Origin of the sequence: Kitasatospora sp. NPDC092039 (assembly GCF_044756065.1) — a bacterium.
GTDB lineage: Bacteria > Actinomycetota > Actinomycetes > Streptomycetales > Streptomycetaceae > Kitasatospora.
In genome coordinates this window covers 1-85450 of sequence record NZ_JBIVSD010000028.1, presented here as the reverse complement: position 1 = coordinate 85450, position 85450 = coordinate 1, and the positions used below count along the sequence as shown (strand labels likewise).

The 85450-nt window shown below is 74.5% G+C and carries 71 protein-coding genes and 1 pseudogene; 35 read left to right on the top strand and 37 right to left on the bottom strand.

Translation table 11 applies throughout. The features are described 5' to 3' along the window. The first annotated feature begins 496 nt into the window (after positions 1 to 496). Positions 497 to 946 (top strand): PTS glucose transporter subunit IIA, encoded by a 450-nt coding sequence (locus ACIQI7_RS35835; RefSeq protein WP_401118214.1) that lies wholly within the window; start codon positions 497 to 499, stop codon positions 944 to 946. A 97-nt stretch (positions 947 to 1043) separates the two neighbouring features. Further along, the gene (ptsP, locus tag ACIQI7_RS35830) at positions 1044 to 2714 is read left to right on the top strand and encodes a phosphoenolpyruvate--protein phosphotransferase (RefSeq protein WP_401118211.1); all 1671 of its coding nucleotides are present in this window, start codon (positions 1044 to 1046) and stop codon (positions 2712 to 2714) included. 67 nt (positions 2715 to 2781) lie between these two features. On the opposite strand, the gene ACIQI7_RS35825 is transcribed toward ptsP, so the two are convergent. The 3 genes from ACIQI7_RS35825 to ACIQI7_RS35815 form a co-directional block, all read right to left on the bottom strand. Further along, positions 2782 to 4800, bottom strand: coding sequence for an acetoacetate--CoA ligase (locus tag ACIQI7_RS35825; protein ID WP_401118209.1), 2019 nt, complete (start codon positions 4798 to 4800; stop codon positions 2782 to 2784). A 129-nt stretch (positions 4801 to 4929) separates the two neighbouring features. Then, positions 4930 to 5496 (bottom strand): NUDIX domain-containing protein, encoded by a 567-nt coding sequence (locus ACIQI7_RS35820; RefSeq protein WP_401118206.1) that lies wholly within the window; start codon positions 5494 to 5496, stop codon positions 4930 to 4932. 50 nt (positions 5497 to 5546) lie between these two features. Next, positions 5547 to 6452 carry an NUDIX hydrolase gene (locus tag ACIQI7_RS35815; RefSeq protein WP_401118204.1) on the bottom strand — a complete coding sequence of 302 codons (906 nt, stop codon included), beginning with the start codon at positions 6450 to 6452 and terminating at the stop codon, positions 5547 to 5549. 173 nt (positions 6453 to 6625) lie between these two features. Between ACIQI7_RS35815 and mmuM the strand changes: the two genes are divergently transcribed. The 5 genes from mmuM to ACIQI7_RS35790 all read left to right on the top strand — a co-directional run bounded on the left by mmuM (position 6626) and on the right by ACIQI7_RS35790 (position 12961). Next, positions 6626 to 7579: a homocysteine S-methyltransferase gene (gene mmuM, locus ACIQI7_RS35810; protein WP_401118201.1), complete on the top strand. Its 954-nt coding sequence runs from the start codon at positions 6626 to 6628 to the stop codon at positions 7577 to 7579. 188 nt (positions 7580 to 7767) lie between these two features. Further along, on the top strand, positions 7768 to 8532 hold the full coding sequence (locus ACIQI7_RS35805) for an IclR family transcriptional regulator (protein WP_387759810.1): 765 nt from the start codon (positions 7768 to 7770) through the stop codon (positions 8530 to 8532). A gap of 325 nt (positions 8533 to 8857) precedes the next feature. Next, positions 8858 to 9577 (top strand): MIP/aquaporin family protein, encoded by a 720-nt coding sequence (locus ACIQI7_RS35800; RefSeq protein WP_401118199.1) that lies wholly within the window; start codon positions 8858 to 8860, stop codon positions 9575 to 9577. A gap of 96 nt (positions 9578 to 9673) precedes the next feature. Continuing rightward, positions 9674 to 11194: a glycerol kinase GlpK gene (gene glpK, locus ACIQI7_RS35795; RefSeq protein WP_387759807.1), complete on the top strand. Its 1521-nt coding sequence runs from the start codon at positions 9674 to 9676 to the stop codon at positions 11192 to 11194. 174 nt (positions 11195 to 11368) lie between these two features. Further along, positions 11369 to 12961, top strand: coding sequence for an FAD-dependent oxidoreductase (locus ACIQI7_RS35790; protein ID WP_387759806.1), 1593 nt, complete (start codon positions 11369 to 11371; stop codon positions 12959 to 12961). Positions 12962 to 13294: 333 nt separating this feature from the next. On the opposite strand, the gene ACIQI7_RS35785 is transcribed toward ACIQI7_RS35790, so the two are convergent. Further along, the gene (locus tag ACIQI7_RS35785) at positions 13295 to 14683 is read right to left on the bottom strand and encodes a gluconate:H+ symporter (protein WP_401118225.1); all 1389 of its coding nucleotides are present in this window, start codon (positions 14681 to 14683) and stop codon (positions 13295 to 13297) included. Positions 14684 to 14685: 2 nt separating this feature from the next. Beyond that, on the bottom strand, positions 14686 to 15240 hold the full coding sequence (locus ACIQI7_RS35780) for a gluconokinase (RefSeq protein WP_401118195.1): 555 nt from the start codon (positions 15238 to 15240) through the stop codon (positions 14686 to 14688). Positions 15241 to 15433: 193 nt separating this feature from the next. Between ACIQI7_RS35780 and ACIQI7_RS35775 the strand changes: the two genes are divergently transcribed. Together ACIQI7_RS35775 and ACIQI7_RS35770 are read left to right on the top strand one after the other, a co-directional pair. Continuing rightward, positions 15434 to 16129, top strand: coding sequence for a FadR/GntR family transcriptional regulator (locus ACIQI7_RS35775; protein WP_401118193.1), 696 nt, complete (start codon positions 15434 to 15436; stop codon positions 16127 to 16129). Between the two features lie 199 nt (positions 16130 to 16328). Continuing rightward, positions 16329 to 16874 (top strand): hypothetical protein, encoded by a 546-nt coding sequence (locus ACIQI7_RS35770; RefSeq protein ID WP_401118191.1) that lies wholly within the window; start codon positions 16329 to 16331, stop codon positions 16872 to 16874. A 15-nt stretch (positions 16875 to 16889) separates the two neighbouring features. Here the strand turns inward: ACIQI7_RS35770 and ACIQI7_RS35765 are convergent, their stop codons facing one another. From ACIQI7_RS35765 to ACIQI7_RS35750, 4 genes are all read right to left on the bottom strand, one after another. Further along, positions 16890 to 17657: a metallophosphoesterase gene (locus ACIQI7_RS35765; RefSeq protein ID WP_401118188.1), complete on the bottom strand. Its 768-nt coding sequence runs from the start codon at positions 17655 to 17657 to the stop codon at positions 16890 to 16892. 19 nt (positions 17658 to 17676) lie between these two features. Then, positions 17677 to 22239 carry a hypothetical protein gene (locus ACIQI7_RS35760; RefSeq protein ID WP_401118185.1) on the bottom strand — a complete coding sequence of 1521 codons (4563 nt, stop codon included), beginning with the start codon at positions 22237 to 22239 and terminating at the stop codon, positions 17677 to 17679. 117 nt (positions 22240 to 22356) lie between these two features. After that, complete coding sequence (locus ACIQI7_RS35755) at positions 22357 to 23232, bottom strand: hypothetical protein (protein WP_387759797.1); 876 nt, start codon at positions 23230 to 23232, stop codon at positions 22357 to 22359. 101 nt (positions 23233 to 23333) lie between these two features. Next, entirely contained in the window at positions 23334 to 24872 is a 1539-nt protein-coding gene (locus ACIQI7_RS35750) for a hypothetical protein (RefSeq protein WP_401118182.1), read from the bottom strand. Between the two features lie 185 nt (positions 24873 to 25057). Here ACIQI7_RS35750 and ACIQI7_RS35745 point away from each other — a divergent pair, with 185 nt between their 5' ends. The 4 genes from ACIQI7_RS35745 (at position 25058) to ACIQI7_RS35730 (ending at position 28670) form a co-directional block, all read left to right on the top strand. Next, a complete protein-coding gene (locus tag ACIQI7_RS35745) occupies positions 25058 to 26113 on the top strand; it encodes an IPT/TIG domain-containing protein (protein ID WP_401118179.1) in 1056 nt (351 codons plus the stop codon). A gap of 245 nt (positions 26114 to 26358) precedes the next feature. Beyond that, positions 26359 to 27135: a LamB/YcsF family protein gene (locus ACIQI7_RS35740; RefSeq protein WP_401118177.1), complete on the top strand. Its 777-nt coding sequence runs from the start codon at positions 26359 to 26361 to the stop codon at positions 27133 to 27135. Next, on the top strand, positions 27132 to 27794 hold the full coding sequence (gene pxpB / locus ACIQI7_RS35735; RefSeq protein ID WP_401118175.1) for a 5-oxoprolinase subunit PxpB: 663 nt from the start codon (positions 27132 to 27134) through the stop codon (positions 27792 to 27794). Before ACIQI7_RS35740 ends, pxpB begins: the two co-directional genes overlap by 4 nt. 12 nt (positions 27795 to 27806) lie before the next feature. Further along, on the top strand, positions 27807 to 28670 hold the full coding sequence (locus ACIQI7_RS35730; RefSeq protein ID WP_401118173.1) for a biotin-dependent carboxyltransferase family protein: 864 nt from the start codon (positions 27807 to 27809) through the stop codon (positions 28668 to 28670). A gap of 20 nt (positions 28671 to 28690) precedes the next feature. On the opposite strand, the gene ACIQI7_RS35725 is transcribed toward ACIQI7_RS35730, so the two are convergent. Next, positions 28691 to 29614, bottom strand: a complete 924-nt coding sequence (locus tag ACIQI7_RS35725; RefSeq protein WP_401118171.1) for an aminoglycoside phosphotransferase family protein — start codon at positions 29612 to 29614, stop codon at positions 28691 to 28693. 95 nt (positions 29615 to 29709) lie between these two features. Next, on the bottom strand, positions 29710 to 30480 hold the full coding sequence (locus ACIQI7_RS35720; protein ID WP_401118169.1) for an alpha/beta fold hydrolase: 771 nt from the start codon (positions 30478 to 30480) through the stop codon (positions 29710 to 29712). Positions 30481 to 30646: 166 nt separating this feature from the next. Here ACIQI7_RS35720 and ACIQI7_RS35715 point away from each other — a divergent pair, with 166 nt between their 5' ends. After that, a complete protein-coding gene (locus ACIQI7_RS35715) occupies positions 30647 to 31180 on the top strand; it encodes a PadR family transcriptional regulator (RefSeq protein WP_401118167.1) in 534 nt (177 codons plus the stop codon). Positions 31181 to 31309: 129 nt separating this feature from the next. Here ACIQI7_RS35715 and ACIQI7_RS35710 read toward each other — a convergent pair whose 3' ends face one another. Then, a complete protein-coding gene (locus ACIQI7_RS35710; RefSeq protein WP_401118222.1) occupies positions 31310 to 31735 on the bottom strand; it encodes a DUF4396 domain-containing protein in 426 nt (141 codons plus the stop codon). Between the two features lie 343 nt (positions 31736 to 32078). On the opposite strand from ACIQI7_RS35710, the gene ACIQI7_RS35705 reads away from it, so the two are divergent. Together ACIQI7_RS35705 and ACIQI7_RS35700 are read left to right on the top strand one after the other, a co-directional pair. Continuing rightward, positions 32079 to 32774, top strand: a complete 696-nt coding sequence (locus ACIQI7_RS35705; RefSeq protein ID WP_401118165.1) for a class I SAM-dependent methyltransferase — start codon at positions 32079 to 32081, stop codon at positions 32772 to 32774. A gap of 229 nt (positions 32775 to 33003) precedes the next feature. Further along, positions 33004 to 33849: an undecaprenyl-diphosphate phosphatase gene (locus ACIQI7_RS35700; RefSeq protein ID WP_401118163.1), complete on the top strand. Its 846-nt coding sequence runs from the start codon at positions 33004 to 33006 to the stop codon at positions 33847 to 33849. A 149-nt stretch (positions 33850 to 33998) separates the two neighbouring features. Here ACIQI7_RS35700 and ACIQI7_RS35695 read toward each other — a convergent pair whose 3' ends face one another. Continuing rightward, a complete protein-coding gene (locus tag ACIQI7_RS35695; RefSeq protein ID WP_387759782.1) occupies positions 33999 to 35510 on the bottom strand; it encodes a HEAT repeat domain-containing protein in 1512 nt (503 codons plus the stop codon). Positions 35511 to 35796: 286 nt separating this feature from the next. Here ACIQI7_RS35695 and ACIQI7_RS35690 point away from each other — a divergent pair, with 286 nt between their 5' ends. Continuing rightward, complete coding sequence (locus ACIQI7_RS35690) at positions 35797 to 36378, top strand: hypothetical protein (protein WP_401118161.1); 582 nt, start codon at positions 35797 to 35799, stop codon at positions 36376 to 36378. A gap of 39 nt (positions 36379 to 36417) precedes the next feature. On the opposite strand, the gene ACIQI7_RS35685 is transcribed toward ACIQI7_RS35690, so the two are convergent. Further along, on the bottom strand, positions 36418 to 37899 hold the full coding sequence (locus tag ACIQI7_RS35685) for a hypothetical protein (protein WP_387759780.1): 1482 nt from the start codon (positions 37897 to 37899) through the stop codon (positions 36418 to 36420). 755 nt (positions 37900 to 38654) lie between these two features. Between ACIQI7_RS35685 and ACIQI7_RS35680 the strand changes: the two genes are divergently transcribed. Continuing rightward, entirely contained in the window at positions 38655 to 39650 is a 996-nt protein-coding gene (locus ACIQI7_RS35680; protein WP_387759824.1) for an aminoglycoside phosphotransferase family protein, read from the top strand. Positions 39651 to 39671: 21 nt separating this feature from the next. On the opposite strand, the gene ACIQI7_RS35675 is transcribed toward ACIQI7_RS35680, so the two are convergent. From ACIQI7_RS35675 to ACIQI7_RS35660, 4 genes are all read right to left on the bottom strand, one after another. Then, on the bottom strand, positions 39672 to 41177 hold the full coding sequence (locus ACIQI7_RS35675) for an acyl-CoA dehydrogenase family protein (RefSeq protein WP_401118160.1): 1506 nt from the start codon (positions 41175 to 41177) through the stop codon (positions 39672 to 39674). 168 nt (positions 41178 to 41345) lie between these two features. Continuing rightward, a complete protein-coding gene (locus ACIQI7_RS35670; protein WP_350526312.1) occupies positions 41346 to 41429 on the bottom strand; it encodes a putative leader peptide in 84 nt (27 codons plus the stop codon). Between the two features lie 94 nt (positions 41430 to 41523). After that, positions 41524 to 42018 carry a hypothetical protein gene (locus ACIQI7_RS35665; RefSeq protein ID WP_030288620.1) on the bottom strand — a complete coding sequence of 165 codons (495 nt, stop codon included), beginning with the start codon at positions 42016 to 42018 and terminating at the stop codon, positions 41524 to 41526. An 819-nt stretch (positions 42019 to 42837) separates the two neighbouring features. Further along, on the bottom strand, positions 42838 to 43050 hold the full coding sequence (locus ACIQI7_RS35660; RefSeq protein ID WP_401118219.1) for a DUF397 domain-containing protein: 213 nt from the start codon (positions 43048 to 43050) through the stop codon (positions 42838 to 42840). A gap of 460 nt (positions 43051 to 43510) precedes the next feature. Here ACIQI7_RS35660 and ACIQI7_RS35655 point away from each other — a divergent pair, with 460 nt between their 5' ends. Beyond that, on the top strand, positions 43511 to 44050 hold the full coding sequence (locus tag ACIQI7_RS35655; RefSeq protein WP_401118157.1) for a PTS-dependent dihydroxyacetone kinase phosphotransferase subunit DhaM: 540 nt from the start codon (positions 43511 to 43513) through the stop codon (positions 44048 to 44050). A 107-nt stretch (positions 44051 to 44157) separates the two neighbouring features. Here ACIQI7_RS35655 and ACIQI7_RS35650 read toward each other — a convergent pair whose 3' ends face one another. From ACIQI7_RS35650 to ACIQI7_RS35640, 3 genes are all read right to left on the bottom strand, one after another. Further along, on the bottom strand, positions 44158 to 44646 hold the full coding sequence (locus tag ACIQI7_RS35650) for an NUDIX domain-containing protein (protein WP_387759773.1): 489 nt from the start codon (positions 44644 to 44646) through the stop codon (positions 44158 to 44160). A gap of 22 nt (positions 44647 to 44668) precedes the next feature. Next, on the bottom strand, positions 44669 to 45211 hold the full coding sequence (locus ACIQI7_RS35645; RefSeq protein WP_401118154.1) for a sugar transferase: 543 nt from the start codon (positions 45209 to 45211) through the stop codon (positions 44669 to 44671). A gap of 291 nt (positions 45212 to 45502) precedes the next feature. Beyond that, positions 45503 to 45775 carry a hypothetical protein gene (locus ACIQI7_RS35640; RefSeq protein WP_387759770.1) on the bottom strand — a complete coding sequence of 91 codons (273 nt, stop codon included), beginning with the start codon at positions 45773 to 45775 and terminating at the stop codon, positions 45503 to 45505. 431 nt (positions 45776 to 46206) lie between these two features. On the opposite strand from ACIQI7_RS35640, the gene ACIQI7_RS35635 reads away from it, so the two are divergent. After that, complete coding sequence (locus ACIQI7_RS35635) at positions 46207 to 47421, top strand: polysaccharide deacetylase family protein (protein WP_401118152.1); 1215 nt, start codon at positions 46207 to 46209, stop codon at positions 47419 to 47421. Positions 47422 to 48784: 1363 nt separating this feature from the next. Here ACIQI7_RS35635 and ACIQI7_RS35630 read toward each other — a convergent pair. Continuing rightward, positions 48785 to 49555, bottom strand: coding sequence for a glutamate racemase (locus ACIQI7_RS35630; RefSeq protein WP_401118150.1), 771 nt, complete (start codon positions 49553 to 49555; stop codon positions 48785 to 48787). A gap of 57 nt (positions 49556 to 49612) precedes the next feature. On the opposite strand from ACIQI7_RS35630, the gene ACIQI7_RS35625 reads away from it, so the two are divergent. Continuing rightward, entirely contained in the window at positions 49613 to 50761 is a 1149-nt protein-coding gene (locus ACIQI7_RS35625) for a glycosyltransferase (protein ID WP_401118148.1), read from the top strand. 43 nt (positions 50762 to 50804) lie between these two features. Then, a complete protein-coding gene (locus ACIQI7_RS35620; protein ID WP_401118146.1) occupies positions 50805 to 51554 on the top strand; it encodes an SAM-dependent methyltransferase in 750 nt (249 codons plus the stop codon). Positions 51555 to 51588: 34 nt separating this feature from the next. Here ACIQI7_RS35620 and ACIQI7_RS35615 read toward each other — a convergent pair whose 3' ends face one another. The 3 genes from ACIQI7_RS35615 to ACIQI7_RS35605 form a co-directional block, all read right to left on the bottom strand. Continuing rightward, a complete protein-coding gene (locus ACIQI7_RS35615; protein WP_401118143.1) occupies positions 51589 to 52464 on the bottom strand; it encodes an alpha/beta fold hydrolase in 876 nt (291 codons plus the stop codon). Between the two features lie 156 nt (positions 52465 to 52620). Further along, positions 52621 to 53295 (bottom strand): thiol:disulfide interchange protein DsbA/DsbL, encoded by a 675-nt coding sequence (locus tag ACIQI7_RS35610; protein WP_401118141.1) that lies wholly within the window; start codon positions 53293 to 53295, stop codon positions 52621 to 52623. A 128-nt stretch (positions 53296 to 53423) separates the two neighbouring features. Then, entirely contained in the window at positions 53424 to 54719 is a 1296-nt protein-coding gene (locus tag ACIQI7_RS35605) for a glycosyltransferase family 4 protein (protein ID WP_401118139.1), read from the bottom strand. Between the two features lie 444 nt (positions 54720 to 55163). On the opposite strand from ACIQI7_RS35605, the gene mscL reads away from it, so the two are divergent. The 4 genes from mscL (at position 55164) to ACIQI7_RS35585 (ending at position 60701) form a co-directional block, all read left to right on the top strand. Then, complete coding sequence (gene mscL, locus ACIQI7_RS35600; RefSeq protein WP_401118137.1) at positions 55164 to 55610, top strand: large conductance mechanosensitive channel protein MscL; 447 nt, start codon at positions 55164 to 55166, stop codon at positions 55608 to 55610. Positions 55611 to 56005: 395 nt separating this feature from the next. Beyond that, positions 56006 to 56791 (top strand): DUF6643 family protein, encoded by a 786-nt coding sequence (locus ACIQI7_RS35595; RefSeq protein WP_401118135.1) that lies wholly within the window; start codon positions 56006 to 56008, stop codon positions 56789 to 56791. Between the two features lie 199 nt (positions 56792 to 56990). After that, positions 56991 to 57866, top strand: a complete 876-nt coding sequence (locus tag ACIQI7_RS35590; RefSeq protein ID WP_401118132.1) for an MOSC domain-containing protein — start codon at positions 56991 to 56993, stop codon at positions 57864 to 57866. A gap of 321 nt (positions 57867 to 58187) precedes the next feature. Next, complete coding sequence (locus ACIQI7_RS35585; protein ID WP_401118129.1) at positions 58188 to 60701, top strand: right-handed parallel beta-helix repeat-containing protein; 2514 nt, start codon at positions 58188 to 58190, stop codon at positions 60699 to 60701. Positions 60702 to 60809: 108 nt separating this feature from the next. On the opposite strand, the gene ACIQI7_RS35580 is transcribed toward ACIQI7_RS35585, so the two are convergent. Both ACIQI7_RS35580 and ACIQI7_RS35575 read right to left on the bottom strand, forming a co-directional pair. Next, positions 60810 to 61928, bottom strand: coding sequence for a PLP-dependent cysteine synthase family protein (locus ACIQI7_RS35580; RefSeq protein WP_387759752.1), 1119 nt, complete (start codon positions 61926 to 61928; stop codon positions 60810 to 60812). A gap of 99 nt (positions 61929 to 62027) precedes the next feature. Then, positions 62028 to 63308: an ROK family protein gene (locus ACIQI7_RS35575; RefSeq protein WP_401118125.1), complete on the bottom strand. Its 1281-nt coding sequence runs from the start codon at positions 63306 to 63308 to the stop codon at positions 62028 to 62030. A 17-nt stretch (positions 63309 to 63325) separates the two neighbouring features. Between ACIQI7_RS35575 and ACIQI7_RS35570 the strand changes: the two genes are divergently transcribed. Both ACIQI7_RS35570 and ACIQI7_RS35565 read left to right on the top strand, forming a co-directional pair. Beyond that, positions 63326 to 64654 (top strand): MFS transporter, encoded by a 1329-nt coding sequence (locus ACIQI7_RS35570; protein ID WP_401118123.1) that lies wholly within the window; start codon positions 63326 to 63328, stop codon positions 64652 to 64654. Between the two features lie 94 nt (positions 64655 to 64748). After that, on the top strand, positions 64749 to 65324 hold the full coding sequence (locus tag ACIQI7_RS35565) for a HutD family protein (protein WP_401118120.1): 576 nt from the start codon (positions 64749 to 64751) through the stop codon (positions 65322 to 65324). Positions 65325 to 65442: 118 nt separating this feature from the next. Here ACIQI7_RS35565 and ACIQI7_RS35560 read toward each other — a convergent pair whose 3' ends face one another. Continuing rightward, on the bottom strand, positions 65443 to 66297 hold the full coding sequence (locus ACIQI7_RS35560; RefSeq protein WP_401118216.1) for an esterase/lipase family protein: 855 nt from the start codon (positions 66295 to 66297) through the stop codon (positions 65443 to 65445). A 278-nt stretch (positions 66298 to 66575) separates the two neighbouring features. Here ACIQI7_RS35560 and ACIQI7_RS35555 point away from each other — a divergent pair, with 278 nt between their 5' ends. Next, on the top strand, positions 66576 to 67958 hold the full coding sequence (locus tag ACIQI7_RS35555) for a PucR family transcriptional regulator (RefSeq protein WP_401118118.1): 1383 nt from the start codon (positions 66576 to 66578) through the stop codon (positions 67956 to 67958). A 137-nt stretch (positions 67959 to 68095) separates the two neighbouring features. Here the strand turns inward: ACIQI7_RS35555 and ACIQI7_RS35550 are convergent, their stop codons facing one another. Then, the gene (locus ACIQI7_RS35550) at positions 68096 to 68851 is read right to left on the bottom strand and encodes an acyltransferase (RefSeq protein ID WP_401118116.1); all 756 of its coding nucleotides are present in this window, start codon (positions 68849 to 68851) and stop codon (positions 68096 to 68098) included. Between the two features lie 106 nt (positions 68852 to 68957). Between ACIQI7_RS35550 and ACIQI7_RS35545 the strand changes: the two genes are divergently transcribed. Further along, entirely contained in the window at positions 68958 to 69770 is an 813-nt protein-coding gene (locus ACIQI7_RS35545) for a maleylpyruvate isomerase family mycothiol-dependent enzyme (protein ID WP_401118113.1), read from the top strand. A 151-nt stretch (positions 69771 to 69921) separates the two neighbouring features. On the opposite strand, the gene ACIQI7_RS35540 is transcribed toward ACIQI7_RS35545, so the two are convergent. Continuing rightward, complete coding sequence (locus ACIQI7_RS35540; protein ID WP_401118111.1) at positions 69922 to 70695, bottom strand: enoyl-CoA hydratase family protein; 774 nt, start codon at positions 70693 to 70695, stop codon at positions 69922 to 69924. A gap of 285 nt (positions 70696 to 70980) precedes the next feature. Here ACIQI7_RS35540 and ACIQI7_RS35535 point away from each other — a divergent pair, with 285 nt between their 5' ends. The 3 genes from ACIQI7_RS35535 (at position 70981) to ACIQI7_RS35525 (ending at position 74859) form a co-directional block, all read left to right on the top strand. Further along, entirely contained in the window at positions 70981 to 71793 is an 813-nt protein-coding gene (locus ACIQI7_RS35535) for an ATP-grasp domain-containing protein (RefSeq protein ID WP_401118108.1), read from the top strand. Positions 71794 to 71857: 64 nt separating this feature from the next. Beyond that, positions 71858 to 72262 carry a RidA family protein gene (locus ACIQI7_RS35530; RefSeq protein WP_401118106.1) on the top strand — a complete coding sequence of 135 codons (405 nt, stop codon included), beginning with the start codon at positions 71858 to 71860 and terminating at the stop codon, positions 72260 to 72262. 293 nt (positions 72263 to 72555) lie between these two features. Further along, positions 72556 to 74859: a glycosyl hydrolase family 18 protein gene (locus tag ACIQI7_RS35525; RefSeq protein ID WP_401118104.1), complete on the top strand. Its 2304-nt coding sequence runs from the start codon at positions 72556 to 72558 to the stop codon at positions 74857 to 74859. Positions 74860 to 74963: 104 nt separating this feature from the next. Here ACIQI7_RS35525 and ACIQI7_RS35520 read toward each other — a convergent pair whose 3' ends face one another. Beyond that, positions 74964 to 76220: a geranylgeranyl reductase family protein gene (locus ACIQI7_RS35520; protein ID WP_387759735.1), complete on the bottom strand. Its 1257-nt coding sequence runs from the start codon at positions 76218 to 76220 to the stop codon at positions 74964 to 74966. Between the two features lie 245 nt (positions 76221 to 76465). On the opposite strand from ACIQI7_RS35520, the gene ACIQI7_RS35515 reads away from it, so the two are divergent. After that, positions 76466 to 77830 carry a dipeptidase gene (locus tag ACIQI7_RS35515; RefSeq protein ID WP_401118100.1) on the top strand — a complete coding sequence of 455 codons (1365 nt, stop codon included), beginning with the start codon at positions 76466 to 76468 and terminating at the stop codon, positions 77828 to 77830. Here the strand turns inward: ACIQI7_RS35515 and ACIQI7_RS35510 are convergent. Together ACIQI7_RS35510 and ACIQI7_RS35505 are read right to left on the bottom strand one after the other, a co-directional pair. Then, positions 77806 to 78666: a DUF4184 family protein gene (locus ACIQI7_RS35510; RefSeq protein WP_401118098.1), complete on the bottom strand. Its 861-nt coding sequence runs from the start codon at positions 78664 to 78666 to the stop codon at positions 77806 to 77808. The two genes, ACIQI7_RS35515 and ACIQI7_RS35510, sit on opposite strands and share 25 nt — an antisense overlap. Positions 78667 to 78806: 140 nt before the next feature. After that, complete coding sequence (locus ACIQI7_RS35505; protein ID WP_401118095.1) at positions 78807 to 79874, bottom strand: NUDIX domain-containing protein; 1068 nt, start codon at positions 79872 to 79874, stop codon at positions 78807 to 78809. Between the two features lie 437 nt (positions 79875 to 80311). Between ACIQI7_RS35505 and ACIQI7_RS35500 the strand changes: the two genes are divergently transcribed. Beyond that, positions 80312 to 81226, top strand: coding sequence for a PfkB family carbohydrate kinase (locus ACIQI7_RS35500; protein WP_401118093.1), 915 nt, complete (start codon positions 80312 to 80314; stop codon positions 81224 to 81226). 152 nt (positions 81227 to 81378) lie between these two features. Here the strand turns inward: ACIQI7_RS35500 and ACIQI7_RS35495 are convergent, their stop codons facing one another. From ACIQI7_RS35495 to ACIQI7_RS35480, 4 genes and pseudogenes are all read right to left on the bottom strand, one after another. Then, positions 81379 to 82245, bottom strand: coding sequence for a C40 family peptidase (locus ACIQI7_RS35495; RefSeq protein WP_401118091.1), 867 nt, complete (start codon positions 82243 to 82245; stop codon positions 81379 to 81381). 321 nt (positions 82246 to 82566) lie between these two features. After that, complete coding sequence (locus ACIQI7_RS35490) at positions 82567 to 83985, bottom strand: acyl-CoA synthetase (RefSeq protein WP_401118089.1); 1419 nt, start codon at positions 83983 to 83985, stop codon at positions 82567 to 82569. Between the two features lie 229 nt (positions 83986 to 84214). Next, the gene (locus ACIQI7_RS35485; RefSeq protein WP_401118086.1) at positions 84215 to 85177 is read right to left on the bottom strand and encodes an electron transfer flavoprotein subunit alpha/FixB family protein; all 963 of its coding nucleotides are present in this window, start codon (positions 85175 to 85177) and stop codon (positions 84215 to 84217) included. A 45-nt stretch (positions 85178 to 85222) separates the two neighbouring features. Next, positions 85223 to 85450: pseudogene (locus ACIQI7_RS35480) on the bottom strand (electron transfer flavoprotein subunit beta); the annotation flags it as partial.

Sequence of the window (85450 nt, the reverse complement as noted above, 5' to 3'; positions counted from 1 at the left end):
ACTTTTGGCACGCTGTTGAGTTCTCAAGGAACGGACGCTTCCTTCGAGCCGCCTTCCAGCAGGCCCTCCGGGCTTCGTTCTTTCGTGTTTCCAGCCTACCAGACGCTTTCCGCTCCGTTTACCGGGGCTTTTCGCGTCTGAAATCTGGCGTTAACCGCGGAGTCGCGGCGACTCGACCAACCATAGCCGGTCGGCAGCCGGAGCGCGAACCGGGGCGCGCCGGGAGCCCCCCGGAAGGCGGCATGATTTGTTGCTCTCGCGAGCATATACAGCAATGGTCCCGATTCGCCAAGATGCCTGTAGAGTGCGGCGCATCGGCCCAGAGGACTAGACCACTCGCGGGCAGGTGAGTCGCCGGCCGGTTGGGTAGGCGTGGGCGGGGTCTTCGCCCGGGAATGTCAGCAGATGTCCGAAGTTGACATGATTTAGGCTTCAGTTGATCGTCGTGCCGCTCCTCGCGGCCACTCGCTGTACTGCGCATTTGGGAGGCACAACCATGACCACTGTGACGTCGCCGCTGACCGGCAAGATCGTGGGGCTCGCGGGCGTGCCCGACCCGGTGTTCTCGGGTGCGATGGTCGGCCCGGGCACCGCGATCGACCCCGTTCGCGAGCAGACCACGGCGGTCGCACCGGTGGACGGTGTCGTCGTCTCCATGCACCCGCACGCGTTCGTGGTCGTGGATGCCGAGGGCCACGGGGTGCTGACCCACCTCGGGATCGACACCGTCCAGCTGAACGGCGAGGGCTTCGAGCTGCTCGTCAACAAGGGCGACACGGTGACCCGCGGTCAGGCCGTCATCAAGTGGAACCCGGCCGCCGTCGAGGCCGCGGGCAAGTCGCCGATCTCGCCGATCGTGGCGCTGGAGGCCACCGCCGACTCGCTCGGCGAGCTGCGGGAGGACGGCGACGCCAAGGCGGGCGAGCAGCTGTTCAGCTGGCGCTGACTCCTTTCCTTCCGACACCCGCCCCGGAAGAGATGACGGGGCGGCCCCCACTCAGCGGTTCCCGGCGGGGCCGCTCATCTCAGCGGAGACAGGTGACATGGAGAAGACGCTGCGCGGCGTGGGCGTGAGCCACGGGGTCGCGATCGGCCAGGTGCGGCACATGGGGACGGCGGTGCTGGAGCCCCCGGCCACCCAGATCCCGACCGAGGACGCCCCGCGCGAGCAGGCCCGCGCCCAGGCCGCCGTCGAGGCGGTCGCCGCCGACCTCGTCGCGCGCGGCAACCTCGCGGGCGGCGAGGCCCAGGCCGTGCTGGAGGCCCAGGCGCTGATGGCGCAGGACCCGGAGCTGATGGCCGACGTGTCCCGCCGGATCGCCGTCGGCAGCAGTGCCGAGCGCGGCGTCTACGACGCGTTCGCGGCCTACCGGGCGCTGCTCGCGTCCGCCGGGGAGTACCTGGCCGGGCGGGTCGCCGACCTGGACGACGTGCGCAACCGGATCGTGGCCCGGCTGCTCGGTGTGCCGATGCCCGGCGTGCCGGACAGCGACGAGCCGTACGTGCTGTTCGCGCGGGACCTGGCGCCGGCCGACACCGCGCTGCTCGACCCGGCCCTGGTGCTCGGCTTCGTGACCGAGGAGGGCGGGCCGACCAGCCACAGCGCCATCCTGGCCCGGGCGATGGGCGTGCCGGCCGTCGTGGCACTGCCGGGCGCGATCGACGTCGCCGAGGGCACCGTCGTCGCGGTGGACGGCAGCTCCGGCGACGTGCTGCTGGAGCCGTCCCAGGAGAAGCAGGACGAGCTGCGGGCGGCCGCCGCCGAGCGCAAGGCCGCGCTGGCCGCCTCCTCCGGCCCGGGGCAGACCTCGGACGGGCACCGGGTGCCGCTGCTGGCGAACGTGGGCGGCCCGGCCGACGTGCCGGCCGCGCTGGAGAACGGCGCCGAGGGCGTCGGCCTGTTCCGCACCGAGTTCCTGTTCCTGGACGACTCGGCGAAGGCGCCCACCGCGGAGAAGCAGGTCGAGGCGTACCGCAAGGTGCTGGAGGCGTTCCCCGAGGGCCGGGTGGTGGTCCGGGTGCTGGACGCCGGCGCCGACAAGCCGCTGGACTTCCTGACTCCCGCCGACGAGCCGAACCCGGCGCTGGGCGTGCGCGGTCTGCGCACCCTGCTCGAACACCCCGAGGTGCTGCGGACCCAGCTCGAGGCGCTGGCCACGGCGGCCGAGGGGCTGCCGGTGCACCTCGAGGTGATGGCCCCGATGGTGGCCGACCGCCAGGACGCCAGGGACTTCGCGAGCGCGTGCCGTGAGGCCGGGCTGAACGCCAAGTTCGGTGCGATGGTGGAGATTCCGTCGGCCGCGCTGCGCGCCCGGGCGATCCTCCAGGAGGTCGAGTTCCTGTCGCTGGGGACCAACGACCTCGCCCAGTACACCTTCGCGGCCGACCGTCAGGTGGGTGCGCTGGCCCGGCTCCAGGACCCGTGGCAGCCGGCCCTGCTGGACCTGGTCGCCTCGGCGGCCGACGCCGCGCGGGCGAGCGGCAAGAGCTGCGGCGTCTGCGGCGAGGCGGCCTCCGACCCGCTGCTGGCCGTGGTGCTGACCGGCCTGGGCGTCACCAGCCTGTCGATGGGCGCGGCCTCGATCCCCTACGTGCGGACCACGCTGGCCAAGTACACCCTGGCGCAGTGCCGCCGGGCGGCCGAGGCGGCCCGGGCCGCGGACAGCGCCGAGGACGCGCGGGCCGCGGCGCAGCAGGTGCTCTCCGGCGAGTGACCGCGTAGCGACGCGAAGGGGCGCCCCCACCCGGGGGCGCCCCTTTCGTGTGCCTCGGGCCGGCCGGTCAGGCCTGGCGGTCGAGGCGGAGCTGCTCGAAGAAGCGCAGGTGCTCGATGCGGTCGACGGAGCCGGGGTTGACGGCCTGCTCCAGCGGGGTGCCGGAGAGGATGCGCTTGACCGGGACCTCGATCCGCTTGCCGGTGAGGGTGTGCGGGAGGCCGCGGACGGCGATGACCTCGTCCGGCACGTGGCGCGGGGAGAGTTCGGTGCGCAGCGAGGTGCGGATGCGGCCGATCACCTCGTCGTTCAGCTCCGCGCCGGGGGCGAGGACGACGAACAGCGGCATCCAGTAGCCGCCGTCGGGCTCCTCCAGGCCGATGACCAGGGACTCGGCGATCTCCGGGAGGCGCTCGACGACCTCGTAGATGTCCGAGGAGCCCATCCGGACGCCCTGGCGGTTGAGGGTGGAGTCGGAGCGGCCGTGGATGACGACGGTGCCCCGGGAGGTGACGGTGATCCAGTCGCCGTGGCGCCAGGTGCCGGGGTACATGTCGAAGTAGCTGTCGTGGTACCGGGTGCCCTCGGGGTCGTTCCAGAAGCCGGTGGGCATCGACGGGATGGGCTTGGTGACGACGAGTTCGCCGACGGCGTCGGTGAGCGGCCTGCCCTGGACGTCCCAGGACTCGACGGCGGCGCCGAGGCAGGGGGCCTGGATCTCGCCGAGGTGGACGGGGAGGGTGGGGACGCCGCCGACGAAGCAGGAGCAGACGTCGGTGCCGCCGCTGACGGAGGCGAGCCAGACGTCCTCCTTGACCTCGTCGTAGATCCAGCGGAAGCCGTCGGGCGGGAGCGGGGAGCCGGTGGTGCCGATGCAGCGCACGGCGGAGAGGTCGAGGTCGCGGCCGGGGTGGAGGTCGGCCTTGCGGCTGGCGATCACGTAGGCGGCGGAGGTGCCGAGGACGGTGGCGCCGGTGCGGGCGGCGACCGACCAGAGGGCGCCGGTGTCGGGGTGGCCGGGGCTGCCGTCGTAGGTGACGATCGTGGACCCGACGAGGAGGCCGGCCAGCAGGAAGTTCCACATCATCCAGCCGGTGGAGGTGTACCAGAGGAAGCGGTCCCGGGGGCCGAGGTCGAGGTGGAGGCCGGCCTGCTTGAGGTGTTCGAGCAGGATGCCGCCCTGGCTCTGGACGATGGCCTTGGGCAGGCCGGTGGTGCCGGAGGAGTAGAGGACCCAGAGCGGGTGGTCGAAGGGGACCGGCTCGAAGACCGGCTCGACGTCGTCGGCGACCAGGTCGTCCCAGTTCAGGGCGCCCTCGGGAGCGGGGGCGCCGAGCAGCGGGACGTGCACGACGGTGTGCAGGCCGGGGAGCTCGCGGCGGAGTTCGGCGACGACCTCGGTGCGGTCGTGGTCCTTGCCGCCGTAGTGGTAGCCGTCGACGGCGAAGAGGACGGCGGGTTCGATCTGCTGGAGGCGGTCGAGGACGCTGCGGGCGCCGAAGTCGGGGGCGCAGCTGGTCCAGACGGCACCGACGGCGGCGGTGGCGAGCAGGGCGACGGCGGCCTGCGGGACGTTGGGCAGGTAGGCACCGACCCGGTCGCCGGGGCCGACGCCGCGGGCGCGCAGGGCGGCGGCCAGCGAGCCGACCTGGCGGCGGAGCTCGGTCCAGGTGAGCACGGCCGGCTGGTCGGTGGTCTCGTCGAGGTGGAGGATGGCGGGGCGGTCGGCGTTGGCCGGGTCCTCGGCGGCGCGCAGGGCGTGCTCGGCGTAGTTGAGCCGGGCGCCGGGGAACCAGCGGGCGCCGGGCATGGCCGGGTCGGCGAGGACGGCTTCGGGGGCCCGGGTGAAGCGGACGTCGAACCACTGGGTGACCGCGGTCCAGAACCGGTCGAGGTCCTCGGTGGACCAGGCGTGCAGGTCGGCGTAGCGCTGGGCGGCCTGCTGGTCGTCGGCGGCCGGGGCGAGCGGGGCGGCCGGGGCGCCGTGGTGTTCGGCGGCCCAGGCCTGGAAGGCCACCAGGGTGGTGGCGGCGGCGCGAGCGGGGTTCGGGCGCCAGAGCGGCTGGTCCTGCGGTGGGGTGCTCACGGTGGTGGTCTCCCGGCCGGTGGTGGGGACGGGAGCGCTCGTGGCAGACCCGTCCGGTTGGGCTGTCGGTGCAGACCATGCCATGTGATCGCCCGCCGCGCCAGGGTCGGCCGATGGGTGGGCGGGAGCTCAGCGCGCGGTGAACTCGCCGCTGAACCAGCGGCGCAGGATGCCGTTGTGGAAGTCCCAGACCAGCGGGGTTTCGACGGTGGCGAGCAGCCAGCCGTCGGTCTCGTCGGTGGGGCGCGAGGGCGGGAGGTCGGCGAGCGGGCGGGCCGGGAGCAGTCCGCAGAGCATGACGAAGCGGCCGTTGGGGTCGGAGGCGGTGTGGATCAGGGTGACGTCGGCCGGGTCGGCCAGGATGCCGGTCTCCTCCTGCAGTTCCCGCACGCAGGCCTGCTGCCAGCTCTCGCCGTAGTCCATGTAGCCGCCGGGGAAGGCGAGTTCGCCGTATCCGGGTTCGATGGTGCGGCGGATGACGACCAGGGCGGGGTCGGCGTCGGGGCGGGTGACCGGGAGGACGGTGACCGCGACGGGCAGCGGGTTGCGGTAGCTGATCTCGGCGCAGCCGGGGCAGGTGCGCGGCCAGAGGCGGGTGTCGGGCGGGTAGGGCGTGCCGCAGAAGTGGCAGTGCGAGAACGGCCGGTGGGCGGCCCGCTGCGCTTCCTCGGCGGGCGTCGCTTCGTCAGTGGTCATGGCCGGATGGTAGCCCGGGGGCCGGCGGTATCGCCGGGGGCGGTGGAAGCTCAGGAGGTGCCCGGGTCGTCGGCCGTGCCGTCGCGGGTGGGACGGAGCAGCGCGGGGTGCAGCAGTCGGGCGTCGCCGGCGTGGTAGGTGCGGGCGCGGGGGCCGCCGCGGGCGCCGCCGCGCTCGGTGGTGGTGCCGGTGCTCTCGACGAAGCCGGGCACGGACAGCACCTTGCGGTGGAAGTTGCCGGGGTGGAGCTTCTCGTCCCAGACCGCCTCGTAGACGGCGCGGAGGTCGGGGATGGTGAAGTCGTACGGCAGGAAGGCGGTGGCCAGCGGGCTGTACTCGAGTTTGGCGCGCACCCGGTCGAGGCCGTCGGAGAGGATCCGGGCGTGGTCGAAGGCCAGCGTGAGCGGGCCTGGGCCGGTGCGCCCGTCGACACCACCCCCGTGGGTGTCGGCGGGCGCACCGGCGGCTCGGGACCGGCCGGGGGGCCGGAGGTCCAGGTCGGAGACGGGGTGCCAGGCGGCGGCCGCGGCGTCCGTCCCCGCCCGGGGGTCGGGCAGGTCCGGGGCGAAGGCGAGGTAGGCGACGGAGACGACGTGCATCCGTGGGTCCCGGTCGGGGGCGCCGTAGGTGCCGAGTTGTTCGAGGTGGAGGCGGCAGAGCCGGTTCTCGGCCTCGGAGGCGCTCCGCAGGCCCGTCTCCTCGGCGAGCTCGCGGGCGGCGGCCTCGTCCAGGCCTTCCTCGCCGGCCCGCAGGAAGCCGCCGGGCAGCGCCCAGCAGCCCTGGTGGGGCGGGGCGCCGCGTTCGACGAGCAGGACGTGCAGGCTGCCGTGGCGCAAGGTCAGGGCGACCACGTCCACCGTGACGGCGATCGGGGCGTAGGCGCGCGGGTCGTACGCGGCGAGCCACTCCTGCTCGGCTCCGGGCCCGGTGGAGGGCGGCTGGTCGTCCGCTGCCATCGCCGGGCTCCTCTCCGTGCTCACCGGTGCCGCCGGACCTGCCCCGCCGGTGCCGTTCTTCTCGGGCTGAGCACAACGTAGCGATCGCGTTCCCCTGCGGCAAATGGTTTTCCCGCTCGGCCGGGGCGCCCACCTCTAGGCTGTGACCAGGAACTCTGCCAGAGGAGACCGACATGCCCACTGCTCCCCCGCCGGACTTCGCCGCCGCGCTGGCCGCCGGGCCGCTGGTGCTCGACGGCGGGATGTCGAACCAGTTGGCGGCGGCCGGCCACGACCTCTCGGACGGGCTCTGGTCGGCGCGGTTGCTGGCGGACGACCCGCAGGCGGTGGTGGCGGCGCACCGGGCGTACTTCGCGGCGGGCGCGGACGTCGCGATAACCGCGAGCTACCAGGCGAGTTTCGAGGGTTTCGCGCGCCGCGGGGTGGACCGGGCGCAGGCCGCGCGGCTGCTGGCGAGCAGCGTGGAGCTGGCCCGGGAGGCCGCGCGCCCGGAACCGGGCGGGCGACGGCGCTGGGTGGCGGCCTCGGTGGGCCCGTACGGGGCGGTGCTGGCGGACGGTTCGGAGTACCGGGGGCGGTACGGGCTGAGCGTCGCGGAGCTGGCGGACTTCCACCGGCCGCGGCTGGAGGTGCTGGCGGCGACCCGGCCGGACGTGCTGGCGCTGGAGACGGTGCCGGACGCGGACGAGGCGCGGGCACTGCTGGGCCTGGTGCGCGGGCTCGGGGTGCCGGCCTGGCTGTCGTACAGCGTCGAGGGCGACCGGACCAGGGCCGGGCAGCCGCTGGCGGAGGCCTTCGCGCTGGCCGCCGACGTGGACGAGGTGGTCGCGGTGGGCGTCAACTGCTGTACGCCCCAGGACGCGGACCGGGCGGTGGCGGTGGCCGCCGAGGTGACCGGGAAGCCGGTGGTGGTCTACCCGAACAGCGGGGAGAGCTGGGACGCCGCCCGGCGGGGCTGGCGCGGCGAGCCGACCTTCCGATCTGCCCGGGTGGGCGGCTGGCTCGCGGACGGGGCTCGGCTGGTGGGCGGTTGCTGCCGGGTCGGGACGGACGGGATCGCGGCGCTGGCGGCGGAGGTGGCGGTGCTCCGGGCGCAGCGGGCGGGCGCGGTGGGCCGGCACGGCTGACGACCGACGGCTCGCGTGCGCGGTCGTGCGCGCACACAGCGGCCGGACCGCGGCCGCGCCGTGGGTGAACAGCGGGCGGAGGGCGGGTTACCCGGGGGGAAGGTGCACGGAGTCAGCGCGGCCTGGCAGACTCGTCCCGTCACCACTGCGGTCGACAATGTCGACCGCCTGTCAGCGCGGAGGTTCCCATGCCCGGCCCGATCCAGTCGCTTTCCCGGGCCGCCGCGATCATGCGCCTGCTGGCCGGCGGCGAACGCCGGCTGGGCCTGTCCGAGGTCGCGACGGCGCTGGAGCTCGCCAAGGGCACCGCGCACGGCATCCTGCGCACGCTGCAGCAGGAGGGGTTCGTCGAGCAGGATCCGGAGACCGGCAAGTACCAGCTGGGCGCGGAACTGCTGCGGCTGGGGCAGAGCTACCTGGACGTGCACGAGCTGCGGGCGCGGGCGCTGGTGTGGGCGGACGACCTGGCCCGGGCGTCCGGGGAGACGGTCTACCTGGGGGTGCTGCACCAGCAGGGCGTGCTGATCGTGCACCACGTGTTCCGGCCGGACGACACCCGGCAGGTGCTGGAGGTCGGTTCGATGCAGCCGTTGCACAGCACCGCGCTGGGCAAGGTACTGGTGGCCTACGACCCGGTCGCACGGGGGGAGTTGGGCGACGGGCCGTACGAGTCGTACACCGTGCGGACGCTGACCGGGGCGGCCGACGTGGACGCCGAGTGCGCGCTGATCCGGGAGCGCGGCTGGGCGGACTCGATCGAGGAGACCTGGGAGGGCGTGGCCTCGATCGGCGCGCTGATCCAGGACCGGCGGCGCAACCCGGTGGGCGCGGTGTGCATCAGCGGCGCCGTCGAGCGGGTCTGCGAGGACGGGTTCGTGAAGCCCTCGCTGGTGGCCTCGGTGCGCAGCGCGGCGCGGGCGATCTCCCGCGACCTGGGCGCCGGGCGGTTCTGAGCACGTCCACGGACGGCTCGCACAGAGCCGTCGATTCGTCACGCTGAGGCGCGGACGGGCGGGAGGCCTGTCCGCGCCTCTGGCGTTTTGTCCTGGTTCGGGGCGCTCCGCTCGGTAACGTCGACGGACCTGCCGAGGCGAGGGTCACAGCTGCGTAACCCTGCCTTGACGTGGGGGCGACCTGGGGAGGAAGCTTCCGCATGACGGTCGACATTGTCGAACGATGGCCGGAGAGATCACTCCCACAGTGCGCTCACCCGCACAGTGATCGACCGGCCGCCCGCCCCCACCCCACCCTCCGGGCCATATGGACAAGGGAGTCTTTGTGTCCGCGTTCTCCAACGGCGACGTCTTCGTCGGCGAAACCCTCGGCACCGCCGCCCTGATACTTCTCGGCGGTGGCGTCTGCGCCGCCGTGACCCTCAAGAAGTCGAAGGCCGTCAACGCCGGCTGGCTGGCGATCACCTTCGGCTGGGGATTCGCGGTCCTCATCGCCGCCTACATGTCGGCCCCGAAGTCCGGCGCCCACCTGAACCCGGCCGTCACCGTCGCGCTCGCGGTCAAGAGCGGCGAGTGGGGCCAGGTGCCGCTCTACCTCGGTTCCCAGCTGCTCGGCGCGATCATCGGCGCCGTCCTGGTCTGGGCCACCTACCTGGGCCAGTTCAACGCGAACGAGGAGCCCACCCTCGGCATCTTCTCGACCGGCCCCGAGATCCGGAACCCGTTCCAGAACGTGCTCACCGAGGTCATCGGCACCTTCGTGCTCTGCTTCGCGATCCTCACCATCGGCACCAACTCCGGCCTCACCCAGTCCGGCACCAGCACCCTGATGGTCGCCTTCACCGTCGTCGGCATCGGCCTCTCGCTGGGCGGTCCGACCGGCTACGCGATCAACCCGGCCCGCGACCTCGGCCCGCGCATCGCCCACGCCCTGCTGCCGATCCCGAACAAGGGCGGCTCCGACTGGTCGTACGCCTGGATCCCGGTCGTCGGCCCGATCCTGGGCGGCCTCGCGGCCGGCGGCGTCTACAACGCCATCTTCTAAAGGACGGGTTCGACCCCGCCGCACACGGGGACTGACCGAGCGAGCGTCAGGCCCACCCACCCCGTATCCCCCGAACCCGAGCCGAGGACCCTCCCCATGACCTCCACCGGTAACTACATCGCCGCGATCGACCAGGGCACCACCTCCAGCCGCTGCATCATCTTCGGCGCCGACGGCCGGATCGTCGCCGTCGACCAGCAGGAGCACCGGCAGATCTTCCCCCAGCCCGGCTACGTCGAGCACGACGCCGCCGAGATCTGGACCCGGGTGCAGTCCGTCGTCCGCGGCGCGCTGGAGAAGGCCGGCCTGACCAAGGACGACATCCGCGCGATCGGCATCACCAACCAGCGCGAGACCACCGTCCTGTGGGACAAGAACACCGGCGAGCCGGTGCACAACGCGCTGGTGTGGCAGGACACCCGCACCGAGACGCTCTGCCGCGAGCTGGGCCGCAACGTCGGCCAGGACCGCTTCCGCCGCGAGACCGGCCTCCCGCTGGCCAGCTACTTCGCCGGTCCGAAGATCCGCTGGCTGCTGGACAACGTCGAGGGCCTGCGCGAGCGCGCCGAGGCCGGCGACATCCTCTTCGGCACCATGGACACCTGGGTGATCTGGAACCTCACCGGCGGTGTCGACGGCGGCAAGCACGTCACGGACGTCACCAACGCCAGCCGCACCATGCTGATGAACCTGCACACCCTGCAGTGGGACGACAAGATCGCCGAGTCGATGGGCGTCCCGATGTCCGTCCTGCCGGAGATCCGCTCCTCCGCCGAGGTCTACGGCGAGGCCGTCGGCGACCTGGCCGGCGTCCCGGTCGCCTCCGCGCTCGGCGACCAGCAGGCCGCGCTGTTCGGCCAGACCTGCTTCGACGAGGGCGAGGCCAAGTCCACCTACGGCACCGGCACCTTCCTGCTGCTGAACACCGGCGAGAAGATCGTCAACTCGTACCACGGCCTGCTGACCACCGTCGGCTACCGGATCGGCGACCAGGCCCCGGTGTACGCCCTGGAAGGCTCGATCGCCGTCACCGGCTCGCTCGTCCAGTGGCTGCGCGACCAGCTCGGCATCATCTCCACCGCCGCCGAGATCGAGACCCTCGCCAACACCGTCGAGGACAACGGCGGCGCCTACTTCGTCCCGGCGTTCTCCGGCCTGTTCGCCCCGTACTGGCGCTCCGACGCCCGCGGTGTGATCGCCGGACTGACCCGGTACGTCACCAAGGGCCACCTGGCCCGGGCCGTCCTGGAGGCCACCGCCTGGCAGACCCGCGAGGTCGTCGACGCCATGCAGAAGGACTCCGGGGTCGAGCTCACCGCCCTCAAGGTCGACGGCGGCATGACCAGCAACAACCTGCTCATGCAGAACATCGCCGACGTCCTGGACGCCCCGGTCGAGCGCCCCTACGTGGCCGAGACCACCGCCCTCGGCGCCGCCTACGCGGCCGGACTCGCCGTCGGCTTCTGGAACGACCTCGACACCCTGCGGGCCAACTGGCACCGCGCCGCCGAGTGGACCCCGCGCATGGACGAGGCCACCCGGGAGCGCGAGTACAAGAAGTGGCTCAAGGCCGTGGAGCGCACCATGGACTGGGTGGAAGAGGAAGAGAACAACTGATCGAACAGCCGGTCGGGGCCCCGTGCCCCGGCCGGCCGCCCGCCGTTCCGGCAGCGGGCGTCACCGTGTTTCACCGGCCCGCCGCACCGGGCCGACCGGCCTCTCCCGGAGGGGCCGCACCGCACACGAGAGGAGTAACGGCGCCGCCCGACCCGCGCGCCGTACACAACCACCATGGCAACCATCCCGACCCTGGGCGCCGAGCGCACCGCCGGCCGCACCGCCTCCCGCGCCGAGACCCGCGAACTGCTCGGCAAGGCCACCTACGACCTGCTGGTGATCGGGGGCGGCATCCTCGGCACGGCCGTCGCCTGGACCGCGTCCCAGGCCGGTCTGAAGGTCGCCATGGTCGACGCCGGCGACTTCGCCGGCGCCACCTCCAGCGCCTCCTCCAAGCTCGTCCACGGCGGTCTGCGCTACCTGCAGACCGGTGCGGTCAAGCTGGTCGCGGAGAACCACAAGGAGCGCCGCGCGCTCTCCACCGACGTGGCCCCGCACCTGGTCAACCCGCTGACCTTCTTCGTCCCGGTCTACAAGGGCGGCCCGCACGGCGCCGCCAAGCTCGGCGCCGGCGTCTTCCTGTACTCGGCGCTGTCCGCCTTCCGCGACGGCATGGGCCGGGTCTCCACCGCCGCGCACGCCGCCCAGCAGGTGCCCGCGCTGCGCACCGAGGGCCTGCGCTCGGTGGCCGTCTACGGCGACCACCAGATGAACGACTCGCGCGTCGCCGTGATGACCGTGCGCGCCGCGGTCGACGCCGGCGCCGTGGTGCTCAACCACGCCGAGGTCACCGGGCTGCGCTTCACCGGCGGCCGGGTCACCGGCGCCGAGCTGCGCGACCGCCTGGACGGCACCGAGTTCGGCGTCGACGCCCGCCTGGTGCTCAACGCCACCGGCCCGTGGGTGGACCACCTGCGCAAGATGGAGGACGCCGGCGCCGCGCCGTCGATCCGCCTCTCCAAGGGCGCGCACGTGGTCGTCAAGCGCCGCTCGCCGTGGCGCGCCGCGCTGACCATCCCGATCGACAAGTACCGCGTCTCCTTCGCCATCCCGTGGGAGGACCACGTCCTGCTCGGCACCACCGACGAGGAGTACACCGGCGACCCGAAGGACGTCCGGGCCACCGACGCGGACATCGACCAGATCATGGGCGAGGCCGCGCACGCGATCCGCGACGAGCACCTCGACCGCGACCTGATCACCTACTCCTTCGCCGGCCTGCGGGTGCTCCCGGGCGGCCCGGGCGACACCGCCGCCGCCAAGCGCGAGACGGTCGTCACCGAGGGCCGCGGCGGCATGCTGTCGGTCTCCGGCGGCAAGTGGACCACCTACCGGCACATCGGCCGCGCCGTGCTGGAGAAGCTGGCCCACGTGCCCGGCACCAGCCTCGGCGAGGACATGTCCCCGATCGCCCCGACCGTCCCGCTGCCGGGCGTCGGCGCGCCGAACGCGGTGGCGCACCGCCTGCTGATCGACCGTGAGCCGGGCTCGCGGATGGAGCCGCTGGTGGCCAAGCACCTGGCCAGCCACTACGGCACCCTGTCCTTCGACATCGCCCGCATGATCGACGAGAACCCGGAGCTCGGCCGGCCGATCCACGAGGACGGTCCGGACGTCTGGGCGCAGGTCGCGTACGCGGCGGACAACGAGTGGGCGTACACCGCGGACGACGTGCTGCGCCGCCGCACCACGATGACCGTGCGCGGGCTGGACACGCCGGAGATCAAGGCCGAGGTCGAGGCCTTCCTGGCGAAGCGCAAGAAGTAGGACGTAGGTCGGACCGCTCACGGAGGGCGGGTGTCCGGGGACTCCCCCGGGCGCCCGCCCTCCGGCGTACCGGGCGGCTGCCTGGCCATCGTGCGTGGCGGGTGCCCTGCCTGCCTCCGTCCGGGCCGGACGTCCCGGGCTCGGGGCGGGCGGGACGTCCCGGGCGGGGCCGTTCACGCCGGGCGGGCCGGGCGTCCCGGGCTCCGGGCGGGCCCGTGCAGGAGGAGCGGCGGCCCCGCCGGGCCCGAGCCGGTGGGCCGGGTCGGGGAAAACGCCGAGGGGCGGCACCCGTACGGTCACGGGTGCCGCCCCTCGGCGTTGCTGCGTCGCGCGCTAGACGACCAGGCTGAGCGGCAGGATCAGGGCGATGGCGACCACCGAGATCACCGTCTCCATCACCGACCAGGACTTCAGCGTCTGCCCGACGCTCATCCCGAAGTACTCCTTCACCAGCCAGAAACCGGCGTCGTTGACGTGCGAGAGGAACAGCGAGCCGGCGCCGATCGCGAGCACCAGCAGGGCCGCGTGGGTCGAGGACATGTTCGCGGCGAGCGGGGAGACGATGCCGGCCGCGGTGATCGTGGCGACCGTCGCCGAGCCGGTGGCCAGGCGGATCAGCACGGCGATCAGCCAGCCCAGCAGCAGCGCCGAGATGTGCCACTTGCCGGACCACTCGCTCACCGCGTTGCCGACGCCCACGTCGATCAGGGTCTGCTTGAAGCCGCCGCCCGCGCCGACGATGAACACGATGCCGGCGATCGGGCCGAGCGACCTGCCGACGGTGTCGGAGATCCGGGCCCTGTCGAAACCGGCCGCCCTGCCGAGGGTGACCATGCCGAGCAGGGTCGCGGCGAGCAGCGCGATCAGCGGGGAGCCGATGAAGTCGAACACCCGCTGGCCGATGGCCTTCGGATCGTCGATCACCACGTCGGCCAGCGCCTTGCCGAGCATCAGCACGACCGGCAGCAGGATGGTGGCCAGCACCGCGGCGAAGGACGGGGTGCGGCCGTGCTTGGCCGTCTCCTCGGGGGCGGTGGCCGCCGGGAGCTCCAGCGGGCCGACCCAGCGCTCGGCCAGCCGCGCGAACAGCGGACCGGCGATGACCAGGGTCGGGACGGCGATCAGCAGGCCGAGCGCCAGGGTGATGCCGAGGTCGGCCTTCAGCGCGTCGACGGCGACCAGCGGGCCCGGGTGCGGGGGCACCAGGCCGTGCAGCACCGACAGGCCGGCCAGGGCCGGGATGCCGATCCGCATCAGCGGCACGTTGCCGCGGCGGGCGACCAGCAGCACGATCGGGATCAGCAGGACGACGCCGACCTCGAAGAACAGCGGCAGACCGAGCACGGCCGCGATCAGCGCCATCGCCCAGGGCAGCGCCTTGTTGCCGGTGCGGGAGAGCACGGTGTCCGCGATGATGTTGGCGCCGCCGGAGTCCGCCAGCAGCTTGCCGAGCATCGCGCCGAGGCCGATCAGCAGGCCGACGCTGGCGACGGTGGAGCCGAAGCCCGTGGCGAAGCTGCTGAGCAGCTTGTCGAACGGGGCGCCCGCGACGGCGGCCAGCAGACCGGAGCCGAGCGTGAGGGCGAGGAACGGGTGCAGCTTCAGCTTGGTGATCAGTACGACGATCGCACCGATGCTGAGCAGCACCGCGATCAGCAGCTGGGAGTCACTGCCGGTGTGCGGCAGGGCCGGTGGGGCGGCCGCCAGCAGAGTGGGGGACATGCTCACGCGAGGTCTCCATTGACGGGCCGCAGCAGTGCCACGGCCATCTCGACGAGTTCTTCGGGGGACGGGCCCACGTCCAGGACGGCACCGCGCTCGTCCGCCTCCAGGGGTTCCAGGGCGGCGTACTGCGAGTCGAGCAGCGAGGACGGCATGAAGTGGCCGGTGCGGTGGCTGAGCCGGTCCTCGACCAGCTCGTGGCCACCGCTGAGGTGCAGGAAGAAGGCACCCGGGCAGGCCGCGCGCAGGGTGTCGCGATAGCGGTGCTTCAGCGCCGAGCAGGTGACCACACCGCCGCTGCCGGACTCGGTCCGCTCCTTGAGCCAGGCGCCGATGGCGCGCAGCCAGGGGGCGCGGTCCTGGTCGCCCAGCGGGATGCCGGCCGACATCTTGGCGATGTTGGCCGCGGGGTGGAAGTCGTCCGCCTCGGCGAAGGGGAGGGCGAGGCGGTCCGCCAGCAGACGGGCCAGGGTGGTCTTGCCGACGCCCGAGACGCCCATCACCACAACGGTGAGGGGGGCCTGCGGGAGGTCGTGGATCTCGACGCTGAGAGCCATGGGGTGGTGCTCCTTCGTTGCCTGGCCGCCACTATCGCCTCAAAGATATGACGTATTCAAGTGACGGAAACCAAATCGTCATACTTTTACGGTGTGGCCTCGATCGCAGGGCTTGACCTCGGGGCGGTCCGGGGCGCGACGGGGCCCGCAGGGCGGCACGGGGGCTCGCGGGGCGGGCGACTACGCTGGGCGGATGGAGATCCAGGGGCTGCCCGGGCGGCTGCTTGACGAACTCGGGCCGGCGATCGCGTCGGGGGAGATCCCCGAGGGGGCGGTGCTGCGCGGCGAGGAGCTGGAGGCCCGGTTCGGGGTATCCCGGACGGTGGTCCGGGAGGCGGTGCGGATCCTGGAGGGGATGCGCATGGTCGCCTCCCGGCGGCGGGTCGGGATCACCGTGCAGCCCAGGTCGCTCTGGGACGTCTTCGACCCGATGGTGATCCGCTGGCGCCTGGCCGGCTCGGATCGGCCCGCCCAGCTGCGCTCCCTCGGTTCGCTGCGGATGGCCGTCGAACCGGCCGCGGCCGCGCTAGCCGCCACCCACGCGAGCGACGACGACCGGCGCGAACTCAGCTCGCTGGCCGTGGACTTGACGGTCACCGCACGGGCCGCCGACCTGACCGCCTTCCTCAGGCACGACATCGCCTTCCACTCCCTGGTGCTGCGGGCCTCCGGCAACGAGATGTTCGCCCACCTCGGGGACACCGTCGCGGCGGTGCTCACCGGCCGGACCGAGTACCATCTGATGCCCCATCAGCCGGAGCCGTACGCGATCCGGTTGCACCGCGAGGTCGCGGAGGCGATCTGCGCCGAGGACGCCGTCCACGCCGAGCAGGCGATGCGGACGATCGTGACCGGCGCGCTGGAGGAGCTCAACCTCCAACTGGGCTGAGCGCAGGCCCGCCCGGCCGCCGGGGCTGCCCCTCGCGGCCTGCCGGGGCTGCCCGGATGGCACGGGTTTGGCGGCAGTTCGACGGTTTCGGACGCATAGTCCCGGTTCGGCTGGGCAGAGTGAGGCGAAGGGGCGTGTTTCGTGTGCGCCCGTTCCGTATGCTTCACCGAACACGCGCCACGTGCCTGGGGGTCGCTCGATGTCCGTGCCACGCCGCCGTCGTCGCCGCCTGCCCGACGAGGTGCGCGCCGCCGCAGTCCGGGCGGTGCTCTGCCTGTCCTTCACCCTGGTGGGTGTCGTGGTGGCGACGCTGGCCTCGTACGCGGGCAGTTGGCTACTGACGCCCGCGCTGCTGGCGATGGGGCTCGGGGTGTTCGGCACCATGTGGTGCCTGCTGGAGATCCTGATCTCCCGCCAGGTCGCGGCCCAGCGGATGCGGGCGCCCGGCTCCGCGTACCCGATGGCGGGCAGCCGCACGCCCCCCGGGCCGCCGGCCGCGCGGCCGCTCCCCCCGCCCGGCCCGTCCTCGGTGTACCGGCAGCCGTACGAGTCGGCCCAGCCGCAGCCCCAGCCGTACGGGCCCGGGCAGCAGCCGTACGGACCGGGGCGGCAGCAGCCGTACGGGACCGGGCAACAGCCGCCGCGGGCGCCGTACCGACAACCGCGCGAGCAGCCCCTCCAACCGCCGCGCCAGTCACCGCCGCAGCCGCCGCGCCAGGCCCGGGTCCGGCCCAACCACCCGTAGCGGCGGCCGGGTCGGTCAGTGCCGCACCGGCAGCGCCCGGTAGTGGGTGGTGAGCCGGCGGTCGTCGTCCAGGACGTGGAAGGCCAGCATCGGCGGGTGGTCGAAGGCGATCTCGTGCTCGCTCTCGAAGGGCGGCGTGACGGTGGAGACGACTCCGGGCGCGACCAGCAGCGGCAGGCCGGCGAAGGTGGTCGCGGCGGCGGTGTGGGCGTGGCCGCAGAGCAGGGCGGCCACCCGGGGGTGCTCGCGCAGCACCCGTGCCAGCCGCTCCTCGCCGAACTGGCGGATCGGGTCGACGTACGGCAGGTGCAGTTCCACCGGCGGGTGGTGGAAGGCCACCAGCGCCGGCAACTCGGTACGCCCCTCACCGAGTTGCGTGTCAAGCCAGTCCAGCGTCTCCTCGTCCAGCAGGCCGTCGTGCTGCCCGGGTACGGACGAGTCGAGCATCAGCACGTCGGCGCCCGGCAGTCGGTGCAGCCGGTTGACCGGACCCTGCGCCGGCGCCTCGCCGAGCAGCACCTCCCGGTACGGCGCCCGGGAGTCGTGGTTGCCGGGGCAGATCAGCACCGGGTGCTGGGACTTCAACACCTCGGCCACCTGCCGGTACTCCTCGGCCAGGCCCTGGTCGGCGAGGTCGCCGGTGACCAGCACCGCGTCCAGCGGGCCGGGCAGGGCGTCGAGGTACGCCATCACCTGCTCGGCCCGCCGCCGGGCGCGCTCGCCGCCGTCCCGGCGGTGGTCCTGGCCGAGGTGGATGTCACTGAGGTGCGCGATCGTCAACATGACGATCACGCTATCCACTTCACGGCTGGGCGGGAACCTCCGCGGGGCGCTTGAACATCCGGGTGGCGGTGATCTCGCCGTGGATGGTCGGGCCGTCCGGGTCCGGCGCGGCGGGCAGGCCCGGACGCAGGTGCTCCTCCACCGAGATGTACTTGAGGCCGGCCCGCAGGTCGGCGTCGTTGCGCAGCCGGATCACCAGCGGGAACTCGGCGAGCGCGGTGGTGTCGAACAGGCCGGTGGTGTAGATCAGCTGGACGCCGAGCGCGTCGGCCACGGCCCGCTGGAGCTCCAGCAGGTAGGTGGCGTTGGCGCGGCCGATCGGGTTGTCCAGGAACAGCGTGCCCGCGTGCCGCAGTTGGGACTGGCCGCGGTCGTTGGCGCGCAGCGCGGCCATCGTGCAGTACAGCGCGATCGCCGCGGTGAGCAGCTGGCCGCCGGAGAACACGTCGGACATCTGGCCGACGCCGACCCGTTCGGCGCGCAGCACCGCGTCGGGCTTGAGGATCTCGACGCTGACGCCCTTGGGACCGATCGCGGCGGCGACCCCGCGCAGCAGCAGGGACATGCCGTCGCGGCGCAGGTCGCTGTTCTTCCTGACCGCGGCGCGGGTGGCCTCGTCGATGACCTCGCCCAGGCGCTCGACCAGGGTGGCGTGGTCCGGGTCCTCGAAGCGGATCCGGAGGAACTCCTGGCCGGACCACTCCCCCAGGCCCTCGGGCAGCCGGGACAGCCGCTGGGCGGCGCGCAGGGTGGTGAGCGAGGACTCGACCAGGCCGCGCAACCGGTCCACGATCGAGCCGCGGTTCTTTTCCAGCTGGGCGAGCTCGTCGGTGAGCACCCGCAGCCGGGGCGCGAAGGCGGCGGCCCAGGCAGCGGCGTGCTCGGGCAGCGCGGCGGCGGGCAGTTCGCGGATCTGCTGGCGGGCGGGGGTGCGGACGGCCTCGTAGCGGGCGGCGTTGGCGTGCCGGACCAGGGCGTCGGAGGCGTCGCGGACGGCGAGTTCGGCGGAGGACAGCTCGCCGGCGGCGGTGCGCAGGGCGCGGCGGGCCTCGGTGGCGCCGGTGCGGGCCTCGGCCAGCGAGCCGAGGTACGGCTCGACCGGGTCCTCCGGGTCCTCCTGGTGGTCGCGCAGGCCGTCGCGCAGCTGGCCGGCCAGCTCGTCGAAGTCGGCGGCGGCGGCCTGGGCGGTGTCGAAGGTGCGCTGGAGGTCGGTGTGGGCGGTGCGGGCGGCGTCCAGGGCCTCGCGGCGCTCGGCGAGCCGGCTGGTGGCGGTGCGCAGCAGGGCCTGGGCGTGCTCCGGGTCGGTGGGGACGAGGTCCTCGGGCAGCTCGGTGTGCGCCTCGCCGTCGGCGGGGGCGGAGCGTTCGGCCTCGCCGCGCAGCCGGCCGAGCTGCTCGCTGGCGACGGCGGAACGGGCCTCGATGGTGGCGACCAGTTCCTCGGCGCGGGCGGCGGCGGCCTGCCGCGCCGGGCCGTCGGCACCGTCGGGGCTGCCGAGGAGCTCCTCCGCGCGGGTGCGCACCTTGTTGGTGAGGCGGTCGAGCTCGGCCGCGGCGGCGGCCTCGTCGCCCTCGGCGCGGGCCTGTTCGGCGCGCAGGTCGGCGCCGACGCCGACCTTCTCGTACAGCTGGGAGGCGGCGCGGTAGGCCTCGCGCAGGGCGGGCAGCGCTGCGGGGGCGGTCTCGACGGGCTCGTCGGCCTGCTCGGCGGCGGGGATCTCGGCGCGTTCGGCGCGCAGCGCGCGGGCCGTACGGCGGGCGTCGTCGGCGGCGCGCTGGGCGGCGCGGCGGTCCTCGTCGCAGGTACGGGCGCGTTCGGCGCACAGGGCCTGGCGGCGGTCGCACTCGGCGGCGTCCTCGGCGAGTTCGCGCTGACGGCGGGCCCAGTTGCCGCGCTCGCGCAGCCGGAAGGCGAGGCCGGAGAGGGCGTCGGCGCGGCGGCGGGCGCGCTGCGCGGCCTCGCGGTGCTCCTCGTGGGCGGAGGCGGCCGCGGCGTGGTCGGTCTCGGCCTCGTCGTGGTCGGCGCGCAGGGTGGCCAGGGCGGCGGCGGCCTGCTCGGCGTGCTCGCGGGCGGCCTCGGCGGCGGCGGCGAGTTCGGCGAGGGTGCCGGGCGGGCAGCTGGCGTGCCAGGAGGCGAGGCGGGCGGCGAGCGCGCGGTCGGCGCCGAGGCGGCCGGCCAGTTCGCGGATGTGCTCCTCGCGGGCGCTCGCCCGGGCGCGCAGGTCGCGGCGCTCGCCGTCGGCGGCGGACTCGTCGTGCATGGCCGGGTTCGGCGGGACGAGGAAGAAGGCGGGCTCGTCGGTGATCGGGGCGATCAGCGAGGCGGCGGCGCCGACCGCGACGGTGGAGCGCGGCAGCAGGGCGGCGGCCTGCAGGGCCTCGCGGGCGCGCTCCAGCGAGGCCGGGTCGGTGACGACCACGCCGTCGACCAGTTCGGGGCGGGCGGCGAGGATCGCGTCGTGGTCGGCCGGGTCGACGGACTGGGCGAGGTAGCGCCAGCCGGGCAGGGCCGGGATGCCGTGCTCGGCGAGGTACTCGACCGTGGCGAGCACGTCCGGGCCGGGCGGCAGCAGGCCGCCGTCGCCGAGGGCGGCGAGGATGCGGGAGTCGTCGGCGGCGGCCGTCCGGAGGTCGAACAGGGTGCGTTCGGCGGTCGCGATGGACTCGTCGAGGAGCTCGCGCAGGTACTCGGCGTTGCGGTCGAGCACGGCGGGGGTGAGGAAGCCCGCGTCCTCCTCGGCACCGTCCTGGTAGGCGGTCAGGGAGAGCAGGTCGGCGAGGCGCTGTTCGGTGGCGAGCAGGGCGGCGGTGCGCTGCTCGGCGGCGAGGGCCCGGGCGGCGTCCTTGCGGGCGTCGCCGGCCCGCTCGGCGGCGAGTTCGGCGCGCGAGGTGGCGGCGGCGGCCTCGCGGAGCCGGGCGGCGGAGGCCTCGGCGGCGGCGCGGGCCTGGGCGAGCGCGGCGGCGGCGGCCTTCTCGACGTCGGCGGCGTGCAGCGCGGCGCGGGCCGGGTCCACGTCGCCGTCGGCGTCGATGAAGCCGGCCGAGACGGCGGCCTCGGTCTCCTGCTCGACCTCGGCGAGGCGCTGGCGCAGGTGCTCGGCCTCGCTGCGGGCCTTCTGGGCGGCGGTGGCGGCCTCGGTGGCGTCGGACTGCGCCTTGCCGCCGTCCTGCTGGAGTTCGCCCGCGCGCTCCTCTTCGGTGTCGGCGCGGGACTCGGCGGCCGCGGCGGCGGCCTCCAGGGCGCGGGCCAGGGCGGTCGCGGCGCGGGCGCGGGCGGCCAGCGCGGGGGCGGCGTCCAGCTCGGCCTCGCGGATCGCGGCGGCGACCCGGGCGACCCGGTCGGCGGCGGCGCGCTGGCGCAGCACCGCCTCGGCGGCCTGCCAGGCGGAGTGCAGGGTGCGGGCGTCGATGAGTTCGCGGCGCAGCGCGGCGGCCTCGGCGGTGGCCGCGGTGAGGCTCAACGTGGCGTGCCGGTGGGTGAGTTCGTCGGTGATCAGGCTGTGCCGGGTGCGGTCGGCCTCGGCCGCGGTGACGGCGCTCGCGGCGGCGGCGACCTCGATGGCGAGGTCCTGGGCGCGGTCGCGTTCGGCGGCCGCGCGCGAGGCGAGGGCGTGGGCGAGCCGGCGGGTGCGGCGCTCGGCGGTGCGGTGGGCCTCGCGGACCGTCTCACGGGCCGTGGTGGCCTCGGCGATACGCTCCAGCAGGTCCAACGACCCCGCGGTGAAGTCGCGTTCGGCGGTGAGTTCGGCGCGGCGGCCGAGCTTGGCGGCGAAGCCGTGCACGAGGTCGGCGAGGCCGTCGGTGTCCCGGGTGTCGGTGACGGCGCGCAGCAGGAGGTCGGTGAAGTCGCTGTCGTGCTTGACCGCGAAGAGACCGGCCGCCTCGCCCTCGTCGGCGTTCATCTCGCGCTGGTAGCGGAAGAGTTCGGGGTCGAGGCCGAGCTCGCCGAGGTGCTCGGTCCAGCGGTCGTGGCCGTCCTCGAAGACCAGGTCGAGGTGGGAGTGGGCCTTGCCGGCCTCGGTGAGGGCGTCGCGGAAGCCCTTCATGGTGCGGCGGCGGCCGCGGGCCTTCTGGTCGCCGGCCAGGCTGACCCGCTCGGCGACCGGCAGCGAGTCGAGGGTCAGGCCGGGGCCGGGGCGGAAGGAGTACCAGGTCTCGGCGAACTTGCGCGGGTCGGAGGAGACCTGGCGGCCGCGCCACTCGCTGACCTTGCCGACCACGATCAGCTCGCCGGTGACGGTGTGCTGCCACTCCAGGGCGACGTGGCCGCAGTCGTCGGCGAGCAGGAACTTGCGCAGCACGCCGGAGCTGGCGCCGCCGAGGGTGTTGCGGTGGCCGGGGAGCATGACCGAGAAGATCAGCTTGAGCAGGACGGACTTGCCGCCGCCGTTCTCCAGGAAGAGCACGCCGGCCGGGGCGGGGCGGCGGACCGGGCCGTCGGGGTCCTCGCCGAACAGGCCGATCTGCTGGGGGGCCGGGTCGGCGACCGGCTCGCCGACGCCGCGCAGGTCGAGCACCGTGTCGGCGTAGCGGGCGCCGGCCGGTCCGATCGAGTAGAGGCGGACCCGGTTGAGCTCGTACATGTGCGGCGGTTCTCCGTGGCTTGCGTGGCGTGAGGGATGGGCGGCGGGCCGGTGCGGGGCGGGTGGGCCGCGGCCGGCGCGGTGGGGGCTCCGAGCGGGTGGACCCGGGCCCCGGACTCAGAGCGAGTGGAACGGCAGCCCCGCGTCGGCGACCAGTTCGTCGCCGGTGTCCGGCGGCAGGAGGCTGGCGGTGCCGTCGGAGACCGGGACGATGCCGAGGTCGAGCAGTTCGGCCATGGCGGCGCTGCCCGCCAGGTCGCGCACCTGGAGCTGGTAGCGGGCGGTGGTGCGGTAGGTGCCGCCGGAGTCGTCGGAGACCTTCTGCAGGAAGCCGGAGTCGACCAGGAACAGCACGGCCTTGGCGACGATGCCGATGGTGGAGCCGGAGAGCCGGCGGGCGTCCTTGGTGGCACCGGTGGCGGTGCGCCGGGCCCACACCCGCCACGCGGCTTCCAGGCCTGGGGCGTCGGAGGCCGGGTCGGTGTTGGCGCCCTCGGCGTCGGCCTGCTCCTCCAGGCGGCGACAGGCCTGGCGGACGAAGGAGTCGACGCCGTTGACGGTGATCCGGCCGAGGTAGCCGTCGTCGGCGAGGTCCTCGGGGCGGGGGAAGGCCAGCGCGGCGACGGCCAGGTGGGCGAGGCCGTGCAGGAAGCGGTCGGTGGACTCGGAGGCGGCGCGGCGCGAGTAGTCGCCCATCCGGACGGCGAACAGCGAGTCCTCGGCGGCGGCCACGGCCATGCCGGCCCGCGGGGAGACCTCCAGGACGACCAGGCCCATGCCGGTGGCGATGGCGTCGGCGAGCCGGGCGAACGGCGGGTCCTCGCGGTGGCGGCGCACCAGTTCGGCGTACTCGGCGTCCCGGGCGGGCAGCAGCTTGGCCTGGAGGCCGAAGGAGACCAGTCGGGCGGCGTCGGCGACGTCGGCCGGGGTGATCGGCGCGGGGGCCGCGGGTTCGCTCTCGGCCGCCCAGGACGTGTCGTGGTGGGTCGTCACGGGCGGTGCTCCTCGGGGGTGGCGCGGTGGTTACGGTTCGTCAAGGTGGGTTCCGGCGGGTCTGGTCCCGGAGGGCCGGCCCGGTGCGTGCTTCCCGGCCGTCAGCCGGCGTCCTTGCGGTCGGCGGCCATGCCGACCGCGTCGAGCAGGGCGCTGCCGACGATCAGGTCGGCGCCGCCGAACTCCTGGTCGCGCAGCGGGGTGCCGTCGTCCACGGCGAACAGCAGCCGCTCCTCGCCCTGGCGGTAGGCGGTGCCGACCGGCGGGCTGGCCGCGTGCACGGCGAGCAGGGCGACCAGGTACGGGAGGTCCGGGTCCTGCTTGCGGGCGTCGGCGAGCAGGCCGGAGAGCCGGCGGGGGGCGTCCGGGGGCAGGTCGAGCAGGACCATCGCGGACTCCAGCTGGGCCTCGGAGAACCGGCTGTCGTCCGGGGTGGCGACCAGGTCCGGGTCGGGCAGCTCGGCGCCGAGGTGCTCGCGCTCGACCGGCGGGGTGAGCAGCAGGTCGACCAGGTCGGCGACGCGGACCGAGACGGGGGTGCGCAGACCGGCGCCGCGGGCGAAGAACGCGCCGGTGGGGCGGACGGCCTGCTCTATCGGCAGCCGCAGCACGGGGGCGAGCAGCTGGCCGTAGAGGTCGATGCCGCTGCGGGCGCCGGGGGTGGCGAAGGCCTGCCGGTCCTGCTCGGCGCGGAACAGCGGGCCGGCCTCCAGCAGGCGGGTCTGGAGCTGGGTGTGGCGCCGGATGCAGTCCTTGACGATGTCGACCAGCTCGGCGGCGCGGCGCTTGTGCTCCGGCTCCTCGGCCTCGTCGCGGGCCTTGCGGATGTTGGTGAGAATCGCGTTCTCGTGCCGGTAGCGGTCCGCGATGTGGTCCAGCGCCTCCTCGATGAGGTCCGGCACGGCGCGCATCCAGTCGACCGCCCGGACGTTGCGGCGGGTGGCGTCCAGGGCGCGGCGCAGCGTCTCGGCGTACTGGACGGTGCGGTAGCGGGCCTGCTCGGCGGCGAGCTGGGCGTCGGCCAGGCGGCCGCGGCGGATCAGCACCTCCAGCTTGACCTCGGCGGCGATCTGGGCCGAGGTGACGTCGGTGTCGAGCGCGCCGACCAGGACGTTGACCGCCTCGTCGGTGGTGCGCAGGTAGACGCCGCCGTCGGGGCCGGGGACCTCCTCGATCAGCTTGAAGTCGTAGTCGCGGCGGACGTACTCGCCGTCCGCGCCGAAGGTGCCGTAGACGGCGCGGAAGCCGCGGTCCACGCTGCCGACGTTGATCAGCGACTCCAGCACCCAGCGGGCGACCCGCTCGTGCTCGGCGGCGGGGCGGCCGGCGGCCTGGGCGGCGACCCGGGGCAGCAGCCGGGCGAGCACTATCTCGCGGTCGGCGCCGGTGTCGAAGTCCATGTGCAGGGTGACCAGGTCGATCGCGGCGAGGCCGACCTCGGCCATCGCGTAGCCGCCGTACTCGCCGGCCAGGTTGACCTTGCGGTTGTCCAGGTCGTGCAGCGGGGCGGTGCAGGCCAGCGCCTTGAGCCGGCGGGCCAGGCCCTCGTCGGCGGCGGGGCCGGGCGCGGGGCGCACGGCGGCCGGACCGGCGGGCGGTCGGAGGCCGGGCCCGGTGGGCGGGTCTGCGATGGCGGTCACGGAGGACAAGATTAGAGGTTCGCACCGACATCGACCGAAACGGACCTTGCGGGTGGGCGTAACGGCAGGTGGGCGGCGGTGCGGGAGGCCGGTTCAGAACGCGGTTTCGACGGGATTCCGCCATTGCCGGACCCGTGTTCGAGAAAACCGTGAGGGCGGCGCGTCGGTTCGGTGATGATCGACCCATGATCACCCGACTGGCCAAAGCGGGCCTCGCCGCCGCGCTGTCCGCGACCACCCTCGCCACCGGCGCCGTCCTCGCCACCGGCGCCACCGCCGCGGCCGCGCCGGCCGCCACCGCGTCGACCTCCGCCCAGCACGTGACCGTCGCACAGAACGGGAACTACCCCGGCGGGTTCTTCACCACCGGCAACATGGCGGTGGGCTGGACGTCGTCCGGCACCGCGGACCTGGCCGGGCCGACGCACATCACCCTCGACCTGCCGCCGGGCGTCACCACCGACGGCGCGATGTTCTTCGCCACACCGCAGGACTACACCTTCACCTCGGTCCTCTCCCCCGACCACCGCCACCTGGAGGCCGTGTTCACCGCCACCCGGGCGGTCGGGAGCTACAACTTCATGAAGCTCAACCTGGCCACCACGCCCGGCGTGCCGATCGCCGGCACGATCACCGCGACCGTCGCCAACCCGAACGACACCGACCCGACCGGGCACGTCTCCAGCTACGACCTCGTCAGCAGGAGCTACCCGCCGGCCACCGTCCAGGCCGCGCCGGCCGTCACCGGCCTCGGCACCACCACCGGCCCGGGCGCGGGCGGCACCGCCGTCACCGTCAGCGGCAGCAACCTGGCCCACGGCATGGTGCTCGTCGGCGGCGGCCCCGCGCCCGGCGCCTGCACCGACACCGCCTGCACGGTGACCACCCCGGGCGGCTCGGGCAGCGCCCCGGTCAGCGTGGTGACGCCCGGCGGCACGGCCACGGCTCCCGCCGCCTTCGACTACACCGGCGCCCCGCCGCCGGCCCCGGCCGCCCCGGTGGTCAGCAGCCTCTCCCCCGCCTCCGGCCCGGCCGCCGGCGGGACCAGGGTGAACGTGATCGGCAGCAACCTGATGTACGGGACGGTGGCCTTCGGCGGGGTGCCGGCCGCCCACGTCTCCTGCGGGCCGTCCTTCTGCACGGCCACGGCCCCGGCGGGCGCCCAGCCCGGACCGGTGGGCGTCACGGTCACCACGGCGGGCGGGACCAGCGCGCCGGTGACCTACACCTACACGGCGTAACGGCCGGGCGTGGCGCAGCGCCCCCCCCAGAGGGCGTACCGCCCGCCGTCGGTGCCCGGGTTCCGCGGAGCCCGGGCACCGACGCGTTCCGCCCACCGACCGGCCCGGACCGGCGCGGCGCCGCCCCGGGGCGTGCGGTCCCCCGCACACGCCGCGGCGCCGGCCGGGCGCTCCGGGTCACGGACAACGGCCTTCATCCGCAGGCCCTACCATCTGGCTCAACAGCTGCTGGGAGGCGGACGGGCGTGGCCGATGCGGTGATCGATCTCAATGCGGACCTCGGAGAGGGGTTCGGACGCTGGACCCTGACCGACGACGAGGCGCTGCTGTCCGTGGTGACCAGCGCCAACGTCGCCTGCGGGTTCCACGCCGGTGACCCGTCGACGATGCGCCGGGTCTGCGCGCTGGCGGCCGAGCGCGGGGTCCGGATCGGCGCCCAGGTCTCCTACCGCGATCTGGCCGGTTTCGGCCGCCGCGCGATGGACGTGCCCCCCGAGGAGCTCGCCGACGAGATCGCCTACCAGATCGGCGCCCTCCAGGTGTTCGCCCGCGCGGCCGGCTCCAAGGTCTCCTACGTCAAGCCGCACGGCGCCCTCTACAACCGGGTGGTCGGCGACTCCGAGCAGGCCGAGGCCGTGGTGGCCGGCGTGCTGCGGGCGGGCGCCGTCTGCGACGGCCCGCTGCCCGTGCTCGGCCTGCCGGGCTCCCTGCTGCTGGAGGTCGCCGAGGGCGTCGGACTCCCGGTGGTCGCCGAGGCCTTCGCCGACCGCGCGTACGCCCGCACCGGCTCCCTCGTCCCGCGCCGCGAGCCGGACGCGGTGGTGCACGACCCCGAGTCGGTGATCACCCGCGCCGTCGGCATCGCCCGGGACCGCACGGTGGAGGCCTCCGGCGGCGAGCGGATCGCCGTCGAGGCCCGCTCGCTCTGCGTCCACGGCGACACCCCCGGCGCCGCCCAGCTCGCCTGGCGGATCCGCGGCGCCCTGGCCTCCGCCGGGGTCCGGGTGGAGGCCTTCACGTGACGGAACCGCACCTCACGGCGGGGGCGGCGCGCCCGGCGGCGTGGACGGTGCGCCGGGTCGGCGACCGGGCGCTGCTGGTCGAGCTGCCCGGGACGGCCGAGGTGACGGCGCTGTACGACTGGCTGGCCGAGCGCCGGGAGGCGGGCGAACTCGGCGCCGTCGAGGAACTGGTGCCGGCCGCGCGCACCCTGCTGCTGGACGGCGTCGCGGAGGTCGACGCGGTGGCGGCGCTGCTGCGCACCGCCCGTCCGACGGCGGCCGGGGCGCCGCACGGGCCGCTGGTGGAGGTCCCCACCGTGTACGACGGCGCCGACCTGGCCGAGGTCGCCGCCCTGTGGGGGGTGTCCGAGGAGGCCGCCGTCCGGATCCACACCGAACCCGGGTACGTCGTCGCGTTCTGCGGCTTCGCCCCCGGCTTCGGCTACCTCACCGGCCTCCCGGCGCGCTACGAGGTGCCGCGCCGCTCCACCCCGCGCGGCTCCGTCCCGGCCGGCTCGGTGGCCCTGGCCGGTCCGTACACCGGCGTCTACCCGCACCCCTCTCCCGGCGGCTGGCAGCTGATCGGCCGGACGGCGCTCCCCCTCTGGGACATCGACCGCGAGCCGCCGGCCCTGCTGGCGCCGGGCACCCGGGTCCGCTTCACGGCGGAACGGGGCTGAGGGGAGGCGGAGTTGAGCGAGCTGGTGGTGGAGCGGCCGGGACCGCTGACCACGGTCCAGGACCTCGGGCGGCGCGGGGTCGCCCACCTCGGGGTGCCGAGGGCCGGGGCGCTGGACGAGCCCGCGCTGCGGGCGGCCAACCGGCTGGTGGGCAACGACCCCGGGGCCGCCGGGCTGGAGACGACGCTCGGCGGGGTCGTGCTGCGGGCCGTCGGGCCGGTGCTGGTCGCGGTCACCGGTGCGCCCTCGCCCGTCCGGGTGGACGGCCGGCCGGCCGCCTGGGGCGCGCCGTTCGTGGTGCCGGCCGGATCGGTGGTCGAGGTGGGGGCGGCGACGGGCGGGGTGCGCGGCTACCTGGCGGTGGCGGGCGGGATCGCCGTCCCGCCGGTGCTCGGCAGCCGCTCGGCGGACCTGCTCTCCGGGCTCGGGCCGGCCCCGCTGACCGCCGGGGACCGGCTGCCGGTCGGCGCCCCGCCGCCGCACCGGGCCCGGCCCGAGCTGGTGCCGCTGCCCGCTCCCCCGGCCGAGTTGGTGCTCCGGCTGCGGCTCGGACCGCGCGCGGACTGGTTCGCCCCGGAGGCGGTGGCCCGCCTCGGCCGTGACCGGTACCTGGTCTCGCCGACCGGCAACCGGGTCGGGCTGCGCACCGAGGGCCCGCCGGTCGCCCGCGCCCGGGAGGGCGAACTGCCCAGCGAGGGCATGGTGCTGGGCGCGGTACAGATTCCGCCGGACGGGCAGCCGGTGGTGTTCCTGGCCGACCACCCGACCACTGGGGGCTATCCGGTGATCGGCGTCGTGCCGGTCGGCGACCTCGCGGCCGCCGCCCAGGCACGGCCGGGGACGCCGGTGCGCTTCGTGCCCCTGCGGGAGCGCTGAACGACGCGCGGGGTCCGCGCTCAGCGCCCCAACAGCAGCTCGGCGACGACGCGTTGGGCCCGGTCCAGCCGCACCTCGCCCTCCTCGGCCGCCCAGACCGCGTTCTGCAGCACCCGGGCCAGCGTCCAGGCCGCCGCCACCTCGCGGTCCAGCTCCAGCGCCTCCGTCAGCAGGTCGAAGCGCCGCCGCAGCGCCCGGGCGGGATCGCCGGTGGCCACCACGTCCGCCCAGCGGTTGCGCAGCGCCGGGAGCAGTTCGAAGCCCGGGTGGCCGGCCAGCGGCTTGGGGTCGATGGCCAGCCAGGGCGCCCGGCCGCTGCCCGGGAGCGGGGCCAGCACGTTGCCGTAGTGCAGGTCCCAGTGCAGCAGGCGGTCGCCGGGCTCGGCGCGGACCTCGCGCAGGGCGGCCGCGCAGTCGGCGAGCAGGTGCCGCTCGGCCGGGTCGGCGAGGGAGGCGGCTGCCGCCGGGGACCGCTCCAACAGCCGGGCCGACCCGTCCGCCAACGTCCGCAGTCCGGACGGCGCCTGATACGTCGTCATCTCCCGCAGCAGCTCCGCGATCACGCGCAGCGCCGCGAGGTCGTCGGGCAGGTCGAGCAGGGAGCGGCCGGGGTCCAGCCGCTCCAACAGCAGGGAGCCGGTGGACGGCTGGTGGTCGAGCAGCCGGACGGCACCGCGGCCGTCCCAGCTCCGCAGGGCGAGCGGTTCACCCACCGTCTCCTCGTCCACGGGCTGGAGCTTGAGCACGGCCGGTGCGCCGTCGGCCCGCAGCACGGGCAGCACCAGAGCGACCATGCCGTGCGCGACCGGCCCGTCCGGGAGCAGCTCCCAGCGGTCGAGCAACTCGCCCGCCAGGGCGGGAAGTCGGGCCGCCCAGGCCCGGCCCTCAGCACCGAGGAACTCCTCCAGGGACGCGGCCAGTGCGGGCGGGACCTCGACGGGCATCGGGCGGGCTCCTCTCGGGCGGTGCGCCTCAGCCTACGGCGGGTTCGAGCCCGGTCGACCCGGGGTCTGTCGGGGCCGGGCCCGCCGGTCCGCGCTCATCCCTGCCCGAGCGCCTCCGCCGCGGCGGCCGCGAAGCCGTCCGGGTTGTCGAGCATGATGTTGTGCCCGCAGTCCGGCACCGCCACCACCCGTACGCCCGCGGCGCGGAGGGCGTCGGCGCCGGTCGGCTCGCCGTCCGCCTGCGGGTGGAGGAAGGTGCGCGGGAGGTCGAGGCCGAGCAGCATCTCCCGCATCGTCGGGACGGTCGCCCGGGCGAGGTGGCGGGCGCTGCGGTACACCGCCTCCGGGCCGGCCAGCCGCATGGTGGACCACCAGAACGGGCCGACCCGCTCGGCCACCTCGTCCCGGCCGCCGGCCAGGAACTCCTCCTCGGTGTAGGCCGCGATGCCGCTGCTGCCGGGGTTGCGCCGGTCGAGGTCGATCCGGTCCAGGTTGGCGTCCACCAGGAGCAGCCGCTCGACCAGGTCCGGGTGCCGCTGGGCGAGGACGATCGCGACCGCCCCGCCCATGCTGTGGCCGACCACCTCGACCCGGTCCGGCCCGGCGGCCGCCACCGCCGCCGCGACGGCGTCCGCGTGCTCCTCCAGCGTGTAGCCGAAGTCCGTCGGCCGGTCGCTGAGGCCGAAGCCGAGCAGGTCCAGCAGCAGCGAGCGCCGCCCGGCGAGCCGTGGATGGACGGCGGCGGCCGCGAAGTAGGCCGGCGAGGTGGCGCCGAGCCCGTGCAGGTAGAGGCGGGCCGGCTCGGCGCCGGGCAGTTCGACCCAGCGGATCCGGTCGCCGTTCGGGGTGACGGGGGCCTCGCGCATGCTCAATCGCTCCTCTTCCAGGGCTTGCCGGTCCGGGCCGCCGGCCCCGAAGACCGGGGAGGCGGCTCCGGGGTTCCGGCGGACGACCAGGACCATACCTCGAATTCGAGGTATCACGTAACCGATATACCCACACCCCGAGGGAACGATCTGAGAGAGTGACCCCATGCTGAAGCTCGCCATCCTCGGGTTCCTGTACGACCGCCCCCTGCACGGCTACGAGCTGCGCCGCCACCTCGCCGCGCTCACCGGCCACGTCCGCCCGATCAGCGACGGCACGCTCTACCCCGCGATCAAGCGCCTGGAGGCCGACGGCCTGCTGGTCCGCGAGACCGAACCGGGCAGCGCCGCCGCGCCCCGGCACACCCTGCACCTCACCGAGGCCGGCCGCGCCGCGCTGCTCGCCCGGCTGCGCGAGCCCGAGCCGCTCGACGTCAGCGACGAGAACCGCTGGTTCACCCTGCTCGCCTTCCTGCGGCACCTCGCCGACCCCGCCGCCCAGGCCGCCGTGCTCCGCCGCCGGCTGTCCTTCCTCGCCGAGCCGGCCAGCTTCTTCTACGAGGGCGACCGCCCAGTCGGAGCCGAGGAGTTCGCCGACCCGTTCCGGCGCGGCCTGCTGCTGGTCGCCCGCGCCACCACGGAGGCCGAACTCACCTGGCTGCAAACGACCCTGGCCGACCTGGAGGGCGGCCCGCGGTAGGCCGCACCCGGCGGCGGGCGGGAACCTCGGACACTCCCTGCCCTGACTCCGGACGCGCCGCGGCCCGCACCGACCGTCGAACGGTCGGTGCGGGCCGCAGGCGAGAGGGTCCGGCGCCTCGGGGCGGGATCAGTGCTGGTGATAGGCGTGCACCACGGCGTGGCCGCGCCCCCGGCCGATCATCCACTTGTTGACCGGAACGGTCAGCACGAAGGCCAGGGCCAGCGCGCCCGCCAACGCCACCCAGAACAGCAGGTCCCCGAGACCGGCGTCCATCGCCCCCGGGACGGTGACCATCACGGTGTTGTCGATCAGCTCCATCACCAGGATCGACACGGTGTCGGCGGCCAGCGCGACCTTGACCGCGGCGCCGACGTCGAGGCCGGCCCTCAGCACGCCGCGCATGGTCAGCGCGTAGCCGAAGACGAAGGCCAGCAGGATCGAGAGCACCACGGTCGCGCCGTTGTGCAGGCCGAAGGCGGTGCCGAGCACCATGCCGAGGATCTCGCCGATGGCGCAGCCGGTGAGGCAGTGCAGGGTCGCCTGCGCGGCCATCCGCCAGCTGGTGCCGCCGGCGCCGTGGGCCTGGTGGTGACCGGCGTGCGCCCCGTGGCCACCGTGGGCCGGGTGGCCGTGGTGCGCCTGGTGGCCACCGTGGCCGTGCCCGTCGTGCCCGTGCTGCTCATGGTGCTCGTGACCGGCGTGCAGCTCGTCGGTGTGCTCGTGGTGCTCGTGCCGCGCGGGGTGCGCCATGTCGTCCTCCATTTGCCCCGGCGCCCTGTTCGGCGCCACTTCCCTCGCTCCGTCGCTACTCGAAGATATACCCCCCTGGGGTATCACGCAATCCTGTTCCGACGCCCTCTTCCACCACGCACCCGCCCGTGTTCCGATGAGCGGCATGACAGACGAACGACGCGAGGGCTACGACGGAACGGGCGCGGGCGCGATCACCCCGGACGGCTGCGCCGTCGAGGTGTGGAGCCGCCTCCCCGCGGGCGACGCACCGGACGTGGTCGAGGCCGCGGTGCCGCCCGGCGCCCGCATCCTGGAACTCGGCTGCGGCGTCGGCCGGATGACGCACCCGCTGACCGACCGCGGCTTCACCGTGACGGCCGTGGACGAGTCCGCCGAGATGCTGGCCCGGGTCCGCGCGGACGTCCGTACGGTGCGCAGCCCGATCGAGGAGCTGGACCTCGGCGAGCGCTTCGACGTCGTCATGCTCGCCTCCTTCCTGGTGCACGCCGGCGACGAGGCGGTCCGCCGGGGCCTGCTGAGGACCTGCCGCCGGCACGTCGCCGAGGACGGCTGCGTCCTGGTGCAGCGCGAGGGCGAGGACTGGCACCGGAACGTGCCGCGGGAGAGCTCGATCGGCCCGGACGCGCGGGCCCGACTGGTCTCGGTCACGCCGGTCGGCGACGGCGTGGACTCCGTGCGCTTCGAGTACGTCTTCCCGGACGGCACCTGGACGCAGACCTTCCTGACCCGCCCGCTCAGCACCGGGGCGTTCGAGTGGGCGCTCGCGGAGGCCGACCTGGTGGTCGAGCGCTACCTGACCGCGGACCGCACCTGGGTCCGGGCCCGGCCGGTGCCGTAGCACGCGCCCGGAAAGGGCTCCGGACCGGCGGCGATCCCGCGCGCGAAGCCGGAACGAAGGGTGAACGGAGAACCGTCACCTTCACCCCGTACCATCAGCCGCGCGCCGGGCTCGCGCGCGGCCCGTGGGCCGGTCGGGTCACGGCGGTCCCGCACGCCCTTCCGACCCGCAAGGACCAGCCCATGCCGCCCCTGCTCCACGCCCGACGGATACCCCCGGCGGGTGCCCGGTGACCGAATGGTTCCACGGGGCCGTCCTCGGCCTGATCCAGGGGCTCACCGAGTTCCTGCCGATCTCCTCCAGCGCCCACCTGCGGGTCTTCTCCGCCCTGTTCGGCTGGAAGGACCCGGGCGCGGCCTTCACGGCCGTCACCCAGCTCGGCACCGAGACCGCGGTGCTGATCTACTTCCGCAAGGACATCGCGTCGATCATCAGGACCTGGGCGCTGTCGCTGTTCCGGCCGGCGCTGCGCTCGGACCCGGACGCGCGGATGGGCTGGTTCGTGATCATCGGCACCCTGCCGATCGGCATCCTGGGCAAGCTGTTCCAGGACACCATCGAGACCCACCTGCGCGACCTGCGGATCATCGGCACCACCCTGATCGTCTTCGGTCTGGTCCTGGCCTTCGCCGACCGCACCCGGGCCGTCCGGCACGCCCGTCCGATCACCGACCTGACGCTGCCGCACGCGGGCATCTACGGCCTCGCCCAGTCACTGGCGCTGATCCCGGGCGTGTCCCGCTCCGGCGGCACGATCAGCGCGGGCCTCCTGCTCGGCTACAGCCGGGAGGCCGCGGCCCGCTACTCGTTCCTGCTCGCGATCCCGGCGGTGCTCGCCTCGGGGGCGCTGGAGCTGTTCAAGATCGGTGAGGGCCCGGCCCCGGCCTGGGGGCCGACCGTCCTGGCCACCGTGATCGCCTTCGTGGTCGGCTACGCGGCGATCGCCTGGTTCCTGAAGTACATCTCGTCCCACAGCTTCATGCCGTTCGTGGTCTACCGCGTACTGCTCGGCGTTCTGATCATCGGACTGGTCATCGGCGGCGTCCTGGCCCCGGACGCGGGCGCGGTGAAGTAGAACCGGGTTTCAGGAACGGGGGACCCACGCACTGCGGGGACCACGGAAGACGAGTGGGCCGGGACACCGACGGGGTGTCCCGGCCCACCGAACGTCAATGCCCGAGGGCGGATCCGACAACCGGCGCCCGAGGGAATCGTCGGACAGCCCTAACGCCCGAATTCCCGGGCGGCGGTCAGTCGGCCGCGTACGGCGGCATGGACCTCGGCCTCCTCGGCCGGGTCGGCGGCAAGCCTGCGCAACCGCTCCAGCACACGCGCGTCGCCCGTGGTGGCGACGTGGCGCGCGGCGAGCTCACGCGTGGACTCCTCGCAGTCCCAGAGGCACTCGACGGCGGGCCCCTCCGGAAAGTGCACGTCGGTCGCGGCCAGCGCCTGGGCGGCGCGTCCGCGCAGTTCCGAGGAGGCGGCCTCCCCGTAGATGTGACGCAGGACCGGTACGGCCTCGGCGGCGGCCAGCCGCCCCGCACCGTCCACCAGGGACCCGAGCCCGGTACCGCCGACCCCGCGCACCGAGACCCAGCGGCGCAGCCCGGCCACCACCAGCGGCGCGTCGGCCGGCTCCCCGGCGTCGGCGAGCAGCTGGACGGCGGCCTCCCCGAGCGCGCTGTCGGCGCCGCCGCTGGACGGGTCGGCCCAGCGGCGGGCGTGCGCCAGCACCTCGGGGCCGCGCATCCGGCCGAGCAGTTCCAGGGCGGCGCGGACGATCCGGTCGTCCACGTCCGCGGCGGCGGCCTCGATCAGCTCGACGGCGGCCGGGTCACGCTGGTCGACCAGGTGGCGCAGGGCGGCCCGGCGGGCGCCGGGCAGGCCGTCGCGGGCCGCCTCCAGCAGCAGCGGGCGGTCCTCCGGCCGGACGACGGCGGTCAGGCAGCGGGCGGCCGCGGCGGCGCGGCGGTCCACCGCGTCGGGGCCGGACGACGGTTCGGTGCCGCGCGCGGACTCCGGTCGGGCGTCGGGGCCGCCGAGGAAGGCCCCGGCGCCGAGGCCGCCGAGCTCGCCCTGGTCGGCCCAGGCCAGCACGTCGGCGGTGGACCAGCCGGGGGTGACGCCGCTGCGGTTGATCTGGCGTTGCCACAGGTCGAAGGGTGACTGTTCGCTGGCCGCCGCCACTCTGGGGTGGTAGGCCGCCCACAGCCGCCAGGGCCGGGGCTCGTACGCGTTGCGGATGAACTCGCGCAGCTCGGCGTCGCCCTCGGGGCCCGGTGCGAAGCGGTCCAGCACGGCGGTGCCGAGCAGCAGCAGGCCGCGGTCGTCGTCGCGCAGGGCGAGCTCGTCGAGGGCCCAGGACCAGTTGGCGCCGGTGGCGGCGTACTCGCGCAGCATCAGCAGCGCGTCGCGCCGGCCGTACGCGGCGAGGTGGCCCAGGACGGAGAGGGCGAGGCCGGTGCGGCTCTCGTCGTCGGTGACCAGGTCCTCGGCGGAGTGGAGGTGGTCCTCGATGCCGTCGAGGGGGGCTTCCAGCTCCATGTAGATGCGGGCGTAGTAGAGGGAGCGGCTCTCGACCTGCCAGTCGGCTCGCGGATCCCTGGTGACGCACTCCTCCAGCGCGGCGATGGCCTCGGCACGGTCGGCGGCCAGCGCGTGGAGCTGCCCGTCACCGCGGCCTCGCTGGAGGAGGCCGAGGAGGCTGGCACTGGGTGCTATCACTGGCTCGAACATGAGGTCAGCATCCGTTGCGGCGGTCGTAGTGGCAACGGGATTTCCGTCGCCGGGGTCTGTGGTCGGTACTGCGGTGGGCGCCCGGGCGCCGGAATCACCGAAGGTTACCGCCTCGCGCCCCCGTCCGCACACAGGGCGACGAGCGCTCCGGCCACAGTGGCATATGCCACTGGAATTTTGCCTGCGTTCTCCAAATCGCCCACAAGGATGACGACGCTGTGCGACAGTCTTCTCACTGTCCGAACGGCCCGCACCGCGCGGGCCGTACCCGAGCGATGGGTCCGCCATGAACATGCCATTAGGCGCCACCCGCCCGCCGGGAGCCGCCGCGATGGACGGCGCCCCGACGGGCGGGAGCAGCGCGGCGGGCGCCGGGCGCGCCGCCCGCCGCACCACGGCCGACGCGCCGGGCACCGCGGGCGGGGACGGCGCGGGCGACGCCGACGGCGGAACGGACGGCAGAGTGGACGGCACGGCGCGGGAGCCGTCCGGCCCCTACCTCGGCGACGGCGGCGACCACCACGGGGCCGGGATCGACGACGGCCTGCTCGGCTCCGCCGAATGGGACCTGCTGACCGACGGCATCCTCTGGAGCCCGGAGACCTACCTCCTCCTCGGCTGCGACCCGGGACACGGCCCGCTCAGCCTCGACCGGCTGCCCGACCGCCTCCCCGAGGCGGACCGTCCGCTGCTGCGGCGGATGATGACCGACACCCTGGTGCACGGCCGCCACGCCGCCGGCACCCTGCGGGTCCGCCGGCCCGACGGACGGCACGACGGCGTCGAGTGCGCGGGCGAGCCCGTCCTCGGCACGGACGGCACCGTCGTCGCACTGCGCATGCTGCTCCGCCCGGCCCCGCCGCTCTGAGCCGACGGCCGGGACGGGAACCGCGGCCCCGCGAAGCCCTCAGGTCAGCCGCGGCCGGTTCTTGGCGTCCGCCGCCCGCAGCTGCCGGCCCAGCACCTCCCGCAGCTCGTCCACCGCCGGCAGCCCCCGGTACTGCGCGGTCAGCCGGTACATCTCGCGCAGCCGGTCCCAGGTACGGTGCGAGGAGTTCTGGCCGATCAGGTTCATCACCATCTTGGCCTGGAACTGCGCCGCGTCCGGCTCGCCGGTGAGCAGGTGCACCGAGGCCAGGGTGATCCGGTCGAACAGCGCCGAGCGCAGCTGCCCGGTGCCCTCGCGCAAGGTGATCACCCGCTCCGCGTGCCGGCGGGCGTCGGGCGCCGCCGCCGGGTCGTGCTCGGACAGCGTGCGCAGCACCAGGGCCTGCATGCCGCGCAGTTCGGCCTCGTCGAACACCTGCATCCACGAGGGCGGCGGCTCCGGCGCCTCCTCGCCGAACAGCTCCTCGGCCTCCCCGAGCAGCCGGTAGGTGTCCTGGGAGTGCCCGATCGAGGCGTGCGCCCAGGCCTCGACGGTGTTGAGCATGGCGCGGGTCCTGGGCATCAGCCGCCCGCCGGTCGCCTTGGCCGCCGACATCAGGTCGAGCGCGTCGTCGGCCCGGCCCAGGTGCACCATCTGCCGCGCGGCCCGGGAGATGGCCTCGCCGGCCCGCGGCCGGTCACCGGCCTCCTTGGCCGCGTCCGCCGCGATCATGAAGTACTTCTGGGCGGTGGGCTCCAGGCCCACGTCGTGCGACATCCAACCCGCCAGCACCGCCAGGTTGGCCGCGACCAGCCACAGCCGCCGCTCCACGGCGGGCGCGTGCCGGTGCGTCAACAGGCCTCCGACCTCGTTCAGTTGGCCGACCACGGCCTTGCGCTGCAACCCGCCGCCGCGGGCCGCGTCCCAGGCCCGGAACACCTGCACCGAGTGCTCCAGCGACTCCACCTCGTCGAGCCCGACCGGGCCCGCGTCGTACACGTCCACCACCGGGTGCGCTCCGCCCCCGGTGACCACCTGTCGCGGCCCGGGGACGGAGGCCGCGTAGGCGACCGCGTCCCCGCCCAGCCAGCCCTTCAGCGAGTCGGCGATGACCGCCCCGGCCGTGAGCGCGGCTCCGGCGCCCACCAATCCACGTCGGTTCAGCATGAGGTCCATTCCCGTGAACTCGGTGAGGACCGCGGCTGTTCGATCCGGCGACCATGGCACTGCTGCGGGCGCTTCCGCTCCGGACCTGGTGGGCCGGTGTCGTTCCAGACCGAGGTCCTCAGTGGTGACGACACGTCCGAGCCGCTCCGTGAACACGGCCGCCAGCACCCTCGGCACCGGATCGCGCGGGATCTCCCCCTGCTCGATCCAACGCCGTACCCTCGACGTGTCGGTGGACAGCTGCAGCTGTCCCATCGCGGCACCCCGACGGTTGACCAGCCGCGCCAGCTCGCCCTTCGACCATCCGGTCAGGACGAACAGATCGGCCAGTCGGGTGTTGGGTTCCCTGCTCAACGAAGCCCCCAGGTTCCTCGGCTGATCCGAGGCTAGAGGCTCCGGCAAGTGCCAGGCGAGCATTCGCCACCGTTCGCCAGGGCCCGCCAGACTACTAAGCCAGTGCCCGACGGGTGTGTTGTAGAGGTGCGCCACTTCGCCCCCCGGGTCGGGCGGCGTCCCACCAGCGTCGGGGCATGTCCCCCGACGGTGGCACGGGGCGCTCCCGGTCCTCACCCGAGGGGGTGGCGCGGCCGGGTGGCGCGGGAGCGCCGGGCACGGCCACGGCACTCCGGCCGACCGCATTCCCCAGGGTGCGGACGGCCGGAGCACCGCCGAACAGGGGTTCCTGACCCCGCGTCCGTGCCCGGCGCCCGCGCACCACCCACCGCACCGCACGAAGCACCGCAGGACCTACCGCAGCACCCGCAGGGCCGCCGTCACGCCAGGAAGCACACGGCACCGGCCCTCCCCCGCCCCCGCGGGGCAGCACCCGCCGACGGACCGGAAGGGACCACCCTCAGCCCATGTACTCCTCAGCGACGACCCCCACGCCCACCGCGACCCGCCCCGCGCTGCGCCCCCCCACCGCGGCCGCCGGCCGCACCGGCCCCAGGGCGGTGCCCCCGGCGGTACGGCCCGCGGCCCCGCGCGGCGCGGAGGGCCGGGCCACGGACACCCGGGTCGTCCCGACCGGCCGTACGGCGCTGGGCCCCGCCGGCCGTACGGCGCTGGGGCTGCGCGGCCCGGAGACCGCGCTGCCGGCCGGTGGCCGGATGCCGCTGGCCCGGCAGGCCGACGGCCAGGTGCTGCGGGCGCGGCGGCCCGGCCAGCCCGGCGCCGGCGGCCCGGAGCGGATCGACCCCTCGGCGCTCCAGACCCCGGCGGTCCGGGCGGCGCTCGCCAGTGTCGCGCGGATATGTCCCGCGTTCACCCCGCGCCAGGTCCTGCGCGAGGGCAGCCGCCACATCCTGGTGGCGGGCACCATCGGGCGGGCTCCGGTGGTCGCCAAGTGCCTGGCGCCGCAGGCGGTGCGGAGTGAGTACTTCGAGCAGCTGGTGGCCGACTTCCACCACGAGGTGGCGGTCTACCGGGCGTTCGTCCGGCACCGTCCGCCGGTGCGGCTGCCCCGGCTGGTGGCGGCCGACCACGACCGGTGCGTGCTGGTCATGGAGCGCGTGCCGGGGCGCCCGGCGGCCCGCGAGCGCCACCCGGTCAACGCCCCCACCCCGGGCGAGGTGCGGGCGCTGCTCAACGCGGTCCGCACGCTGAACCTGTGGCGGCCGCCGACCGACGTCTTCCAGCCCCGCCTGGACTACCAGTTGGAGATCTCCCGCTACCACTCGGTGGGCCAGCTCACCGACCGGGACGCGGGCGACCTGCGCGGCCTGCTGCACGGCCTCGGCCACACCCCGCTCCAGCTCTGCCACGGCGACGCCCTGCTCAGCAACATGCTGCTGGCGCCGTCCGGCCCGGTGCTGGTCGACTGGGAGCAGGCCGGCTGGTACCTGCCCGGCTACGACCTCGCGGTGCTCTGGAGCGTCCTGTCCGGGGACACCGCGGCCCGTCGCCAGATCAGCCAACTCGCCCAGAGCGGCGGCACACTGGCCCGGGACGCGTTCCTGGTGAACCTGGTGCTGGTGCTGATGCGGGAGATCCGGCTGTACGACGTGCCGGGCGCCGGCGAGGAGCAGCGGATCATGATCCGCCGGCTCTACGACGACGCGGCGCTCGCCCGCCGGGCCGTCCGCGCCGCGGTCGGGACGCGCTGAACCGCGGGTCCGACGGCAGGCCTACGGCCGGGCGCCCCGTTCGAGGGCGGCCCGGCCGGCGGCCTCCAGCACGGTCTCGTCCGGGGCCAGGTGAACCCGGCTGCTGAGCACGTCCCGCAGGTAGCGCTCCAGCGGGTGGCGCCGGCTCAGGCCGGGGTTGCCGGTGAGGGCGACGGCCTGCTGGACCACCGCCGTGGCGGCCCGGGTGGCCAGCAGGTGGGCCGGACCGGTCCGGGCGACGGCCTCCGGCTCGCCCCGGTCCACCCGGGGGGCCAGGCCCTCGACCAGTTCCTCGGCGCCGATCAGCTGGGCCTCGATCTCGCCGAGGGCGGTCCGGTAGCGGGGCAGGGTGCCGAGCGGCTCGGTCAGGTTGGCCGGGGTGCGCTGGTTGAGGAAGCGGATCAGCCAGGCCTCGGCGGCCCGGGCGACGCCGATCGCCACCGCGGAGAGGGCCAGGTCGTGCCAGGCCAGCGTGAGTTCCGCCTCGGCGTCGGCGCCCTGACGGGCCGTCCGGCGACCGGCCGTCAGACCGAGCGCGAGGTCGGCCTGCACCCGGACCCCATTCAGCACGACGTCGTGGCTGGCGCTGGCCCGCAGGCCGAGCTGGTCCCACGTCGGGTCGATCTCCAGGCCCTCGCTCTCGCCGCGGACCAGGAAGGTGCCGACCCGCGGTTCCTCCTCGTCGGTCCGCGCGGTCACCGCCATCCAGGCGAGCGCCTCGGCGCCGGTGCAGTACGTCTTCCGGCCCGTCAGCAGCCAGCCGTCGCCGTCCCGTCGGGCGACCGTCCCGGGCAGCTCGCCCGCGACGGCGCCGGGCTCCGCGCGCAGCGTGTTGACCAGCGCCGGACCGCGCCGGGACTCGGTGAGCAGCCGCCGGTAGCCGGCCGTCGGCCAGTCGGCCCGGCGGGCCTGCTCGGCGTGCCGGAGCAGGGTGAAGGCGGTGACCACGGCCACCGAGGCGTCCCCGCGGCCGAGTCGGGACAGCACCCGGACGGTGTCGGCGAGCGTTCCGCCCGGACCGCCGTACCGCTCGGAGACGGTGAGGGTGAGCAGTCCGGCCTCGTGGACGGCCTCGATCCCCTGGTACGGGAAGGTCGCGTCGCGGTCGTGCTCCTCGGCCCGGGCGGCCAGCAGGTCGACCACCCGGGGCAGACCGGCCAGGGCGGCCTCGACCGCGGTGCGGTCGGGCGCGGGGCCGGTGGAGCCGGCCGGACCGGCGGGGGTGGAACCGGGGCCGCGGGAACCGGTGGAGGTGGAGCCGGGACCTCGTGAACCGGTGGAGGTGGAGCCGGTGGATTCGGGATGGCCGGAATCCGACCGGTCGGAACCCGCCGACCGCGGAGAGGTCCGGGAGCGGCGCCCGACAGGGGCCTCCTCGACCGGAGCGGTGTCGGCGGGAGCGTTCCCGAGCGAACGATCGACGGTCGAACGGTCGTCGGACGAACCGGTGACGGACGAACCGTCGGCAGTCGGACGATCGGCGGTCGAACGGTTGGCAGTCGAACGGTTGGCGGCGCGGGTCGTCATGGTGCGGTGCCTCCGGGCGGCAGCGTGGGCTCGGCGAATGCGGGCGGCACGCCGTACGGGCGCGCGGTTCCGATCGGCGGCCCCGGAGGCCGGCTCACGGCCCACCCCCTGGTGTCGGCGCCGACCGGACACCCGGCCGACCACCCGCCGCCGGGGGACGGATCCCCCTCAGCGGCCCGGACACGCCGCGCTGGCGGTGCGCCGCAGATCCAGATGCCTGCGACGGGTCAGCAGCGGAAGACGGCACGGCATGTCCGCGACTGTACGAACCGTTGATCGATACCGTCAAGCAGCGTCCGGCCCCCGGGCGGAGCGCCCGGCCCCACCGGGACCGGCCACGCCGGGATCAGCCCTGCTGGAACATGTCCGCCGGAAGCGGCTTCAGCAGCTGATACAGGTCGTCCGAAATCGGTCGGTCCCAGGAGGCGATGGTGACCAGGACGCCGTCGCTGCGGCCGAACTGGGCGCAGAACACGCGCTCCTCGCTGACCTTGACCTTCTTCACGATCAGCAGGTCGTCCCCGAGCATCACCGGGAAGTCCTCGGCCGAGACGAACTCGACCGGCTCGTCGTTCTCCAGCGCCGCGAGCAGCTGCCGCACCTCGAAGGGCACCTCGTCGCCGGTCTCCCGGGCGGGCGAACCCTCGGGGAGGTTGCCGATGAACATCGCCGGGCCTCTGCCGCCGAACAGGTCGTAGCGCAGGAAAATCCCCTGGCAGGAGCCGTCCGGGCCGGTCATCATGGCCGCACCGAAGTCACCGGGCCAGTCGCCCGGGTCCATCGCGAGCACGTCGAAGTCCGGGCCGGCGGGCTGTCCGGAGCGACGGCGGAGAAAAGACATGGGAACATCGTACGTGTCCGGCACACCACGCTCGCGAGGTGGGTGGGGCGCCGCCGGGGGACGAGCGGGAGATCGACGCTCAGAGACCAATGTTGACTCTGAGCAACCGTCCGGGCTACGTTCGGTTCAGCACGACAGCCGTTCTGGGTTTCACCCTTCGGGGGGACGGCATGTCGCAACGCGGCCCTACACGCGTTTCCCTCACCGTGCATTCGTCGTGCCGAACTGCCGAGCACCCAGCTTCGTCGTCGCACACCGCACGAACACACAAGCCAACAGTTCCATGCATCACAAGCCAGATCCGCGGGGCCCCGGCCCGTCGCTCCCGTGGATCTTGCTCGGGACGCCGCCGCGTGGGGGCGTGCGGGTCCCGAGCGTCGGTGCCGTCGTCCGAGTCGCTCTCGGCTTCAGCACCAGCCTCCCGGCGACTGCCGGCCCCTTCGTGGGGCCGGGACCGGCCGACGCACCCCGGTGCGCAGGGGATGACTGGGAGGATGGCCTGGCAACACTGCCGGGCCGCACAGCAGGCGCCGTGTCTGGCCGCGTGGGGGCGGTGGGCACGGCGTCTGCCCGTGCTCATACTCTGAGCTGCGTTTGTCTAACAGTCAACAGAAATTCTGACGGGGCACGCTCAATAGATCATCAGTTGTGATGTTCGGACCCGAAGGACCACCCGCGGAGCGGACCCCCTTCGATCGGGGTCCGCTCCTGTGGTGACTGGCCCGGCGGCCTCCTCGGTCGGCCGCTCAGCCGGGCCCCTCCGGGGGCCTTCAGCAGGGCCTTCCGCCGGGTCTTGCCGGGAAGCCTCCCGGCAAGTCCTCAGGTGAGGTCGAACTCGCCGTCCCGGGCGCCGAGCACGAAGGCCCGCCACTCCGCCGGCGTGAAGACCAGGACCGGCCCGTCCTCCTGGCGGCCGTCCCGCATCCCGATGTAGCCGTCCACGAAGGCGATCTGCACGTCCCCGACGCCCTGGCTGCTGCACAGCCACTCCGCCCCGGTGAAGTCCACCTTGGGCTTCCCGTTCGGGGCCAGCTGCGGCTGCGCCCCTCCGGCCTCCGTGTCCGTCCCGCTGTTGGATCCCACTGACCGATCTCCTCCCGACGGCGTTCCGGGGTCAGCCTAGCCACACCGCCCGGCCCCGGTCAGCGGGTTGACGAGGACTCCTCCAGGCAGGGACGGACACCGCCGGAGGAACGCTTGAGGCGTGTCCCGGCCGGTGGCGGTGGCGGGCAGCTGCCAGAGTGCTGCCAGGACGCCCTCCGACCGCCTTCCGGCCCTTGAGGGGCGGGCGGACCCGGCGGCGCGGAGGGGCGGGGCCGTCGACCGTCCAGGAGTCCTGGCGGGGCCGTGCGGGCCCGCCGGGGCCCGAGTGGCCCCGGGTCGCTCGGCCGACTGTTCGACATGACCGCTTGGCCCGACTGCTTCGCCCGACCGTTTTTCCCGACCGTTTTGCCCGAACGATCCCCCACCGAACCGCTCAAGGGAGCAGCCGATGAGCCGCCGGGACGGCACCCGCGCCGACGTCATCCCCATCTCCGACGCCCCCTCGGCCCATCCCCCGGCACCCCGTACGCCTCCCTCGCCCACCTCGTTGCCCCGGCCGACCCCCGCCCGGCCGGCCCTGCACGGGCGGGTCGGGATCGTCCTGGTCTCGCACAGCCAGGAACTGGCCACCGCCGTGCGCTCCCTCGCGCTCGCGTTGACCGGATCCGACTCCCCCGCGCCGGTCGCCGCGACCGGTGGCGACCCGTCGGACGGACCGGGCATCAGCGCCGTCCTGGTGGCCGCCGCGACCCGCCGGGTGGACCAGGGCCACGGCGTGGTGGTGCTCGCCGACCTGGGCGGGGCGGTCACCACCGTCCGCGCGCTGCTGTCCGAGGCGGACGAGCACGGGCTGCCGTTCCCGGTGCGGTTCGCCAACGCCCCGTTCGTCGAGGGCGCGGTGGCCGCCACCGCGACCGCCACGGCGGGCGGGGACCTGGCCGCGGTGCTGGACGCGGCGGAGGAGGCCTACCGGCAGCACAAGGGCTGAGCCCGGCCCGGCCGGGCGCTGTGGCCTTGGGCGGGTGGGCGTTGTGGCTTTGGGCGGGTGGGCGCTGTGGGTCGCCTTTGGCGGGCGGGCGGGCGTGCCGCCCGGGCTCAGGGGCGCTCCTTGCCCTCCCAGGTGAAGGCCGCCGGGCCCTCGCACTCCAGCGCGTGGCGCAGCCGCTCGTGCTCGCTTTCGATCATCGGCGGCAGCTCGTCCAGCCCGAACCAGCCGACCTCCAGCGACTCGTCGTCGTTCACCCGCGCCTCGCCGCCGACCGCGCGGCAGCGGAAGGTCAGCACCAGGTACTGCGTCACATCGCCGTTCGGGTAGGTGACCTGGGGCGAGACCGTGGCGGAGGCGAGCAGCTCGGGCACGACCACCACCCCGGTCTCCTCCTCGCACTCGCGCACCACGCCGTCGGCGGGCTGCTCGCCGGGATCGAGGATGCCGCCGATCGTCGCCCACCGGCCGTCGTCCGCCCGGCGGGCGAGCAGTACCCGGTCGCGGTCGTCCAGCACGACGGCGACGACGGCGCTCAGCCAGAGCGGACGGGTTCCCACGAGGGCGCGGAGTTCGGCGAGGAAGGGGGGAATGGCCATGGGCCGCAGCCTATCGGGGCGGTTACGGGCCGCCGGTCCGGTGCGCGCGGCCGGTCCCGGGCCGCAGCAGCGCGAGCACGGTGAGCCCGAGGATGTGCAGGTCGAGCCGGAGCGAGCGGTGCTCGAGGTACCAGAGGTCGAGCTCGGCCCACTCGGGCCGGCTGAGCGGGCGGGGCGTCCGGCCGCGGCTCACGGCGTGCAGCTGGGCCCAGCCGGTGAGGCCGGGCCGTACGGCCAGCCGAGCGCGTTCGCGGCGGGTGTAGCGCACCACGTGGGCGGGGCTGGCCGGCCTGGGTCCGATCACGCCCATCTCGCCGCGTGCCACGTTCCACAGCCGCGGCAGCTCGTCCAGGCCGGTGCGGCGCAGCAGGGCGGCGAGCCGGCCGTCCCCGTCGGCCCGGAAGCGGAGGATCTGGAACTCGCGGCCGTGCCGGCCGGTCCGGGTCTGCCGCTGGAGGACCGGGCCGCCGGTGGTGCAGCGGAGCAGGACGGCGATCAGCAGGGCCAGCGGCAGCGCGACTATCGCGGCCAGGGCGACGACGGCGAGGTCGCCGGCCCGCCTCATGAGGCGGCCACGGCACGATCCGGTCTACCGCCCATCGCTCCTCCTCCCCGGCGCTTCGAGCCGGAAGAACGCATTCACAGTAGAGGCGGGATGGAGTCTTCGTCCGGGAATGGTGAAAGAAGCGGGGCCGAGATTGTCAGACTGGACGATATTCAGTCGATCTGACCAATTTCACTCGACCGACGTTTCGGAATACCGAAGGGCGATCGACGCAACGGGTGGGGGCGCCGTCCGGGCGTAAGCCGGTCCGCCGTACGGCTCGGCCCCCCCGGCACACCGGCCGGGGTGCCGTCAGAGCGCGGCGCGACGCCGGTCGCGGAACACGCCGAAGGCGATCCGGCCGAGCAGCAGGACGCCGGCGGCCAGGCAGCCGGCCACCGCCATCGCCCACGCGGGCCCGTCACTGTCCGGAACGAACACGGCAACAACGATGCCGAGCGCCAGGCAGGCCAGGCCCACCACGGCCAGCGGGAGCTGGTGGGTGACCAGGGCTCCGCCACTGCACGCACGAGCCATCCGGGAGGCCCCGTGGAGGTGGAAGGGGTCACGGTCCGCATCTGCCATGAGCCCAAGGTACCCCGGGGCGGCGCGGGGGGCAGCCCGCAGTGAGTGAAGGTTCGAACACGCTGCGCAACCGGCGAATCCGGGCTGGTCAGGGGCACGCGGGGGCCGCTCCGAGGTGTGTCCGAGACGTCCGCACGGGCTTTCCGGCTCCACAATCAGTCCACGAAAAATCCTCGTCCCCCCGGTACAACCATCCGTCCGGTGCAGCGGTCTCAATGGCATTGAGTGATCCAGGAGCCGTTCGAGGGACGGGTGTGAACCCCCCACCGAGAACAGGAATATCCAGGAGCGGAGCCGCCGCCCCTGGAGTCGGAGGCCGGGCTCCGTCCTCCGGCGGTACCGCCACGCCGCTCGGCGAACGAGGGGGAACCGTGCCGCAGTCCCAGTCCAGTACATCGATCTCCACGGCCCGCGCGCGGCCGACACCCGGCGTGCGCCCGCTGCCTCCGCCCGCCGGGTGGCCGACGGGCCGGCGCAACGTCGGCCGGTCCGTCGACCGCCTGCACACCGACCGTCTGCACGCCGATCGTCAGCGCGGTGAGCGCCTGCTCGGCGAGCGCGTGGACGAACTCCTTCACGACGAGCGCCGTCACGATGAGCGCCGTCACGATGAGCGCCGTCACGACGATCTCCTCTATGACGGCCACCGACACGGCGAGCACGGGCAGGGCGAGCACCACGGTGCGCACCGGGACGGCGGGGGCCGTCACCGGGCGGTCGTCGACACGGAACAGCAGGACGCTCGGGGCGAATGGCTGCGGTTCGCCCCCGTCCAGCCGCTGTTCCGGGCCCTGGCCGCCCAGCGGCTCGCGGTGCTCGCCTACCACGGGGTGACCGACCACCGTTCCTTCGGCGCCCAGCTCGACCGGCTCCAACGGCTCGCCACGCCCGTCTCGCTCGACGCGGTCCTCCAGGCCGTGGCCGAGCGGCGGCCGCTACCGCCCCGGAGTGTCCTGGTCACCTTCGACGACGCCGACCGGAGCGTGCTCACCCACGCCCTGCCGGCCCTCGACGCCCGGGGCATCCCGGCCACCGCGTTCGTCATCTCGGAGCTCATCGGCACCGAGCGGCCATTCTGGTGGCACGAGGCCGACTTCCTCGCCCGGCACGGGGGCCGGGCCCGGTCGCTCGACTGCGGACACCCGTCCCAGCTGCTCCGACGGCTCAAGGCCATGCCCGACCCGGACCGTCGGCGCAGTCTGCACGAGCTGCGGGTCAGCGCCGACCGCCGGCCGCCCCGCCAGGAACAGCTGACGCCGGCCGACCTGCTCGCGCTGCGGGACGGGGGCGTCGCCATCGGCAACCACACCCAGGGGCACCCGTGCCTGGGGCGCTGCGACGACGACACCGTGCGCACCGAGATCACCGGCGCCCACGAGGCGCTCACCCGCTGGCTGGGCGAACCGCCGATCGCCTTCGCCTACCCGGACGGCGGCCACGACGTCCGTGCCGAAACCGTCCTGCAGGAGCTCGGCTACCGTCTCGGCTTCCTCTCCGACCACCGGCTGGGCCCCCGACTCCCCTCCCATCCCCTCCAGATCAGCCGCCTCCAGGTCGACTCCACCACCAGCACCCGCCGCTTCGACACCATCCTCTCCGGCCTCGAACCCGCCTACCGCCGCTGGCGCCGCCAAGCCGTCGCCTAGCCGGAACCCGATTCCGCACCAAAAGTCGGCCAGGCCGACTTTTGGTGCGGCCACGGTTCGAGCCACCAGATCGCCTTCTCCCACGCCCGTCCAGATCATTTCGAGCGCCAGAAATTATGAGCACTCACACCCTCCAGCTCCCCTGCATCTACGCGAGTAGATAGATCCCTACCCCGGGCACCGCTACGCAGAACACCACGACAAAAGCCCCAATCCCCCACGCGCCCCCCTGCATGAGAAGTCGACCCGGCCGACTTCCTAGGCCGCCAAGCGACCAGAAGCCCCCACTCGGCTATCCCTCTACGCGAGTAGATACTGCCGCGCCGGCCCCTCGGTGCGGCAAGGAGCACTCCCACCGCATCAGAAGTCGGCCAGGCCGAGCCGATCGCCGCCCTGTACCCCCGCCGGAGGGGCACGAGAAGTCGGCCAGGTCGACTTCCTATGCACCCGAACCGACCAGAAGCCCTCACTCGACCTGCCTCTATACGCGTAGATGCCGCCGCACCGGCCATCCAGCGCGGGTAAGAGCACTTCCTGCCGCACCAAAAGTCGGCCAGGGCAACTTCCTGCGCACCCCTGACAGAGAATGCCGCGCCGGCCAACGTGCCGCCACGCCGCCCCACGCCAGAACCGGAACCTCCACGCGGCCCCCTGCACGAGAAGTCGGCCAGGCCGACTTCCTGCGCACCCAGCCGAACCAGAAGCCCCACTCGGCCGGGGGTTCTACGCGGGTAGACACTGGAGCGCCAGCCACTCGGCACGGGAAGGAGCCTTCCTGCCGCACCAAAAGTCGGCCGATCCGACTTCTCGTGCGCCCACCGAGCCCGACGAGAACGTTCGACAACCAGGAGTCCGCGGTGGCGGAAGCTGCTGACGCGGCACAGGAAGTCGACTGGGCCTGCCTCCCATTACCCCAGGGCAAGAGGAGTCTTCGCGGCGTAGAGCCATGCGTCGATAGGAACAGTGAGCGCAGGCGGATGACCGCATGAGAAGTCGGCCAGGCCGACTTCTCGTGTGCCACACGCCGGGTGGCGACCGGTAAGCGGCCTCAAGGGTCAGGGCAGCCCGTCCACAGCGATGGCATTCGGGGCATGCACGAGAAGTCGGCCTGGTCGACTTCTCGTGCGCCACCTCCACCCAAGACTGGGCAGCAGCAGCTATCAAGGGTGGTCTATGCGCGTAGACACTGAATGTCTGGCCGGTCGCCGTGGTGGGCTGGCTTCTCGGGGGGGCGCGCACAGGAAGTCGGCCGGGCCGACTTCCTGTGCGCGCAGGGTTGGCTCGACTGGCACGACCGCCACGGTGCCATGCGCGCAGCTGGGGCAGGGGGACGCGCCGGAAGTCGGCTGGGTCGACTTTCTGGTCAGGCGATGAGGGTGGCGAGGGTGGTGCCCTGGGGGTAGAGGGCGGCGGCCCGGGGAAGGGTGGCGGGGGCGCCGGCGTGGAGGACGGTGAGGGTTCCGGTGCCGGTGCGGGTGGGGTCGGCGACGCGGCGGAGGGCCTGGGCGGCGACGGCGTCGGCGGAGCCGAGCAGGGTGAGCGCCGGGGAGGCGGTCGGGGCGACGGCGGCGCGGATGCGGTCGTCGACGAGCTCGTAGTGGGTGCAGCCGAGCACGATGACGTCGGTGCCGGCCGGCGTCCGCGCGGCGGCGTCGGCGATGGCGGCCGTGATGGCCGCGTCGTCGCCGTGCTCGACCGCGTCGGCGAGGCCCGGGCAGGCGACCTCGGTGACGTCCGCCGAGCCGCCGAAGTCGCGGATCAGTCCGCGCTGGTAGGCGCTGCCGGTGGTGGCCGGGGTGGCCCAGATGGCGACCCGGCCGCCCCGGGCGGCGGCGGGCTTGATCGCCGGGACGGTGCCGATCACCGGCAGCCCGGGCTCCAGCTCGGCCCGCAGGGCGGCGAGCGCGTGGACGGAGGCCGTGTTGCAGGCGATCACCAGCGCGTCGGGCTCGAGCGCGGCGGCGGCCCGGCAGCAGCCGAGGGCCAGCTCGGTGACCTCTTCCGGCGTACGCGGCCCCCACGGCATCGAGGCCGGGTTGGAAGAGAGCACCAGGTCCACGTCCGGGCGCAGCTTCCGAAGGGCGGCGGCGGCGGCCAGCAGGCCGATTCCGGAGTCCATCAGTGCGATCTTCACGGGTCAAGACTTTAGTCGATCCGCCCACCCGGCCCGGTTCTGCGGCAGACTGCCGACGTGACCGTCCTGCTGTGGATCGCCGCGTTCTCCCTGCTGGTCTGGCTCTGGCTGGCGTGCTGCCACGGCTCGTTCTGGCGCACCGACGTACGGCTGCCGCCGCGTCGCCCGCCGGTTCGCTGGCCGCGGGCGGCGATCGTGGTGCCGGCCCGGGACGAGGCGTCGGTGCTCCCGGTGAGCCTGCCGACGCTGCTCGCGCAGAAGTACCCGGGGCAGGCCCGGGTGATCCTGGTGGACGACCACAGTTCGGACGGCACCGGGGCGCTGGCGGCCGAGCTGCGGACGACCGACGGACTGGAGCTGACCGTCACCACCCCTCCCCCGCTGCCGCCGGGCTGGACCGGCAAGCTGTGGGCACTGCGGCACGGCGTGGCCCTGGCCGGTCCGGACGTCGAGTACCTGCTGCTGACGGACGCCGACATCGCGCACGGCCCGGACTCGCTGGCCGAGCTGGTGGCCGCCGCCGAGAGCAACGGGCTGGACCTCGTGTCGCAGATGGCCCGGCTGCGGGTGGCGACCGGTTGGGAGCGGCTGATCGTGCCGGCCTTCGTGTACTTCTTCGCCCAGCTGTACCCGTTCCGCCGGAGCAACCGTCCGGGTGCCCGGACGGCGGCCGCGGCCGGCGGCTGCTCGCTGGTGCGGCGCGAGGCGCTGGAGCGGGCGGGCGGGGTGGCGGCGATCCGCGGCGCGGTGATCGACGACGTCTCGCTGGCCCGGGCGGTGAAGTCCACCGGCGGCCGGACCTGGCTGGGCCTGGCCGGCGAGGTGGACAGCGTGCGTCCGTATCCGCGGCTGGAGCAGCTGTGGCGGATGGTGTCGCGCAGCGCGTACGCCCAGCTCAGGCACTCGCCGCCGCTGCTGCTCGGGACGGTGCTGGGGCTGGCGCTGGTGTACCTGGTGCCGCCGGTGGCGGCGGTGGCCGGGCTGGTGGCGGGGGTACCGGCGGTGGCGGCCGCGGGCGGGGCGGCGTGGGCGGTGATGGCGGGCACGTACCTGCCGATGGTCCGCTACTACGGGCAGCCGCCGGCGGCCGTCCTGCTGCTGCCGTTCACCGCGGGGATGTACCTGCTGATGACGGTCGACTCGGCGGTGCAGCACTGGCGCGGCCGGGGCGCGGCGTGGAAGGGCCGGACGTACTCCGGGGCCTGAGAAATTCCCTGCGCGGCGGTGCGGCCCGATCCATACTGCTCGGATGGACCGTCAGCAGATCTCCCGCCTCGCCCATGCCCACCACCCGATCGCGGCCCCGCTGACGGACGAGTCGGTGGCCCGGATCCTGGCCCGCGCCACGGCCGGGACGGAGCGGGGCCGGGCGCTGGACCTCGGCTGCGGTGAGGGCGCATGGCTGCTCCGGGCCCTGGCGGCCAACCCGGGCTGGCAGGCGGTCGGCGTGGACCTGGACGCGGCGGCGCTGACCAAGGCCCGGGAGGCGGCGACGGCACTCGGTGTGGACCGCCGGATCGGTCTGCACCACCTGGACGCACGCGAGTTCACCGCGAGCGAGCCCTTCGACCTGGTGCTGTGCGTCGGCGCCACCCACGCCTTCGGCGGTCTGCTGCCGACGCTGGCCGCGGCCCGCGGACTCCTGGCCCCGGGTGGCCGGTTGCTGGTCGGCGACGGTTTCTGGCAGCGCGAGCCCTCGCAGGCGGCGCTGGACGGGCTGGGCGGGGCGGCGCGGGAGGACTACGCGGATCTGGCGACGACCACCGACCGGGTCCAGGCGGACGGCTGGACGCCCGTGTTCGGGTACGTCAGCAGTGAACAGGAGTGGGACGACTACGAGTTCTCCTGGACCGGCTCGCTGGCGGAATGGGCGCTGGAGCACCCGGACCACCCGGACGCGGCGGCCGCCCGGGAGGCCGCGGACCGGCACCGCGCCGAGTGGCTGCGCGGCTACCGGGGGACGTTCGGCTTCGTCACGTACCTGCTGCGCCGGGACTGACGGCCGGACCGGATGACCTCTCCCGGGCGATCGGCTACTTACCGGCCCGGGCGAGGAAGTCGTCGATCAGCGGCACGATCTCGGCCAGCTTCTCCTCCAGCGCGAAGTGCCCGGTGTCGAACAGGTGCAGCTCGGCCCCGGGCAGGTCGCGCAGGTAGGCACGGGCGCCGGCCGCGGTGAAGAACGGGTCGTGCACTCCCCAGAGCACCAGCGCGGGCGGCTGGTTGGCGCGCAACCAGGCCTGCCAGTCGGGATACAGCTCCACGTTGGAGAAGTAGTCGAGGGCGAGTTCGACCTGGATGTCCTTGCGGCCGGGCAGGTCGAGGAAGTGCTGGTCGAGCGTCCAGCCGTCGGGGGCCACCAGGCTCGGGTCGCCGGTTCCGCCCTCGTACTGGGCGCGGGTGACGTCCAGCGTGAGGATCGAGCGGGCGGCCTGCTCGGCGCCGGGCACGCCACGCCGGTTGGCGATGAACTCCCGCGCCTGGTCGGACAGCCCCTCCTCGTAGGCGTTGCCGTTCTGGACCACCAGCCCGGTGATCCACTCCGGGTGCCGGGTGGCCAGGCGCAGGCCGACGGGGGCGCCGAAGTCGAAGACGTACAGCGCGAAGCGGTCCAGTCCGAGGATGAGGCAGAAGCCTTCGACCACGTCGGCGAGGGTCTCGAAGCGGTACGTGAAGGCGTCGGGCGCGGGGCTGTCGCTGTGGCCGAACCCGGGGTAGTCGGGGGCTATCAGGCGGTACCGGGTGCCGAGCGCGTCGAGCAGCCGGGCGTACTGGTGGGAGGCGGACGGGAAGCCGTGCAGCAGCAGGAGCGCGGGGGCGTCGGCCGGGCCGGTTTCGCGGTAGAAGACGCGCAGGCCGTCGACGTCGACGTGGCGGTGGTGGACGTGCGGGATCGTCAGCTCGCTCATGCTAACCATTAAACAGCGTTTTACTGGTTAGGCAAGGGCATCGGCCGAACAAAAGGGCTGCGCGGCACGGCACATGAGCGAGCTGACCCGTTGTCACCGCGAGGTCGGCGAGGTCCGCGCGCGCCGCGAGCTGCGCCGCGCGGTCCGCGCGCGGGCTCAGTGGTTCTTCGCCTGCTCCTGCTGCACCAGGTGGTCGAGCACCTCGGGCATCGCCTCGACCCCGCCGGCCTGGGTCGGCGAGGTGCGGTACTCGCCCTGGACGATGACCGTCGGCAGTTCGTTGATGCCGTAGCGGGTGAAGGCGGCGGCGGCGTCCTCGACCGACTGGGTCACCGCGGCGGAGCGGTACGTCCGGCCGAACGTCCGGGGGTCGACGCCGTGGCGCGCGGCCCAGTTGGTCGCGGTGGCCTCGGTGGTGAGGTCGAGCCTCTCGTTGTGCACGGCGCGGAAGACGTCGACCTGGAGTCGGTCGACCAGTCCGAGGCGCTCCAGCGTGTAGTACATCCGGGCGTGGCCGCGCTGTACGGCCTCCTCCCGGCTGCCCGGCCAGATGGCCGGGACGCGGTGCAGCGCGACATCGGCGTGGTGCTTCTCCGCCCAGGCCCGCAGGGGCTGTTCGAGCGCCTGGGAGTGGCCGCAGTCGTACCAGAAGAACTCGACCGCCTCGGTCCGGGCGCTCTCGCGGACCGGTTGGGGGTGATCGAGCTGGACGAACTTGGAGACGTCCGAGGGGACTTGGTGGGTCATGGCGCCGGCCGGGACGGGGGACGCGGCGATCCCGACGGTGACGGCGAGCAGGACGGTGGACCGCAGGAGAGACTTCGAGTTCACACCGGGCAGTGTGCTGGCGACGGTTCGTTACCGACTGGTTGCTGCGGCACGCCCGGGCCGGATTCGCCCGAACGGCGCAACCGGCCGCGCCCGTGGACGAGTCGGACCACCCAGGCGGCCCTGCGTGGTCAGCCGGCGCTCTCGGTGCCCGCCGTCCACACCTCGGTGACCAGTCGCTGCCAGGCGTCCACGACGGCGCCCAGCTCGAAGTGCTCCAGCGCGTGCGCCCGGGCCGCCGCGCCGAGGCCCGCCCGGTTGACCGCGAGCACCTTGCCCAGCGCCTCCGCGAGGGCGAGCGGGTCCCCGGGGGCGACCAGCGCGCCGGTGGCGCCGTCCCGGACCACCTCGCGCACCCAGCCGACGTCGGTCGCCACGGCGGGGACCCCGGCCAGCGCCGCCTCGATCAACGCGCCGGGCACACCCTCGCTGTCGCTGGTCAGCAGCAGTGCGTCGGCGGCCCGGTAGAGCGGGGCCGGGTCGGGCAGCGGGCCGAGGAAGTGGGCCCGGGCGGCGGCCGGGTGGCGGGCCAGCGTCTCGCGCAGCGGCCCGTCCCCGGCGACGGCCAGCCGGACGTCGGGCAGCCGGTCGAGTACGTCGAGGGCGAGGTCGAGCCGCTTCTCCGGCGCTATCGCCCCGATCCAGGCGACCAGCAGCACGTCGGCCGGCAGGCCCAGCGCGTGCCGCGCGGCACGCCGGTCGTCCCGGCCGTCGGCGGGCGGATAGCTCTCGGCGGCACGGGAGTTGGGGATCACGTGGACCTTGCCGTCGGGCAGCCGGAACTGCTCCTCCAGGACGACGCGCGCCTCGTCGGTGAGGGTGGTGACGGCGGCCGCGCGGTGCATCAGCGCGCCGCCGCGGACCCGGCGCAACCGGTTGGCGGTCCAGTAGCGCGGGTGGCCGACCGAGACGTAGACGAAGGGCGTACCGGTGCCGGCCAGGGCGAGGGCGCAGGCGGCCAGGGTGTCCGAGCCGTGGGCGAGCACCACGTCGGCGGTGCGCGCGGCGGAGCGCAGCGCCCGCAGGGTACTCGGGTGCAGCCGGCCGGGGCCCAGCACGGCGGCGGAGCGCAGCGCGGAGGCGGCCGAGCAGTCGGCCGGGGTCCGGCGCGCGGCGCCGGAGTCCGGGCCCGGGGACTCCGCGCCTGCGGAGCGCGGGCCCGCCGGATCCTGGCCCACCGGATCCTGGCCCGGGGAATCCAGGCCCACGCGATCCGGGCCGGTGAGGCCCGGACCCGCCCCGGCGGGGCCGGACCGGAGCGCCGGATGCGGGGCGAGGGCGCACAGCGCGGAGGACTGCCCCCGGCGGCCCAGTTCCCGGTGGAGGTCACGGGCGAAGTTCTGTGCTCCGCCACGGCGTGAGTCGCTGATCAGCTGCAGGACACGCGGACGGTTTCCGGCCGGATCGGCCGACAAATGGTCGGGCATGGACCGACCTTGGCACAGTGCTCCGCCCGGTACATCCCCTTCGCGCAACCTGATGGTGGCCCATCCGCCCGCACGTGTACACCGGGTGTGCGCCACGGGGCCGCCGTCGTGCGCCGGATGCGACCGTCGCGCGCCCCGTCTCGCCCCCCGCCGCGCTCCGGTTCACCCCGTCGCGCCGGGTCGGCGCCGCCCGGATCCGGCGCATGCCGCTGTCAAGTGCCCTGTCAAACCGTCGAGTCGGGTCGCCTGTTCGACCGCCGAAAGGCCGGTACGCGGAGCGCCCCCGCCACGCCCGGCCGCCGGGTGCCGGGGCCCGCGCCGGTTACCCGTGCGGGTGAACGCGGTTGGACCTCGGCCCCGGCCGCTCGGCAGGATGTCCGGCCGGGGCGGCACCCGCCGTGCCGCCCCATCTCCCCCTCCCCCGTACGGATTTGGAGTCACCCGGTGTTCAAGGGATTCCGCAGCTTCCTGCTGCGCGGAAACGTGGTGGACCTCGCGGTCGGCATCGTGATCGGCGCGGCCTTCACCGCCGTCGTCACCGGGTTCGTCACCGCCTTCCTCACCCCGCTGGTCGGTGTCGCGTCCGGTGCCGTCGGCGACTTCACCCAGAAGACCTTCGACGTGGCCGGCACCCGGTTCCCGTACGGCGTCTTCGTCAACGCGGTCATCGGCTTCGTGCTGACCGCCGCCGTCATCTACTTCGCCGTGGTGCTGCCGGTCGGCAAGCTCCAGTCCCGCTTCGAATCGGCCAAGCCCGCGCCGGCCGCGAAGGCGGACTGCCCGGAGTGCCTGAGCTCGATCCCGGCCGCCGCGACCCGCTGCTCCTTCTGCACCTCCGAGATCGGCAAGCCGGACCTGCCCGCGCAGGCCCAGGCGCTGCAGTCGCACTGACCGCCGGCACCGGGTCGACACCGGGCCGACGGCGCAGGTCACAGGCCTGAACCGAACGCCCGGAGGACTGACGGGAATTTTATTCCCGAAACATTCACGAGCCTCCGTCGCCTCCCCGACGGGGGCTCGAATGCGCCGGCGCACGCCCGTCCGGAAAAAGTTTCTCCGCAGGGCCCCCGACCGTCCACCGGCCGGACACCACAAGGCCTTCCGGAGGCTCCGTCCGGCTGCTGTTCGATCACTGACGGAGCGCCAAGGTTGTCCGGAACCGGACGCCGGAATGTCCGTCTTTACGACTTTCGAAACCTTTGTGCGAGCGAAGACTGTGTAAACACTCGAACTGCTCCCCCTCCCGCTCTCCTCAGCAGGCGCGTTGTGGGCTTACCGTATGCCCCATGACCTCGCCCCGCTCCTACGACGGAGTCGGCTACCCCTCTCCGTCCTTCTCCTCCGGCACGCCGATTTACGACAGCCTCGTGGCTGAGCGCGGCGTCCCCCAGATCGCACCCATCAACGTGCCGGCCGCCCTGCCGCCGGCACTGTCGTCCGGTTACGGATCCGGCCTCGGCCAGTCCTACGAGAACCGCTACGGCAACGGGTACGAGAGTGCAGGCAGCAACCTCCCCGCGCTGCCGCCCGCCCGCCTCGCCCTGGGCCCCGGCCCGAGCAGCGGTCCGTCCGCCGGCCCCGCCACGGCGTACATCCCCGCGCAGCCCGCGCCGGCGTACGCCGCCCCCCAGCCTTCGGTCCCCGGCTACGGCGCCCCCCAGCCGTACCAGCGACCGCAGCCCGGCACCCCGGCCTTCACCCAGACCAACGGCGGCGGTTACCAGCCGTCCGGCGGTCAGAGCTTCGGCGGCCAGAACACCTTCATCGGCGCCCAGGGCGGCCCGCAGACCTTCGGCGCGCAGCCGGCCGGCGGCCCGGGCGGTTTCGGCCAGGGCCAGGCCACCGGGCCGCAGGGCTTCGGCGGCCAGCAGTCCTTCGGCGGTCCGACCGCCGCCGGCGGTCCGGGCTTCCAGGGCCAGGGCGGCGACCAGTCCTTCGGCGGCGCCCAGCTGCGCCCGGCCATGGCGCCGGTCGCACCGGTCCGCCCGATGCAGCCGCAGCGCCCGGGCCAGTACGGCGAACCCGGCCAGTTCCAGGGCGGTGGCTACCAGCAGCAGGGCCAGGGCTACTGACCCACCGACACCCCGAGGCCGCCCCCCACACGGCCCGCACCCGCACCACCTGAGCAGCACCCGGCGCCCCCCGTACGCCGGGCGAACGGAGAAACGGGTCATCCACGGACCGCCCGGTACGCCCCCCATGGCGTGCCGGGCGGTCCGTGCGCATCCGGGGGCCTGCTGATCGGCCGGAGGCGGCTGGCAGGATGGGGGGATGCAGCTCACCGGACTCCATGTCTACCCCGTCAAGTCGATGTACCGCCTGAGCCCGGAATCCGCAGTGGTCCAACCCTGGGGCCTGGCCGGAGACCGCCGCTGGATGCTCGCCGACACGACCGGCCGCTTCGTCAGCCAGCGGGAGAACTCAGCCCTCGGACAGGTCCGGGCCGGACTGCTCCCCGACGGCGCGCTCACCCTGACCGCCCCCGACGGCTCCCGGGTCGAGGTCCCCGCCCCCGCCGTCGCGGCCGGCGCCCCGCTCACCGAGGTCGAGGTCTGGGGCACCCGCTTCCACGCCGCGGAGGCCGCCGAGGAAGCCCACCGGTGGATCGCCGAACACCTCGGCGACTACCGCCTGGTGCACCTGGACGACCCGCGCGCCCGGCCGGTCGACCCCGACTTCAGCGAGCCAGGCGACTCCGTCTCGATGGCCGACGCCTATCCGCTGCTGCTCACCACCACCGCCTCGTTGGACCGGCTCAACGAGCTGATCACCGCCGAGGATCCGGAGGACCACGAGACCCTGCCGATGGAGCGCTTCCGCCCGAGCGTGGTGATCGGCGGCGCCGAGCCGTGGGCCGAGGACACCTGGCGCCGGATCCGGATCGGTTCGGTCACCTTCAAGGTCGTCAAGCCCTGCGGCCGCTGCGTGATCACCACGCTCGACCCGGAGACCGGCGAGCGGCGCGGCAAGGAGCCGCTGCGCACCCTGGCCCGGCACCACCGGCTGCTGCGCAAGGCCGCGTTCGGGCAGAACCTGATCCCCGAGCGGCCGGTCGGCGTCGAGGGCGACGCGCTCGGCACGCTGCGGCTGGGCGACGAGGTCGAGGTGTTGGAGGACGGGGCGCACTGGCCCGCCGACGGGCACTGATCACTCGGGGCGGGAGGTGGGGGTACCGCTCGTACCACCTCCCGCGCCGCCGGACAGCGGGGCGCACCGGCGCGCGCGGAGCCGCGCTCATCGCGTCCCGGGCTCTGGAACCGGCGCGTCCCGCACGGAACCCCCGCTGTGCGCGCTCGTTGAAACAAGTGGTCGGAACCTGTGGCGGCGCTGAGCGCTACCGGTGTCCGCGCGACCGCGGGCGGCCGGACCACCCACGTGGGCGCGCTACGGTGGGCGGACGGCCCGCGCACCCCCGCGCGTTCGGCCCGATGATCGCCGGCTCGACGAAGGTGGGGACGACAGACCGTCATGGCTGAGCACAGGGTCCGGGTCACCCAGGACAGCGCATCCCGCTGGCGTCGCCGCGCGGGCGAGTACGACACGCTCGCGGAGGCCCTGGCCGCCGCCGAACCGGGCGACACCGTGACCGTGCGGCCGGGCACCTTCCGGGAGAACGTGCTGCTGGACAAGCCGGTGACGATCGTCCCGGCCCAGGGCCCGGGGACGGTCCGGATCGACCCGCCCTCCGGGGTGGCGCTCACCGTGACCGCCGCCGCGACCGTACGCGACCTGGTGGTCGAGGGCGGCGACAGCTCCACCCCGGCCGTACTGATCACCGGGTCGGAGGCGGCCCCCGCCTTCAGCGGCTGCCGGATCGAGACCCGCTCGGCCACCGGTATCGAGGTCACCGGCGGCGCCCGGCCGACCCTGCGCGGCTGCGTGGTCACCAACCCGGGCGGGCTCGGCCTGCGGCTGCGCGGCACGGACACCGCCGCCGCCTTCGAGGACTGCGAGGTCGCCGCCGCCGGACAGGCCGGGCTGGCCGTCCTCGGCGGCGCCACCGCGGCCCTGGACCGCTGCCGCGTCCACCACGCGTCCGGCGCCGGCGTCCTGCTCTCCGACCCGGGCAGCGCGGCCGAACTGACCGGCTGTGAGATCTACGAGATCCGCGGCAGCGGAGTGCAGGCCGAGGCGCACGCGGGCGGGCGGCTGGTCGACTGCGACATCCACCGGGTCACCGGCAACGGGCTGACCCTGGACGGCGAGGCGGAGCTGGTGCTCACCGGCTGCCGGGTGCACGACCTGCCCGAGAACGGCGCCGACCTGCGCGGACGCGCCCGGTTGAGCCTCGTGCACAGCACCGTCCGGGACTTCGGGCGCGGGGCGCTGTCGGTCTGGGACCAGGGCACCGAGGCCGTCGCCGAGTCCTGCCAGATCCACGGCTCGACCGGCGAGTACCCGGCGCTGTGGGTCAGCGACGGCGCCCGGCTGACCCTCACCGACTGCTCGCTGCACGACCTGCCGGACGCCCTGTTCGTCCTCGACCGGGACTCCGCCGCCACCGCCGAGGGCTGCTCGTTCAGCCGGATCCGCAGCTCGGCGGTCTCGGTCAGCGGCGGCGCCACCGTCTCCCTCGCCTCCTGCCGGGTGCAGGAGGCGGGCACCGGGCTCTGGTTCCGCGACCACGGCAGCGGCGGGCTGCTCACCGACTGCGAGATCTCCGACGTGGCCACCGGCGTGATCGTCACCAAGGGCGCCGACCCGGTGCTGCGCGACTGCACCGTACGGGCCAGCACCGACGCCGGGGTGTACGTCTCGGCGCAGGGGCGGGGCACCTTCGAGGACTGCCGGGTCTCCCAGGGCAAGGGCTTCGGCTTCCACATCATCGACGGCTGCCGGACCCAGCTCACCCGGTGCCGGGCCGAGCACAACCAGCGGGCGGGGTTCGAGTTCTCCGAGCCGGGGCCGGTCACGGAGGGGTGCGTCTCGGACGACGTCGCTGCCGCTCCGGTGCCGGCCGCCCCTCCCGGTGGCGGGGCGGGGCCGGGCCCCGGGTCGGGGCCGGCGTCCGGGCGGCACGGCGCGGGGCTGGGTCCGTCGTTCGGGTCCACCGACGTACCGGCGCCGCGGACGGCTCAACTGGCCCCTGCCGCCCAGGCGTTGGCGTCTTCCGTGGCGACGCCTTCGGCGGCGGCCTCCTCGGCGATCGCGCCGATCCCGGACTGCCGTCCGGCCGACGAGGCGCTCGCCGAGCTGGACTCCCTGGTCGGGCTGGCCACGGTGAAGCAGGAGGTGCGCACGCTGATCGACCTGATCTCGGTCGGCCGGCGCCGCCGCCAGGCCGGGCTCAAGGCGCCCTCGCTGCGCCGGCACCTGGTCTTCACCGGGGCACCGGGCACCGGGAAGACCACCGTCGCCCGGCTCTACGGCGAGATCCTCGCCTCGCTCGGGGTGCTCCAGCGCGGACACCTCGTCGAGGTGGCCCGGGTGGACCTGGTCGGCGAGCACATCGGCTCCACCGCGATCCGTACCGCGGCCGCCTTCGACCGGGCCCGCGGCGGGGTGCTCTTCATCGACGAGGCGTACGCGCTCGCACCCGAGGACGGGGCGCGGGACTTCGGACGCGAGGCGATCGACACCCTGGTCAAGCTGATGGAGGACCACCGGGACGAGGTGGTCGTCATCGTGGCGGGCTACACCGCCGAGATGGAGCGCTTCCTCTCCGCCAACCCCGGCGTCTCGTCCCGCTTCTCACGCACCATCGGGTTCCCCGACTACTCGGCGGACGAGCTGCTGGAGATCGCCCGGGCGCAGTGCGCCGAGCACGAGTACGCGCTCTCCGCGGACACCGAGCGGGCGCTGCTGGAACACTTCGGCGGGCTGGAGCGCGGGCCCAACTTCGGCAACGGGCGCACCGCGCGACAGGTCTTCGAGACCATGGTCGAGCGGCACGCGGTACGGATCGCCCACCTCGCGGACCCGTCCACGGAGGAGCTCCAGCTGCTCGTCCCGGCCGACCTGCCGCCGGTGCCGCTGCCGTAGGCCCGCCGGTGGCGCTGCCGTCGGCCCGCCGACCGGGGGACTCGCCCGCGGTGACGGGCCGTCGAGCCGGGGCGGGTGCACCGCGGACGGGCTCGGCGGGGGGTCGGGTCAGCCCGTCCAGGCACCGCCGGCCAGGAAGGACTCCAGCGCCGCGCGGTAGGGCGCGATGTCGATCCGCTCGCCCGCCAGCCAGTCGTCCGAGTAGTACTTGTCCAGGTAGCGGTCCCCCGGGTCGCAGATCAGGCCGACCACGCTGCCCGTCCGTCCGGCCTCCCGCATCTCGGCGACGATGCGCAGCGCGCTCCACAGGCCCGTGCCGGTGGAGGCGCCCGCCTTCTTGCCGAGCACCTGCTCCAGCACCCGCACCGCGGCGATCGACGCCGCGTCCGGCACCTTCATCATCCGGTCGACCGCCCCCGGGACGAAGCTCGGCTCCATCCGCGGGCGGCCGATGCCCTCGATCCGCGATCCGCTCTCGCAGACGGCCGCCGGGTCGTGGCGCACCCAGCCGTCGAAGAAGCAGGAGTTCTCCGGGTCCGCCACGCAGATCCGGGTGTCGTACTGCATGTAGTGGACGAACCGGGCGATGGTCGCCGAGGTGCCGCCGGTGCCGGCGGTGGCGACGATCCAGGCCGGCTCGGGGTGCGGCTCCAGGCGCAGTTGGGCGAAGACCGACTCGGCGATGTTGTTGTTGCCGCGCCAGTCGGTGGCCCGCTCGGCGTAGGTGAACTGGTCCATGTAGTGCCCGCCGGTCTCCTCGGCGAGCCGGGCGGAGGCTTCGTAGACCTCGTCCGAACGCTCGACCAGGTGGCACTCGCCGCCGTGGAACTGGATCAGGTCGATCTTGGCCTGGCTGGTGCTCTTGGCCATCACCGCGATGAACGGCACGCCGATCAGCTGGGCGAAGTAGGCCTCGGAGACGGCGGTGGAGCCGCTGGAGGCCTCGATCACCGGTTTGCCCGGCCGGATCCAGCCGTTGCAGAGCCCGTAGAGGAAGAGCGAGCGGGCCAGGCGGTGCTTGAGCGAGCCGGTCGGGTGGGTGGACTCGTCCTTGAGGTAGAGGTCGATCCCCCACTCCGCCGGCAGCGGGAAGCGGAGCAGGTGGGTGTCGGCGGAGCGGTTGGCGTCGGCCTGGACCTTGCGCACCGCCTCCTTGAGCCAGACGCGGTACTCCGGGTCGGAGCGGTCGACGTCGACGGTCGGCTCGATGCCGGGATGGGTGCTCATGGTCGCTGACTCCCTCGTGGTGGCCCCCGCTGCTCACTACGAGTGTATGAGAGTCACGATAAGTGACCGTTTCCGAAGCACCAGCTTCCGCTTATCGCCTCACGGCAGCACCGGCACCGACTGCGGGTCCGCCAGGTACGGCCCCCAGGCCAACTCGGCCGCGCCCGCGAGCGCGCCGTGCGCCAGCTCCGCGCCGACGATCGGCACCCGGCCGCTGCGCCCCCACAGGCTGCGCTCGGCGACCACCGACCGCAGCCGGTCGGGCGCGGCCTCCAGCAGGTGGAGGTGCAGCCCGCTGAGGACCACCCGGTCGGGGTTGAGGATGTTGGCGACGCCCGCCAGGCCGAGCCCGAGCCGGTCGATGACGTGCTCCACGGCGGCCCGTGCCCGGTCGTCCGTGGCGGCCGCCCGGCACAGCTCGCGCGCCTGGTCGAGCAGTGGGCGCTCCGGATCCGGGCTGAGCCCGGCGGCGGCGAACAGCGCGTCGGGGTCGGTCTCGGAGTTGAGGCAGCCCCGGTTGCCGCACATGCAGGGCCGGCCCTGCGGGTCGACGGTGAGGTGGCCGACCTCCAGGGCGAGGCCGGCGCTGCCGGTGTGCAGGTGGCCGTCGATGACCAGTGCGCCGCCGACGCCGCGGTGGCCGGAGGTGACGAAGAGCAGGTGTCGGGCGCCGCGGCCGGCGCCGTGCCGGTACTCGGCGAGCGCGGCCAGGTTGGCGTCGTTGGCGATCGCGGTGGGCAGCGGGCGCAGCGCGGTCGGGCCGTGGTCGGCGCGGCCGACCTCGACGTCGTACAGGTCGGCCACGGGGGTGCCGCTGGGCCAGGCGAAGTGCAGCGCGGCGAGGGCGGTGCCGTCCGGCTCGGTCACCGGGTTGGGCAGGGCGAGCGCGGCGCCGAGGCAGCGGCGGTCGGTCGCACGGGCGAGTTCGGCGCCGGCCACCGCGACGGCGCGCAGCATCCGGACCGGGTCGGTGGCGGCGGGCAGCGGCAGGTGGAGCGGCGGGTCGAGCAGTCCGCCGAGGCCGGCCAGGGTGACGCTCAGCCCGTCGGCGTGGATCTGGCCGGCGATCACGACCGGGCCCTGCGGGTCGATCGCGAGCCGGTGCGAGGGCCGGCCGCGACCGCCGCCGGCCGGGCGCGAGTCGACGGTGATCAGGCCGAGCGCCTCCAGCTCGGCGGTGACCGCGCCGGCGGTGGCCCGGGTGACGTCCAGCGCGCGGGTGAGCGCCGAGCGGGTCGGCGTCTGGCCGGTGTGGATCAGGGCGAGCGCGGGGCCGAGCAGCGTCCGGCCCCGGTCGGGAGCCGCGCGGCGGTGGCCGTCGCGCGGCGCGTCGGAGTCGTTCCCGGTACCGGGCCTCGGGCTTGATGGTGAGAGCTGCACGCCCCTATTGTGACTTTGTGCCGCTTCGAAACAAAATCGCTTCACGCACTCGCCCGGACCAGCCCTCACCCCAGTCTCGCAGCACACCCCCGGCAACCGACAGCCCCTGGGGTCCTGCACGTGTCGCCCTCACCGCGTTCTTCGCCGTCGACGGCTTCCTCTTCGCCGCCTGGGTCGTCCGCATCCCGGACATCCGCCGTCAGGTCGACGCCTCGCACAGCGCCCTCGGGCTCGCCCTGCTCTGCCTGTCCATCGGCGCCGTCCTCACCATGCCGGCGGTCGGCCGGCTCTGCCTGCGGTACGGCTCGCGCCCGGTGACCGTCGGCTCGCTCGCCCTGCTCAGCCTCGCCGTACTGCTGCCCGCGCACGCCCACTCGGTCACCGCGCTCGGCGGGGTGCTGCTGCTGTTCGGCGCGGGGTACGGCGGGGCCAACGTCGCGATGAACAGCGCCGCCGTCGACCTGGTCGCGCAACTGCGGCGGCCCGTGATGCCCAGCTTCCACGCCGGGTACAGCTTCGGCGGGCTGGCCGGCACCGGCGTCAGCGGCCTGCTCGCCGGCCCGCTGAGCACGGCGTGGGCGCTCGCGCTCAGCGGCGCGCTGGGCGCGGCGGTCACCGTCGGCGCGGGCGTCGTCCTGCTGCGCGGCCCGGCGGCGACGCCGGTCGCGCCCGGGCGGGCGGACGGGGCGGGCTCGGCGGGGCGTGCGGACGGGGCGGGCTCGGCGGCGGACGCGGGCTCGGCGGGCCACGACGACGGGGCGGGCTCGGCGGCGGACGCGGGCTCGGCCCGGACCCGCACCCGGCTGCTCGTCCTGCTGCTCGGCCTCACCGCGCTCTGCACCGCGTACGGCGAGGGCGCGATCGCCGACTGGACCACGCTCCACCTCACCGACGACGTCCATGCGAGCTCCGTGGTGGCCGCCACCGGGTACGGCGCGTACGCGTTCGCGATGGCCGGCGGGCGGGTCGGCGGCACCTGGCTGTCCATCAGGCTCGGCCAGACCCGGCTGATGCTGCTGGGCGGGCTGACGGCGGCGGTCGGCATGCTGGTCGCCGCCCTGGCGCCGGCGGTGCCGGTGGCGATCTGCGGGTTCGTGCTGGTCGGCCTCGGCCTGGCCAACCTCTTCCCGCTCGCCATCGCCCGGGCTGGCGCGGCCGGCGGGCCGCAGGGCGTCGCGTTCGCCTCCTCGCTCGGGTACGGCGGGATGCTGATCGGCCCGGTGGTGATCGGCTTCCTCGCCGACGCGGTCGGACTGCCGCTGGCCCTCACCACGGTCGCGCTGGCGGCCACGGTGGCGGCGCTGCTACCGCTGTCGGTCAGGCGCGGGGCGACGGGCGACGAATGACAGCGGACAGATGACAGATGACAGATGATGAAATCTGTTATCTGTCATCTGTCAGCGGTCATCCGTCAGCTGTCATGTGACAGGATGCGGGGCCATGACGAGCAGCGGACGCTTCCAGGTACTGCGGGCGAGCACGCGCCCGGCGACGGCGTGGCTCAACGGGGGCGGGGTGACCAGGGAGGTCGCCGGGTTCCCAGCCGGAGCCGGACTGGACGCCTTCGACTGGCGGGTCAGTCTCGCCGACGTCGCCTCGGCCGGGCCGTTCTCCCCGTTCCCCGGGATCGACCGGGTGATCACCCTGGTCGAGGGTGCCGGCATGGCGCTCACCGTCGACGGCGCCGAGCGGCTGGTGGACGCGCCGTTCCGGCCGTTCGCCTTCTCCGGCGACGCCAGCACCGACTGCCGCCTGCTGGCCGGCCCGGCGGTCGACTTCAACGTGATGACCCGCCGAGGGCGGGTCGAGGCCACGGTGGACCTGGCCACCGCGCCCACCACCGTCGGCGTTCCGGACGGGAGCACCGCCCTCGTGGTCTGCCTGGCCGGCACCGCCACCCTCGACGGTGTCGAACTCGCCCGCTACGACGCCGCGTTGATCGACGGCTCGGGCACGTACGGGCTACGCCCGGGCGGCACGACCGCCGTCGTCACCTTCCGCACGGCCGCCGTCTGACGGCCGGCCGACGGTCCGGCGCACCAGCGGAACCGGCACGTCGGCGCACCGACGCGCCGACGCGGGACGGCGCTCTCGTCTCCCGGACCACCCGGGAGACGAGAGCGCCGTCATCGCATCAGCCGCAGAACACCGGCGTGGCGTGCGCCGGGTCCAGGGCGTTGGTCACCAGGTGCAGCGCCGTCGGCGAGAACGCGATCCCGACGTGTTCCACCAGCGAGACCGGGCAGTGCGCCTGCACCACCTCGTTGTCGACGTCCGGGCCGCTGAGGAACTGGGTCCGCCACGGGGTGACGACCTCGTCGAGGACCGTCGAGACCACCGTGTAGCTCACGCCCGGCACGGTGTCCGGCCGGGAGGCCATCACCTCGTTGAAGTCGGAGCCCACCGCCTGGTCCCGGCAGGCCTGGCAGACCGTGTAGATCAGGTCCGCGACGCCCGGGAAGTAGGGCGCCAGGTTGGTGATCCCGTCGAGCGTCGTGCCGTGGTTGGACGGCGCCAGCCCGACCAGCCTGCCGACCTTGGACCCGCCGCCGAGGAACTTGAGGTAGTAGTTCGGCAGCATGCCGCCCTGCGAGTGCCCGACGATGTCGACCTTGGCCGCGCCGGTCGCGCTGCGCACCAGGTCCACGAACCACGCGAGTCGGGCCGCCGACTCCGGGACCGGCCGGAGGCCGCCGATCGGCAGCAGCAGCCCGCTGCCACTGGACGTGACGCCGGGGACGGTCCCGTAGTCGAGGGCGAAGACGCAGTACCCGAGGCTCTTCAGCAGCGGGGAGAGCGCCAGCCAGTTCTCGTAGCGGTTGGCGAAGGTACCGTGCACCAGGACGACCGGTTCGGGGTGCGCGGCGCTCGGCCGGCAGGTCCAGTCGTTGGCGCCGGGCGGCGAAGCCACCGTGTCACCGTCGGGCGGCAGTTCGGCGGACGCGGCGTACGGAGCCGACCCACCGGACACGGACGACACCGGGGACACGGAGGACGGGGCGGCCCCGGACACGGCGGGCGCGGACGCGGCGGCGCTCGCCGGCGACACCGCCGCACCGGCCACCAGCGCCCCCGCCAGCAGCAGCACGCCCAGTGCGCCGCCGACCCTGCCGCGCACGGGAGTCGCGGAGAAGCGGAGAAGTGGGGTTCTCAACTGTTGCCTCCACAGCGGAAGTTTGTTACCAACAGGTAACCCGAGGGCTCCATCATGCGGTCGCCCCTCCGGCCCGGCCCTTGGGCGTTCCCCAGACCTGGACGGTGTTCTCTGTGACCGGTCACAACGCGCCCCATCGCACGCCCCCGACCCCCCACCGGACGCCCCCGACCACCTCCCACCCCACGCCCCCGGGCGGCGACAGCCGCACTCCCCCGAGCACCTCCCACCGGACGCCGGACTGGCGCGTCCCGGTGATCGGCGGCCTCCCGGCCGACCAGCGACTGCTCGGCGGCATACGGGAGTTGGCCGAGGCCGTGGTCGCCGCCCTGCTGGAGCGGGTGCCGGTCTACCGCCGGCTGCCCCGCGAACAGCTCACCGGCGAGCTGACCCGGGACACCGAGCGCCGCATCCGCGCCCTCGCCCACACCGTGAGAACCGGCCTCCCCGCCCCCGCCGAGGAGCTCGCCGCCGTCCGGGAGTCGGCCGCCCGGCGCGCCGAGGAGGGTCTGCCGCTGGACGCCGTCCTGCTCGCCCACCACCTCGGGCTGGAGGTCTGCTGGGAGTTCGCCACCCGGCACGCCCGGGACGGCGACGCCGCCGACCTGATCGCCCTCAACCGGCTGTTGCTCGACCAGCTCCGCCAGGCCGCCACCGCCGCCGGGGCGGGCTACCTGGACGGACGGCACCCGAGCGCCGACCGGCGGGGCGCGGCCCGGCGCTCCCTGCTCGGCGCACTGCTCGCGGGCACCCCCGTCGACGAGGCCGCCGACCGCGCCGGGTTCCGGCTGCCCACCGGGTACGCCGTGCTCTGCCTGTCCGTCGCCGACCACTCCGACGAGCTCTCCCCCGGTGTCGACCCGGGCATCGCCGCCCGCCGCAAGCTGCGCCGCTTCGAGGCCGAACTCGACCACCGCACCCGGCAGTCGGCGCTCACCGCACTCACCCCCGCGGGCGGCCTGGTGCTGATCCCCTTCGACCCGTCACCCGGCCCGGACGAGGACGACGCCGACGGCGCGCCCTGGCCGGTGCTCACCGCCACGCTCGCCGCGGCGGCCCGGGCGGCCGGTGCGGCCGTACTGGCCGGGGCCGCCGCGGCCTCCCCCGCCGAGGTGCCCGCAGCGGCCGCCCTCGCCTACGAAGTCCTGGACGTGGCAAGGTCGTTCGGCCGACCGCCAGGGCTGCACCGGCTGGACGACGTCCTGCTGGAGTACCAGCTCACCCGGCCCAGCCAGGCCCGCTCCCGGCTCGCCGCGCTGCTCGAACCGCTGACCGACGCCGGGGAGTTGCTCGCCACCCTGCGCACCCACCTGGCCGGGGGCCTGAACCGCCGGCACACCGCGAACGCCCTGCACCTGCATCCGAACACCGTCGACTACCGGCTGCGCCGGATCGCCGCGCTGACCGGCCTGGATCCGACACGCCCCGCCGACGTCCCACGGATCACCGCCGCCATCGCCGCCCGTACGGCCGAACAGGGCGCCCTTGCCGGCTAGTCAGGGCACCTCCGATGCCGGGCGCGGCGGGCAGCCGAGCCCCGGCGGGCGCCGGACGTCGGACGTCGGCTAAGAAGTCGAGAGCCAGGCGTCGGCAAGGCGGTCGAGCCGGCCGCCCACGATGTCGCGCGGCGGCGTCAGCCCTGCTCGCCCGGCAGCCGCAGGTCCCAGCCGACCAGGGCGCGCAGCTGCTCCGCGGTCACACCGTCCGGCACCGGCTGGGGAGCGTCGTGGCGCAGCGGCGGCTGCCAGCCCTCGTCCTCGGTCCAGCGGCGCACCACCTTGGCCGGCGCCCCGGCGACCACACTGTGGTCCGGCACCTCGCCGCGCACCACGGCGCCCGCCGCGACCACCACGTTGCGGCCGATCCGCGCCCCCGGCAGGATCACCGAGCCGGTGCCGATCCAGCTGCCCGAGCCGATCTCCACCGGCTCGTTGCGCGGCCACTGCTTGCCGATCGGCAGCTCGGTGTCCCGGTACTCGTGGGCCTGGTCGCTGATGTACACGCCGGGCCCGGTCCACACGTCGTCGCCGATGACGATCGACTGGTGCCCGACGATGTGGCTGTCCCGGCCGATCACGCACCCCCCGCCGATCCGCACGATCGGATCCGGCCCGAGGTCGAGCCCGGGCAGGAACCCGGCGCTGATGGTGACCCGCTCACCGATGATCGAGAACGGCCCGATGGTGATCCACCGCTCGTTGAACACCGCCCCCAGCGGGAAGCTGAGCGTCGTGCCGTCCCCCAGCTCGCCGAACCGGTACGGGCCGGGGTTGCGGTTGGTGACCGCACCGGTCCGCTGCACCCAGCGCCAGCCCCGGTGAACGAGGCGCCCGGCGGCACGGCGGCCACCGGTCCGGACGGCTGAGACGAGGGAACGGGTTATCGGCATGCGCTCACGTTACCGGCCCGTAGCATCCGCCCGTTCGCCGGGAGGCGTCCGGAGGAACGTCCGAAACCCGCGACCTGAAGCCGACCGCGGTGGAAGACTCCGCCCCATGGAGATCACCGAGCACATCGACGCGCTGCGCCGCGAGGGCACCCGGCTCGCCGAGGCCGCGGCCCGTACCGAACCGTCCGCCCCCGTACCGACCTGCCCGGAGTGGCAGTCGGCGGACCTGCTGCGGCACATCGGCTCCGTCCACCGGTGGGCCGCCGCCATCGTCTCCCGGGGCCTGCGCGCGCCACTGGACGAGGCGGGCGCGCAGGCCGCCATCGGGCCGCTGCCACCGGACGCCGAGCTGCTCGGCTGGTACCGCGAGGGTCATGCCGTCCTGGTGGACACGCTCACCGCGGCGCCCGTCGACCTCGAGTGCTGGAGCTTCCTGCCCTCGCCCACCCCGCTGGCGTTCTGGGCCAGGCGCCAGGCGCACGAGACCGCCATCCACCGCCTTGACGCCGACGCGGCCGCCGGTGCGCCCGGTCCGGTCGTGGACACCGCGCTCGCCCTGGACGGCATCGACGAGCTGGTGCGCGGCTTCATGCCGCGCGGCCGGTCCGTACTGCGCAGCGACGTGCCGCGTACCCTCCAGGTCCGGGCCACCGACGGAGCCGGTGCCGGACCCGGTGCCGGAGCCGCAACCGCGGAGGAGGCCGGCTCCTGGCGGCTGACGATCACCCAGGAGCCGCCCACCGTCACCACCGGCGAGAGCCCCGAGCCGGCCGACCTGACCCTCACCGGTCCCGCCCACGAGCTCTACCCGCTGCTGTGGAACCGGCTGTCCGCCGAGCGGGCCGGGAAGGTCGAGGCGATCGGCGACCGGAGCCTGCTCGCACTCTGGAGCGACGCGGCGGCGGTCCGCTGGTCGTGACGCCGCGAGGATCCGCGGCACCGCGAGGACTCAAAGGCACCGGCGAGGAGCCGAGGCACCGGCGAACGGCGGCGGCGTCCGAACGGTCCTGATGCCCGGGGACGGTGACGTCCCCGGGCCCACCGGGCGCGGACGCCCGGGGATCCCGCCGTCAGCGCACCCAGCGAGCGGGCCGCTTCTCCAGGAACGACCGCATGCCCTCCTGCGCCTCCTCCGAGCCGAAGAGCCGCGCCGACAGCTCCACCAGCTCGTCCGCGTCCCGTTCGAAGGAGCGCACCACCTCGGCGTTGGCCAGCCGCTTCGACTCCGCCAGGCCCTGCGGGGAACCCAGGCGCAGCGCGTCCAGCAGGCCCCTCAGCACCACGCCGGTGGACTCGGCGGAGTCGGTGGCGCTGGTGATCAGCCCGATCCGGGCGGCCTCGGCGGCGTCGAAGACCTCGCCGGTGAGGTAGTAGCGGGAGGCGGCCCGCGGGTCCAGCTTCGGGCGCAGCGGCAGCGAGATGACGGCGGGCGCGAGACCGAGCCGCACCTCGGTGAAGGCGAAGGTCGAGGCCGGTCCGGCGACGGCGAGGTCCGCCGCGCCGACCAGGCCGAGGCCGCCGGCCCGCACGTGCCCGTCGATGACGGCGATCACCGGCTTGGCGCAGTCCACGATCGCCCGCTGGAGCTCGACCAGACCGCGGGGGCCGACCGTCGGGTCCGCGCCGGTCGCCTCGGAGAGGTCCGCGCCCGCGCAGAACACCTTGCCGGTGTGCCCGAGCACCACCGCGCGGACCTCGGGATCGGCCGCGGCGGCGGCCAGCCCGGCGCGCAGCTCGGCCATCAGCCGGGTGGAGAGCGCGTTGCGGTTGTGCGGCGAGTCGAGGGTGAGCGTGGTGACGGCGTCGGCGGTGCTGACGTGGACGAGGGGCGCTGCGCTGGTCATCGGCGGGCCTGCCTTCCGGCTGAGGGTGGGTCGGACTGCGGGCGTCTCCCGGGATCCGCCCGGACGACGCCCGCACGACTCTGGCACGCCCACCCGCCCCTCGGCCAGAGCCGACCGCTCCGGGGGTCCGGAGACGCTCCCCTTCCCCCTGGCCGGAAACCGGGCCGGGTACCGGGCCGGGATCTCGGGCCGGAAGCCGGGCCGAGACCCCGACCGCGGGTTCCTCGCCGGCACCCGCCGAAATCCGGTGGTGGCGGTCCCCGCCTCCACGGCAGCATCGTCGCCATGACCACCTCCGCCCCCGTCCTGCTGCTCGCGCCGCGCATCAACGAGACGGGCCTCCAGCTGCGCACCGCCGCCGGCCGCCGGGGCCTGCGGGCGCACACCGCGACGTCCTGGCAGGCGCCGCCCGAGCTGCTCGACACGACCGTGCACCTCTACGGCGGACCGCTGTTCGGCGACGCCGTCGGGCGGGAGTTCGGCCTCGGCCTGCTGGAGCCGGCCGCCGACTGGCTGACCCGGCTGCCGCGCGACCTGACCGGGCGGCGGGTCTCCTGCACCACGCTGGCCGAGGCCCGCCGTCTGCGACACCCGGCCTTCGTCAAGCCGCCGGTGGACAAGCTGTTCGCCGCCCGGGTCTACCCCGACGGCGGGGCGCTGCCGGGGCCCGAGCTGCTGGACGGGGACACGCCGGCGCTGGTGAGCGAGGTGGTGCGGTTCGCGGTGGAGTACCGGCTGTTCGTGCTGGACGGCGAGGTGCGGTCCGGCTCCCGGTACGCGATCGACGGTGACCTGTCGGTGGCGCCGCTCGACCAGGCGCCCGGCGGCCAGGCCGCCGACGCACTGGCGTTCGCCGGTGATGTCCTGGCCGCCTCGTCGGCGGCCGCGCCGCTGCCGAGCGCCGTCGTGGTGGACATCGGGCGGACGGACGAAGGAAGTTGGGCCGTGGTGGAGGCCAACGCGGCCTGGGCCAGCGGTGGGTACGCCGCCGATCCGGACGCCGTCCTGGACGTGGTGCTTCGTTCGGGTGGCCCGGCGGCCCAGCTCCCCGCCGCTGACCGCCCGTTCCTGCGCGACCTGCCCGACGTGGTGCGCTGAGGGCGGCCCGCCACCGGAGGCCGGGGCTTGCGGCTCTGGCGGATCGTGGCAGAGGATCCGCGCCATGACCACCTCCCACCTCACCCACATCACCGAGCCGCCCGGGGTCGCTCCGGGTACCGGCTACACCCAGGTCGTCACCGGCACCGGTCGGCTGGTCCTGGTCTCCGGCCAGGTCGCCTTCGACGAGCAGCGGAACCTGGTCGGCGAGGGCGACCCGAAGGCCCAGGCGCTGCAGGTCTTCGAGAACCTGCGGCGCTGCCTGGCCGCCGCCGGGGCCGGGTTCGAGCACGTCGTGAAGCTCACGTACTTCATGACGGACATCACCCACCTCGCGGCCGTCCGTGAGGCCCGCGACGAGCACCTGGGCGCGCTTCCGGCGCCGGCCTCCTCGGCGATGCAGGTGGCGGCCCTGTTCCGGCCCGAGGTGCTGATCGAGATCGAGGCGTTCGCGATCGTCCCGGAGTAGCCGGCGCGGAGGGCAGCGGACAGGTAACAGCCGACCGACAACGGATGTCAGCTGACAGATTTCAAATTCTGTCAGCTGACATCCGTTGCACGTTCGCCCGCACTGCCCGACTTGGCACCGCCCGGCCGCGCCCAGCTCCGCCAACTCCCGAGTGGTACAGACCTGTTGACGCATTGGTCCAGTCCTCCTACAGTTCCCATGCCTCGCCTCCCCACGGCGCAGGCATCGATCGCCCACGGATCAACCAAGGTTCTACGTCACCCTGTTCAACCCCCACAGCCACAGGGAGAACCATGTCCGCTCGATCCCGGGCCGGGCGCCCGCGCGTGCGCAGCAGACTGCTGGCACTGCTCTCCGTCCTGCTCCTGCCCCTCGCCGCGCTCACCGCGCTGGCCGCCCCGGCGAACGCCGCCGGAAAGCTCACCGCCGCCTTCACCACCGCCGACAACGGCTCCTGGTGGCAGGGCACCTACATCGTCCGCAACGACAACGCGACCGCGGTGAGCGGCTGGACCCTGGAGTTCGACCTCCCGACCGGCGTCACCATCGGCAACAGCTACAACGGCACCGCGACCGTCAACGGCCGGCACGTCACCGCCACGGCCGCGTTCTACAACTCCACCGTCAACGCCCACAGCACCACCGAGCCGTACAGCTTCTGGTTCGTCGGCAACGGTCCGGTCTCCACTCCGCTCAACTGCCGTGTCAACGGTGACAAGTGCGACGGCACGGCGGACGTCCCACCGTCCGCACCGGGCACGCCGACGGTCACCGAGTCCACCGCGCACACGCTCGCCCTGAGCTGGCCGGCCGCCACCGGCGGGGACTTCCCGGTCGCCTCCTACGACGTGCTGAGCGGCAGCACCGTGCTGGCCACCGGCCCGTCCACCAGCGTGCTGGTCACCGGCCTCACCCCGGCCACCTCCTACACCCTGGCCGTCCGGGCCAAGGACAGCCGCGGCAACACCGGCCCGCTCGGCCCGTCCGTCACCGCGTCCACCTTCGACCCGTCCACCGACACCTCGCCCCCCACCGCACCGGCCGGCCTCCGGGCGACGGCCGTCAGTTCGTCGGAGGTGAAGCTCGCCTGGAACGCGGCCACCGACAACGTCCGGGTCGCCGCGTACGACGTCTACCGGGGCGACGCCCTGGCGGCCACGGTCACCGGCGGCACGCTCGGCGCGACCGTCGGCAGCCTCTCGCCGTCCACCGCCTACACCTTCACCGTGAAGGCCCGGGACGCCGCCGACAACGCCTCACCGGCCTCCGCCCCGCTCACCGTGACCACCTCGGACCTGGTCGGCGCCGGGAAGTACGCCCGGGTCGGCTACTTCGTCCAGTGGGGCATCTACGGCCGCCAGTACTTCGTCAAGAACCTGGACACCTCGGGCGCCGCCGCCAAGCTCGACGTCATCAACTACGCCTTCGAGAACATCGATCCGGTCAACCTGACCTGCCTAGCGGGCGTCACCAAGGGCACCAGCGGCAACCCGCAGGACCCGGACCAGGGCACCGGCGCCGGCGACGCCGACGCGGACTACGGCCGGGCGATGAGCGCCGCCCAGTCGGTGGACGGCGTGGCCGACGACGGCTGGGGCAAACTCCGCGGCAACCTCAACCAGTTGAAGAAGCTCAAAGCCAAGTACCCGAACCTGAAGGTGGTCGTCTCGCTCGGCGGCTGGACCTACTCCAAGTACTTCTCCGACGCCGCCGCCACCGACGCGTCCCGCCAGAAGTTCGTCAAGTCCTGCGTCGACACCTGGATCAAGGGCAACCTGCCGGTCTACAACGGCGCCGGCGGCGACGGCGTGGCCGCGGGCATCTTCGACGGCATCGACCTCGACTGGGAGTGGCCCGGCTCCGCCGACGGCCACCCGGGCAACCACTGGAGCCCGAACGACAAGGACAACCTGACCCTGCTGCTGGCCGAATTCCGCAAGCAGCTGGACGCGTTGGGCGGCTCGCACAAGCTGCTCACCGCGTTCACCCCGGCCGACCCGGCGAAGGTCGCCGCCGGCTGGGACCTCTCGAAGATCTTCGGCTCGCTGGACATCGCCAACGTCCAGGGCTACGACTTCCACGGGTCGGGCAGCGACAACTCCTGGGAGCCGAACCGCACCGGCCACGCCTCCAACCTCTACCAGGACCCGAACGACCCCTACAGCACCCACTTCAGCGTGGACACGGCCGTCCAGACGTACCTGAACGCCGGGGTCAACCCGCGCAAGCTGACCATCGGCTTCCCGTTCTACGGGCGCGGCTGGCAGGGCGTCGCGGACGGCGGTGCGAACGGCGCCTGGCAGTCCGCGAACGGCGCCGCACCGGGCCAGTTCACCGACGAGGCCGGTACCCGCGGGTACCACAACCTGGTCACCAGCCTCTCCGGCCTCAAGGTCTACCACGACCCCAAGTCCGTCGCGACGTACGGCTACACGGGAGCCGGCGGCCAGTGGTGGAGCTTCGACGACGCCTGGGCGATCTCACAGAAGACCGCCTACCTGAAGTCGAAGAACCTGCTCGGCGGCATGATCTGGGAGATGTCCGGCGACACCCCGTCCGGCACCCTGATGTCCGCACTGGACACCGGGCTCAAGTAGCCCCACCGCGCCGCCACCCGGACAGCCCGCGCCACGGTGCGAACGGGGCTGGTGTCCCTCCCCGCACCGGGGAGGGACACCGGCCCCGCGTCACGACAGCCGTCCTACCGCGAGGCCATCGCCGTCAGCCGCCGCGCCGCCCGGTACTGCCGCAGCACCTGGGAGAAGGAGGTGTGCCCCTGGGTGGTCCGGGCGAAGGCCCGCCAGGCCGCCGGCACCAGGCAGACCGCCGCGTGGAACAGGTACGGCCGCCGCTCGAAGGCGCCCAGCAGCTGCTTGCCCGCGCGCATCTCCACGCCCAGCCCGGCCTTGACCGCGAACGCGTAGTTCAGCGCCTCGCGCCGCACCGCCGTCGCGTCGCCCGCCTCGGCGATCTTCACCGCCCACTCGCCGGCCAGCCGGCCCGAGCGCAGCGCGTACGAGATGCCCTCGCGGGTCCACGGCTCCAGCAGTCCGGCCGCGTCCCCGGCGACCAGCACCCGGCCGCGGGAGAGCGGCGAGTCCTCGGTCCGGCAGCGGGTCAGGTGCCCGGACTCGACCCGGGGGGTGAACCCGGACAGGCCCAGTCGGCGGATGTAGTCGGCGAGGTACTGCTTGGTCCGCTCGCCGTCGCCACGGGCCGAGATGACCCCGACCGTCAGGCTGCTGGTCTCGGTCTTCGGGAACACCCAGCCGTAACTGCCGGGCAGCGGGCCCCAGTCGAGGTGGATCCGGCCCGACCAGTCGGCGGCGACCTGAGCCGGGACCGGGATCTCCGCCTCCAGACCGAGGTCGATCTGGTCGAAGGTGACGCCGACGTGCCGGCCGATCCGGCTCGCGCTGCCGTCCGCGCCGACCACCGCGCGGGCCTCGAAGGTGCGCCCGTCCGCCGCCGTGACCAGCGCCGTCCGGTGCTCGCCGCCGCGCTGCTCGACACCGGTGACGGTCACCCCGGTGACCAGCACCGCCCCGGCCTGCTTGGCCGCCTGCACCAGGCGCAGGTCGAACTCGTCCCGGTTGACCAGGCCGAACAGCATCCGCTTGGACCGCCGGGTGCGGGTGTACCTCCCGTCGTAGGCGAAGGTGACGGCGTGCACCCGGTCCTGCAGCGGCAGCCGGAAATCCGGCGGGAGGCTGTCCCGGGAGGGGCCGATGATGCCGCCGCCGCAGGTCTTGTACCGGGGGTGTTCGGCCTTGTCGAGCAGCAGTACCCGGCGGCCCTGGGCCGCGGCGGCGTGCGCGGCCGAGGAGCCTGCCGGTCCGGCGCCGACCACCACGACGTCCCAGACGCCGTCCAGCGGCCCGGCCGCGTCGTCGGTCGGACCGCCCTCGGCCGGGCTGTCGAGCGGGCTGCGGGAATCGGAGCTTCCGGAGTCAGTCACGTCGAGCAATCCTATGTGTCCGGCCGCGCCGTTCGAGCACGCCGCCCCAGTCACCGGCCGCCCCGTTCAAGGGCGCCCGGTTCCCCGAGGACCGGGAGGGGGCCGCCGGCGTCCGGCGGGGTCCGCGGGGATCCGGCCCCGCACCCTCGGAACACCCCGTTCCGCTCCGCCTATGATCGGCACTACCGCAACCCGCTTCCTCCGCCCGCACACCACCCTGGGCGGACCGTCTCCCCGGAGCCTCGATGTCACAGCCCCTGGCCGACGCCGTCCGGTCCCTGATGGACCGTGCCCGCACCGACCTCGCCGAACTGGTCGCCTTCCCGTCGGTCGCCGACCCGCGCCAGTTCCCGGTCGAGGAGTGCGAGAAGGCCGCGCGCTGGGTCGCCGACGCCTTCGCCGCCGAGGGCCTGACCGGCGTCCGGCTGCTGGACACCCCGGACGGCACCCAGTCCGTCTACGGCGAGCTGCCCGGCCCCGAGGGCGCGCCGACCGTCCTGCTCTACTCCCACTACGACGTCCAGCCCCCGCTGGACGAGGACGGCTGGCTCAGCCCCGCCTTCGAGCTGACCGAGCGCGACGGCCGCTGGTACGGGCGCGGCGCCGCCGACTGCAAGGGCAACATCCTGATGCACCTGACCGCCCTGCGGGCGCTGCGTCAGGTCCACGGCGACGCCTACCCGGTCGGCCTGAAGATCATCGTCGAGGGCTCCGAGGAGCAGGGCACCGGCGGTCTGGAGCGCTACGCCGAGGCCCACCCCGAGCTGCTCGCCGCCGACGCCATCGTCATCGGCGACACCGGCAACTTCGCCCCCGGCCTGCCCACCGTGACCGCCTCCCTGCGCGGCATGACGATCGTCGAGGCCACGGTCACCACGCTGGCCGGCAACCTGCACTCCGGTGCCTTCGGCGGCGCCGCCCCGGACGCGCTGCAGTCGCTGGTCCGGATGCTGGCCTCGCTGCACGACGAGAACGGCGACGTCGCGGTGGCCGGCCTGACCGCCGACCAGACCTGGGAGGGCGTGCAGTACCCGGAGGAGCAGTTCCGCGCCGACGCCAAGGTGCTCGACGGCGTCGCCCTGACCGGCACCGGCACCATCGCGGACCGCCTCTGGGCCCGCCCGGCCGTCACCGTGCTCGGCATCGACGCCCCGCCGGTGATCGGCGCCACCTCCTCCGTCCAGTCCACCGCCAAGGCCCTGATCAGCCTGCGCGTCGCGCCGGGCACCGACCCGGGCGCCGCCCAGGACGCGCTGGTCGCCCACCTGGAGGCACAGGTCCCGCTCGGCGCCCGCCTGACGATCGAGCGCCAGGGCAACGGCGCCCCGTTCCGCGCCGACACCAGCGGCCCGGCGTACGAGGCGATGGGCGAGGCGATGGCGGAGGCCTTCGGCACCCCGATGGTCGCCTCCGGCGAGGGCGGCTCGATCCCGCTCTGCAACACGCTGCGCTCGCTCTACCCGCAGGCCGAGATCGTGCTGATCGGCGTCGAGGAGCCGACCACCCAGATCCACGCGGTCAACGAGAGCGTCGACCCGGAAGAGCTGGAGCGGATGGCCCTCACCGAGGCGCTGTTCCTCCGCCGCTACGCCGAACTGCGCTCCGTCTGACGGACGTTCGGGGCGAGGTCCCGAGGGGCCTGCCGAGGCACGTCCGGCCGCCCGCCGCGCAACCGGCGGGCGGCCGCCAGCACCGCCGCGTACCCGACCATGCCCACCGCGAGCCCGGCCCCGGCGCCGAAGCAGACCTCCGGCACCAGGTTCCGTCGCAGCGGACCGAGCCGCTGCAGCACCCCGGTGGCCGTGGCCGCGCCCAGCACCGCGACGGCCGCCCGCCGGGCGCGGGGCGCGAGCCGCACGGCCGGCCGCACCGGCTCGACGGCCCGCACCGCACGCGCCGCCCAGCCGCCCAGCGCCGCCAGGGCGAGCGCCGAACTGCCGTACTGCAGCGCCTCGTAGAGCGGAACCCCGGCCGCCTGCCGGTCCAGTACGGGCAGCAGCCGCGATCCCAGCCGGCCGCCGTGGGTGAACGCGTCCCAGCCGACGTGGGTGGCCGCGCCGATCGCCGCCGACACCGCGAACCACGCCGCACCGCGGGCCGCTCCGCAGCCTCCGAGACCGTGGACGCCCCCGGCCCGCCGGGCGGTCAGCGCCTCGGCGCCGCCCGCCCACCGCTCGGGCAGCAGCGCCACCACCGGCCCGCGCAGCAGCCCGTGCCAGCCGGCCACCAGCACGCCGGCGATCGCCACGTCCAGCGTCGGCACCGCCCACCAGCGGTGCGTCAGCCCGCCGTGGCCGTACACGCCGGGCAGCAGGGACTCGGCGAAGAACGGCACGTCCGGCGCCATCGACCCGGCGACCAGCGCCGACGCCACCAGGGGCCCGCGCGCCCCGGCGGCACCCAGCAGGGGCAGGACGGCGGCGGGATGGCTCAGCGTGAACGGCATGCCTCCATCCTCCCGCCCGCGACCGCGGCGCCGCGCACCGGGAGGCGCGTCACGGGCCGCTCCGCCGCGACCACCCGGCACCGACCGCCGTGAACCTGCCCCTTGAACCGGCCGCACCGGCCGGTGCGGCCGCCCGCCCGCTACGCCGCGTCCGCCGTGCTCGCCAGCCCGACGGCCACCCGGCTCCCCGCCTCCAGGTACCGCAGCTCGCCGCTCCGCCGCGCGTCCAGCGCGGCCGCCAGCCGCCGGTACCGCCCCGGGGGCAGCAGCTCGCCGGCCTCGTCCAGCGTGACGAAGCGCCAGCCGCGCAGCTCCTCCTGCTGGAGCAGCAGGTTCTGCCGGCCCTCCGCGTTCAGCAGGCCGCCGTCGTACACCAGCCGCAGGCCGCCGCGGCGCGGGCCGGTGCGCGGCTCCCAGTCGACGGCGAGCAGGCGCAGCGCGGCCGGGTCCAGGCGCAGGCCCAGCTCCTCGGCGGTCTCGCGCAGGGCGGCGTCGGTGGGGGCCTCGCCGCGCTCGACCACGCCGCCGGGGAAGTCCCAGTCCGGTTTGTAGACCGGGTCGACCAGCAGCACGCGGTCCTGCTCGTCGAAGAACAGGACGGCGGAGGCCACGGTGTCGCCGGTCGGGTCCGGGGTCTGGACGATCGGACAGCGGGCGGCGCCGACCCGGACCAGCTCGGCGATCCGGTGCGCGGTCTCCCGGGGGGAGAGTTCGCTGGTGTCGATCATGCGGGCGTCGCCGACCAGCCAGCGGCGGGCGGCGCGGTAGTGGGGCAGGTGTTCGAGGCACCAGGTGCGGACCCGCTCGCTGCCCTCCGGATCGCCCGGGCACTCCTCGCGGTGGGCGATGCGGTCACGCAGGATCGTTTCTTCAGGGTCCAGCACGAAGTGGTGCACCGTGATCCCGTGCGAGGCCAGGTCGCCGAAGATCTCGTCCCGGTAGTCCTCTCTGAGCAGGGTCATCGGGACCACCAGCGGGCCCCCGACCTCACCGAGCAGCGCCGCCGCCGTCTCGGGGACGAGCCGGCGCCAGGCCGCCAGGTCCTGGAAGTCGGACACCGTCGCCAACCGGTCGACCGGAAGCATCCGGCGCAGGCCGAAGCCCACCAGCTCGGGATCGAAGAGCACGCTCCCGGGCAGCAGTTCCACCAGCTCGCGGCAGGCGCTCGTCTTGCCCGCCCCGAATGTTCCATTGACCCAGACGATCACAACGTCCCCTGCCCTCGACTTCCCCCGATGCCGTTCGCACCGGGCAGCGCCCCCGTTGGTCGAACCAGCGCCACCCGTGGTGGTACCCGCGCCACGCCGCTCCCCATGCCTCCCCGACGCGCCCGCCCGCACGCCCCGACCTGCCCCGTGACAGCGGCATGTGCCCAGGTCAGACACCCACGGGCAGAAATATGCAGACCGGTCTACATCAAAATTGCACCCCTTCACTACTGCTAGGGCACAGGGCGCCTGACGGGTCGACTTGCCGCGCACGCCCCGCTCGTACGCTCCGCGCGCCCCCACCCGTACGCCCCGTGCCCCCGCGTGCGCGCTCCGCACCCGCGCTGCGCCCGCCCCGCATCTGCCCCGAACTCGCGCTGCGCCCGCCATCGCCCGCCGGCTTGCGCCGCCCGCGCCCCGCCGCGTACAGAGGAACGATGAAGCTGCTGCCCGCAGGTCGCGTGATCGTCATCGGCTCGGTCAACACGGACCGCATCCTCCGCTGCCCCGTGCTCCCCTCCCCCGGCGAGACCGTCCTGGCCACCGCCGCCACCGGGGGCTTCGGCGGCAAGGGGGCCAACCAGGCGGTGGCGGCGGCCCGGATGGGCGCGGCGACGCACCTGGTCGCCAAGGTCGGGCGGGACGCGGAGGGCGAGGCGGCGCGTGCCGATCTGCACGGCGCGCAGGTCGAGACGGGCGCCGTGCTCACCCACCCGGACGCGCCCACCGGTCAGGCGATCGTCATGGTCGACCCGTCCGGCGAGAACAGCATCGTCGTCGTGCCCGGCGCCAATGCCCACCTCACCCCGCAGGAGGTCACCGCCGCCCTCGGCCGCCTCCGTCTGCTCCCCGTCGACGTGGTCCTGACCAGCAACGAGGTCCCCGAGGAGTGCGTCCGGGCGACCGCCGCCGCCCTGCCCGCCGCAGGCCCCTCGGGCGGCACCCGCTGGCTGCACAACACCGCCCCCGCCGGCGCCCTGCCGGAGGCCGGCCCCACCGGCCGCCGCCCGCTGATCGTCGCGAACGCCGTCGAGGCCCGCCAGCTCACCGGCGCCGCCGACGTCGCCGAGGCCGCCCGGGTCCTGGCCCGACGCGCCGAGGGCGCCGTGGTCACCCTGGGCGGTGCGGGCGCGCTGGTCGCCGCGGGCGGGACGGCGGTCCACCTGCCCGCCCCCGCCGTCCGGGTGGTCGACACCACCGGCGCCGGCGACGTCTTCTGCGGCGCCCTGGCCGCCGGGCTCGCCCGCGGCGCCGAATTGCCCGACGCGGCCGCCACCGCCGTCGCGGCCGGGGCGTTCGCCGTCACCGGCCTCGGCGCCCGCGGCGCCCTGCCCCGCCCGACTGACCTCTGACCACGCGTCGGCGGCACGCCCGTCAGGGCACCGGCCTCCGCCCGCGGAAGCTTCGCGGAACGCCCGACGGACGCCGAGGCGTCGGCGCCCCGGAACGCCCGTCGGGGGCACCCGGCGGACCCGGTGCCCCCGACGGGCGGACGGCGGACCCGCTACGGGCGCCCCATGAACGCCGGGTAGTAGCCGCTGCTGATCGCCGAGGTCCGGACGTTGGTCCCGGGCCGCGCGGCCTCGACGTACCGGTTGTCGCCCAGGTAGATCGCCACGTGCTGGATGCCGCGCGCGGTCCCGTCCGGCGACCAGAACAGCAGGTCACCGCGGCGCAACTGGCTCGCGCGGATCGGCGTGGTGGCCGCGTACTGGTCGTTGGCGACGCGCGGCAGCTCGATCCCGCCGCGCCGGAAGGACTGCTGCACCAGGCCCGAGCAGTCGTAGCCGTCCGGCCCGTTGCCGGCCCGGCGGAACGGTACGCCCAGCTGGGAGAGCGCGAACTGCACGGCGGTCTCGACGTCCCGGTCCTCCGCGACCGAGTCGTCGGCGTGGCCCGAGCCCGCGGACCCCGAGGACGAGCCGCCGCCGGTGCGGTCCAGGTAGACGTCGTAGTGCGAGGTCCAGCGCCACTCGCCCTTGCTGTTGCGGAACCAGTAGCGCGAGCCGTCCCAGCCCTGCTTGATCCCGGAGGACCTGCCGGTGGCCTTGGCGGCGGACGCGGAGCCGCCCCCGGTCCGGGCCGCGTACACGCTGTAGTGCGAGGTCCAGCGCCACTGCCCCTGACTGTTCTTGAACCAGTACCGCGAGCCGTCCCACCCGGCGTGCGCCGGGGCGGGCTCGGCGGCCGCGGGGCTGACGCCGGTGCCGAGGCCGATCACGCCCGCGCCGGTCGCGATCACGGCCACCATGCCTATCCCCCGACGGAGCCGCGCGGTGCGGGACGGACGGGAGGGGCGGACGGCGGCAGCGTCCTGCTGCCCGGTCGGTTCGCCGGCGGCCTCCGGCGCGCCGGTGTTGACGGTGGTCATCGTGCTGACTTCCTTCACTGCTGCGGATCGCTGCGGACTGCAGCGGGTTCTGTGACCGGCCAGGAATGGCCGTGCCTGTCGGCAGAGCCCCCGTCCGGCACGCCGCGGCTTCCGGTCCTGCGACCGGAAGCCGCGGCGTGTCGTCCAGGGGATTCGGTTCTGCCTGCGTGTCACGTTAGGCACGCGTCCGCTCACGGCGCGCAGTGGAGTGCGCCAATGGAAGGGTCACGGGTGGTGAGCACCGACGGCGCATCAGGGTGAACACCCGTCATCCGAGGGGGCGTCCGGAGACCCCGCCGTCAGCGTCCGGAGCCCCCGTCGTCAGCGTCCGCCGGCCTCCGCCAGCAGCTGCTTCTTCAGCACCTTTCCCAGCGCGTTCCTGGGCAGTTCGGGTACCAGGACGACCCGGCGCGGCCGCTTGTGCACCGAGAGCCGATCCGCCACGAAGGCCGTCAGCTGGTCCCCCGTCACGGCGCCGTCCGCGATGACGTACGCGACGATCGCCTGTCCGAGGTCCTCGTCCGGCACGCCGACCACGGCCGCGTCGGCGACCGACGGGTGGTCGCGCAGCGCGGCCTCCACCTCGCCCGCGCCGATCCGGTAGCCGCCGCTCTTGATCAGGTCCACCGAGGCGCGGCCGACGATCCGGTGGAAGCCGTCTGCCCCGATCACCGCGACGTCGCCGGTGCGGAACCAGCCGTCCGCCGTCCACGCCTCGGCGTCCGCGTCCGGCCGGTTGAGGTAGCCGCTGAACAGCGTCGGGCCGCAGACCTGGAGTTCGCCGACGCTCTCCCCGTCGCTCGGCACCGGCGCGCCGTCCTCGCCGACCAGCCGGGTACGGACCCCGTCCACCGGCAGCCCGACGCTGCCCGGGCGCCGTTCGCCGTCCGCCCGGGTGCTGACGGTGATCAGCGACTCGGTCATCCCGTACCGCTCGATCGGGGCGTGCCCGGTGAGCGCCGCCAACCGCTCGAACACCGGGACGGGCAACGGCGCGCTGCCGGAGACCAGCAGCCGGGCCGGGGCGAGCCGGGCCGCCGCCGGGTCCGCCGCCACCCGGGACCAGACGGTGGGCACCCCGAAGTACAGGCTGCCGCCCGCCGTCGCGTACCCCTCCGGGGTGGGCCGCCCGGTGTGCACCAGGGCGCTGCCGGTGCGCAGGGCGCCGAGCACGCCGAGCAGCAGTCCGTGCACGTGGAACAGCGGCAGGCCGTGCACCAGGGTGTCCTCGGCGGTCCACTGCCAGGCGGCGGCCAGGGCGTCGAGGTCGGCGGCGACCGCCTCGCGCCGGATCACCACGCCCTTGGGCGCGCCGGTGGTGCCGGAGGTGTAGAGCACGAAGCCGGTCGACTCGGGAGCCGGCTCGGCGAAGGTGGTGGCGGAGCGGTGCGCCGGGTCGACCGGCAGCCCCGCCACCGGGGTGTCCTGCGGCGGCGTCTCCCCGACGGCGTGCGCGAGCAGCGCCGCGCCCGAGTCGCGCAGGATGTGCTCGCGCTCCTTGGGCCCCGAGTCGGGCGGCAGCGGCACCACCGGGACGCCCGCCAGCAGGCCGCCGACCACGGCGGTGACGGTCTCGACGGTGGGCCGGGCGAGCACCGCGAGCGCCGGGGCCCCGGCCACCCGGTCGGCGACGGCGGTCGCCGCGCCCAGCAGGTCCTCCCGGGAGAGCGTCCGACCGTCGATCCGCAGCGCGTCCGCCGCGTCGCCGAAACCGCCCTGAAGTGCCGTCAGCAGTGCCATGCCACCGTCCTCGCCTCGTCCCACGCCACTGCGCCCCGTCGTCCCGGGCGCGCTCGCCTCGCGCGTCCGCCTCCGCGTCACGCGTCGGCGCCGACTCTACGGGCCGCCGCCCCGCCCGCCGCGCTCCGGGGACGACGGGGCCGGGCCGAGGAGGAGGGGCCCCCGGGAACGCCGGAGGGCGTGGCACCGGGTACTCCTCGGTGCCACGCCCTCTTCGGTCGTCCGGGGATCAGGCCTTGCGGGCCTTCACCTCGGCGGTGAGCTGCGGCAGCACCTCGAAGAGGTCGCCGACCACGCCGTAGTCGACCAGTTCGAAGATCGGGGCCTCGGGGTCCTTGTTGACGGCCACGATGGTCTTCGAGGTCTGCATGCCGGCCCGGTGCTGGATGGCGCCGGAGATGCCCGCCGCGACGTACAGCTGCGGGGAGACCTGCTTGCCGGTCTGGCCGACCTGGCTGCTGTGCGGGTACCAGCCGGCGTCCACGGCGGCGCGCGAGGCACCGACGGCCGCGCCCAGCGCGTCCGCGAGCTCCTCGACCACGCCGAAGCCCTCGGCGGCACCGACGCCGCGGCCGCCGGAGACCACGATGGCGGCCTCGGTCAGCTCGGGGCGGCCGGAGGACACCCGCGGGGTGCGGGAGGTGACCTTGGCGGCGTTGCCGGTGAACTCGACGGCGACGTTCTCCACCGCGCCGGCGGCCGGGGCGGCCTCCGGGGCGACGGCGTTCGGCTTGACGGTGATGACCGGCGCGCCCTTGGTGACCTTCGACTTCACCTGGAAGGACGCGGCGAACACCGACTGGGTGGCGACCGGACCGCCGTCGCCGGCCTCCAGGTCGACGGCGTCGGTGATGATGCCGGAGCCGAGGCGCAGCGCGACGCGGGCGGCGACCTCCTTGCCCTCGCCGGAGGACGTCACCAGCACGGCGGCGGCGTCGTTGGCCTTGGCGATCTGGGCCAGGGCGTCCACCTTCGGGACGACCAGCTGGTCGGTGAACTCGGCGCCGTCGGCGACGTACACCTTCGCCGCGCCGAACTCGCCGGCCTTGGCGGCGATGTCGGCCGCGGCCGCGCCGGCGCCCAGGACGACGGCGGACGGCTCGCCGATGCGGCGGGCCAGGGTCAGCAGCTCCAGGGCCGGCTTGCGGACCGCACCGTCGGCGTGGTCCACCAGAACCAGGATCTCAGCCATGATTCGTTGCTCCTGATCGATCGTTGGATGCGCGAACGGGTGGGACTAGATGAACTTCTGGTCGGCGAGGAAGGCCGCGAGCGACTTGCCGCCCTCGCCCTCGTCCTTGACGACCGTGCCCGCGGTCCGCGCCGGACGCGCCGCCACCGACTCGACCGCCGTCCACGAACCCGCCAGACCGACCTCGTCCGCCTCGATGCCCAGGTCGTCCAGGTCCAGCGACTGCACCGGCTTCTTCTTCGCCGCCATGATCCCCTTGAACGACGGGTAGCG

What these genes read in the sequence shown, in the direction of transcription:
- ACIQI7_RS35835 (WP_401118214.1), top strand. Translation starts at nt 497, where the DNA reads ATGACCACTGTGACGTCGCCGCTGACCGGCAAGATCGTGGGGCTCGCG.
- ptsP (WP_401118211.1), top strand. Translation starts at nt 1,044, where the DNA reads ATGGAGAAGACGCTGCGCGGCGTGGGCGTGAGCCACGGGGTCGCGATC.
- ACIQI7_RS35820 (WP_401118206.1), bottom strand. Translation starts at nt 5,496, where the DNA reads ATGACCACTGACGAAGCGACGCCCGCCGAGGAAGCGCAGCGGGCCGCC.
- ACIQI7_RS35815 (WP_401118204.1), bottom strand. Translation starts at nt 6,452, where the DNA reads ATGGCAGCGGACGACCAGCCGCCCTCCACCGGGCCCGGAGCCGAGCAG.
- mmuM (WP_401118201.1), top strand. Translation starts at nt 6,626, where the DNA reads ATGCCCACTGCTCCCCCGCCGGACTTCGCCGCCGCGCTGGCCGCCGGG.
- ACIQI7_RS35805 (WP_387759810.1), top strand. Translation starts at nt 7,768, where the DNA reads ATGCCCGGCCCGATCCAGTCGCTTTCCCGGGCCGCCGCGATCATGCGC.
- glpK (WP_387759807.1), top strand. Translation starts at nt 9,674, where the DNA reads ATGACCTCCACCGGTAACTACATCGCCGCGATCGACCAGGGCACCACC.
- ACIQI7_RS35790 (WP_387759806.1), top strand. Translation starts at nt 11,369, where the DNA reads ATGGCAACCATCCCGACCCTGGGCGCCGAGCGCACCGCCGGCCGCACC.
- ACIQI7_RS35785 (WP_401118225.1), bottom strand. Translation starts at nt 14,683, where the DNA reads ATGTCCCCCACTCTGCTGGCGGCCGCCCCACCGGCCCTGCCGCACACC.
- ACIQI7_RS35780 (WP_401118195.1), bottom strand. Translation starts at nt 15,240, where the DNA reads ATGGCTCTCAGCGTCGAGATCCACGACCTCCCGCAGGCCCCCCTCACC.
- ACIQI7_RS35775 (WP_401118193.1), top strand. Translation starts at nt 15,434, where the DNA reads ATGGAGATCCAGGGGCTGCCCGGGCGGCTGCTTGACGAACTCGGGCCG.
- ACIQI7_RS35770 (WP_401118191.1), top strand. Translation starts at nt 16,329, where the DNA reads ATGTCCGTGCCACGCCGCCGTCGTCGCCGCCTGCCCGACGAGGTGCGC.
- ACIQI7_RS35765 (WP_401118188.1), bottom strand. Translation starts at nt 17,657, where the DNA reads ATGTTGACGATCGCGCACCTCAGTGACATCCACCTCGGCCAGGACCAC.
- ACIQI7_RS35760 (WP_401118185.1), bottom strand. Translation starts at nt 22,239, where the DNA reads ATGTACGAGCTCAACCGGGTCCGCCTCTACTCGATCGGACCGGCCGGC.
- ACIQI7_RS35745 (WP_401118179.1), top strand. Translation starts at nt 25,058, where the DNA reads ATGATCACCCGACTGGCCAAAGCGGGCCTCGCCGCCGCGCTGTCCGCG.
- ACIQI7_RS35725 (WP_401118171.1), bottom strand. Translation starts at nt 29,614, where the DNA reads ATGCCCGTCGAGGTCCCGCCCGCACTGGCCGCGTCCCTGGAGGAGTTC.
- ACIQI7_RS35720 (WP_401118169.1), bottom strand. Translation starts at nt 30,480, where the DNA reads ATGCGCGAGGCCCCCGTCACCCCGAACGGCGACCGGATCCGCTGGGTC.
- ACIQI7_RS35715 (WP_401118167.1), top strand. Translation starts at nt 30,647, where the DNA reads ATGCTGAAGCTCGCCATCCTCGGGTTCCTGTACGACCGCCCCCTGCAC.
- ACIQI7_RS35710 (WP_401118222.1), bottom strand. Translation starts at nt 31,735, where the DNA reads ATGGCCGCGCAGGCGACCCTGCACTGCCTCACCGGCTGCGCCATCGGC.
- ACIQI7_RS35705 (WP_401118165.1), top strand. Translation starts at nt 32,079, where the DNA reads ATGACAGACGAACGACGCGAGGGCTACGACGGAACGGGCGCGGGCGCG.
- ACIQI7_RS35695 (WP_387759782.1), bottom strand. Translation starts at nt 35,510, where the DNA reads ATGTTCGAGCCAGTGATAGCACCCAGTGCCAGCCTCCTCGGCCTCCTC.
- ACIQI7_RS35690 (WP_401118161.1), top strand. Translation starts at nt 35,797, where the DNA reads ATGAACATGCCATTAGGCGCCACCCGCCCGCCGGGAGCCGCCGCGATG.
- ACIQI7_RS35680 (WP_387759824.1), top strand. Translation starts at nt 38,655, where the DNA reads ATGCCGCTGGCCCGGCAGGCCGACGGCCAGGTGCTGCGGGCGCGGCGG.
- ACIQI7_RS35675 (WP_401118160.1), bottom strand. Translation starts at nt 41,177, where the DNA reads ATGACGACCCGCGCCGCCAACCGTTCGACTGCCAACCGTTCGACCGCC.
- ACIQI7_RS35670 (WP_350526312.1), bottom strand. Translation starts at nt 41,429, where the DNA reads ATGCCGTGCCGTCTTCCGCTGCTGACCCGTCGCAGGCATCTGGATCTG.
- ACIQI7_RS35665 (WP_030288620.1), bottom strand. Translation starts at nt 42,018, where the DNA reads ATGTCTTTTCTCCGCCGTCGCTCCGGACAGCCCGCCGGCCCGGACTTC.
- ACIQI7_RS35655 (WP_401118157.1), top strand. Translation starts at nt 43,511, where the DNA reads ATGAGCCGCCGGGACGGCACCCGCGCCGACGTCATCCCCATCTCCGAC.
- ACIQI7_RS35650 (WP_387759773.1), bottom strand. Translation starts at nt 44,646, where the DNA reads ATGGCCATTCCCCCCTTCCTCGCCGAACTCCGCGCCCTCGTGGGAACC.
- ACIQI7_RS35645 (WP_401118154.1), bottom strand. Translation starts at nt 45,211, where the DNA reads ATGAGGCGGGCCGGCGACCTCGCCGTCGTCGCCCTGGCCGCGATAGTC.
- ACIQI7_RS35640 (WP_387759770.1), bottom strand. Translation starts at nt 45,775, where the DNA reads ATGGCAGATGCGGACCGTGACCCCTTCCACCTCCACGGGGCCTCCCGG.
- ACIQI7_RS35620 (WP_401118146.1), top strand. Translation starts at nt 50,805, where the DNA reads ATGGACCGTCAGCAGATCTCCCGCCTCGCCCATGCCCACCACCCGATC.
- ACIQI7_RS35615 (WP_401118143.1), bottom strand. Translation starts at nt 52,464, where the DNA reads ATGAGCGAGCTGACGATCCCGCACGTCCACCACCGCCACGTCGACGTC.
- ACIQI7_RS35605 (WP_401118139.1), bottom strand. Translation starts at nt 54,719, where the DNA reads ATGCCCGACCATTTGTCGGCCGATCCGGCCGGAAACCGTCCGCGTGTC.
- ACIQI7_RS35595 (WP_401118135.1), top strand. Translation starts at nt 56,006, where the DNA reads ATGACCTCGCCCCGCTCCTACGACGGAGTCGGCTACCCCTCTCCGTCC.
- ACIQI7_RS35590 (WP_401118132.1), top strand. Translation starts at nt 56,991, where the DNA reads ATGCAGCTCACCGGACTCCATGTCTACCCCGTCAAGTCGATGTACCGC.
- ACIQI7_RS35585 (WP_401118129.1), top strand. Translation starts at nt 58,188, where the DNA reads ATGGCTGAGCACAGGGTCCGGGTCACCCAGGACAGCGCATCCCGCTGG.
- ACIQI7_RS35580 (WP_387759752.1), bottom strand. Translation starts at nt 61,928, where the DNA reads ATGAGCACCCATCCCGGCATCGAGCCGACCGTCGACGTCGACCGCTCC.
- ACIQI7_RS35565 (WP_401118120.1), top strand. Translation starts at nt 64,749, where the DNA reads ATGACGAGCAGCGGACGCTTCCAGGTACTGCGGGCGAGCACGCGCCCG.
- ACIQI7_RS35550 (WP_401118116.1), bottom strand. Translation starts at nt 68,851, where the DNA reads ATGCCGATAACCCGTTCCCTCGTCTCAGCCGTCCGGACCGGTGGCCGC.
- ACIQI7_RS35545 (WP_401118113.1), top strand. Translation starts at nt 68,958, where the DNA reads ATGGAGATCACCGAGCACATCGACGCGCTGCGCCGCGAGGGCACCCGG.
- ACIQI7_RS35540 (WP_401118111.1), bottom strand. Translation starts at nt 70,695, where the DNA reads ATGACCAGCGCAGCGCCCCTCGTCCACGTCAGCACCGCCGACGCCGTC.
- ACIQI7_RS35535 (WP_401118108.1), top strand. Translation starts at nt 70,981, where the DNA reads ATGACCACCTCCGCCCCCGTCCTGCTGCTCGCGCCGCGCATCAACGAG.
- ACIQI7_RS35530 (WP_401118106.1), top strand. Translation starts at nt 71,858, where the DNA reads ATGACCACCTCCCACCTCACCCACATCACCGAGCCGCCCGGGGTCGCT.
- ACIQI7_RS35525 (WP_401118104.1), top strand. Translation starts at nt 72,556, where the DNA reads ATGTCCGCTCGATCCCGGGCCGGGCGCCCGCGCGTGCGCAGCAGACTG.
- ACIQI7_RS35515 (WP_401118100.1), top strand. Translation starts at nt 76,466, where the DNA reads ATGTCACAGCCCCTGGCCGACGCCGTCCGGTCCCTGATGGACCGTGCC.
- ACIQI7_RS35510 (WP_401118098.1), bottom strand. Translation starts at nt 78,666, where the DNA reads ATGCCGTTCACGCTGAGCCATCCCGCCGCCGTCCTGCCCCTGCTGGGT.
- ACIQI7_RS35500 (WP_401118093.1), top strand. Translation starts at nt 80,312, where the DNA reads ATGAAGCTGCTGCCCGCAGGTCGCGTGATCGTCATCGGCTCGGTCAAC.
- ACIQI7_RS35495 (WP_401118091.1), bottom strand. Translation starts at nt 82,245, where the DNA reads ATGACCACCGTCAACACCGGCGCGCCGGAGGCCGCCGGCGAACCGACC.
- ACIQI7_RS35490 (WP_401118089.1), bottom strand. Translation starts at nt 83,985, where the DNA reads ATGGCACTGCTGACGGCACTTCAGGGCGGTTTCGGCGACGCGGCGGAC.
- ACIQI7_RS35485 (WP_401118086.1), bottom strand. Translation starts at nt 85,177, where the DNA reads ATGGCTGAGATCCTGGTTCTGGTGGACCACGCCGACGGTGCGGTCCGC.